116 protein-coding genes and 1 tRNA gene (1 of these 117 running past the window's edge) are annotated in these 109526 nt (G+C 69.0%); 46 read left to right on the top strand and 71 right to left on the bottom strand.

The features are described 5' to 3' along the window. From B4A39_RS00585 to B4A39_RS00520, 14 genes are all read right to left on the bottom strand, one after another. Positions 1–209, bottom strand: partial view of a helix-turn-helix domain-containing protein gene (locus tag B4A39_RS00585; protein WP_292032120.1) — the beginning only. Its footprint begins 235 nt before the window's first position; 209 of the gene's 444 nt are visible here — the first part of the coding sequence; it begins with the start codon at positions 207–209; its stop codon lies off the left edge, out of view. Beyond that, positions 206–1792: an apolipoprotein N-acyltransferase gene (gene lnt / locus B4A39_RS00580; protein ID WP_292032118.1), complete on the bottom strand. Its 1587-nt coding sequence runs from the start codon at positions 1790–1792 to the stop codon at positions 206–208. The genes B4A39_RS00585 and lnt overlap by 4 nt, the downstream gene beginning before the upstream one ends. Continuing rightward, entirely contained in the window at positions 1789–2244 is a 456-nt protein-coding gene (gene ybeY / locus B4A39_RS00575) for an rRNA maturation RNase YbeY (RefSeq protein WP_292032116.1), read from the bottom strand. Before ybeY ends, lnt begins: the two co-directional genes overlap by 4 nt. After that, positions 2244–3236, bottom strand: a complete 993-nt coding sequence (locus B4A39_RS00570) for a PhoH family protein (RefSeq protein WP_292032114.1) — start codon at positions 3234–3236, stop codon at positions 2244–2246. Before B4A39_RS00570 ends, ybeY begins: the two co-directional genes overlap by 1 nt. Positions 3237–3336: 100 nt before the next feature. Continuing rightward, the gene (miaB, locus tag B4A39_RS00565; protein WP_292032112.1) at positions 3337–4743 is read right to left on the bottom strand and encodes a tRNA (N6-isopentenyl adenosine(37)-C2)-methylthiotransferase MiaB; all 1407 of its coding nucleotides are present in this window, start codon (positions 4741–4743) and stop codon (positions 3337–3339) included. A 52-nt stretch (positions 4744–4795) separates the two neighbouring features. Next, positions 4796–5272, bottom strand: a complete 477-nt coding sequence (locus B4A39_RS00560; protein ID WP_292032110.1) for a Fur family transcriptional regulator — start codon at positions 5270–5272, stop codon at positions 4796–4798. A gap of 28 nt (positions 5273–5300) precedes the next feature. After that, the gene (rimI, locus tag B4A39_RS00555; protein WP_292032108.1) at positions 5301–5723 is read right to left on the bottom strand and encodes a ribosomal protein S18-alanine N-acetyltransferase; all 423 of its coding nucleotides are present in this window, start codon (positions 5721–5723) and stop codon (positions 5301–5303) included. Then, on the bottom strand, positions 5720–6421 hold the full coding sequence (gene tsaB / locus B4A39_RS00550; RefSeq protein ID WP_292032106.1) for a tRNA (adenosine(37)-N6)-threonylcarbamoyltransferase complex dimerization subunit type 1 TsaB: 702 nt from the start codon (positions 6419–6421) through the stop codon (positions 5720–5722). The genes rimI and tsaB overlap by 4 nt, the downstream gene beginning before the upstream one ends. Positions 6422–6443: 22 nt before the next feature. Then, positions 6444–6812 (bottom strand): helix-turn-helix domain-containing protein, encoded by a 369-nt coding sequence (locus B4A39_RS00545; protein WP_292032104.1) that lies wholly within the window; start codon positions 6810–6812, stop codon positions 6444–6446. Positions 6813–6882: 70 nt separating this feature from the next. Further along, complete coding sequence (locus B4A39_RS00540; RefSeq protein ID WP_292032103.1) at positions 6883–7476, bottom strand: helix-turn-helix domain-containing protein; 594 nt, start codon at positions 7474–7476, stop codon at positions 6883–6885. A 149-nt stretch (positions 7477–7625) separates the two neighbouring features. Then, on the bottom strand, positions 7626–8183 hold the full coding sequence (locus B4A39_RS00535) for a NifU family protein (RefSeq protein ID WP_292032435.1): 558 nt from the start codon (positions 8181–8183) through the stop codon (positions 7626–7628). A gap of 94 nt (positions 8184–8277) precedes the next feature. Then, a complete protein-coding gene (locus B4A39_RS00530; protein WP_292032102.1) occupies positions 8278–8745 on the bottom strand; it encodes a universal stress protein in 468 nt (155 codons plus the stop codon). 181 nt (positions 8746–8926) lie between these two features. Next, a complete protein-coding gene (locus B4A39_RS00525; RefSeq protein WP_292032100.1) occupies positions 8927–13786 on the bottom strand; it encodes an NAD-glutamate dehydrogenase in 4860 nt (1619 codons plus the stop codon). A 411-nt stretch (positions 13787–14197) separates the two neighbouring features. Beyond that, the gene (locus B4A39_RS00520; protein ID WP_292032097.1) at positions 14198–15361 is read right to left on the bottom strand and encodes an AI-2E family transporter; all 1164 of its coding nucleotides are present in this window, start codon (positions 15359–15361) and stop codon (positions 14198–14200) included. Positions 15362–15478: 117 nt separating this feature from the next. Here B4A39_RS00520 and B4A39_RS00515 point away from each other — a divergent pair, with 117 nt between their 5' ends. Continuing rightward, positions 15479–16996 (top strand): helicase HerA-like domain-containing protein, encoded by a 1518-nt coding sequence (locus B4A39_RS00515; RefSeq protein WP_292032095.1) that lies wholly within the window; start codon positions 15479–15481, stop codon positions 16994–16996. A 620-nt stretch (positions 16997–17616) separates the two neighbouring features. Here B4A39_RS00515 and B4A39_RS00510 read toward each other — a convergent pair. Beyond that, entirely contained in the window at positions 17617–18744 is a 1128-nt protein-coding gene (locus B4A39_RS00510) for an MltA domain-containing protein (protein WP_292032094.1), read from the bottom strand. Further along, complete coding sequence (gene timA, locus B4A39_RS00505; RefSeq protein ID WP_292032093.1) at positions 18744–19361, bottom strand: TIM44-related membrane protein TimA; 618 nt, start codon at positions 19359–19361, stop codon at positions 18744–18746. The genes B4A39_RS00510 and timA overlap by 1 nt, the downstream gene beginning before the upstream one ends. A gap of 221 nt (positions 19362–19582) precedes the next feature. Here timA and secB point away from each other — a divergent pair, with 221 nt between their 5' ends. Together secB and B4A39_RS00495 are read left to right on the top strand one after the other, a co-directional pair. Further along, positions 19583–20110: a protein-export chaperone SecB gene (gene secB / locus B4A39_RS00500; protein WP_292032092.1), complete on the top strand. Its 528-nt coding sequence runs from the start codon at positions 19583–19585 to the stop codon at positions 20108–20110. Between the two features lie 104 nt (positions 20111–20214). Beyond that, the gene (locus B4A39_RS00495) at positions 20215–20502 is read left to right on the top strand and encodes a putative quinol monooxygenase (protein WP_292032090.1); all 288 of its coding nucleotides are present in this window, start codon (positions 20215–20217) and stop codon (positions 20500–20502) included. Here the strand turns inward: B4A39_RS00495 and dnaQ are convergent. Genes dnaQ through B4A39_RS00470 form a run of 5 tightly spaced genes read right to left on the bottom strand, consistent with a single transcriptional unit; the run spans position 20499 to position 24191 of the window. After that, the gene (gene dnaQ / locus B4A39_RS00490) at positions 20499–21233 is read right to left on the bottom strand and encodes a DNA polymerase III subunit epsilon (RefSeq protein ID WP_292032089.1); all 735 of its coding nucleotides are present in this window, start codon (positions 21231–21233) and stop codon (positions 20499–20501) included. The genes B4A39_RS00495 and dnaQ overlap by 4 nt on opposite strands. A gap of 42 nt (positions 21234–21275) precedes the next feature. After that, entirely contained in the window at positions 21276–21890 is a 615-nt protein-coding gene (gene coaE, locus B4A39_RS00485; RefSeq protein ID WP_292032087.1) for a dephospho-CoA kinase, read from the bottom strand. Continuing rightward, positions 21887–22729, bottom strand: a complete 843-nt coding sequence (locus B4A39_RS00480) for a shikimate dehydrogenase family protein (protein ID WP_292032086.1) — start codon at positions 22727–22729, stop codon at positions 21887–21889. The genes coaE and B4A39_RS00480 overlap by 4 nt, the downstream gene beginning before the upstream one ends. Beyond that, complete coding sequence (locus B4A39_RS00475; protein WP_292032082.1) at positions 22726–23325, bottom strand: Maf family protein; 600 nt, start codon at positions 23323–23325, stop codon at positions 22726–22728. The genes B4A39_RS00480 and B4A39_RS00475 overlap by 4 nt, the downstream gene beginning before the upstream one ends. Further along, positions 23322–24191, bottom strand: a complete 870-nt coding sequence (locus B4A39_RS00470) for a pyruvate, water dikinase regulatory protein (RefSeq protein WP_292032080.1) — start codon at positions 24189–24191, stop codon at positions 23322–23324. The genes B4A39_RS00475 and B4A39_RS00470 overlap by 4 nt, the downstream gene beginning before the upstream one ends. A gap of 504 nt (positions 24192–24695) precedes the next feature. Between B4A39_RS00470 and hemE the strand changes: the two genes are divergently transcribed. From hemE to B4A39_RS00415, 11 genes are all read left to right on the top strand, one after another. After that, a complete protein-coding gene (gene hemE / locus B4A39_RS00465) occupies positions 24696–25730 on the top strand; it encodes a uroporphyrinogen decarboxylase (RefSeq protein WP_292032079.1) in 1035 nt (344 codons plus the stop codon). A 2-nt stretch (positions 25731–25732) separates the two neighbouring features. Beyond that, positions 25733–26791 (top strand): ferrochelatase, encoded by a 1059-nt coding sequence (gene hemH / locus B4A39_RS00460; RefSeq protein WP_292032433.1) that lies wholly within the window; start codon positions 25733–25735, stop codon positions 26789–26791. Between the two features lie 18 nt (positions 26792–26809). Further along, on the top strand, positions 26810–27277 hold the full coding sequence (locus B4A39_RS00455; RefSeq protein WP_292032077.1) for a CopD family protein: 468 nt from the start codon (positions 26810–26812) through the stop codon (positions 27275–27277). 312 nt (positions 27278–27589) lie between these two features. Next, positions 27590–29074, top strand: coding sequence for a transcription termination factor Rho (gene rho, locus B4A39_RS00450; protein ID WP_292032076.1), 1485 nt, complete (start codon positions 27590–27592; stop codon positions 29072–29074). Between the two features lie 86 nt (positions 29075–29160). Further along, positions 29161–29400 (top strand): DUF6489 family protein, encoded by a 240-nt coding sequence (locus tag B4A39_RS00445; protein ID WP_292032075.1) that lies wholly within the window; start codon positions 29161–29163, stop codon positions 29398–29400. A 4-nt stretch (positions 29401–29404) separates the two neighbouring features. Further along, positions 29405–30727 (top strand): tRNA uridine-5-carboxymethylaminomethyl(34) synthesis GTPase MnmE, encoded by a 1323-nt coding sequence (mnmE, locus tag B4A39_RS00440; protein WP_292032074.1) that lies wholly within the window; start codon positions 29405–29407, stop codon positions 30725–30727. Positions 30728–30808: 81 nt separating this feature from the next. Continuing rightward, positions 30809–32704, top strand: a complete 1896-nt coding sequence (mnmG, locus tag B4A39_RS00435) for a tRNA uridine-5-carboxymethylaminomethyl(34) synthesis enzyme MnmG (protein WP_292032072.1) — start codon at positions 30809–30811, stop codon at positions 32702–32704. Further along, positions 32701–33324, top strand: a complete 624-nt coding sequence (rsmG, locus tag B4A39_RS00430; protein WP_292032069.1) for a 16S rRNA (guanine(527)-N(7))-methyltransferase RsmG — start codon at positions 32701–32703, stop codon at positions 33322–33324. Before mnmG ends, rsmG begins: the two co-directional genes overlap by 4 nt. Next, positions 33314–34135: a ParA family protein gene (locus tag B4A39_RS00425; RefSeq protein ID WP_292032065.1), complete on the top strand. Its 822-nt coding sequence runs from the start codon at positions 33314–33316 to the stop codon at positions 34133–34135. The genes rsmG and B4A39_RS00425 overlap by 11 nt, the downstream gene beginning before the upstream one ends. 39 nt (positions 34136–34174) lie before the next feature. Next, positions 34175–35059: a ParB/RepB/Spo0J family partition protein gene (locus B4A39_RS00420; protein ID WP_292032063.1), complete on the top strand. Its 885-nt coding sequence runs from the start codon at positions 34175–34177 to the stop codon at positions 35057–35059. 36 nt (positions 35060–35095) lie between these two features. Next, entirely contained in the window at positions 35096–35284 is a 189-nt protein-coding gene (locus tag B4A39_RS00415; RefSeq protein ID WP_292032061.1) for a hypothetical protein, read from the top strand. 43 nt (positions 35285–35327) lie between these two features. Here B4A39_RS00415 and holA read toward each other — a convergent pair whose 3' ends face one another. The 4 genes from holA to B4A39_RS00395 form a co-directional block, all read right to left on the bottom strand. After that, the gene (gene holA, locus B4A39_RS00410) at positions 35328–36380 is read right to left on the bottom strand and encodes a DNA polymerase III subunit delta (RefSeq protein WP_292032059.1); all 1053 of its coding nucleotides are present in this window, start codon (positions 36378–36380) and stop codon (positions 35328–35330) included. Positions 36381–36405: 25 nt separating this feature from the next. Continuing rightward, positions 36406–36888 (bottom strand): LPS assembly lipoprotein LptE, encoded by a 483-nt coding sequence (lptE, locus tag B4A39_RS00405; protein ID WP_292032057.1) that lies wholly within the window; start codon positions 36886–36888, stop codon positions 36406–36408. After that, complete coding sequence (leuS, locus tag B4A39_RS00400; protein ID WP_292032056.1) at positions 36888–39470, bottom strand: leucine--tRNA ligase; 2583 nt, start codon at positions 39468–39470, stop codon at positions 36888–36890. The genes lptE and leuS overlap by 1 nt, the downstream gene beginning before the upstream one ends. A gap of 81 nt (positions 39471–39551) precedes the next feature. Next, positions 39552–39998, bottom strand: coding sequence for a DUF3576 domain-containing protein (locus tag B4A39_RS00395; RefSeq protein WP_292032054.1), 447 nt, complete (start codon positions 39996–39998; stop codon positions 39552–39554). 334 nt (positions 39999–40332) lie between these two features. On the opposite strand from B4A39_RS00395, the gene B4A39_RS00390 reads away from it, so the two are divergent. After that, positions 40333–40728, top strand: coding sequence for an NtrZ family periplasmic regulatory protein (locus tag B4A39_RS00390; RefSeq protein ID WP_292032053.1), 396 nt, complete (start codon positions 40333–40335; stop codon positions 40726–40728). Between the two features lie 12 nt (positions 40729–40740). Here the strand turns inward: B4A39_RS00390 and B4A39_RS00385 are convergent, their stop codons facing one another. Continuing rightward, positions 40741–41394, bottom strand: coding sequence for a thiamine phosphate synthase (locus B4A39_RS00385; RefSeq protein WP_292032051.1), 654 nt, complete (start codon positions 41392–41394; stop codon positions 40741–40743). Here B4A39_RS00385 and B4A39_RS00380 point away from each other — a divergent pair. Genes B4A39_RS00380 through gcvA form a run of 3 tightly spaced genes read left to right on the top strand, consistent with a single transcriptional unit; the run spans position 41393 to position 43782 of the window. Next, on the top strand, positions 41393–42103 hold the full coding sequence (locus B4A39_RS00380) for a YggS family pyridoxal phosphate-dependent enzyme (protein ID WP_292032049.1): 711 nt from the start codon (positions 41393–41395) through the stop codon (positions 42101–42103). The two genes, B4A39_RS00385 and B4A39_RS00380, sit on opposite strands and share 2 nt — an antisense overlap. A gap of 58 nt (positions 42104–42161) precedes the next feature. After that, positions 42162–42848, top strand: coding sequence for a response regulator transcription factor (locus tag B4A39_RS00375; protein ID WP_105564206.1), 687 nt, complete (start codon positions 42162–42164; stop codon positions 42846–42848). 10 nt (positions 42849–42858) lie between these two features. Further along, complete coding sequence (gene gcvA / locus B4A39_RS00370) at positions 42859–43782, top strand: transcriptional regulator GcvA (protein WP_292032045.1); 924 nt, start codon at positions 42859–42861, stop codon at positions 43780–43782. Positions 43783–44019: 237 nt separating this feature from the next. Here the strand turns inward: gcvA and B4A39_RS00365 are convergent, their stop codons facing one another. After that, positions 44020–44934 (bottom strand): hypothetical protein, encoded by a 915-nt coding sequence (locus B4A39_RS00365; RefSeq protein ID WP_292032044.1) that lies wholly within the window; start codon positions 44932–44934, stop codon positions 44020–44022. Positions 44935–45028: 94 nt separating this feature from the next. Between B4A39_RS00365 and B4A39_RS00360 the strand changes: the two genes are divergently transcribed. Next, the gene (locus B4A39_RS00360) at positions 45029–46438 is read left to right on the top strand and encodes an SLC13 family permease (RefSeq protein WP_292032043.1); all 1410 of its coding nucleotides are present in this window, start codon (positions 45029–45031) and stop codon (positions 46436–46438) included. Positions 46439–46445: 7 nt separating this feature from the next. Here the strand turns inward: B4A39_RS00360 and xth are convergent, their stop codons facing one another. The 4 genes from xth to B4A39_RS00340 form a co-directional block, all read right to left on the bottom strand. Further along, complete coding sequence (gene xth, locus B4A39_RS00355) at positions 46446–47249, bottom strand: exodeoxyribonuclease III (protein WP_292032042.1); 804 nt, start codon at positions 47247–47249, stop codon at positions 46446–46448. 217 nt (positions 47250–47466) lie between these two features. Next, the gene (locus B4A39_RS00350; RefSeq protein WP_292032040.1) at positions 47467–48102 is read right to left on the bottom strand and encodes a LolA family protein; all 636 of its coding nucleotides are present in this window, start codon (positions 48100–48102) and stop codon (positions 47467–47469) included. A 167-nt stretch (positions 48103–48269) separates the two neighbouring features. Further along, positions 48270–48665 (bottom strand): hypothetical protein, encoded by a 396-nt coding sequence (locus B4A39_RS00345; RefSeq protein WP_292032039.1) that lies wholly within the window; start codon positions 48663–48665, stop codon positions 48270–48272. A gap of 75 nt (positions 48666–48740) precedes the next feature. Further along, on the bottom strand, positions 48741–51218 hold the full coding sequence (locus B4A39_RS00340; RefSeq protein ID WP_292032037.1) for an FtsK/SpoIIIE family DNA translocase: 2478 nt from the start codon (positions 51216–51218) through the stop codon (positions 48741–48743). 106 nt (positions 51219–51324) lie between these two features. On the opposite strand from B4A39_RS00340, the gene B4A39_RS00335 reads away from it, so the two are divergent. Both B4A39_RS00335 and B4A39_RS00330 read left to right on the top strand, forming a co-directional pair. Further along, entirely contained in the window at positions 51325–51528 is a 204-nt protein-coding gene (locus tag B4A39_RS00335) for a hypothetical protein (protein ID WP_292032036.1), read from the top strand. Positions 51529–51584: 56 nt separating this feature from the next. Next, complete coding sequence (locus tag B4A39_RS00330; protein WP_292032034.1) at positions 51585–52835, top strand: UbiH/UbiF/VisC/COQ6 family ubiquinone biosynthesis hydroxylase; 1251 nt, start codon at positions 51585–51587, stop codon at positions 52833–52835. Between the two features lie 73 nt (positions 52836–52908). Here B4A39_RS00330 and B4A39_RS00325 read toward each other — a convergent pair whose 3' ends face one another. The 7 genes from B4A39_RS00325 to B4A39_RS00295 all read right to left on the bottom strand — a co-directional run bounded on the left by B4A39_RS00325 (position 52909) and on the right by B4A39_RS00295 (position 57361). After that, a complete protein-coding gene (locus tag B4A39_RS00325; protein ID WP_292032032.1) occupies positions 52909–53085 on the bottom strand; it encodes a hypothetical protein in 177 nt (58 codons plus the stop codon). Beyond that, complete coding sequence (locus B4A39_RS00320) at positions 53082–53282, bottom strand: hypothetical protein (RefSeq protein WP_292032030.1); 201 nt, start codon at positions 53280–53282, stop codon at positions 53082–53084. Before B4A39_RS00320 ends, B4A39_RS00325 begins: the two co-directional genes overlap by 4 nt. Then, the gene (locus B4A39_RS00315) at positions 53282–53425 is read right to left on the bottom strand and encodes a hypothetical protein (RefSeq protein ID WP_292032028.1); all 144 of its coding nucleotides are present in this window, start codon (positions 53423–53425) and stop codon (positions 53282–53284) included. Before B4A39_RS00315 ends, B4A39_RS00320 begins: the two co-directional genes overlap by 1 nt. Positions 53426–53515: 90 nt before the next feature. Continuing rightward, a complete protein-coding gene (locus B4A39_RS00310; RefSeq protein ID WP_207824213.1) occupies positions 53516–53710 on the bottom strand; it encodes a Trm112 family protein in 195 nt (64 codons plus the stop codon). Positions 53711–53772: 62 nt separating this feature from the next. Then, entirely contained in the window at positions 53773–54432 is a 660-nt protein-coding gene (locus B4A39_RS00305) for an LON peptidase substrate-binding domain-containing protein (protein ID WP_292032025.1), read from the bottom strand. Between the two features lie 13 nt (positions 54433–54445). After that, the gene (gene trxA / locus B4A39_RS00300; protein ID WP_292032023.1) at positions 54446–55345 is read right to left on the bottom strand and encodes a thioredoxin; all 900 of its coding nucleotides are present in this window, start codon (positions 55343–55345) and stop codon (positions 54446–54448) included. Positions 55346–55570: 225 nt separating this feature from the next. Next, on the bottom strand, positions 55571–57361 hold the full coding sequence (locus B4A39_RS00295) for a tetratricopeptide repeat protein (protein ID WP_292032021.1): 1791 nt from the start codon (positions 57359–57361) through the stop codon (positions 55571–55573). Between the two features lie 221 nt (positions 57362–57582). Here B4A39_RS00295 and B4A39_RS00290 point away from each other — a divergent pair, with 221 nt between their 5' ends. Then, a complete protein-coding gene (locus B4A39_RS00290) occupies positions 57583–58764 on the top strand; it encodes an MFS transporter (protein ID WP_292032020.1) in 1182 nt (393 codons plus the stop codon). A 101-nt stretch (positions 58765–58865) separates the two neighbouring features. On the opposite strand, the gene map is transcribed toward B4A39_RS00290, so the two are convergent. Further along, complete coding sequence (gene map / locus B4A39_RS00285) at positions 58866–59636, bottom strand: type I methionyl aminopeptidase (protein WP_292032019.1); 771 nt, start codon at positions 59634–59636, stop codon at positions 58866–58868. Beyond that, positions 59633–59851: a ParD-like family protein gene (locus B4A39_RS00280; protein WP_292032017.1), complete on the bottom strand. Its 219-nt coding sequence runs from the start codon at positions 59849–59851 to the stop codon at positions 59633–59635. Before B4A39_RS00280 ends, map begins: the two co-directional genes overlap by 4 nt. A gap of 137 nt (positions 59852–59988) precedes the next feature. Between B4A39_RS00280 and B4A39_RS00275 the strand changes: the two genes are divergently transcribed. Then, a complete protein-coding gene (locus tag B4A39_RS00275; protein WP_292032014.1) occupies positions 59989–60144 on the top strand; it encodes a hypothetical protein in 156 nt (51 codons plus the stop codon). 5 nt (positions 60145–60149) lie between these two features. On the opposite strand, the gene B4A39_RS00270 is transcribed toward B4A39_RS00275, so the two are convergent. Beyond that, positions 60150–60680, bottom strand: coding sequence for a prolyl-tRNA synthetase associated domain-containing protein (locus B4A39_RS00270; protein ID WP_292032012.1), 531 nt, complete (start codon positions 60678–60680; stop codon positions 60150–60152). 71 nt (positions 60681–60751) lie between these two features. Here B4A39_RS00270 and B4A39_RS00265 point away from each other — a divergent pair, with 71 nt between their 5' ends. Continuing rightward, complete coding sequence (locus tag B4A39_RS00265; RefSeq protein ID WP_292032010.1) at positions 60752–61492, top strand: DUF6065 family protein; 741 nt, start codon at positions 60752–60754, stop codon at positions 61490–61492. A 199-nt stretch (positions 61493–61691) separates the two neighbouring features. Here B4A39_RS00265 and B4A39_RS00260 read toward each other — a convergent pair whose 3' ends face one another. From B4A39_RS00260 to B4A39_RS00245, 4 genes are all read right to left on the bottom strand, one after another. Next, the gene (locus B4A39_RS00260; protein WP_292032008.1) at positions 61692–62249 is read right to left on the bottom strand and encodes a CC0125/CC1285 family lipoprotein; all 558 of its coding nucleotides are present in this window, start codon (positions 62247–62249) and stop codon (positions 61692–61694) included. A 91-nt stretch (positions 62250–62340) separates the two neighbouring features. After that, positions 62341–62973, bottom strand: coding sequence for a LysE family translocator (locus tag B4A39_RS00255; RefSeq protein WP_292032007.1), 633 nt, complete (start codon positions 62971–62973; stop codon positions 62341–62343). A 62-nt stretch (positions 62974–63035) separates the two neighbouring features. Further along, positions 63036–63566, bottom strand: a complete 531-nt coding sequence (locus tag B4A39_RS00250; protein WP_292032005.1) for a hypothetical protein — start codon at positions 63564–63566, stop codon at positions 63036–63038. 122 nt (positions 63567–63688) lie between these two features. Further along, complete coding sequence (locus tag B4A39_RS00245) at positions 63689–64168, bottom strand: hypothetical protein (RefSeq protein WP_292032003.1); 480 nt, start codon at positions 64166–64168, stop codon at positions 63689–63691. 178 nt (positions 64169–64346) lie between these two features. Here B4A39_RS00245 and B4A39_RS00240 point away from each other — a divergent pair, with 178 nt between their 5' ends. Next, a complete protein-coding gene (locus B4A39_RS00240; RefSeq protein ID WP_292032000.1) occupies positions 64347–65657 on the top strand; it encodes a PQQ-dependent sugar dehydrogenase in 1311 nt (436 codons plus the stop codon). 3 nt (positions 65658–65660) lie between these two features. Here B4A39_RS00240 and B4A39_RS00235 read toward each other — a convergent pair whose 3' ends face one another. The 6 genes from B4A39_RS00235 to hemC form a co-directional block, all read right to left on the bottom strand. Continuing rightward, a complete protein-coding gene (locus tag B4A39_RS00235; RefSeq protein WP_292031998.1) occupies positions 65661–66893 on the bottom strand; it encodes an argininosuccinate synthase in 1233 nt (410 codons plus the stop codon). 164 nt (positions 66894–67057) lie between these two features. Further along, positions 67058–68254 (bottom strand): methionine adenosyltransferase, encoded by a 1197-nt coding sequence (gene metK / locus B4A39_RS00230; protein WP_292031996.1) that lies wholly within the window; start codon positions 68252–68254, stop codon positions 67058–67060. Between the two features lie 76 nt (positions 68255–68330). After that, positions 68331–70679: a glycoside hydrolase family 95 protein gene (locus tag B4A39_RS00225; protein WP_292031994.1), complete on the bottom strand. Its 2349-nt coding sequence runs from the start codon at positions 70677–70679 to the stop codon at positions 68331–68333. 128 nt (positions 70680–70807) lie between these two features. Next, positions 70808–70883: transfer RNA gene (locus B4A39_RS00220), tRNA-Thr, on the bottom strand. 50 nt (positions 70884–70933) lie between these two features. Next, positions 70934–71629 (bottom strand): uroporphyrinogen-III synthase, encoded by a 696-nt coding sequence (locus tag B4A39_RS00215; RefSeq protein ID WP_292031993.1) that lies wholly within the window; start codon positions 71627–71629, stop codon positions 70934–70936. Positions 71630–71632: 3 nt separating this feature from the next. Further along, positions 71633–72583 (bottom strand): hydroxymethylbilane synthase, encoded by a 951-nt coding sequence (hemC, locus tag B4A39_RS00210; RefSeq protein WP_292031991.1) that lies wholly within the window; start codon positions 72581–72583, stop codon positions 71633–71635. Positions 72584–72633: 50 nt separating this feature from the next. Between hemC and tsaD the strand changes: the two genes are divergently transcribed. From tsaD to B4A39_RS00195, 3 genes are read left to right on the top strand one after another with little or no spacing between them, the layout of a single operon-like run. Continuing rightward, on the top strand, positions 72634–73863 hold the full coding sequence (gene tsaD / locus B4A39_RS00205) for a tRNA (adenosine(37)-N6)-threonylcarbamoyltransferase complex transferase subunit TsaD (RefSeq protein ID WP_292031988.1): 1230 nt from the start codon (positions 72634–72636) through the stop codon (positions 73861–73863). 41 nt (positions 73864–73904) lie between these two features. Then, positions 73905–74903, top strand: coding sequence for an NAD(P)H-dependent glycerol-3-phosphate dehydrogenase (locus B4A39_RS00200; protein WP_292031985.1), 999 nt, complete (start codon positions 73905–73907; stop codon positions 74901–74903). Beyond that, complete coding sequence (locus B4A39_RS00195) at positions 74903–75289, top strand: Rieske (2Fe-2S) protein (RefSeq protein WP_292031983.1); 387 nt, start codon at positions 74903–74905, stop codon at positions 75287–75289. Before B4A39_RS00200 ends, B4A39_RS00195 begins: the two co-directional genes overlap by 1 nt. 6 nt (positions 75290–75295) lie before the next feature. Here the strand turns inward: B4A39_RS00195 and B4A39_RS00190 are convergent, their stop codons facing one another. From B4A39_RS00190 to B4A39_RS00160, 7 genes are all read right to left on the bottom strand, one after another. Continuing rightward, entirely contained in the window at positions 75296–75457 is a 162-nt protein-coding gene (locus B4A39_RS00190; RefSeq protein ID WP_292031981.1) for a hypothetical protein, read from the bottom strand. An 83-nt stretch (positions 75458–75540) separates the two neighbouring features. Beyond that, positions 75541–76002: a phasin family protein gene (locus B4A39_RS00185; RefSeq protein WP_292031978.1), complete on the bottom strand. Its 462-nt coding sequence runs from the start codon at positions 76000–76002 to the stop codon at positions 75541–75543. A 54-nt stretch (positions 76003–76056) separates the two neighbouring features. Beyond that, positions 76057–76818: a creatininase family protein gene (locus tag B4A39_RS00180; RefSeq protein ID WP_292031975.1), complete on the bottom strand. Its 762-nt coding sequence runs from the start codon at positions 76816–76818 to the stop codon at positions 76057–76059. Between the two features lie 66 nt (positions 76819–76884). Beyond that, complete coding sequence (locus B4A39_RS00175; RefSeq protein WP_292031974.1) at positions 76885–77484, bottom strand: TetR/AcrR family transcriptional regulator; 600 nt, start codon at positions 77482–77484, stop codon at positions 76885–76887. After that, positions 77484–79079 (bottom strand): DHA2 family efflux MFS transporter permease subunit, encoded by a 1596-nt coding sequence (locus B4A39_RS00170; RefSeq protein ID WP_292031972.1) that lies wholly within the window; start codon positions 79077–79079, stop codon positions 77484–77486. Before B4A39_RS00170 ends, B4A39_RS00175 begins: the two co-directional genes overlap by 1 nt. After that, a complete protein-coding gene (locus B4A39_RS00165; RefSeq protein WP_292031970.1) occupies positions 79076–80188 on the bottom strand; it encodes an HlyD family secretion protein in 1113 nt (370 codons plus the stop codon). Before B4A39_RS00165 ends, B4A39_RS00170 begins: the two co-directional genes overlap by 4 nt. A gap of 109 nt (positions 80189–80297) precedes the next feature. Continuing rightward, complete coding sequence (locus tag B4A39_RS00160) at positions 80298–81695, bottom strand: amidohydrolase family protein (protein ID WP_292031967.1); 1398 nt, start codon at positions 81693–81695, stop codon at positions 80298–80300. Positions 81696–81798: 103 nt separating this feature from the next. On the opposite strand from B4A39_RS00160, the gene nth reads away from it, so the two are divergent. Further along, positions 81799–82554, top strand: a complete 756-nt coding sequence (gene nth / locus B4A39_RS00155) for an endonuclease III (protein ID WP_292031964.1) — start codon at positions 81799–81801, stop codon at positions 82552–82554. Here the strand turns inward: nth and B4A39_RS00150 are convergent. Continuing rightward, positions 82551–83441, bottom strand: a complete 891-nt coding sequence (locus B4A39_RS00150) for an ATP-grasp domain-containing protein (protein ID WP_292031963.1) — start codon at positions 83439–83441, stop codon at positions 82551–82553. The two genes, nth and B4A39_RS00150, sit on opposite strands and share 4 nt — an antisense overlap. A gap of 97 nt (positions 83442–83538) precedes the next feature. Between B4A39_RS00150 and B4A39_RS00145 the strand changes: the two genes are divergently transcribed. From B4A39_RS00145 to B4A39_RS00125, 5 genes are all read left to right on the top strand, one after another. After that, positions 83539–84564, top strand: a complete 1026-nt coding sequence (locus B4A39_RS00145; protein WP_292031960.1) for an adenosine kinase — start codon at positions 83539–83541, stop codon at positions 84562–84564. Between the two features lie 66 nt (positions 84565–84630). Beyond that, positions 84631–85350, top strand: a complete 720-nt coding sequence (locus B4A39_RS00140; RefSeq protein ID WP_292031957.1) for a heme ABC transporter permease — start codon at positions 84631–84633, stop codon at positions 85348–85350. A gap of 10 nt (positions 85351–85360) precedes the next feature. Continuing rightward, on the top strand, positions 85361–85513 hold the full coding sequence (gene ccmD, locus B4A39_RS00135; protein ID WP_292031953.1) for a heme exporter protein CcmD: 153 nt from the start codon (positions 85361–85363) through the stop codon (positions 85511–85513). Beyond that, the gene (locus B4A39_RS00130) at positions 85510–86070 is read left to right on the top strand and encodes a DsbE family thiol:disulfide interchange protein (RefSeq protein WP_292031951.1); all 561 of its coding nucleotides are present in this window, start codon (positions 85510–85512) and stop codon (positions 86068–86070) included. The genes ccmD and B4A39_RS00130 overlap by 4 nt, the downstream gene beginning before the upstream one ends. A gap of 71 nt (positions 86071–86141) precedes the next feature. Continuing rightward, a complete protein-coding gene (locus tag B4A39_RS00125; RefSeq protein WP_292031948.1) occupies positions 86142–86381 on the top strand; it encodes a hypothetical protein in 240 nt (79 codons plus the stop codon). Here the strand turns inward: B4A39_RS00125 and B4A39_RS00120 are convergent. The 3 genes from B4A39_RS00120 to ftsY form a co-directional block, all read right to left on the bottom strand. Next, positions 86378–87025 (bottom strand): MarR family winged helix-turn-helix transcriptional regulator, encoded by a 648-nt coding sequence (locus B4A39_RS00120; RefSeq protein WP_292031945.1) that lies wholly within the window; start codon positions 87023–87025, stop codon positions 86378–86380. The two genes, B4A39_RS00125 and B4A39_RS00120, sit on opposite strands and share 4 nt — an antisense overlap. 198 nt (positions 87026–87223) lie before the next feature. Then, complete coding sequence (locus tag B4A39_RS00115) at positions 87224–87868, bottom strand: inner membrane-spanning protein YciB (RefSeq protein ID WP_292031943.1); 645 nt, start codon at positions 87866–87868, stop codon at positions 87224–87226. A gap of 5 nt (positions 87869–87873) precedes the next feature. Next, the gene (ftsY, locus tag B4A39_RS00110) at positions 87874–88809 is read right to left on the bottom strand and encodes a signal recognition particle-docking protein FtsY (protein ID WP_292031941.1); all 936 of its coding nucleotides are present in this window, start codon (positions 88807–88809) and stop codon (positions 87874–87876) included. 187 nt (positions 88810–88996) lie between these two features. Here ftsY and B4A39_RS00105 point away from each other — a divergent pair, with 187 nt between their 5' ends. After that, entirely contained in the window at positions 88997–91042 is a 2046-nt protein-coding gene (locus B4A39_RS00105; RefSeq protein WP_292031940.1) for an NAD(+) synthase, read from the top strand. A 103-nt stretch (positions 91043–91145) separates the two neighbouring features. Then, on the top strand, positions 91146–91370 hold the full coding sequence (locus B4A39_RS00100; RefSeq protein WP_207824154.1) for an alkylphosphonate utilization protein: 225 nt from the start codon (positions 91146–91148) through the stop codon (positions 91368–91370). Positions 91371–91546: 176 nt separating this feature from the next. Here the strand turns inward: B4A39_RS00100 and B4A39_RS00095 are convergent, their stop codons facing one another. From B4A39_RS00095 to B4A39_RS00085, 3 genes are read right to left on the bottom strand one after another with little or no spacing between them, the layout of a single operon-like run. After that, entirely contained in the window at positions 91547–92416 is an 870-nt protein-coding gene (locus tag B4A39_RS00095) for an alpha/beta fold hydrolase (RefSeq protein WP_292031935.1), read from the bottom strand. Positions 92417–92470: 54 nt separating this feature from the next. Then, complete coding sequence (locus B4A39_RS00090) at positions 92471–92977, bottom strand: D-glycero-alpha-D-manno-heptose-1,7-bisphosphate 7-phosphatase (protein ID WP_292031933.1); 507 nt, start codon at positions 92975–92977, stop codon at positions 92471–92473. After that, complete coding sequence (locus B4A39_RS00085; protein WP_292031931.1) at positions 92974–94080, bottom strand: AGE family epimerase/isomerase; 1107 nt, start codon at positions 94078–94080, stop codon at positions 92974–92976. The genes B4A39_RS00090 and B4A39_RS00085 overlap by 4 nt, the downstream gene beginning before the upstream one ends. A gap of 199 nt (positions 94081–94279) precedes the next feature. On the opposite strand from B4A39_RS00085, the gene B4A39_RS00080 reads away from it, so the two are divergent. Together B4A39_RS00080 and B4A39_RS00075 are read left to right on the top strand one after the other, a co-directional pair. Then, entirely contained in the window at positions 94280–95440 is a 1161-nt protein-coding gene (locus B4A39_RS00080; protein WP_292031928.1) for a DegT/DnrJ/EryC1/StrS family aminotransferase, read from the top strand. A 4-nt stretch (positions 95441–95444) separates the two neighbouring features. After that, complete coding sequence (locus B4A39_RS00075; RefSeq protein WP_292031926.1) at positions 95445–96377, top strand: Gfo/Idh/MocA family protein; 933 nt, start codon at positions 95445–95447, stop codon at positions 96375–96377. On the opposite strand, the gene B4A39_RS00070 is transcribed toward B4A39_RS00075, so the two are convergent. The 3 genes from B4A39_RS00070 to B4A39_RS00060 form a co-directional block, all read right to left on the bottom strand. Continuing rightward, positions 96374–98041 (bottom strand): sensor histidine kinase, encoded by a 1668-nt coding sequence (locus B4A39_RS00070; RefSeq protein WP_292031924.1) that lies wholly within the window; start codon positions 98039–98041, stop codon positions 96374–96376. The genes B4A39_RS00075 and B4A39_RS00070 overlap by 4 nt on opposite strands. A 95-nt stretch (positions 98042–98136) precedes the next feature. Next, complete coding sequence (locus B4A39_RS00065) at positions 98137–98604, bottom strand: MaoC family dehydratase (RefSeq protein ID WP_292031922.1); 468 nt, start codon at positions 98602–98604, stop codon at positions 98137–98139. Between the two features lie 61 nt (positions 98605–98665). Beyond that, the gene (locus B4A39_RS00060; RefSeq protein WP_292031920.1) at positions 98666–99640 is read right to left on the bottom strand and encodes a threonine ammonia-lyase; all 975 of its coding nucleotides are present in this window, start codon (positions 99638–99640) and stop codon (positions 98666–98668) included. A gap of 57 nt (positions 99641–99697) precedes the next feature. Here B4A39_RS00060 and glpK point away from each other — a divergent pair, with 57 nt between their 5' ends. From glpK to B4A39_RS00040, 4 genes are all read left to right on the top strand, one after another. Next, positions 99698–101215 (top strand): glycerol kinase GlpK, encoded by a 1518-nt coding sequence (gene glpK, locus B4A39_RS00055; protein WP_292031917.1) that lies wholly within the window; start codon positions 99698–99700, stop codon positions 101213–101215. A 40-nt stretch (positions 101216–101255) separates the two neighbouring features. Continuing rightward, entirely contained in the window at positions 101256–102329 is a 1074-nt protein-coding gene (locus B4A39_RS00050; protein ID WP_292031915.1) for a phosphotransferase family protein, read from the top strand. A 91-nt stretch (positions 102330–102420) separates the two neighbouring features. Beyond that, positions 102421–102891 carry an Rrf2 family transcriptional regulator gene (locus B4A39_RS00045; protein WP_292031913.1) on the top strand — a complete coding sequence of 157 codons (471 nt, stop codon included), beginning with the start codon at positions 102421–102423 and terminating at the stop codon, positions 102889–102891. Positions 102892–102901: 10 nt separating this feature from the next. After that, positions 102902–103708 carry an SDR family NAD(P)-dependent oxidoreductase gene (locus B4A39_RS00040; protein ID WP_292031911.1) on the top strand — a complete coding sequence of 269 codons (807 nt, stop codon included), beginning with the start codon at positions 102902–102904 and terminating at the stop codon, positions 103706–103708. Between the two features lie 12 nt (positions 103709–103720). Here the strand turns inward: B4A39_RS00040 and B4A39_RS00035 are convergent, their stop codons facing one another. Then, on the bottom strand, positions 103721–104419 hold the full coding sequence (locus B4A39_RS00035; RefSeq protein WP_292031908.1) for a MarC family protein: 699 nt from the start codon (positions 104417–104419) through the stop codon (positions 103721–103723). 98 nt (positions 104420–104517) lie between these two features. Between B4A39_RS00035 and pyrF the strand changes: the two genes are divergently transcribed. Next, positions 104518–105252, top strand: coding sequence for an orotidine-5'-phosphate decarboxylase (gene pyrF, locus B4A39_RS00030; RefSeq protein WP_292031906.1), 735 nt, complete (start codon positions 104518–104520; stop codon positions 105250–105252). Positions 105253–105348: 96 nt separating this feature from the next. Here pyrF and B4A39_RS00025 read toward each other — a convergent pair whose 3' ends face one another. Both B4A39_RS00025 and B4A39_RS00020 read right to left on the bottom strand, forming a co-directional pair. Continuing rightward, the gene (locus tag B4A39_RS00025; RefSeq protein WP_292031904.1) at positions 105349–106239 is read right to left on the bottom strand and encodes a hypothetical protein; all 891 of its coding nucleotides are present in this window, start codon (positions 106237–106239) and stop codon (positions 105349–105351) included. Positions 106240–106334: 95 nt separating this feature from the next. Continuing rightward, a complete protein-coding gene (locus tag B4A39_RS00020) occupies positions 106335–106583 on the bottom strand; it encodes a DUF1674 domain-containing protein (RefSeq protein WP_292031902.1) in 249 nt (82 codons plus the stop codon). Positions 106584–106668: 85 nt separating this feature from the next. Here B4A39_RS00020 and htpX point away from each other — a divergent pair, with 85 nt between their 5' ends. From htpX to B4A39_RS00005, 3 genes are all read left to right on the top strand, one after another. Then, complete coding sequence (htpX, locus tag B4A39_RS00015; RefSeq protein WP_292031899.1) at positions 106669–107643, top strand: zinc metalloprotease HtpX; 975 nt, start codon at positions 106669–106671, stop codon at positions 107641–107643. A gap of 53 nt (positions 107644–107696) precedes the next feature. Continuing rightward, on the top strand, positions 107697–108458 hold the full coding sequence (trmB, locus tag B4A39_RS00010; RefSeq protein ID WP_292031897.1) for a tRNA (guanosine(46)-N7)-methyltransferase TrmB: 762 nt from the start codon (positions 107697–107699) through the stop codon (positions 108456–108458). 108 nt (positions 108459–108566) lie between these two features. Next, the coding region (locus B4A39_RS00005; RefSeq protein WP_292031895.1) for a cache domain-containing protein at positions 108567–109526 on the top strand (960 nt) is incomplete at its 3' end.

Below are 109526 nucleotides of genomic sequence, written 5' to 3'. Positions count from 1 at the left end.
CAGAACTGCCAGAGCCGGGCCGCCGGCACCCGATTCTCACCGCTCTCGTGACGTCCCCACTGATTGGCGGATACACCGAGCTTCTGGCCCATCTCGGCCTGGGTCATTCCGCGATCCTCTCGCATGGCGCGCAAACGGGCGCCCAGCGGCTCGTCGATGTGACGCGTCCGCTTGCGGTCCAGTTCTTCCTCGTCGCCCGCCTTGGTCATGCCCGATCCCTGCGCCGCTTCCAGGCCAGGCCGCCCGCCAGCATCAAGGCCAGCAGGACGCCGAACAGACCGTCGCCCCAGCGGCCGTAGAGGGTCGGCGTCGCCGGCTCCGGCAGGTGCACGTCGATAACGCCGGCGTGGCCGGGATCCAGCCGCTTGCCGTCCACCACCCGGCCCCAGGGGTCGATCATGGCCGAGACGCCGGTGGGGGTGGCGCGGGCGATGGGCAGGCCGGTCTCGATGGCGCGATAGCTGGCCAGGTTCAGATGCTGGCGCGGTCCCGAGGTGGCGCCGAACCAGGCGTCGTTGGAGACATTGACGATCCAGGCCGGTCGCGCGTCGCCGCTGGCGGGGGTGAAGCCCGGATAGAGGCTTTCATAGCAGATCAGCGGCTGGACGCTGGGGGCGTTGACCAGGCTGATCGGCGCGGGCCGGGGACCGGCGCTGAAATCGGCCGGGACATGGACCAGGCTGCGCACGCCGATGCGGCTCATCAGACGGCCCAGCGGCAGATATTCGCCGAAGGGCACCAGGCGGTGCTTGTCGTAGATGGCGCCGATGCGCAGGCCCGCCGCGCCCTCGTCGTTCAGCGCGAACAGGCTGTTGTAATAGCGGGCGCCGCCTTCGGCGGAGGGATCGGCCTCACCACGGCTGATGCCCATCAGCAGGGTCTGACCGGTCTGCAGGGCGCCGGCGATGGCCTGGGCGTCCGGCGAGTTGAACACGTCGTTGGCCGTGGCGGGCAGGGCCCCCTCGGGCCAGACCACCACGTCAGGGACCGCCGCGCCGGGCTGGGCGGTCAGGGCGACATAGCGATCGACGATGGCCTGATAGGCCTCAGGGCTCCATTTGGATTCCTGCGGAATGTCGGCCTGGACCAGACGCACCACGGTCGGCCCGTCCACGCGCTGGGCCGAGGACAGCCGGAAGGCGCCAAAGGCGAACAGGCCCGCCAGGACGGCCACGCCCAAACCCGCCGCGATCAGGCGCGAACGACGCGGTCCGGCGGCGACCAGCAGGCCGAGCGCCGAAACCGCGGCCAGCGTCACCAGCCCCAGGCCATAGACGCCGGCCACCGCGGCGAACTGCGACATGGCCGACCCCGCCTGCCAGGCGGCGCCGGTCGGGTTCCAGGGAAAGCCGGTCAGGACATGGCCGCGCAACCACTCCAGCAGGGCGAACAGGGCGGCGAACAGCAGGACGCGGCGCGCCCCCGCCGGGGCGAAGCGGCGGTGAAGGGCCGTCGCCGCCCCGAAGAAGAGCCCCAAGCCCATGGGCAGCAGGCTGGCGGCGAAGGGCGCCATCCAGGCCTGATCCTTGTTGACCAGGAAGGCCTCGGCCACCCACCAGCAGCCGATGAAGAAGTAGGAGAATCCCGCCAGCCAGCCGACCCAGAAGCCGCCCTTCACCGTGCGCGACCGCTCGGCCAGCAGCATCAGCAGCGGATAGCCCAGCAGGCCGGGCAGGACGCCGAACGGCGGATGGGCCAGGGCGGCGCCGGCGCCGGCCAGCAGGGCCAGGGCGATGCGGCCCCAGCGGTTCGTCAGCACGCCCCCCCAAAGGGCCGACAAGCGGTCGATCATACAGTCGCCTCGTGCTCAGCAGCATAGGGATCGGCGACGCCGAGCGACGCCAGGATTTCGCGCTCCTCGGCCTCCATCTCCTCGGCCTCGGCGTCATCCTCGTGGTCGCGGCCCAGCAGGTGCAGCACGCCGTGAACGACCAGATGGCTCAGATGATCGGACAGGGTCTTGCCCTGAGCCTCGGCCTCGGCCGCGCAGTAGGCATGACCCAGCACCACGTCGCCCAGATGAGGGAAGGCGCTCTCGGCCGCCGGGAAGGACAGGACATTGGTCGGCCGGTCCTTGTCACGGAAGCGGGCGTTCAGGTCCTGCACTCCGGCGTCGTCGGTCAGCAGGACGACCACGTCGCCCTCGACCGTTCCAAGCGCCGCCGTCGCCGCGCTCAGCACCACCGCCTCGGCGTCGGGCAGGGCGGCGGTCCAGGCCGCGTCCTCGACTTCGATCTCGATCATCAATCTTCGTCCTCAAGATCCGGCGTCGGGCGATTTCGCGCGGAATCGGCGTCATAGGCGCGCACGATGCGCTCGACCATGGCGTGACGCACCACGTCCTCGGCCTTGAAGGCCTGAACGCCCACCCCCTTCACGTCCTTCAGAATGCGCAGGGCGTGGCTGAGGCCGGAATCGCGCGGATTCAGCAGGTCGATCTGCGACGGGTCGCCGGTGACGACCATGCGCGCGCCCTCGCCCAGACGGGTCAGGACCATCTTCATCTGCAGCCGCGAGGTGTTTTGGGCCTCGTCGACGATGATGAAGGCGTGGCTGAGCGTGCGGCCGCGCATGAAGGCGATGGGGGCGGCCTCGATCTCGCCCTTCTCGCGACGTCGCCGCACGTCCTCGACGCCAAGGATGTCGTTCAGCGCCTCCCAGATCGGGGCCAGATAGGGATCGACCTTTTCATTCAGATCGCCGGGCAGGAAGCCGAGCTTCTCGCCCGCCTCGACCGCCGGACGGGTGATGACCAGACGATCCACCTGCCCCCGGCGCAGCAAGCTCGCGCCGTAGGCGGCCGCCAGGAAGGTCTTGCCCGTGCCCGCCGGACCAACGCCGAAGGTCAGTTCGCAGCGGCTGAGCAGATCCAGATACTGGGCCTGGGCCGCCGTCTTGGGCGCAATGGCGCCCCGGCGTCCGACCGGCAGGCTGATGGCGTCCGGCACCACGCGTCCCTGATCGGGTCGCGGCTGCGACACGGCCGCCCCCAGCGCCATGCGGACGTCGGCCTCGGTGATCTCGGCCCCTGTGTCGGCCCGCTTGGCCAGGGTCTCGACGACGCGCTTGGCCTGGGCCCGGTCCCGCGCCGAACCGTTGATGGAGACGCCGCCCCCCGGCGCCTCGACCAGGACCTTGAACGCGTCTTCGATCAGGGCGACGTGACGGCTGTTGGGACCGATCACGGCCCGCAAGGCCTGATCGCTCAGGGACAGGAATTCGGACTCTCGCGCCATCAAGGCTCCTTTTTAGGCTCCCTATCGCCTCGCTTGCGGCGCGAGGCGGCTTGTGGGACGCCGCACTATAGATCGCGGTCTCGTCATGGGACCAGCGGACCTAGATAGTGACGGCCCCGGCCAACCGCCCGTTCAGACTGTTCTGAGCGCCGCTGATGATCTGAACCGGAACGATCTGGCCCAGCAGATGATCCGCGCCATCGACGTGAACCGCCTGCAAGTAGGGCGAGCGGCCGATGGCCTGACCAGCGTAGCGGCCCTTCTTCTCGAACAGGACGTTCAGGGTCTTGCCCGCCTGAGCCGCGTTGAAAGCGGTCTGCTGCTCGAACAGCAGGGTCTGCAGCCGCTGCAGGCGTTCCAGTCCGACCTTGTCCTCGATCTGCCCCGGCATGGTGGCGGCGGGCGTGCCGGGACGCGGCGAATAGACGAAGCTGAAGGCGCCCGCATAGGTCACCTGGCGCACCAGATCGAGGGTGTCCTCGAAGTCTCGGTCGGTCTCGCCGGGGAAGCCGACGATGAAATCGCCGGCGATGGCCATATCGGGTCGCGCCTCGCGGATGCGGGCGATCAGGTCGATGTATTTCTGACGGCCGTGCTTGCGGTTCATCAGTCGCAGCACCCGGTCCGAACCTGCCTGAACCGGCAGATGAAGATAGGGCATCAGGACGTCCAGATCGGCGTGGGCGGCGATCAGATCGTCGGACATGTCATTGGCGTGACTGGTCGTATAGCGGATGCGGTCCAAGCCCGGGATCTCGGCCAGGGCATAGGCCAGCCGCGCCAGGGTGAAGGCTTTTCCGTCCGGGCCCTCGCCGTCGTAGGCGTTGACGTTCTGACCCAGCAGGGTGACCTCGCGCACGCCCCGGTCGGCCAGGGCGCGGGCCTCGGCGAGCACGGCCGCGACCGGGCGCGACCACTCCGCGCCCCGCGTATAGGGCACCACGCAGAAGGTGCAAAACTTGTCGCAGCCCTCCTGAACCGTGAGGAAGGCGGTCGGTCCGGCGCCACCGCGCGCTGTGGGCAAGGCGTCGAACTTCTCGTGCGGGGCGAAGTCGGCGCCGATGCGCTCGCCTCGCGCCCGCGCCGTGCGGGTCAGCAGTTCCGGCAGCTGGTGATAGGCTTGGGGGCCGACCACCAGGTCCACCGCCGGCTGGCGCTTCATGATCTCTTCGCCCTCGGCCTGAGCGACGCAGCCCGCGACGGCGATGGTCATGCCGCCGTCGCCGCGCGCCAGCTTGCGCTCGCGCATCTGCTTCAGCTTGCCCAGCTCGGAATAGACCTTCTCGGCGGCCCGTTCCCGGATATGGCAGGTGTTGAGAATGACGAAGTCGGCGGCCTCGGGCGCATCCGTCGTGGCATAGCCCAGCGGGCGCAGGACATCGGCCATGCGCTCCGAGTCATAGACGTTCATCTGACAGCCGTAGGTCTTGATGAACAGGCGCTTGGGCGCAAGGACGCCTGCCGCGCCGTCCGCCGTTTCCACGGGCTTTTCGAGGGTATCGGTCATGCGCGGCTTATGATCGCCGAAGCCGGCGGCGGCAAGACGAGCAGGCGCAGCCTCAGCTGTCCGTAGGCTCCACACGCGCGGCGTGGCGCTTGTAGATCAGACCCTCGCGCTCGCTCGGCTCCACGCCCTCGATCGAGTGGCCGTAAAGCTCCAGCTTGTGCCCGACCAGCTCGAAGCCCAGACGCTTGGCGATCTCGTTCTTCAGCCGTTCGATCTCGGCGTCGAAAAACTCGATGACCTCGCCGGTCTTGGTGTCGATCAGGTGGTCGTGGTGATCGTCGCCCGCTTCTTCATAGCGGCTGCGGCCGTCGCCGAAGTCGTGCTTTTCGACCACGCCGGCTTCCTCGAACAGGCGGACCGTCCGATAGACGGTGGCGATCGAGATATGCGGATCGATCGACGAGGCGCGGCGATACAGCTCCTCGACGTCGGGGTGGTCCTCGGCCTGGGACAGAACGCGGGCGATCACGCGCCGCTGCTCGGTCATGCGCATGCCGCGATCGGCGCAGAGTTTCTCGATCCGTTCCATACGGCCGAAGATAGGCTGAGCCGTCGTTTTATGGAAGCGGTCGCGAGAAGTTCAGCGACAGAACCAGCGCGTCCTCGCGACTTCCGTCCGCACGCGCATAATAGCCGCGACGACGCCCGGCCTCGGCGAAGCCCGTGCGGGCGTAGAGGGCGCGGGCGGCGACATTGCCTTCGGCCACCTCCAGGAACATCCGTTCGGCGCCCAGTGTCGCGGCGCGGACGACGGCCTCTGCGACCAGCCGGCCCCCCAGACCGCCGCGTCGGGCGGCCGGCCGCACGGCCAGGGTCAGGATTTCAGCCTCGTCGGCGACGACCCGGATCAGGATGAAACCGTCGTCCTCCGCCACGAGAAGGACGCCCGGCGAGACAAGAAGCGCCGAAAGGCTGGCCTCGTCCCAGGGCGTGTCGAACGCCTCGGCATGGAGGCCGGCCAGACGGGCGGCGTCGCTCACGTTGTCGCCGAGGGGCGCGGCTGGCCCGGCAGGCGACTGGGCGGAACGGCGTCGGGCGCCCTCAGATAGAGAGGACGAGGCGGCGCGGCCGCCGGATCGACCACGGCGGTCATATAGGCCAGGGCTTCGGGCGAGGGCGCCGGCAGACGCGCAGTCACGGCCGCGCCCAGACGCTCGGGGAAGGTTTCGACCAGCAGGCCGGCGCCGGATCCCGCCAGGATCGGCGGCGCGCCGGCGGCGGCGTGAAAGATGCGGTCGGCCGCCGCGTCCAGCGACAGGGCCTCGGCCGGGCCGAGCGGACGCCCGTCGCGAAACAGCCGCGCATAGACCTGGCCGCGACGCGCGTCGATGACGGCGGCGACCAGACCGGCCGGCTTGATGGAGACCGCCAGGCCGTCCAGCGTCGACAGACCGATGACCGGTCGATCCAGAGCTGCGCCCAGCCCTTGGGCGAAGGCCAGGCCGACCCGCAGACCGGTGAAGGAGCCAGGCCCCACGGTGACGCCGATCCGGTCCAGCGCCTCGAACCCGCCGCCCGCTTCCTTCTCCGCGTCGGCCACGGCGTCGCGCACCATCCCGGCCAACCGCTCCTGATGGCCCTTGGTCATTAGTTCGGAGCGGACGCCGAGAAGCCGCCCATCCTCGACCACGCAGGCCGTGCAGGCGCCCAGCGCCGTATCCACGATCAGAACTCTCATCGCGGCCTTCCTATCGGGCGGATCAGGCCGACGCCAGCGCCTCGACCACCCGCGCCACGGCCTGACGGACCGCCGGGTCTGCGATCCGGGGGAAGGCCTGGGCCAGGGCGCGTCCGTCGGCCGTGTCCGTCAGCTCGCGCGCGGCGGCTCCGGGATCGCCCGCATCCGTCCGCACCGGAAAGAAGTCGGCGACGGAGCAGCCCAGCACGGTCGCCATCTGGTGCATGCGTGAGGCGGAGACGCGATTGGCCCCCTTCTCGTATTTCTGAACCTGCTGAAAGCTGACGCCCAGCTGGTCCGCCACCGCCGTCTGCGACAGCCCCAGGGCGGAGCGCCGCGCCGCCATCCGCGCGCCCACGGCGACATCGATATCCTGCGTGCGACGGTTCATTGACTGCTCCTCCTCATCGGTCAGGAGGAGAGTTTCATCTCAAAGCATGAAACGCAACCATTTCGTTTCATCAATCATCCAGACGCGCCACGACCGCCGCCGCCATCCGGACGCGGGCGCGGGGGATGCGTTCGATCGTCAGACGCGCGCCCGCGCCGCGCACCACCAGTTCCGCCTCGTCCGATCGCACGTAGAGCCGCGCGCGCAACGTTCCGTCATCCATCTCAACGACGCAGCCCTGGTCCCGGCGCGGCCATCGGTCGGGCACGTACTCCAGAACCGTTCCCGCCGCGGCCCAGGGCGCCAGCTCATCCGTCGAAAGCTGCAGCCGCCGCCGTGCGGCGATCGGCGGGGTCTCAAAGGCGCGTCCCTTGGCCTGAAGCCCGTCCGGGACGCTCCTTGGCGGGGCGGGGACGACGCCGACCAAGAGGGCCAAATCCTCGGGCGTGGCGTCCAGAGCGCCCGTCAGGCGGCGCTGCACGTCGGGGCGGAACAGGCCTGTACGCTTGCCGGCTTCATAGAGGCCCCACCCCTGGCTGGTCATGCCGATCCTCTGACCCGCCTCCGCCTGGCTCAGACCGCGCTCGCGGCGCAGGGCGCCCAGGGCTTCGCCAAGGGCGCGCCCCTCGGCGCCGGCGTCCTCATCGGAATTGAAACGGGCCATGCGGCGATCATGCCCCACGGCCCGTCTGGACGATAGTGTTTCATGTGAAACAGCTATGGGGCGGAGCGCATCTTTCATGGGCCGCGATCAGAAGGCTCCGCCTTCTCGACCCGACGCGGCCTGGCGCGTCGGGCGCGGTAGAGCCCGTCCTAGATGACCTGCTCGACGCTGGTCACTTCCGGAATGTAGTGGCGCATCATCTGCTCGACGCCGGACTTCAGGGTGGCGGAGGAGGAGGGGCAGCCCGAACAGGCGCCGCGCATCCGCAGACGCAGGACTCCGGTTTCCAGATCGAAATGGTCGAACAGGATGTCGCCGCCGTCCTGAGCCACGGCCGGGCGGATGCGGCTGTCGAGCAGGCCCTTGATCTCGGCGACGATCTCGCTGTCCTCGCCGGCCGCTTCGTCCATCGCCTCGACGCCGCGCGTCAGGGGCGCGCCGGAGACGAAGTGATCCATGATCACCGCCAGGATCGGAGCCTTCATCTCGCTCCAGTCGGGAGCCTGAACCCCGCGCGTGACCGAGACGTAGTCCGCGCCGAAGAAGACGCCCTCGACCCCCTCCAACTGGAACAGGGCCTCGGCCAGCGGCGAGGCCGTCGCCTCGTCGATGGTGCGGTATTCCAGAACGCCTTCGGGCGCCACGTCGCGGCCCGGCAGGAATTTCAGGACATGGGGATTCGGCGTGGGTTCGGTCTGGATGAACATGGGCGGGAGATGCGCCCCCGGCGCGACATCTTCAAGACCCATGAACCGCGCCAATCGTCGCTTCAAGCGCGGCGAGCGATAGCGACCCCAGGAATTACGCCAGATCTTCGATGTCGGCCTCGGTCAGTTCGCCGGGCACGATGGTCACCGGCAGCTTGCGGCCGCTGAAGGCTCCGCCCTGCTTCAGCACGGCCGATACCAGAGGCCCCGGCCCCCGCGCGCCCGAGCCCGCGGCCAGCACCAGAATCTTGATATCGGGATCAGCGCCGACCGCCTTGCGGATAGCGTCCTGGGGATCGGCCTCTTCGATGAGGAAGATCGGCGCCGCGCCCGACTTCTCCGCGGCCTCCTCCCCGATGCGGTTGAGCAGAAGCTCGGCCTCCTCGCGCTGCTGACGGCGAATTTCGTCGCGGACGCCGGACCAGTGCTCGTCCGATCCGCCGGCGAGAGCCCGCAGCAGGACCACGCGACCGCCGGTCGATTTGGCCCGCCGCGCGGCGTAGCCCAAGGCGGCGCCGAACTCGGGGCTGTCGTCGACGACGACGAGGAACTTCCTGGGCATGGGTCTTTCCGCCTTGCGGATCTCTGAACAGCGGAGACCACCTAACGCCAACCCGCCCCAAACGCCAAGGCCCGCCCGCCTCGCCGCGAACGACGAAACGGGCGGGCCCATTCAGGCAATTTACGCGACTGCGCTCAAGTGGCGAGCGACCGTGTCGCGAGCGTAGCGCTCCGGGAAGCGCCTAGCTTCCCAGCACTTCACGAATAGCCCCGTTGGCGATGGTCAGCTTGGCGAAGGTCCAGCCAGCGCCCGAGGTCTCGATCTCGTCCACGGCGGCGCGCAGGGATTCGACCTGGCCCATGCGGGCCCCGATCCAGGCGTCGACGGCCTGCTCGGCGGCTTCTTCGCTAGCGCCCGCCGTCTCGACCGAAGCCTTGGCCACGGCCCGGGTCAGCTGCTGCTGCTCGGCCATCAAGTCCTGGATCAGGCGACGCACGGCCAGCCGGTCGAAGTGATCGCCCGACGGCACCGAGCCGGCCGCGACGCGCAGGCGGTCGAAGTCGAAGGCGGCCCCGACCTGGTGATAGAGACGGGCCATGGCCGGGGCGCTCCAGCCCAGTTCATTGGCCAGGTCGCCGATGTCCGCCGTGGCCACCATGGGCCGCAGCAGGGCGATATCGCGCGCCAGATCTTCCGGCGCGCCCAGGCCGACGAAGGTCGCCACGCGGGCCTCGAACTGCTGCTGCTCGAAGCGCGACAGCACCTCGGGGCCGGCGGCGCGAAGGGCGTCGGCGGCCGGCTGATAGGCGGCGATCATGCCGCCGACCGTGGTCTCGGTGCGGGCCGCGCGACGGGCCAGCCAGTAGGTCTGGCGACGCAGGACCTTGGCGATCTCACGATACAGCGCCGTCTGGGCCTCGGCCGGGATCTTCAGATCCAGCGCAGAGACGGCCTTCCAGGCCTGATCCAGGCGGAAGACCTGACGCGCCGTCTCGAAGGCCGTGACCATGGCGGCGGTGTCGCATTCCGCCGCCGCCCGCAGACGATCGGGGAAGGTCGGCCCGGCCATGTTGACGATCTCGTTCGACAGCACGGTGGCGATGATGTCCCGACGCAGACGGTGGGCCTTCATGTCCTCTTCGAACTTCGCCAGCGGAGCCGGGAAGTAGTGGACCAGCAGGCGCTCGAAGAAGGCGTCGTCCGGGGCCGAGGAGCCGACGATCTCGTCAAACAGCTCCAGCTTGGAATAGGCCGTCAGCACCGCCAGTTCGGGCCGCGTCAGGGCGGCGCCCTGCAGCTTCATCTCCGCGATGCGAGCGTCGTCGGGCAGGTATTCCACGGCGCGGTTCAGCTTACCCAGCGCCGTGAGGTGCTGCATGAAGGCCTGCTGGGCGTCCAGAGCGTCGACGCCTTCCGCCTGTTGCAGGGTCAGGGCCAGGGTCTGGTCGTAGTTGTGGGCCAGAACCTTGAGGCCGACCTCGTCCGTCATCGACTTAAGCAGGGCGTTGCGGTCCTCGGCCTTGAGGTGGCCCGAGGCGATGGCGCCGCCGGTGAGGATCTTGATGTTCACCTCATGGTCGGACGAGTCCACACCGGCCGAGTTGTCGATGGCGTCGGTGTTCAGGCGCATGCCCGCGCGCGCCGCTTCGATGCGGCCCAGCTGGGTGGCGCCCAGGTTGGCGCCCTCGCCGAGCACCAGGGCGCGAACCTCTCCGCCGTTGATGCGGATGGCGTCGTTGGCCTTGTCGCCGGCCTGGGCGTTGGTCTCGCCCGCGCCCTTGATGTAGGTGCCGATGCCGCCGAAGTAGAGCAGCTCGGCGCGCGCCTTCAGGATGGCCTGCATCAGGGTGGTCGGGTCGACGGTGTCGGCCTCGATATCCAGCAGGGCCTTGATCTGCGGAGTAAGCGTGATGGTCTTGGCCGCCCGCGAGAAGACGCCGCCGCCCTCCGAGATCAGGCTCTTGTCATAGTCCTGCCAGCTGGTGCGCGGGGTCTCGAACAGACGCTGGCGTTCCGCGAAGGACGTGGCCGTGTCCGGGTTGGGGTCGATGAAGATGTCGCGGTGGTCGAAGGCCGCGACCAGCTTGATCGCCTTGGAAAGCAGCATGCCGTTGCCGAAGACGTCGCCCGACATGTCGCCCACGCCGACCACGGTGAAGGGTTCGGACTGGATGTCCTTACCCATTTCGCGGAAGTGACGCTTGACCGCCTCCCAGGCGCCACGCGCCGTGATGCCCATCTCCTTGTGGTCGTAACCGGCCGACCCGCCCGAGGCGAAGGCGTCGTCCAGCCAGAAGCCGTAGGACTGGCTGACGCCGTTGGCGATGTCCGAGAAGGTCGCCGTGCCCTTGTCCGCCGCCACGACCAGATAGGGATCGTCGCCCTCCCAGGCCACGACATTGGCCGGGCGCACGGGCGCGCCGTCGCCGACGATGTTGTCGGTGATGTCCAGCAGGCCGGACAGGAAGGTCTTGTAGGCGCGGATGGCCTCGGCCTGGACCGCGTCGCGGTCGCCGCCGACCGGCAGCTGCTTGGGATAGAAACCGCCCTTGGAGCCGACCGGCACGATGACCGAGTTCTTGACCTGCTGCGCCTTCACCAGACCCAGGACCTCGGTGCGGAAGTCATCACGACGATCCGACCAACGCAGACCGCCGCGCGCCACGGGGCCGAAGCGCAGGTGGACGCCCTCGATGTGCGGCGCCCAGACGAAGATCTCGCGGAAGGGCTTGGGCAGGGGCAGGTCCTCAAGCTCGCGCGAGGCGATCTTGATCGAGATGTGGGGCTTCGGCGTTCCCTCGGCGTCGACCTGATAGAAGTTGGTGCGCTTGATCGCGCCGATCAGCAGGGCGATACGGCGCAGCACCCGGTCGTGATCCAGGCTCTTCACGTCCTGCAACAGGGCGACGATCTTGTCGTTCAGTTCGGCGACCAGGGCTTCCCGCGCCTCGACCGCGCCGCCGTGGGCCGGATCGAACTTCGCCTTGAACAGGGACAGGATGGCGCGGGCCACGGTCGGATATTCGCGCAGGGCGGCTTCCTGCACCGCCTGCGAAGGATCCAGGCCGGTCTGCTGACGATAGCGGGCCAGGGTGCGGATCAGGGCCGCCTCGCGCCAGTCCACGCCCAGCTCCAGCACCAGGCGGTTGAAGCCGTCGCTCTCGGTGCGGCCCGTCCAGACCGCCGAGAAGGCGGCCTCGAACGGGGCCTTGATGTCCGCGAAGGTCAGGGCTTCGCCACGCGGATCCTCCAGCAGGAAGTCGTGGATGTAGACCGGCGTGTCGCCCGTCGTGCGGATGACGTGGTCCGACTCCTCCAGCGTCTTCAGCCCCATGTCGGCCAGGATCGGCAGGACATCGGACAGCGGCACGGCCGAGCCGCGGCGATAGAGCTTGAAGCGGAATTGCAGCGGGCTTTCGTCCGCCGTGCGGAAGGCGCGCACGGCCACCGGTTCGGCGTGAACCCCGTCTGCGGCCGAGCCGTCGTTGAGACGGTCGAACTGTTCCAGATCGGCGACGGCCTCGGCGGCGTCGTAGCGGTCGCGATAGGAGACGCCGAAGCCGTCGGCCCATTTGGCGCTGGTCGGCCCGACTGCGACCTCATCCACGTCGGCGGCGCGCAGGGCGGTTTCGAAGCGATCGATCCAGCTGCGGCCGGCCTCGGCCACCTCGGCCTCCAGGGCCTTCAGGTCGGGGTCCAGGTGTGCGCCGGGCTCGACGCCGATGATGTAGTGGACGCGCGTCAGCGGCTGGTCCGTCAGCTGCGGATACCAGGCCGAGACCCGCCCGCCCCAGGCCTTGGCCAGAATGCCGCCAATGCGCTGGCGCAGGCCGGCGTCGAAGCGTTCGCGCGGGATGAAGCAAAGGACCGAGACGAAACGGTCGAACGGATCGCGACGCGTGAACAGGCGGATCCGCGGGCGGTCATAGAGGTGAAGGATGCCGAGCGCCGTATCCAGCAGCTCGTCCTCGCTGATCTGGAACAGCTCGTCGCGGGGATAGTTCTCGAGGATGTTCTTCAGGCGCTTGTAGTTGTGGCTGCCCGGCGCCTTGCCGGCGCGTTCCAGGGCGTTGGCCGCCTTGCGCCGGATCAGCGGCACCTCCTTGGCCATCTTGTCGTAAGCCTCGGCGGTGAAAAGGCCGACGAAGCGCGTCTCGCCCGAGGCCTTGCCGTCCGCGCCGTAACGCTTGACCCCGACATAGTCCATGTAGGCGCGGCGATGGACGCGCGAACGGATGTTGGCCTTGGCCACGGTCACCGGCTCGCTGAGATCGAGCTGGCGCTGCATGGCGGCGGTCAGGACGGCGGGCTCGGAGGCGCGACGCAGGACGCGGCGCTCGGGATCGCCCAGCACGCCCAGCCCCTGGTCGGAAACGTCCAGCGGCGCCTCGGGCGCGTAGCCGCCGTCCGCGCTGCGCGGATAGGCGTAGTCGCGGGCGCCGAGGAAGACGAAGTGATCGCTCTTGGCCCAGCGCAGGAAGGCGATGTTCTCCTCCAGCACGGCCGGATCGACGGACGCAGGGGGCGCGGCCTCCAGCTGGGCGACGGCGTCCTGCATCAACTGCACCATGGCGCCGTGATCCGACACGGCGGCGCGCACGTCCGCCAGGGCCTGGGCCAGGCCTTCGCCGAGGGCGTCACGACGTTCCTGGGGCAGGGGGTCGATGACGGCGATGATCAGGGAATCGCGACGCCCCGACGCGATCTCGACGATCGGGTGGAAGAGGGCGCGCACGGTGACGCCCGCGTCGGCCAACTCGCCCAGAACGCTGTCCACCAGGAAGGGGGCGTCGTCTTGAAGGATCAGGACGCTGTCATAGCCGGTCGGGGCGCCGTCGGCGCCGGTCAGGGGCCCCACGGTGACGCGGGCCGGTTCGCCGGCCTGACGGGCCTGGGCCGAGCGCCAGACCAGACCCAGCAGCGACGCCAGATCGTCGCCGCCCAGTTCGGGCGCTTCGTCCGCCGCGTAGTCCTCGAACGCCTGGGCCAGAAGCGACTTTTCAGCCGCGCCCGGCGGGCCGTCGACAATCCGCGCATAGGCCGCTTCCAGCGCCTCCAGAGTGGCTGGGGTGGCGGAAACTGTGCGCGGAGCGGCGGACATGGTGTGGTCTCGAACAGCACGGCCGGAGGCCGCAGGGATTTGACCCCGCCACCTTAGCGCCGCTGGCGGAACTGGCTAGGCCGTCCGAGGCGGCTCAGACCCTGAATTTCAGTGTGCAGCGCACCATGTTGCGCCAGAGGCCCACAGTTGAGCGAATTCCGGTCGCGAAAGCCGCATTGGCGACAACAACCGCCCCAATTCAGCCCCGATCCGGCGACGGCAGGCCTGCAAAACCTGAGCCCGAAAAGAACAAGGCCGCCGAGCGTGAAACGCTCGACGGCCTGCTTTGGGTCCCGGCGCAGGAGGGGGGAGGGAGCGCCGGTCCTCTGGACTTCGCGGCCGGGAGGGGGAGGGAGGCCGCGTCGTCTGATTGGGTAGATAGTCGTCAGATATGGCGGATCAAGGGCAGGATCAGTCTTCCTCGCCCTCTTTTTCATGCGGCGGCTTGCCGCGCCCCAGAAGACGCCCGAGCCAGCCGTCGCCCGGCTTCGCCTTCGAGGCTTCGGCCTTGCGCGGGGCGTAGGGTTCGCCGTCGCCGGACAGCAGGACCGCCATCCATCGCGAACCCTTGAACTCAGCCAGGATGGCCATGGCCATGACCGCCAGAGGCGTCGACAGGAACATGCCCGGCACGCCCCACATCTTGCCCCAGAGCGCCAGCGCCAGCAGGACCACCACCGGGTCGATGTTCTGGTTGTCGCCCTGCATCCGGGGCTGGATCAGGTTGCCGACGATGAACAAGAGAGACTGCAGGCCCACCAGCAGGATCAGGGCCGGCCAGTAGCTCTCGAACTGGACCAGGGCGAACAGCGGCGGGGCCAGGCCGGCGATCGCCCCGCCCAGAACCGGAATGAAGCCGACGATAAAGATGACGAAGGTCCAGAACTCCGCGTTCTGAAGCCCCACCGCCCGCATCAGAATCCAGGCCACCAGACAGATCAGCGCCCCGGTGACGGCCTGGACCCAGAGGTAGCCCTCGACCCCGCCGCGCACGCGGTTGAACACCTCCATCGCCTCGTGGCGCGCGCCACGGTCGGGGAACATGGCGACGATCTTCTTGCGGAAGCCCGCCTGCGAGGCCAGCAGGAAGCCCAGATAGACCATGACGAAGAAGGCGCCGGACGCGACTCCCTGGGCCTGCATCGCCGCCTGGGTCAGCCAGCCGCGCACGTCGATCCCGGCGATCAGTTCGTTCAGGGTCGGCGGGTCCGACACGCCGACCAGGCCGCTGACATCGGCGATGATCTGGTCCAGACGAGGACCGATGCTGGCGGATACACCCGAGGCGTCGGTGAAGAAGCCCGCCGCCCCGTCGACGATGATCCAGATCGACAGCAGGAAGCCCAGCACCACCAGAACCAGGGCCGCCGCCCCGGCGAACCTCGACGGCACCGGCGTGCGATGCTCGATCGCGCGCTTCATTCCGTCGATCATGATCATCAGGAAGATGGCCATGGCCAGCGGCGTCAGGATGTCTCTCAGCCAATAAAGGGCCGCCCCGCCGGCCACGACGGCGATCAGGACCAGGGCGTTGCGCGCGACCGAGGAGGTCTGAAGCGAAATAGGCAATTTCATACGGATGACTGTCGGGGGCGGCGGGGAAAGCGTCAATCGCTGTAAAGCCTTGCGGTTCCGTCTTGCGGCCCGGTCCCGGTCAGATAACCATGCCGTCAGACGCAGGAGACCGCCCGAATGACCGACGCCCCCGCCGCCCTCTTCCTCGGCCAGTCCTTCGACGGCGCGACCGAAGCCCTGCTGTTCAAGCGCGCCAATCGCCACGGGGTGGTGGCCGGCGCGACCGGCACCGGCAAGACGGTGACGCTGCAGATCATGGCCCAGGGCTTTTCCGACGCCGGCGTCCCGGTCTTCTGCGCCGACGTGAAGGGCGACCTGTCGGGCATCAGCCAGGCCGGCGACGTCCAGAAGTTCGCCGAACGCGCCGGCCAGATGGGTCTGACCCTCACCGGCAAGGCCGCCCCCGTCGTCTTCTGGGATCTGTACGGCCAGAAGGGCCACCCGATCCGCGCCACGGTCTCTGACGTCGGCCCCACCCTGCTGGCCCGGATGCTGGAACTGAACGACGTGCAAGAGGGGGTGCTGACCGTCGCCTTCCACGTCGCCGACAAGGAGGGCCTGCTGCTGCTGGACCTCGAGGATCTGCGCGCCCTGCTGGCCTATGTCGGCGAGAACGCCCAGACCATCGGCCGCGAGGTCGGCAATGTCTCGCCCACCTCCATCGCGGCCATCCAGCGCGCCCTGCTGCAACTGGAGCAGCAGGGGGGAACCGCCTTCTTCGGCGAACCGGCCCTGCGGCTGGAAGACATGATGCGCACGTCGCTGGACGGGCGCGGTCAGGTCAATGTGCTGGACTCCACCCGCCTGATGAACAGTCCGCGCCTGTATGCGGCCTTCCTCCTGTGGCTGCTGTCCGAGCTGTTCGAGCAACTGCCCGAGATCGGCGACCCGGAGAAGCCGCGCCTGGTCTTCTTCTTCGACGAGGCTCACCTGCTGTTCAACGACGCGCCCAAGGGCCTGCTGGAAAAGGTCGAACAGGTGGTGCGCCTGATCCGGTCAAAGGGGGTCGGCGTCTATTTCGTCACCCAGAATCCGGCCGATATTCCCGACACCGTCCTGGCCCAGCTGGGCAACCGGGTGCAGCACGCGCTGCGCGCCTACACCCCTGCCGAACAGAAGGGCCTGCGCGCCGCCGCCCAGAGTTTCCGCACCAACCCCGCCTTCGACACCGCCGATGCCATCCAGGGTCTGGGCGTGGGCGAGGCCCTCGTCTCGACCCTGGACGACAAGGGCGCCCCGACCGTGGTGGCCCAGACGAAGATCCGCCCGCCGGACTCGCGCCTCGGCCCGGCGACCGAGGCCGAACGCGCCGCCGTCATGGCCGCCAGCCCGGTGCGCGGGACCTACGACACCGCCGTCAACCGCGAATCCGCCGAGGAAGTGCTGAAGGCCCGCCGCGCTCAGGCCGAGCGCATCGAGGCCGAAACCGCCGCCGCCTCAGCCCAGGCCAAGGCCGCTGAGAAGGCCGCCCGTTCGGCCCCCGCCCCGGCCCGCGAACGCGCCGCCCCCCGCGCCCGAACCTCCAGCCGCCAGACCCCGATGGAAGCCCTGACCAAGTCCGTTCTGCGCACCGCCGGCTCGACCATTACCCGCGAACTGCTGCGCGGGGTGCTGGGCAGTCTGAAGCGGCGGTAGGGAGATTCAGCTAAGGGTGGTTGGCAGACCTAGTCCCTGATGAGCTCGTCTGCCTCGCCAACAGTCTTTGGTCAGTCGAACAGGATGCTGAGCACAGCCTCGAGACCTGGCGATGTTTCGCACTCTAGGCTCACGTGTCGTCGCGACCCGTCGGCTATGACATCCAAGGTGATCAAGGGCTCGTCTATGCAGTCCTCGTCGCTTCGGGGCTGCGGCCTCGCATAAAGAGCAGAATTTGCAACGGCGGCGTCCAGGGCCAGGGTGGCTTCCCGCGACAACCGGGTGCGCAAGGTTCGGCCGCGCGTGTAAACTCGACGCTCTATCGTCCAGCGCGACGCCCCTCTCGTGGCGGTGGCCCCTTGGGGAAACCCCAACGGATCTCTGATCTCGGCCTCAAGTCGGTGGGTTTGAGGTGACGTGGCACAGCCCGCGACAAGAAGGGCGACCACGCTAGGCGCAAGGGCTGTTCCGAACTGGCGTACCCATCCGGCAAAAGTCGACTTTCCGAGCATGAAGAGACTTGCCACCGATAGGAAGGGCACATCACCCCCTCGATCACGAAGAAACTCATTTTGTGAAAGGTCCGCAATGGGTCGAAGGCAGACTCTGAGCTCCCCGCCTCACCCCTTCGGCGTCAGCCGCCACATCCGGAGCGGATGGCGCACCGCCCCGGCTTCCTGACCCGCCGCATCGCCGCGGCCGATGTAGAGGTCGGCGCGGACAGGGCCGCGGATGGCTGAGCCGGTGTCGAGCGCCATGACCAGGCCGCGATAGCTGGCCTTGGCGCCGATCAGGTTGCCGCCGTCGGCCTCGATCCAGACCGCGTCGCCATAGGTCCAGTGCGAGGGGTCCACGGCCACCGCGCGGCGCGCGGGCAGGGGCACGCCGGCCGCGCCGGTGGCCTCGTCGCCGTTATCCGGGCTGACCGCGAAGAAGATGTAGCGCGGATTCAGGGCCATGACCTCGCGCGCCTCAGCCCCGCGATGGGCCGACAGCCAGCCGCGAATAGCGTCGCCCGAGGTTCCGTTCTGGGGCAGCAGGCCGCGCTCCGCCATCGGTCGAGCGATGCCGACGAAGCGGGCGCCATTGTCGGCGGCGTAGGCGGCGCGCAGCCGGGCGCCGTCCGGGAAGGTCAGGGTTCCCGAACCCTGAATCTGCAGGAAGAAGAGGTCCTCGGCCCGCATCCAGGCGAGGGCGGTCGAGCGGGCCGAGCCCGCCTCGATGGCGGCGCGGTCGCCGACCTCGGACAGGTTGCTGGGACGACTGAGGACCGGGGCGTCGAACTCGGCGTCCGGCGCGCTCCGGGCCGGATACTCGGGCGCGAAATAGGCGGTCAGCAGTCCGGCGCGGCCGTCGTCGGTCCGAGCTTCGGTCGCGACAAAATTCGTCTCAAGGAAGGCGCGGGCGTCGCTGGGCGTGAAGCGCCGCGCGGCCAGATCGCGGGCGCGGGCGCAGACGGCCTCCGCCGCCCCGGCCCGGGCGCGGACACAGCCGGCGACATAGGCGTTGAAGGCGGCGAGATGATCTTCCTCGGCCCAGCCGGGCAGGGCGGTCAGGCTCAGTCCGTCGATCGAGGGCGGCGGGGATGTCGGCCCCGGACCGGGGCTTGCCGGGCCAGGCGGAACCGGGCCGACCGCCGGCGGAGTGGAGGCGCAGGCCGCGACCAGCGCCAGAAGCGAAAGCAAGCCGCCACGGGCCGCGCTCGACCGCGTCAGGGCCGGGCGGGACGACGGGGCGGCGCCGCGCATCAGGCGTTGGCCGGCTCGACGCGCGCCAGCGCCCAGTTGGGATCAGCGGCGCCGAGAGCGCGCTCAAAGGTCCAGACCTCGGCGGTGCGGCGCTCTTCGGTCGAGGCTTCGCCGTCGGCCGGGGTCACGGTGCTGCGCATCTCGGCCAGGAAGCGGACCTTGGCCACGGCGCGCTCGTCCTTGACGGTGGCCAGTTCGAGGTCGGCGCGCGGCGGATGAAGGAACTCGGCCTGCTCACGGTCGCCGCGCGCTTCGCGGGCAGCGATACCCGCCTCGAAGGAGGTCATGACCGCCGGGGTCAGCAAGGGCCGCAGGGCCTCGCGGTCGCCGGACGCATATCCGCGAACGATGGTCTCATAGGCCTGACGGGCGCCCTCGACGAAGCGGACCGGATCGAAGGCGGGGTCGCGCGCCTTGAGCCCGGCGACGGCGGCGGCGACGACCGGATCGACGCCCGGCGCCGCGACGGCAGGCGCCTGTCCGGACGGGGCGGCTTGCGGCAGTCGGGCGTCTTCCTGAGGCTGACGACCGACCTTCTTGCCCAGCACGTTGTAGAGCATGAACAGCAGCACCGCAGCGGCGATGGCGAACACGACGATCTGGAATTGTACGGGCACGGGGTTTCCCTGGATGAGCGCGCGCCCGGCAATCTCGACGGGCGCGCATCTGTTATGGTGAGGATTAGGGGGCGATCCTGTCCGGCGCAAGGCGAGGGAGGATCAGAACACCGGTCGCGACGTTGCGGCCAATAGCCTCGCCGTGGTAGTCGCGAGCCCTTCACCCCGGGCCCGGAGCGGTCCGGCGTCCCATCGTTTTCACACTGACGGCTGCCTTTTTCATGACCGACGCCACCGCCCCCGCCGATCCCGCCGCCAACGGCCAGAACGAGCCGATGGAAGGTCAGGGCCAGCCCGCCGGTCCCGGCTTCCGCATCCTGGCCCAGTACGTTCGCGACCTGTCGTTCGAAAACCCCCGCGCGCCGGAGAGCCTGCGCATCGAGGGCAAGCCCGCCATCGACATGGGCGTGGAAATGAACGCCGCAGGTCGCCCCGACGGCCTGTTCGAGCTGGACCTCAAGCTGTCGGTCAAGGCCACCGGCGACGACAACAACCCGGTGTTTCACGTGGAACTCGTCTATGGCGGCCTGTTCGCGCTCAGCGGCGTCGCTCCGCAGGACATCGAGCCCATGCTGCTGATCGAGTGCCCGCGCTACCTCTTCCCGTTCGCGCGCCAGGTCATCGCCCAGGCCACCTCGGACGGCGGCTTCTACCCGCCCTTCATGGTCGACCCGATCGACTTCGCCGCCATCTACGTCGCGCGCCAGCAGCAGATCGCCAGCGGCCCGGCCGAAACCGGCCAGGCTTGATCTGCCAAGACCGCTAACGCGAGGCGCGCAGCGCCTCGCTGCTGGAGCGGAAGACTTGAGGGGACGTCCTTTGGGCGTCCCCTTTTCTATTCAGGGAGGCTGTCGTGCTGAAGGTCATCGCCGAGGACTTCATCAAGCCCGAGCATGTCGAGGCGGTCATGCCGCTCTATCGCGAACTGGTGCGGCTGACGCGAGAGGAGCCGCTGTGCGTCGCCTATGATCTGTTCACGGATCGGCACACGCCCGGCCACTTCGTCTTCATTGAGGAATGGCCCGATCAGGCCGCGCTGGACGCCCACTGCGCCAGCGAGCACTTCCGCCGTCTGGTCCCCCAGATCGACGCCTTCCAGCAAAAGCCCGGGACCTACATCCTGATGGACGCCGCCCTCTAGGCGGCCGCCTCGTCTCTGGCTTCGACCTCGACCGTCACGCCATAGCCCGCCCACAGGCTGTGGTCCTTCAGCGTCGATTTGAGGAAGGCCAGATGCGCCGCCTGGTCCGTCTCGGTCGAGCGGAAGGGCAGGGGATTGGGCCGCGCGCCATGGTTGACCGAGGCCGCCGCCGCCATGGCCTGCGGGCTGCGGGCCGTAGTCAGATCCAGCGCCCTCTCCTTGCCGCCGCGCAGCTCCAGATAGACCTCGGCCAGCAGGCGGGAGTCGATCAGGGCGCCGTGCAGGGTGCGGTCGACCAGCGAGATCTTGAAGCGTTTGCACAGGGCGTCCAGCGAGTTGGGCATGCCCGGGAACCGCTTCTGCGCCAGCTGCAGGGTGTCGATCCACCGCTCCTGGGGCGGCGGCTTCTGGCCGATGCGGCTATACTCGAAGTCGATGAAGTTGCGGTCGAAGTTGGCGTTGTGCGCGATAAGGGGGGCATCGCCGATGAACTCCAGCAGGTCGGCGGCGATCTCATGGAACCTGGGCGCGTCCTTGACGTGGTCGTCGGTGATGCCGTGGACCCGGATGGCGTCTGGCGGGATCAGACGCTCGGGATTGACCAGCCGGTGGAAGGTCCGGCCGGTCGGCAGCAGGTCGTGGATCTCGATGCAGCCGACCTCGATCAGACGGTCGCCTGTCTTCGGGTCGAAGCCGGTGGTTTCGGTGTCGAGGACGATTTCGCGGGCCATGCCCCTTAATGGGGCAAGCCGCGTCCCGGCGAAAGACCCGGCTCAGGCGCGGTGAGGCGGCGTCCACGACGGATCGAGAACTGTCCCCACGATCTGGCGCACCTGATCGCGGGCGGCGTCCAGTCCCCGACCGGTATCGACCAGGAAGTCGGCGCGACGTCGCTTCTCGGCGTCGGGCGTTTGCCGGACCAGAATGGCCTCGAAGCGTTCGCGGGTCATGCCGGGGCGGGCCAGGACGCGCGCGGCCTGCACCTCAGGATCGGCGGTGACCACCACAACGGCGTCGACGAAGGCCTCGCCGCCGGTCTCGAACAGCAGGGGGATGTCCAGCACGGCCAGCCGCACGCCCTCGGCCCGCGCCGCCGCCAGATCCCGAGCCCGGTCCTGGGCCACCAGCGGATGGACGATGGCTTCCAGGCGCTTGAAGGCGCCTTCATCGCGCCCGAGAACCTCGGCCAGGCGGGCGCGGTCCACCGCACCATCCGTCACCACGCCGGGAAAGGCTTCGCCCAGCGGCTCGACCGCCGCCCCGCCCCGCGCATAGAGGCGGTGCACGGCGGCGTCGGCGTCCCAGACCAGAGCGCCTTCGTCGGCGAACATCCGTCCCGTCGTCGACTTTCCCATGCCGATCGAGCCGGTCAGGCCGAGGATGATCATGCGGTCTCGCCCAGATGGGCCAGCAGCAGGGCGCGCAGATCCAGCGGCGGCGGCGGGCGGCGGAACAGGGCGGTGAAGGAGGGCGTCGCCTGGCCGATCAGCATGGCCAGACCGTCCACGGTCGTCAGACCGCGCGCCCGCGCCGCCGCCAGGAAGGGGGTCACCACAGGCTTGTAGGTCATGTCCATCACCACGGCGCCCGGTTTCAGCGCCGACAGATCGATGGCCGGAGAAGCGCTGAGGGCGTTGATGACCAGATCGGCCTCGGGAAGCGCCGCCTCGTCCGCCACGCTGACGGCCGGGCCCAGGTCGGCGGCCAGTGCGTCCGCCCGCTCGCGCGAGCGGTTGAGGATGCGGATTTCGGCCCCGGCCTCGATCAGGGCGCCCGCGCCCGCCCGCGCCGCCCCGCCGGCGCCCAGCAGGACCACCACCGCGCCCTTCAGGGCCAATTCGGGCGCCTGTTCAGCCAGGGCGTAGAGCACGCCGACACCGTCGGAACTGTCGGCGCGGACGCGGCCCTCTTCGAAGACGAGGATGTTGGCCGAACCCGTTGCCCGGGCGGCGGCGCTGGCCTCGTCGGCCGAGGCGAACGCCTGTTCCTTGAAGGGGGCGGTGACGTTCAGACCCTGAACCAGGCCGGCGCGACCCGCCGCGACCAGGGTCTCGAACCCGGCGGCGTCGCGGGGGGCGAACGGCATATAGGCCCCGTCGATGTTCCCGGCCTGAAGCCAGGCGTTGTGGATGACGGGACTGAGCGAGTGGTTCACCGGCTGACCGGCGATCCCGGCCAACTGGGCGGCGCCTGTGATGCGGTTCTGGTGAACGGGGGAGGGGCTCATGAGGGGATCACTCCAGCGCGGCGCAGCTCGGTCAGAACCGGCCACAGCGGCAGGCCCAGGACGGTGAAGTAGTCGCCCTCGACCGCCTCGAACAGCTGCGAGCCCAGACCTTCCAGCCGATAGGAGCCGACACAGGCCAGCAGGGCCTCGCCCTCGGCCGTCAGATAGGCGTCCAGGAAGGCGTCGGAGAAGTCGCGCATCCTCATTTCAACCGTATCGACGCCGGACCAGACGACCTGGCCGTTGCGGGCCAGGGCCGCGCCGGAATGCAGCTGATGGGTCCGCCCGCGCATGACCCCCAGACGCTCGCGCGCCGCATCCAGCGACGGCGCCTTGGAGACCAGGCCCCCATCGAAGGCCAGGGTCTGATCGGCGCCCAGGACCCAGGCCTCGGTGTCATGCCTCGACACGGCCAGGGCCTTGGCCCGGGCCAGCTCGACGGCCAGTTCGACGGGATCGACGCCCGGCGTCTTCAAGGCGTCCTCGTCCACATCCGCCACCTGGACTGAAAAGGGCACGCCAGCATCGGTCAGGATCGCGCGACGCGCCGCGCTCTTGGAAGCCAGAATCAGGCGTTCGCCGTCTGTTGTCGTCACGAGGGCGCTCCGGGGTCATGTCGGCGGCTGCGCCGCTCGCTCAACAGGTTGATGATGGCGGCCGCCGTCTCCTCGACCGAGCGGCGGGTGACGTCGATGGTCGGCCAGCCGCGCCGCTCGAAGGCGCGGCGCGCCTTGACCGTCTCATCGCGGACGGCGTCATGATCGACGTAGTCGGACGCGCGAGCGGCGTTCAGCCCCTCCAGCCGGTTGCGACGGATCTGCACCAGACGGTCCGGCGAGACCGTCAGGCCGACCACCAGCGGGTTCTTGAGCAGGGTCAGCCTTTCGCCGTCTTCCTGGCCGGGCACCAAGGGCACGTTGGCAGCGCGGATGCCTCGGTTGGCCAGATAGATGCAGGTCGGGGTCTTGGACGTCCGGCTGACTCCGCACAGGACGACGTCGGCCTGCTCCAGCTGTTCCAGCGTGCCCTGGCCGTCGTCGTGGGCGATGGCGAAGTCGAGGGCGCCGATGCGGTTGAAATAGCCGTGGTCCAGCGCGTGCTGGGCCCCGACGCGGGTCGAGATATTGGTCCCCAGATAGCCCGACAGCGCCCCGACCAGCGGATCCAGCGCCCCGATCTGCGGCGTCTGAAGCCGCCGGCAACCATCCTCCAGCTGTTCGCGCAGATCGCGGTCGACCAGGGTATGAAGAACCACGCCCGGCGCGCCGGCGACTTCTTCCAGCACCCGCTCCATCTGCTTGGGCGAGCGGACCAGGGCGTAGATGTGCTCGATCGGAATGACGCCGTCGAAACGGGCGATGACGGCCTTGGCCATGGCGTTCAGCGTCTCGCCGGTCGAGTCCGAGACCAGATGGACGTGGAAATAGGTGGCGAGACGCGGCGACGGGCGGGCGGGGCTCATGCTCTGATCGTCTCCTTCTCCTCGGTCGCCCAGACCGGAAAGGGGCCGAGGTCTGTCCCCGCAGCCTGTGCAAAAGCCGGGGCGCCGTTCGACATCGACTGGGCGCCGAATCCTCTAGCAAGCTCAGGCCGGCGTCGCGAGCGGGGATCACGGGCGCCGATGGCCGAACGGCGCCTGGAGTCATTCATGCAGGCGCCGAATTTCTATCCTCACCCGGGGATAAGGCGCCTTGTCCCAATTCGGCGCCCGGCGCCTTTCCCACAACGGCGCCCAGATCCGACTCCCGTCACAGCGGACTCCAGACGGGTTATCCCCGCAATCAACACGATCAGGCCGCGTCCGCCGGATTCGTTAGCCTGAAATCGTGGAGAAACCTGTCGATCGACGGGCGATCCGGATTCTATCCCCGCAGTCCAGCGCCCTGCTTCCAACCTCCAATTCTTTCAAATTCTTATTCTTGAATAGGGATTGAGGCTTGGGGGTGTGCATCCTAAAGCCCAAGGCATGAGCACTCCTCTCCTGATCCAGGCTCTCCAGGGCCAGACTACGACCCGTCCGCCCGTGTGGTTCATGCGTCAGGCCGGGCGCTACCTGCCGGAATACCGGGCGTTGCGCGCGCAGGCCCCCGACTTCATCGCCTTCTGCATGAACCCGGAGATGGCGGCCGAGGCGACGCTGCAACCGATGCGCCGGTTCGGCTTCGACGCCGCCATCGTCTTCGCCGACATCCTGCTGATTCCGGGCGCCCTGGGACAGAAGGTCTGGTTCGAAGCCGGCGAAGGTCCGCGCCTCGGCGCCCTGCCGTCGGTGGAGTCGATGCGGGCGCTGGCCTCCGGGGCGGGGGAGGCCCTGAAGTCGGTGGGCCAGACCCTCAGCCTGGTGCGCGCTGAACTGGACCCCTCCAAGGCCCTGATCGGGTTCGCCGGGGCGCCCTGGACCGTAGCCACCTACATGCTGGACGGCGAGGCCCGCACCATCGGCAAGGGCGAACGCGCCACGGCGCGCACCTACGCCTATGCTGAACCGGAAAAGGTCGCGGCCCTGCTGGAGATCCTGGTCGAGGCCACCGCCCATTATCTGAAGATGCAGCAGGACGCCGGCGCGCAGGTGCTGAAGATCTTCGAGAGCTGGGCCGAGGGCCTGCCCGATGATCTGTTCGAAAGTCTGGTCCTGAAGCCCCACCAGGCGCTTGTGGCCCGCGCCCGGGCCCTTGGGGTCACCGTGCCGCTCATCGGCTTCCCAAGGGGCTCTGCGGCGCTTGCGGAGCGTTACTCGAGCAGCTGCGACGTTCAGGCCGTGGCGCTGGACACCGCCTGTCCTCTGGAGGTGGGCAAGCGGGTTCAGGCCATCAAACCCATCCAAGGCGCCCTCGATCCTCTTCTTCTCCGCGCGGGCGGCCCCGCTCTGGACCATCGTGTGGATCAGCTCATGGAGGCCTGGGGGCAGGGTCCATGGATCTTCAACCTGGGTCACGGCATCCTGCCGGACGTGCCGATCGCCCATGTCGAGCAGGTCCTGCGTCGGATCGGGGCGCAGTGAGCATGACCGCCGAGGCCCGTCGTCCGAACCGGCGCGTCGCCGTCGTGCTGACCAATCTCGGCGGTCCCGATGGTCCGGACGCGGTCAAGCCCTTCCTGTTCAACCTGTTCAACGACCCGGCGATCATCGGCTTGCCGGGCATAGTCCGTACGCCGCTGGCCCGGTTGATCTCCTCGCGTCGCGAGAAGTCGGCCCAAGCCAACTACGCCCGCATGGGCGGGGGCTCGCCCCTGCTGCCCGAGACGCTGAAACAGGCGGCCGCCCTGTCCGAAGCCCTGGCCGACGCGGCGCCGGGGGATGAGACCGAAGTCTTCATCGCCATGCGCTACTGGCACCCCCTGACCGAGGATACGGCCCGCGCCGTGGCGGACTTCCAGCCCGATCATATCGTGCTGCTGCCACTCTATCCGCAGTTTTCGACCACCACGACGGCGTCGTCGCTGAAGGCCTGGCGCGAGGCCTACAAGGGGCCGGGCGAGGTTCACGCCGTCTGCTGCTACCCCGACGCCGAGGGCCTGGTCGAAGCCCAGGCCCGGTTGATCCGCGAGACCATGGACAAGGCCGAGGGCCGACCGGTCCGCGTCCTGTTTTCAGCCCATGGGATTCCGGAGAAGCTGGTCGCCGCCGGGGATCCCTATCAGGCCCAGGTCGAGGCCACCGTGGCTGCGGTCGTCGCCCGCATGGGGCTGAGCGACTGGGCCATCTGCTACCAGAGCCGGGTCGGGCCGTTGAAATGGCTGGGGCCGTCGACGCCGGAGGCGGTCGAACAGGCCGGGCGTGACGGGGTCGGCGCCGTGGTCGTGCCCATCGCCTTCGTCTCCGAACACATCGAGACCCTGGTCGAGCTGGACCACGAATACGCCGAACTGGCCGAACAGGTCGGTTGCGCCCCCTATCTGCGGGCGCCGGCCCTGGGCGTGGAGCCCGCCTTTATCGCCACCCTGGCCCAGGCGGTCGGGGCCGCGCTGGACACCTCGGGCGTCGCGCCGCAAGGGGCGTCGAAGGGTGGACCATGCGCCCACTTGAAAGCCTGTCCCGGCGGTTGTTCAAAAGCGGCTTGACCGGCCGAGGGGAGCCTCATGGACTATTACAACCTGGCCCGCGGGCTCCATATCCTGGCGGTGATCGCCTGGATGGCCGGCATGCTCTTCCTGCCCCGTCTGTTCGCCTATGACGCCGAGCAGAACGCCAAGCCCGAACCCCTGCGCGGCGAGATGCAGGCCCTGCTGCGTCTGTGGCAGACACGGCTGCTGCGGATCATCATCAACCCGGCCATGATCCTGGCCTTCATCTTCGGCGGCTGGCTGCTGTGGCTGCGCAGCGGCGACGGCGCCGACTGGTCCTTCGTCCACCAGCCCTGGATGGCGACCAAGTTGATCGGGGTCTTCCTGCTGGCGGGCTGGCATGGCTTCCTGGCGGGGCAGAGAAAGAAGATCGCCGCCGGGACGTCGAAATATTCGGGTCGCTTCTGGCGTATGACGAATGAAATCCCCTTCCTGCTGGCCATCGTCATGGTCCTGTCTGTGACCCTGGAATGGACAATCTAGAGCGCCAATGAGCGCGACGCGGTCGCTTGCTGCTTGAGCGCGCGAAGCGCCAGGCCGCGTCGGGTCGAATAGGCGGCGCCTTTTGACCGCGGCCAAAAAGAATGGCCTTGCTTGACGGCGACCCGTCATTCGTGGTTCCGCTGGCGATGAACCGTTCGGCGTAGGCCGCAGGGCGGTCCCTCTCTTCTCGCGACGCCTGCCGGATCGATCCTGCGGGAACACCGTCGCCCTCCCTCTGGCCGCAAGGCCGCGACATCGACAGACGAACCGCCTCGACGCCTCCCGGTGTCCGAGCGCGTGAGCGAGCACGCCATGACCGATACCCCCGAGAACGACGACCAGGCTCCGGAAGCCGTTGAAACTGCTGCGGAACGTCCCCGCAAAACCCTGACGTTGGGCGGATCGCGCGCTGCCGATCCGGAGCCAGCGCCGGAACCGGAAATCGAAGCCGTCGCCGAAATCGTCAACGACGACACCGGCGTCGACACCACGGCCGACGACGAGGACGAGGATGGAGAGCCCATCGTCCCCAACGGTCGCATCACCCTGCAGGAACTGAACGAGAAGACGCCGGAAGACCTGGTCGCCTTCGCCGAGGGTCTAGACATCGAGAACGCCGGCAACCTGCGCAAGCAGGACCTGCTGTTCGCCATCCTGAAGACCCTGGCCGATGAAGAGGTCGAAATCATCGCCTCGGGCGTGCTGGAGATCCTGCCGGACGGCTTCGGCTTCCTGCGCAGCCCCGACGCCAACTATCTGCCGGGTCCGGACGACGTCTATGTCTCGCCGTCGCAGATCCGTCGCTTCGGCCTGCGCTCGGGCGACACGGTGCACGGCGCCGTGCGCGGCCCGCGTGAGGGCGAGCGCTACTTCGCCCTGCTCAAGGTCGACACGATCAACTTCGAAGATCCGGAGATGGTCAAGACCAAGGTCCTGTTCGACAACCTGACGCCGCTCTATCCCGAAGAGCGCCTGCACATGGAAATCCAGGACCCGACGCTGAAGGACCGCTCGGGCCGGGTCATCGACATCGTCGCCCCGCTCGGCAAGGGCCAGCGCTGCCTGATCGTCGCCCCGCCGCGCGTGGGTAAGACGGTCATGCTGCAGAACATCGCCAAGTCGATCGAGCGCAACCACCCGGAAGTCTTCCTGATCGTCCTGCTGATCGACGAACGTCCGGAAGAAGTGACCGACATGCAGCGCACGGTGAAGGGCGAGGTCGTGGCTTCGACCTTCGACGAGCCGGCCACCCGTCACGTCGCCGTCGCCGAGATGGTGATCGAGAAGGCCAAGCGTCTGGTCGAGCACAAGAAGGACGTGGTTATCCTGCTGGACTCCATCACCCGTCTGGGCCGCGCCTATAACGCCACTGTCCCGTCGTCGGGCAAGGTCCTGACCGGCGGTGTCGACGCCAACGCCCTGCAACGGCCCAAGCGCTTCTTCGGCGCCGCGCGCAATGTGGAGCAGGGCGGCTCGCTGACCATCATCGCCACCGCCCTGATCGACACCGGTTCGCGGATGGACGAGGTGATCTTCGAAGAGTTCAAGGGCACGGGTAACTCGGAAATCGTCCTGGACCGCAAGGTCGCCGACAAGCGCATCTTCCCGGCCATCGACGTGCTCAAGTCCGGCACCCGCAAGGAAGACCTCATCACGCCGAAGGATCAGCTGGCCAAGACCTATGTCCTGCGCCGCATCCTCAACCCGATGGGACCGCAGGACGCGATCGAGTTCCTGCTCGACAAGCTGCGTCAGTCCAAGAACAACGGCGACTTCTTCCAGTCCATGAATACCTGATTTGGCCCCTAGCGCCTCGCGCGCGGCGGGCGGCTGCTTGAGGGCGTGTTTCACGTGAAACAAGGCCTAAGCTGAGAGGCGACGTCATGAAGCTGAACATCGAGATCGACTGCACTCCGGCCGAGGCTCGCGCCTTTCTGGGTCTGCCCGACGTGACGCCGCTCAACGACCATCTGGTCGCCGAGATGCAGAAGCGGATGGACGCCAACATGGCCGCCGTGCAGCCCGATGAACTGATGAAGACCTGGACGTCGTTCGGGGTGCAGGCCCAGGACCAGTTCCGCCGCCTGATGGAAGCCGCCGTCACGGGCGCGCCCAAGGGCTGAAGACTTGAGTTCAAACGCCGACACCATCTTCGCCCTGGCCACCCCGCCGGGACGGGGGGCCATCGCCATCCTGCGCCTGTCCGGACCAGGCGTGGACGCGGCCCTGACTGCGCTCGGGGCAGGGGGGCTGAACCCGCGTCTGGCCTCGCTCCGCACTCTGCGCCACGACGGCGAGATGGTCGATCAGGCCTTGGTCCTGCGTTTCCCCGGACCGAATTCCTACACCGGCGAGGACTCGGCCGAACTGCATCTCCACGGCGGCCGGGCGGTGATCGAGGCCGCCAGCCGCGCCCTGATCGCCCTCGATGTCCGTCCTGCCGAGCCGGGTGAATTCACCCGCCGCGCCTTCCAGAACGGCCGCATGGACCTGGCTCAGGCCGAGGCCGTGGCCGATCTGATCGACGCCGAAACCAGCGCCCAGAAGTCTCAGGCCCTGGGCCAGCTGGATGGCGCCCTCAGCGCCGCCTACGCCGGTTTCCGCCGCGACCTTCTCAAGGCCCTATCCCTGGTCGAGGCCGAGATCGACTTTCCCGACGAAGAAGTGCCCGACAATCTGGCCCGCACCGCCGGGCCGGTTCTGGACCAACTGGCCGCCGATCTGCGCGCCGCCCTGGCCGATTCCGATCGGGGACGGCGGGTGCGCGAGGGCTATCGCATCGTCCTGATCGGTGAGACCAACGCCGGCAAGTCGTCGCTGTTCAACGCCCTGACGGCGCGTGAGGCGGCCATCGTCACCCCCATCGCCGGCACCACCCGCGACGTCCTGGACGCCGAACTAATGATCGGCGGATACGCCGTCACCCTGTCCGACACCGCCGGTCTGCGCGACAGCGACGACGTGGTGGAGGCCGAGGGCATCCGCCGGGCGCGCCAGAGAGCCGAGGGCGCGGACCTGCGGCTCTGGGTTCGGGCGCCGGGTGTCGGGCAGGGCGACGACCCCGCATCGGCCTTCGCTCAGGCCGACGACCTGCAGATCTTGAACAAGGCTGACCTCGGCGCCGTCATGCCCGCCAACGGGATCGAGGCGCTGAGCCTCAGCACCGCGAGCGGGCAGGGCCTGTCCCAACTGCACGACTGGATCGCCGCCCGTCTGGCCCGCGACCTGTCCGGCGCCGACTTCCCGGCGGTGACGCGCGAGCGCCATCGCCGTCGTCTGGTCGAGGCTCTGGCGGCGGTCGAGGCGGGTCGTCGCGCGCTTGACCTCGCGCCGGAAATGGCCGGCGACGATCTGCGCCGGGCTGCGGACGCCTTGGCTCGCGTTACCGGCGCCATTGGCGTCGAAGACATCCTGGGCGAGGTCTTCTCGACCTTCTGTATCGGCAAGTAGTCGACGACCGGCGGTGTTTCACGTGAAACATCGGCGTCCTTCCAGTGGCGATTTCAGCCGGGATGGACTATGTCCTCGGCCATGAGCTCCTCCCCCTCGAACACCTTCGACGTCATCGTCATCGGCGGCGGACACGCCGGCAGCGAAGCCGCGGCCGCCTCGGCGCGCGCAGGCGCCCGGACCCTCTTGCTGACCCAGAAGCTGGAGACTGTCGGCGAGATGAGCTGCAACCCGGCCATCGGCGGTCTGGGCAAGGGCCATCTGGTGCGGGAGATCGACGCCCTGGACGGCGTCATGGGACGTCTGGCAGATGTCTCGGGCATCCAGTTCCGCCTGCTGAACCGCTCCAAGGGCGCCGCCGTGCGCGGCCCTCGCAGCCAGATCGACCGTCGTCTCTATCGCGAGGCCATGCAGGCCGACCTGGCGCAAACGCCGAACCTGACCCTGATGGCCGGCACGGCCGAGGCCCTGATTCTGAACGGCGACCGCGTGGTCGGGGTGACGACGGGCGAGGGGGGCGAGCTGCGCGCCGGAGCTGTGGTCCTGACGACAGGCACCTTCCTCAACGGCGTCATCCATCGCGGCGAGGAACGCATCGCGGCCGGTCGCTTCGGCGAGGCGCCGTCGGTTGGTCTGGCCGCCGACCTCTATGGCGCGGGCCTGATGATGGGCCGCCTGAAGACGGGGACGCCCGCGCGTCTGGACGGCCGCACCATCGCCTGGGACCGGCTGGAGATGCAGGCGGCGGACGACGAGCCTGTGCCCTTCAGCTTCCTGACCGACAGGATTGACGTCCCCCAGATCGCGTGCGGCATCACCCACACGACCGAGGAAACCCACCGTATCATCGCCGAGAACCTGGGCGAGAGCGCCGTCTATGGCGGCAAACTGTCGGGGCGTGGTCCGCGCTATTGCCCCTCGATCGAAGACAAGGTGGTCCGTTTTGCCGACAAGACCAGCCACCAGGTTTTCCTGGAGCCGGAAGGTCTCGACGATCCGACCGTCTATCCCAACGGCATCTCGACCTCGGTGTCCGACGCGACGCAGATGGCCTTCCTGCGAACCATGCCGGGTCTGGAACAGGTCGAGGTATTCCGCTTCGGCTACGCCATCGAATACGACTATGTCGATCCGCGCGAATTGACCCCGGCGCTGGAGGTCAAGAAGCGGCCCGGTCTCTATCTCGCCGGCCAGATCAACGGAACGACCGGCTATGAGGAGGCGGGGGCGCAAGGCCTGATCGCCGGCCTCAACGCCGCCCGCGCCGCCGCCGGTTCGGACCCGATCATCCTTGGCCGTGACCAGGCCTACATCGGCGTCATGATCGACGATCTGGTGACGCGCGGCGTGACTGAGCCCTATCGCATGTTCACCAGCCGGGCCGAGTATCGCCTGACCCTGCGCGCCGACAACGCCGACGTCCGCCTGACGCAGCTGGGCGTCGCCGCCGGCGTCGTCGGGTCAGAGCGCGCGAAAGTATGGCTGGATAAGGCCGCGCAGTTGGACCGGGCGAACCATGTTTCACGTGAAACGCAGTTCACGCCAAAGGAAGCCGGCGCGCTGGGCATCACCGTCAACGCCGACGGTCAGCGCCGCTCGATCCGTGACCTGTTGTCCTTCCCCAATGTCAGCCTGGACCAGTTCGTCGCCGTCCGGCCCGAGATCGCCGACTGGTCGCCCGCCGTGCGCGAGCAGGTCGAGATCGACGCCGTATACGCCGGCTATCTGGATCGTCAGGCCTCGGAGGCCGAGGCCCTGCGCCGGGAGGAGGGGCTGTCCCTTCCCGAAGGCCTCGACTACGCCGCCATCGGCGGCCTGTCGAACGAGGTCCGCGAGAAGCTGATCCTGGTTCAGCCCCGCACCCTGGGGCAGGCGGGCCGGATCGAGGGGATGACCCCGGGCGCCCTGACGGCCCTGCTGGCCCATGTAAAGAAGGCGACATCGTTCGCCGCAGAAGTCGAGACCATCGTCGCGTGAGCCTGGACCCCGTCGCCGCCTTCCGCGCCCACACCGGCGCCAGTGAAACCCAGATCGCTGATCTGACCACCTTCCTCGCGATGCTCACCGAGGCCAATGCGGTGATGAACCTCGTCGGGCCGGACTCGATTCCCGACTTCTGGAACCGCCACGCCTGGGACAGCGCCCAGTTGCTGACCCTCGCGCCCGACGCCCTGACCTGGGCCGATCTCGGCGCGGGCGCCGGCTTCCCCGGCGTGGTCCTGGCCATCATGCTGAAGGACCGCCCGGAGGCCCACGTCTGGTTGATCGACAGCCTGGGCAAGCGCTGCCGCTTCCTGCAGCAGGTCGTGGATGCGCTCGATCTGCCGGCGACCGTCATCAACGGCAGGGCTGAGGAGCAGGACGTTGCGGTCGACATCGTCACCGCCCGGGCCGTGGCGCCAATGGAGAAACTGCTGGCTTATGCACAGCCTTACTTCCAGCACGGTGCACAAGGTCTGTTCCTGAAGGGGGAGAAGGCCGAAGCCGAGTTGAAAGAGGCGGCCAAGGTCTGGCAGTTTAAGAGCGACCTCTCCGTCTCGCGCAGCGACCCGCGCGGCCGCATTGTATCTGTCCGGAGTCTTCGCCGTGTCCGCTGATCGCGAGAAACAGACCCGAGTCCTGGCCGTCTCGAACCAGAAGGGCGGGGTGGGCAAGACCACGACCGCCATCAACCTGGGAACTGCCCTGGCCGCCATCGGCGAAAAGGTGCTGATCGTCGACATGGATCCCCAGGGCAATGCGTCGACGGGACTGGGTGTTCCACGTGAAACACGCCGAGCGACGATCTATGACGTCATCGTCGATGGCCGTCCCATCGACCTCTCGGCGGTCGAAACCGCCGTGCCGGGCCTGTTCATCGTCCCCGCCGACGCCGACATGTCGGGCGTCGAGATCGAGCTGAGCCAGGCGGATCGCCGTTCCTATCGCTTGCGCGACGCCCTGGCGGCGCAGGGCGGAAACGGTCATTCCCGGTATGACTATGTCCTGATCGACTGCCCGCCGTCGCTGAACCTGCTGACGCTGAACGCCATGGCCGCCGCTGATGCGGTGCTGGTGCCGCTACAGTGCGAGTTCTTTGCGCTGGAGGGCCTGACCCAGCTGATGCGGACCATCGACATGGTCAAGCAGAGCCTCAACCCCGCGCTCGAGATCCAGGGCCTGGTCCTGACCATGTATGACCGCCGCAACGCCCTGTCGGGCCAGGTGGCGGCCGACGTGCGCGCCCACTTCGGCGACAAGGTCTATGACAGCGTCATTCCCCGCAACGTCCGGGTGTCGGAGGCGCCGTCCTTCGGCAAGCCTGTGCTGATCTATGATCTCAAGTGCACCGGCAGCCAGGCCTACCTGAAGCTGGCGCGGGAACTTGTGGCCCGTGAACGCCAGCGTCGTCAGGCGCTCGCCGCCTGATTGGCGGTTATCTCGATTAAGTAGAACGGAATCAGCATCTTGTCCGAACGTCAACGTGGTCTGGGTCGCGGCCTGTCGGCCCTTCTGGGAGAGAACGTCGCCGAGAGCGCGCCGGTGGACGGCGGGGCTCAGCCGACGGGCGTGCGCGCCGTGCCGATCGAGAGCCTGAAGCCCAATCCCGACCAGCCGCGCAAGCAGTTCAGCGCCGAAAACCTGGAAGAACTGACCGCCTCGATCCGCGACAAGGGGGTGCTGCAGCCCATCCTGGTGCGCCCTCACCCCAGCGAGGACGGCGTGTGGCAGATCATCGCCGGCGAACGTCGCTGGCGCGCGGCCCAGGCGGCCCGCCTCAAGGCCGTGCCGATCATTGAACGGGCCATGGACGACGTGGAGGTGATGGAGGTCGCCATCATCGAGAACGTCCAGCGCGCGGACCTGAACCCGGTCGAGGAGGCCTTGGCCTACGGCTCGCTGATGTCGCGCTTCGGCCGCACCCAGGACGCCCTGGCCGGCGTGGTCGGCAAGAGCCGCAGCCATGTGGCCAACACCATTCGCCTGCTGCAACTGCCCGACAGCGTGCTGGACCACGTCATGGAGAACCGGCTCTCGGCCGGTCACGCCCGCGCCCTGATCACCGCCCCCAATCCGGAGGCCCTGGCCGAACAGGTCCTGGCCAAGGGCCTGAACGTGCGTCAGACCGAGGCTCTGGCCCGCCGCGCCGCCGACGGGCCGCGCCCCTCGAAAGCCAAGCCGGTTCTGAGCGGGGAGGGCGCCGCCGACGTCGCCGCCCTGGAGCAGGATCTGGCCGACGCCCTGGGTCTGAAGGTTCAACTGGCCGACAAGGGCGGCAAGGGCGAGCTGACGATCAAATACGGCACGTTGGAACAGCTCGACGACCTGTGCCGTCGCCTGATGCGCGGCTGACGGGCCTTTCCGGTCTGGCCGTGCTAGGGTGCGGCCATGACTGAACCGACCGACAAGATCAGCGCCACCGAAGCCCTGAAACGCGCCCTCGCCGCCAAGAAGGCGGGTTCTCAAGCCGGTCCGGCTGGGATCAAGGGCGGCGCGCGTGGGGCCGAGAAGGCGATGCAGCGCCAGGCAGCGGCGGCGAACAAGCCCGCCTTCCGCCTGATGTCGAAGCGAGGTTGAATCTTCTGGCCTCAAGTAGGCCAAAGGCCGATAGGCCCCTCGCTTAAAGCCCCATCCGCCGGGCGCGCGCGGAGATCTCCAGCAACAGTCGTTCCGCGATCAGGGCCTCGGGCATGCCCGTGGTCTTGGTGGCGATGTCGGCGGCGTTGACGCTGTCCTGCACCTCGTCGAGCAGCTCCAGACGCCAGGCGCGCGCCTGACGCAGGATTTCCGTCTCCTGTTTCCAGAAGACGCCAGCCGACTTGGCCGCCTCCTTGGCACCGGCGCCCGAGGCTTGCAGGACGTTGATGCGGCGCAGCTTGCCCAGATGGATCGCGGCCATGCGTACGGCCATGACGGCGCTTTCGCCCTCGGCCAGGGCGCGTCTCAGGCCCGACTGGGCTGGTCCCGGCCGACCGCCAAAGGCCTGGAGGGCGGCGTCGGACAGGGAGGCGTCGGGTTCGACGCCCAGATGCTCGTCCAGTTCCGGCGTGTCGATGGTGCGTCCCGAGCCGGGGCCGATGTAGAGCACCAGCCGTTCGATCTCCTGACGCATCAGGCCGCGTTCGCGGGGCAGGCGGGCGACGAAGCGGTCCAGAGCGTCCGAGGTCAGGCCCACCTTGTCGGCGGCCAGGGCTTCGCGCGTCATGCGGGCGACATCACCGACCTCGTCCTCGTAGCAGGCGATGCCGACGGCGCCGGGCGATTTCTCGGCGGCCTTCCTCAGCGCGGATTCGCGACCCAGCGCCCCGGCCTCGATCACCAGCATGGCGTCGGGATTGTAGCCGCCGTCGGCGTGGATGGTCAGGGCGGCGGCGATGGCCTTGTCGACGCTGGCCTTGCCGTCGGCCAGGCGGATGCGGATCAGCCGACGCCCGCCGATCATGCTCAGCGCCGTCAGCGCCTCCTCCAGCCTGACCGCATCGCCGTCGATATCGGCCTCGGTCAGGAAGGTGACGTTGAACGGGTCGTTCAGGTCGGGCGTGATGGCCTTGTAGAGGGTCAGGGCCCGCTCGGTGACGCCCGAGCGGTCCTTGCCGTGAATGACGGCGGCGCGGATGTGGCCGTCCGGCGCTTTCAGGAAGCGGTCGACCTCGGGCCGCTTGGCCAGGATCACGCGCCTGTTTCCTTCAGGACAGGCCTCACTGACCCGCCAGGGCGCGCATCATGTCCAGCCGGATCAGGCGCGCCAGATCGGCGGCGGCCCGGTCCTCGCCGTCCTGCTGGGCGGCGATGGCGGCATAGGGCTGGTCGGCGGCGGCGTAGGTGGTGGTGGTGGTCTGCGATCCCTTGACCGGCGTCCCGCCGCTGACCGGGGTCAGGGTCCAGTCGGCCTTGACCGTCAGCTCATAACGGCTGGCGGTGTCGTCGATGCGCCGACCCAGGGGGCGACGTTCCTGCTGGACCTCGGTCGTCAGACGATAGAGGGGCTGGACCGAGCCGTCGCGGCCGAAGGCGTCCTCTAGCTGCTCGCGCAGCCGGTAGCCCAGACGATTGTCCGGCGTGGTCACGGCGATGCGGGACAGGCCCGCGCCCACGCCCATCTCGCCATACATCGGCGTAAAGCCGCAGCCGGACAGCAGGGCCGCGCCGGCGATTGCCGTCAGGACGAGGGCGCGACGCATCAGCCAGCCACCAGATTGACGATACGGTCGGGCACCACGATCACCTTGCGGACGCTGAGGTTGTTGGCGGCAAGGTAGGCCTGAACCGTCGGATTGGCGAGAGCGGCGGCCTCGACCGTGGCGTTGTCCGATCCGCGGGGCAGAACCACCTCGCCTCGGCGCTTGCCGCCGATCTGGACCGGCAGGGTCACTTCATCGTCGGCGGCCAGGGCCGCGTCGAAGACCGGCCAGGGGGCGTCCAGGACCATGCCCTCTTCCCCCAGTCGCGCCCAGGCTTCTTCGGCCAGGTGGGGGGTGAAGGGGGCGATCAGGCGGGCCATGGTCGTCAGGGCCGTCCTGCGCGCCTCACCGCCTGCCTTGTCGTGCTGACGCAGGGTCGCCAGGAAGGCGTAGAGCTTGGCGATGGCCGAGTTGAAGCGGAAGCCCTCGACGCCTTCGCTGACGGCCTTGATGGTCTTGTGCGTCTCGCGGATCAGGCTGGCGTCGACATCGGCGTTGGCCGGGGCGGCGGCGTCAAAGCCCTCGAACTCGGTCCAGACGCGCTGGACGAAGCGGCTGGCGCCCTCGACGCCGCCCGCCGACCACTGCACGTCGCGCTCGGGCGGGCTGTCGGACAGGACGAACAGGCGGCCGGCGTCGACGCCGTAAGCCTCGATGATGTCCTGGGGCGCGACCACGTTCTTCTTGGACTTGGACATCTTCTCGATGTCGCCGATCGTCAGGGCGGCGCCGGTGGACAGACGGGAGGCCACGCGCTTGCCGTCCACGGTCTCGATGCGTACGTCCGAAGGCTCGACCCAGCGCGGCTTGCCGCTGGCTTCGTGACCTTCGTAGTAGGTCTCGTGGACCACCATGCCTTGCGTGAACAGGCCGGCGAATGGCTCCTTCACATCCATCAGGCCGGCGTCCGACAGGGCGCGGGTGATGAAGCGGGCGTAGAGCAGGTGCAGGACTGCGTGTTCGACGCCGCCAATATACTGATCGACCGGCAGCCATTTGGACGCGGCGGCCTTGTTGATCGGCTCGTCGGCCTTGGGGTCGGCGAAGCGGGCGAAGTACCAGCTGGAATCCACGAAGGTGTCGAGCGTATCCGTCTCGCGACGGGCTTCGCCGCCGCAGGTCGGGCAGGCGACGTGCTTCCAGGTCGGGTGACGGTCCAGCGGGTTGCCGGGCACGTCGAAACTCACGTCCTTGGGCAGTTCGACCGGCAGTTGTTCGGTCGGAACCGCGACCGGGCCGCAGGTCTCGCAGTGAATGATGGGGATGGGGCAGCCCCAGTAGCGCTGGCGGCTGACGCCCCAGTCGCGCAGCCGGTAGATGGTCCGGGCCTCGCCGGTCGCGGCCGCCTCGATCCGGGCGATGGCCTCGGCCTTGGCGGCCTCGATGTCCAGGCCGTCGAGGAAGTCCGAATGGAAGATGGAGCCGGGGCCCGTATAGGCCTCATTGGCCACGGCGAAATCGTCGCCTGCGCCCTCGGGGCGGACGACCGGGATGACCGGCAGATCGTACTTGCGGGCGAAGTCCAGATCGCGCTGGTCATGGGCCGGGCAGGCGAAGATGGCGCCCGTGCCGTATTCCGACAGGATGAAGTTGGCGATCCAGACCGGGATCTCGGCGCCGGTGAAGGGGTGGACGACCTTCAGGCCCGTGTCCCAGCCGATCTTCTCGGCCTGTTCGATCTCGGCCTGCGAGGCGCCGCCCTTGCGGCATTCGGCGACGAAGGCGGCGATCTCGGGATTGGCGTCGGCCAGCTGCTTCGAGATGGGGTGGTCGGGGGCCAGGCCGACGAAGCTGGCGCCGAACAGGGTGTCGGGGCGGGTGGTGTAGACCTCGACCGCGTCGTGGCCGGCGGGCGCCGCGCCGGGCGTAAAGGCCCATTTCATCTGCAGGCCCCTGGACCGGCCGATCCAGTTTTCCTGCATCAGGCGGACCTTGTCAGGCCAGCGGCCTTCCAGTTCGGACAGGCCGTCGATCAGATCATCCGCATACTGAGTAATGCGCAGGAACCACTGGTTCAGCTTGCGCTTCTCGACCAGGGCGCCCGAGCGCCAGCCACGGCCGTCGATGACCTGCTCGTTGGCCAGGACCGTGTTGTCGACCGGATCCCAGTTGACCACGCCGTCCTTGCGATAGACCAGACCGCGCTTGTAGAGCTCCAGGAACCAGGCCTGCTGCTTGCCGTAGTAGTCGGGGTCGCAGGTGGCGAACTCGCGGCTCCAGTCCAGCGACAGACCCAGCAGTTTCAGCTGGTCGCGCATGGTGGCGATGTTGGACCAGGTCCAGTCGCCGGGGTGGACGCCGCGCTCCATGGCCGCGTTCTCGGCCGGCATGCCGAAGGCGTCCCAGCCCATGGGGTGCAGGACATCGAACCCTTGCGCTCGCTTGTGACGCGCCACCACGTCGCCCATCACATAGTTGCGGGCGTGGCCCATGTGGATGTTGCCCGACGGATAGGGGAACATCTCGAGGACGTAGTATTTCGGCCGGCCGGTGTCGGCGTTGGACACCGAAAAGGCGTCAGCGGCCGCCCAGCGGGCCTGCTGGCGGGGTTCGGCGGTCTTGGGCTCGTAACGAGTGGCCACGGCGTATCCTGAGGTATCGCCTCAGGCGCGAAGCTTGAGGCGGCCCTGAGGTCTGCGTTGGGTGGCGAAAGAAGGCGGCGCTTAGCGCGCCGCGTTGGCGAGGTTGAGCTGGCGGGCCTTGGTCAGGATGGCGTTCTCCAGATCGGTTTCCGTCTGGGCCGCGACCGGGGCGGCGGTCCAGGCGCCGGCGGCGTCCTTGACTTCCTTGGTCACCGACACGTTCAGGGCGTCGGCGCGCAGACGGCGGTCCAGAATGAAGACCGTGGCCTTGAAGCGCTCGTTCGGCGCCTGCGGATTGACGTGCCAGTCATAGTTGACCACGCCGCCCCAGGGGTCGGCGCTGGCCAGCGGCATGAAGGACAGGGTGTCCAGCGTCGCGCGCCAGAGATAGGCGTTCACGCCGATGCCGAGTTGGGCGTCGGCCTTGGGGGCCTCTTCCTTGCCGCCCACGAAAGGCAGGCTGGAACAACCGCCCAGCAGCAGTCCCGACGCAATAAGGGCGACCGCAGCGCCGCGAACAAAAGCCATTCCGAGGTCTCCGTAAAGGTTCGAGGCCGAGCCGCAGCGCGAACCCTGGACGCAAGGCGTCCCTGATCCGCGCACGTCTGCGCCGCAGCCACGCTCTATAACACGGCGAAAAGGGGCCGTGACAAGGCGAACCGATGTTCGAGCGACGGTAAGTCGACTTATTGGCGTGGTGCCAGCGCCACAGCGACCGCAAGAGTCGTGCGGAACGACCTGTGGATGACTACGTTTCGTTGACCGGGTGGACCGGCGGTGTCTAATCGCTGTGTTCTTGAGCCTCGGCTCGAGTTCAGGAATCAAGGACCGGCGGGTCAACGCTGGTCCCAAGGGTTGGAAGATGCGTTTCGTTGCGATCATCGCTGCGACTGTGGGCGCCCTGGCTATCGCCGGGACGGCTCATGACGCCTCGGCCCAGGCGCGTCGCGCGCCGGCGGTGTCCCTGACCGAAGCGGCTCCCGCTCAGCATTCGACGCCCGCACCGCAACGGCGCGGCCTGCGCTGGAACGACAGCGGCCGCTGGGGCCTGAACTTCAACCTGAATCAGCCCGTCGGCCGTGAGACCGACTGGGGCGATGTCGAGGCCGGTGCCTATTATCGGCTGAGCCCGCGCCTTCGGGTCGGCGCTGCGGCCAATCTGGCCGCCCCTGAGGTCGATCCTGCCCGCGCGCCTGAAAGCGCCGCTGACCGCCGCGCCGCGCCGCGCGTCCGTCTGGAAACCATCTTCAAATTCTGATCGCGTTCGGCCTCAGGGCCTGAAGGCGGCCTGAACGGCGTCCACGCCGGCGATCCCGCACGCGCCTGACCCGATCAAAGTCTCTGCATTGGCGGGGACGATCCCGCCTAGCGCATAGACGGGGCAGGGCGCGACGGCCGCCATCGCCCTGAAGCCTTCGATCCCTAAGGCAGGCTTTGCCGCCGACGCCCCGCCTGCTGGAAAGACCGGCGACAGCACAAGGGCGTCCAGATCGCCCGCCGATTTCACCGCCGCCAGAGAATGGGCCGCGCCAGTCAGCAACCAGTCGGGCCGCCGTCCGGACAGGGCGTAGGCCGCCGACAAGGCCCGTTCGGGCAGATGCACCCCGTCCGCCGCGATTCGCTCGGCCAGGTCAGCGTCCAGTCCGACCAGCAGGCGTACGCCCGCGGCCTGTGTCGCCGTCCTCAACCGCAGGCCCGTCTCCAGGGCGTCCGGCGCGCCGAAATGGCGGAACACCACGCCGGCTCCGGCGGGAAGATGCGCCGCCGTCTCCCACGGGCGAGACGTGCGCCGGGGGTCAGTGAAGAAGAGCAGGGGCGGCAGGGGGCGTCTTTCACGTCTATCGGGCGGGCTGACAGCCGCCTCCGCACGGGCTAGAGCCGTCGCCGTCCGCCACAGGGCGTCTGCGTCTTCGGTGAGGGTCATGACCGCCTCTAATCCCGCTTCCGGCTCTGCGTCCATCGCTGATCGCTTCGTCGCCGTGCGTGCGCGCATGGCGCGGGCCTGCGTCGAGGCTGGTCGCGACCCGGCGTCGGCGATCCTGACCGCCGTGTCCAAGACGCAAGACGACGACGCGCTGGAGGCGGCGCTGGCGACCGGCCAGCGCGTCTTTGGCGAGAACCGGGTGCAGGAGGCGCAGGCGCACTGGGCCGGCCGTCGCGCCGCCTTCCCCGACCTGGAACTGCGTCTGATCGGCCCCTTGCAGACCAACAAGGCGGTCGAGGCGGTCGAACTGTTCGACGTCATCGAGACCCTCGACCGCGACAGGCTCGCCGCCGCCCTGGCCGCAGCGATGGCGAAGACCGGTCGTCGTCCCCGCGTCCTGATTCAGGTCAACACCGGCGCCGAGCCGCAGAAGGCGGGCGTCTTGCCCGACGAGGCCGACGCCCTGATCGCCTCGGCTCGCGACCTTCACGGCCTGCATGTCGAGGGCCTGATGTGCATTCCCCCCGCAGGCGAAGCGCCGGAACCGCATTTCCGGATGCTGGCGGACATCGCCGCTCGTCACGGTCTTTCCGTCCTGTCGATGGGCATGAGCGGGGACTTTGAAACCGCCATTTCCAGCGGCGCGACCCATGTTCGGGTCGGTTCGGCCCTGTTCGGGGAACGAAATCGGCCTCTAAACGCCTCTTGAAGCGATGAAATAGCGGAGCGCCCTTGGCGAACCCTTCAAGCCTCGCCATTCTCTACCCATGCCGACGCCCAAGACCATCCTGATCATCGACGACGACGACGACCTGCGCGAGGCCCTGGCCGAGCAGCTGGCCCTGCACGAGGAGTTTCGTCCCGTCCAGGCCTCCACCGCCACCGACGGGGTGCGTCAGGCGCGCGAGGTCCGCGCCGACCTGATCCTGCTCGACGTCGACCTGCCCGACATGGACGGCCGCGAAGCCTGCCGGCTGATCCGCAAGGCGGGGGTCTCGACCCCGGTCATCATGCTGACGGCCCAGTCGTCGGATTCCGACGCCATCCTCGGCCTCGACTCCGGCGCCAACGACTACGTCACCAAGCCCTTCCGCTTCGCCGTCCTGCTGGCCCGCATCCGCGCCCACCTGCGCAGCCATGAGCAGTCCGAGGACGCGGTCTTCCAGATCGGTCCCTACGAGTTCCGTCCGGCGTCGAAGATGATGCTGGACGACAAGGGCAAGAAGGTCCGGCTGACGGAAAAAGAGACCAACATCCTCAAGTATCTCTATCGCGCCGGGGCCAAGCCGGTGTCGCGCGAGGAGTTGCTGACCGAGGTCTGGGGCTACAACGCCGGGGTCACCACCCACACCCTGGAAACCCACATCTATCGCCTGCGCCAGAAGATCGAGCCCGAACCCGGCCAGGCGCGCCTGCTGCTGACCGATGCGGGCGGCTACCGCCTGCAGCCCTGACGACCGGACGATGAGCGAACGTCGCCCGACCCCGCCCTTGGTGGCGCTGCGGGCGTTCGATGCGGCGGCGCGCCTCGGCAGCTTCCGAGAGGCGGCCGAGGAACTGGGCGTGACGCCCGGCGCCGTCAGCCGTCACATCAAGGCGCTGGAGATGCGCCTGGGCCTGCGCCTGTTCGACCGCTTCAACCGGTCCGTGGTCCTGACCGCTGACGGGCGCCGCCTGGCCCAGGGCGTGGCCGACGCCTTCGAGCGGCTGGAAAGCGCGCTGGAGGCCGTGCGGCCCGGCCGCAGCCGCCAACTCAGGATCTCGGCCCTGCCGTCTCTGGCCGGCAAGTGGCTGTCGCCGCGCCTGCACCGCTTCAGCGAGGACAACCCCGACCTCGACCTGATCGTCTTCGCCGAGGACCGCATCGCCGACCTGTCGAACGGCGAGGCCGACGTGGCCCTGCGCTACGGCGAAGGCCCCTATCCGGGCCAGACGGCGCGTCGGTTGATGAGCGAGCGCCTGATCCCGGTCTGCGCGCCCTCGCTGGCGGCGGCGCGGTCCATGCGCCAGCCCGCCGATCTGCTGGACGCCGTGCTGATCCATGAAAGCTGGCACGATCTGCCGTTTTCGGACCGCATGGGTTGGAAGGCCTGGTTCGAGAGCGCGGGCGTGTCGGACCCTCGCGTCCAGCACCTGCGGGGTCCGGTTTTCAGCCACAGCCACCTGGCGCTCGAGGCCGCCCTGTCGGGCCGCGGCGTGGCCTTGACCTCGGCTCCGCTGGCTGCGGACGACCTGCGTGAAGGGCGTCTGATCCAGCCGGTCGATCACGCCCTGACCAACGACCTGGCCTACTGGGCCGTGGTCCTGCCGGAGCGCGCCGACGAGCCCAAGCTGCGGCGCTTCCTCAACTGGATCGAGGCCGAGGCCCACGCCGATCCTGTCGAGTGATCGGAACTCACTCGACCAAGCCTAACCGTGGTTTGTCCACAGGCGGTCGACGGTCCATGTTCGGGGTGTTCGGATCTCCCCGCCGAAAAGGACCAAGACATGAAACTCGTGCATCCCCGCGCCGACGCCTCGTTCGAAGCCGTCGTCGTCTTCACCGGCAGCGTCACCCTGATCCTGCTGGGCGTTCTGGCCGGCGCCAAGCTGCTCGGCGCCGCCTGACGCTGACCTGAGCTCAGCTCAACGCGGGCGCCATTCGCTGAGAAGGGCGCCCGTGGCTCCATCCTCGAAGGCCAGCCGGTCCAGCCGCAGCGCGGCGACGCAGACCGGCCGGCTTTCTGCGTTTCTCTGAGCGCATTTCACGGCCTTGCCGTCGGCGAAGGTCGTCAGCCGCCCCTCCAGCCTCAGGACGTAGCCGCCAGGGGCTGGCGCGGGCGCGATCCCCCGTTCTCCTCGAATGACATGGGCGTAGGCCTGACCCTGGCGTCGTCCCAGACGCGAGCTGTCGGCCTCGGTCACGGCCGCCAGCCCCGCCGTGCGTTCCGGCAGGGTCGCAACCGTGGAAGACGGCGCCTCGGTGGTCTTGGCCGGCTCTGATCCGCCCTGTTCGACCTTGGCCTCTGGGGACGCCGCCGTGGCGGCATGGTCAGGCGCCACGACGACGGGCGCGGGACAGGCGTCCAGCCCGCTCCACGGGCGTGCAATCCAGAAGCCCTCTATCGCATCCCATTGATCCAGGGCCGCCGCCGCGGCGGGCGCGACGCCGCTGGCCGCGATCCTGGCCTTGAGGTCCTCGGGCGTGACGGTCAGGGTCAGGCCGCCGTCGGGGCTGCGGATCAGGCGCGGCAGGCCCGAGACCGTCGCATCGTGGGGACTGACCGACCCGCCACAGCCGAAAGGCAGGCGGACGGAAACCGTACGACCGCTCAGGGCGGCGTCGCGGTCGCGGCCGTCGGCCAGGGCGGACCCCGCTTCGCTAAGGGCGGCCAGAAGGGCGGCGCGGTTCAATGTGGAATCGATCACGACCGTCGGCGCGGGGGTTGGGGCCGGGGCGGGCGACAGCGCCGGCTCGGGCGGCCTCTGGCACCAGACCAGCAAGGGCAGGGCGGCGAGGACAGCGACAGGCGCGATGAGACGGGTCGTTGTGATCGGCATGGAACCAGCCTAACACGAGAAACGCTCAAGGGCGCCCCTGGCCGAAGCGACCGGCATCCACAGCGGGGGCGAGGGCCGGGGAGGGTCCGCGCGCGTGACGCTGGATCAGATCATCGCACTCATCGTTCTGGTCGCCGTGGTCGGGGTGATGATCCACGGGCGGATGCGGTCGGACGTGGTGGCGCTCAGCGGCGCGGCTGCCCTGCTGCTGTTCGGGGTGGTGCGTCCGGTCGAGGTGCAGAGCGCCTTCGCCAGTCCTGCGGTCATCGCCCTGGCTGGACTGTTCGTCATCGCATACGCCATCGAACTGTCGGGCCTGCTGGGCCTGATGATCCGCAAGGCCACGGCCCTGTGCCGGCGCTTCGGCGCTCTCGGCATCTGGGTGGTGATCGGCCTGTGCGGCTCGGTCGGGGGCTTCCTGAACAATACGCCGGTGGTGGTTCTGGCCGCGCCTGTGGTGCGCGACATGGCCAAATCGCTGGCGTTGTCGCCCAAGCGCTTCCTGATGCCGCTCAGCCATGTGACGGTCATGGGCGGTCTGCTGACCCTGATCGGGACCTCCACCAATCTCCTGGTCAACGATATGGCGCGCAACGCCGGCCAGCCGGTCTTCAGCCTGTTCGAGATCACCCCTGTCGGCCTGGTCATCGCCGTGGTCGGCGGGCTCTGGCTCTACTTCGTCGGCGCGCGTCAGCTGGGGCGCACGGCCAGCCTGGATGAGGAAGCCGAGGCCGAGCGCGCGCGGATGGAGGCCGAGGCTCTGGCGGCGGCGCGCCGCCCGCGCCTGGGCCGCTGGCGGCTGCCCTTCTCCCTGCCGGCCCTTCTGGGCGAAAGCCGCAGCCAACGAGACGGCACGGGCGACGCCCATCTGGGCGATGTCGAGATGTACGCCTCGGCGGATCGACCGCTACAGTGGCGGCGCGCCCTGATCGCGCTGACGATCTTCGTCCTGGTGGTGGCGGCGGCGGGGCTGGGGGTGGCCCCCATCGCGGCGGCCGCCTTCGCCGGGGCCGTGGCCCTGATTCTGCTGGGCGTGCTGACGCCGGACGAGGCCTATTCGGGGCTGAAGCCCGATATTCTGCTGCTGATCGCCGGCATGGTGGTCGTCGGCACGGCCATCGAGGTGACGGGGTTGGCGGCCCAGGGCGCGGGTTTGTTGATCGAGGTGATCCGCCCCTTTGGCCCGCTCGGCGCCCTGATCGTGCTCTATGGCGTGACGTTGTTCGCGACCGAGCTTCTGTCAAATGCCACGGTGGCGGTGCTGGTGACGCCGATTGCGGTGGCGCTGGCCGAGAGCCTGGGCGTCGATCCTCGACCCTTCCTGGTGACTGTGATGATGGCCGCTTCCGCCGCCTTCGCCACGCCCTTCGGCTATCAGACCAATGTGCTCGTCTATCAGATGGGCGGCTACAGCTATCTGGATTTCGTCCGGGTGGGGTTGCCATTGAACCTGATCACCTGGGCGGCGGCCATGGTCGCCATTCCCCTCTTCTTCCCCTTCTAGACCGGGATCAAACGTCCAGGTCCATCACGACCGGCGCATGGTCGCTGGGCCGTTCCCATTCGCGCACCGTGTCGAGGATGCGCGCGCTGCCCTTGACCACGGCGGGCGTCAGGCCGGGCGAGGTCCACAGGTGGTCCAGTCGCAGGCCCCGGTTCGAGACCCGGAAGTCCTTGGCGCGATAGCTCCACCAGCTGGCCAGCTTGACCGGGTCCGGGATCTGGTCGCGGACGACATCCGCAAAGCCGCCCGCGTCCTGAAGCCGGCGCAGGGTCTCGATCTCGCCCGGGGTGTGGCTGACCACCTTCAGCATGAACTTGTGATTGAAGACGTCGTTGTCGCCCGGCGCGATGTTGAAGTCGCCAGCCAGGACCAGTGGCCGCTGCCGGTCACGCGTCTTCATCTCGGCGGTCAGGCGCTCGTAGAAGTCCATCTTGTGATCGAACTTCGGGTTCAGCTTGCGGTCGGGAATGTCGCCGCCGGCCGGGATGTAGAAGTTCTGCACCTCCACCCCTCCGATCAGTCCCGAGACGCAGCGACCATGGCCTTCGCGGCAGACGTCGAGGGCGGGGCCTTCGCCGTCGAGAATGGGCAGCCTGCTGGCGATGGCGACGCCGTGCCAGCCTTTCTGGCCGCGGATCTTCAGGTAGGGCAGGCCCATCTGTTCGAACGCTTCCCGCGGGAACTGGTCCTCGGTGCACTTGATTTCCTGCAGGCAGAGGACGTCGGGGGAATATTCGGCGACGAAGCGGGCGACCTGGTCGACGCGCAGGCGGACGGAGTTGATGTTCCAGGTGACGATACGAAGGGTCATGGCGCGGCCTTAGCATGGCTGGGTCACGAAAAAAGCGCCCGGAACGGGTCCGGGCGCTGATGAGTTCGTCTCTCTCGCCGCCGGGAGGGGATGATTCCATGGCGGACAGAACGGCCGCCGCCGTTCTGTTGTCAGAATGTCACAGGCGAGAAAAAAGTCAAATCAAGAAAAGACGTCAGGGCTGTGCCAGCCGTGTGACGCGCGTCTTGGTTGCGGCCTAGTTGCGGCTGGGGCGACGGGTCGGATCGCGCAGCTGGAACAGGCTGGCGGCCAGGCCCGAGGCAGGGCGCAGCGACGTCAGCTGGATGCGGGTGCGTGATCCCTGGGCGTCCGTGATGCTCCATTCCTGCAGCCGCAGCGGCGATCCGGCGAAGGCCAGGATGACCGACCCCTCGGCCGGCTTGGACGCATCCCGGGCGGTGATGGCGAAGGCGCCGGACTCCATGCGGGTGACGCGATCGATCCGCACGCCCTGATCCAGACGGACCTCGCGGGCCAGGAAGGTCGACAGCGGCGTGGCCGCCAGCGGCACCTGGCGGAAGACGTTCAGGCGCGGATCATAGCGTTTGACGTTGTTGCCGTCGGCCACGACCAGCAGGCCCGCCGGCTCGGCGTATTCGAAACGCATCTTGCCGGGACGCTGCAGCCAGAACTTGCCGGTGCGGCGCTGGCCGCCGGGGCCGGTCTCGACAAAGTCGCCCTGGGCCGCGGTCAGGGCCGTCAGATAGGCCTGGGCCTGACGCAGGGTCGCCTGATCCTCGGCGGACAGGCTGGACTGGGCCGAGGCGGGCGCGGCGGCGATGACCGCCAGGGCGGCGGCGCTGAAACCGAAGGCGCGGCGTGAAAGGGTCATGTCTTCTTCTTCTCCCGTTCGGGATGATGTTCGGAGGGTCATCAAGCCGCAGGCAGACGGCGACCCCATGACGCCAGCCTGACCATATTTCGGCGCTCCGATGAAGCGCTGTTCATGGTTTCAGCCACACCGCCCTTCCAAAGCCCGGCGTTCGTGTCTGGTTCGACTTAGAACAGGCGCTCGCCGAGGACGGGCCCGGTGTAGGGCTGAACCGAACATTGACCCTTGGTGTCCTCCATCAGTCGCCCGCTCATGTAGGCGATAGATGTGTAGGCGCCGGTCATTCGATCCACGCTCATCCTTGTCTGCAGGCGAGACCCGCCGAGCATTGCGTCTGTTTCGTCAAACGCGAGGTGTTGCGGATAGACGTTCAGCACACGGGTATCGCGACAGGTGCTGAGGCAATAGCGCCTGTTCTTCAGATCGACCCGGAAACGAATGTCATCCTTGGCCTCGGGTCTGCGTTTGCTGAAGTCCTGGAGGCCTGTGCAAAGGAGATCGAACTGTTGAGGCGCGCTGTCGGAAGTCAGCATGGCGGCGGCTGTCAGGATGGCGATAAGCATGGAAAAACTCACGGATCAATTGCGTGGGGCGGCCGGACGAGATCGGTTGCACGGCTTCTGGCCATGCCAAGCCGATCACACCATGGGCGGCGGGCCGGCCAGGATGTCGCGCTTGCCGGCGTGGTTGGCGGGGCTGACGACGCCTTCCTGCTCCATGCGCTCGATCAGGGTGGCGGCGCGGTTGTAGCCGATCTGCAGGCGGCGCTGGATGTAGGAGGTGGAGGCCTTGCGGTCGCGGGTGACCACGGCCACGGCGCGGTCGTAGAGGTCGTCGCCGGACATGCCGTCGCCGTCGCCGCCCATGGCTCCGTCGCCGTCGCCGTCCGGCTCGTCGGTGATCAGGTCGAGGTAGTCGGGCTCGGCCTGGAGGCGCAGGTGCTTGCACACCTCCTCGACTTCCTGGTCGGTGACGAAGGGGCCGTGCAGGCGGGTGATACGGCCGCCGCCGGCCATGTAGAGCATGTCGCCCTGACCCAGCAGCTGCTCGCCGCCCTGTTCGCCCAGGATGGTGCGGCTGTCGATCTTGGAGGTGACCTGGAAGGAGATCCGGGTCGGGAAGTTGGCCTTGATGGTGCCGGTGATGACGTCCACCGAGGGGCGCTGCGTCGCCATGATCAGGTGGATGCCCGCCGCGCGCGCCATCTGGGCCAGGCGTTGCACCGCGCCCTCCACGTCCTTGCCCGCGACCAGCATGAGGTCGGCCATCTCGTCCATGACGACGACCAGATAGGGCATGGGCTCGGGGCGGATCTTCTCGCTCTCGTAGACGGGGCGGCCCTGCTCGTCGAAGCCGGTCTGGACGGTGCGTTCGAAGTGCTCGCCCTTTTCCTGAGCCTCGCGGGCGCGCTCGTTATAGCTGGCGACGTTGCGGACGCCGAGCTTGGACATCCGGCGATAGCGGTCCTCCATCTCGCGCACGGTCCACTTCAGGGCCACGACCGCCTTCTTGGGATCGGTCACGACCGGCGCCAGCAGGTGCGGAATGCCGTCATAGACCGACAGCTCCAGCATCTTGGGGTCGATCATGATGAAGCGGCACTCGGCGGGCGAATGACGGAACAGGATCGACAGGATCATGGCGTTGACCCCGACCGACTTGCCCGAGCCGGTGGTGCCCGCGATCAGCAGGTGGGGCATCCGCGCCAGGTCGGCGACATAGGGCTCGCCGCCGATGGTTTCGCCCAGGGCCAGGGGCAGCAGGTGGCTCTTCTTGTCGTACTCGCCTGAGGCCAGCAGATCGCGCAGATAGACGGTCTCGCGCTTGGCGTTGGGCAGCTCGATGCCGATGGCGTTGCGGCCCTGCACGACCGAGATGCGGCAGGCGCGGGCCGACATGGAGCGGGCGATGTCGTCGGCCAGGGCCACGACGCGGCCGTGCTTCACGCCGGGCGCCGGGACCAGTTCATAGAGGGTGACGACGGGGCCGGGGCGGATCTGGTCGATCACGCCGCGCACGCCGAACTCCTGCAGCACGCCTTCCAGCATCTTGGCGTTCTGTTTCAGCGACTCCTCGTCCACCGCCCCGCCGCGCTGGCCGGGCTTGGCCAGGATGCCGAGCGACGGCAGGTCGAAGCCCTCGCCGGGCTCGAAGTCGAAGGTCTGCTGGTCCGCGTCGCTGCGAGGCTTGGGCGCCTTGACGGCCGCCACGCGCGGCTCGACCGACTTGGGCGCGCGGGCCGAGGGCGGGGCGATCGGGGCGGCGGGGGCCGCGCCCTCCCAGGGGGGGGCGTAGGCGGCCGGTTCGTCGTCGGCGTACGGATCGGCCGCATAGTGGTCGTCAGCCTCGAGGTCGGCGGACGTGGGGACCGGCACGGTCTCCGGCTGTTCATGGACGCGGCGCGGTCGGCGCGGGGCGGCCGCGGCGGCGGGCGCCGCCTCAGCCACGGCGCGCGCCGGCTTGGCGGGACGCTCCGCCTGCTGGGCGCGCCGGGCGGCGTTCTTCTCGGCGGCCCAGCCGGCGGTGTCGGTGAAGTCGCGCAGGCGCAGGCCCACGGCGTAGCCCAAGCCCCACAGACCCAGGACCAGGAACAGGCCCCCGACGATCCAGCGTCCAGCCGGCACGTGTACGGCGGCCAGACCCTGCGCCGACAGGCCGGTCACCCCGTCGCCCCACAGGCCGCCCAGACCGGCGGCGAGCGGCCATCGCGCGGGCGCCGCCAGCGCCGACAGGGCGGCCGACAGCAGCAGGACGCCCGCGACGGCGCAGAAGATCTTGAAGGCCGTGGGCTGTAGTCGATGTTGCAGGGCGTCGCCGACCGCGACCGCCAGACCAAAGGCGATCAGCAGCAGGACGGCGGGCCAGGCGGCCAGTCCCAGCGACTGCATCATCAGGTCGGCGAAGGTCGCGCCGGTCGCGCCGAGCCAGTTGGTCGGCCCCTGCGTCGAGGCGGCGTTCCAGCTGGGATCGGCCGGGTTCCACGAGATCATGGCGACCAGCAGCAGGGTGGCCAGCAGGGCTTGCAGGACGCCGCGGAACCGCACGGCGAAGGGCGCCGCCCAGACGATGCGGGCGGTGGACCAGGCGCGTTGGCCGAGCGCGAGGGCGACGGACATGAAGGCGAACCTCAGAAGACTAGGCTTCCCTTGTCGCGCGACAGGGTTAAGGGGCTGTTTACCAGGGCGGCGGGATCAAGCATCGAGGTCGGAGGATGGGGCGATCATGGCGGACCACAAGCTGGAGGGCCCAGGCAGCGCCGAACGGCTTGAGCGCCTTCAAAGGCGTTTTCGCCAGACGTCCCGGCGCTGGAGCGGGGCTGCACGGTGGCAGACCTGGCAAGCCTTGGCGCGCACGTTCCTGGCGTGGTTCGCGGGGTTGGCGTTGTTCGCCGTCGTGACCTTGGCGATCGCGGACGCTCTGCTCTGAAGGCTTGCGACCTCTGGCCTCTGGACGCGGGCGGTCATCGGCGCGACACAGGCGGCATGGCTCAGACGGACTACGACATCATCATCGCGGGCGCGGGACTGGCGGGGGCGACGTTCGCGCTGGCGGCGGCCCAGGGCGGGCTGAAGCCGGTGCTGGTCGACCCGCAACCGTTCGACGCGCAGCTGGCGCCGACCTTCGACGGGCGCTCGACCGCCATCGCCTATTCGACCTTCCGCATGTTGGACGCCCTTGGTCTGGGGGAAGCCTTGCGGCCCCACGCCTGCCGCATGGACCGCATTCTGGTGACGGACGGCCAGCGGCCCGGCGCCGCCAGCCGCCCGCCGTCGCCGGCCTATATCCGCTTTGACGCCGACGAGATCGGCGACCGCAACGGCGGCGAGCCGCTGGGCTATATGCTGGAGAACCGCCGCATCCGCGCGGCACTGGCCGAGGCGGTCGCCGCCGCCGGGATCGAGGTCCGTGCGCCCGCCAGCGTGGCCGGGGTCGAGGTCGGGCCGGGCCGGGCGACGGTGACGTTGAAGGACGGCGCGACCATTCAGGCGCCTCTGGTCGTGGGCGCAGAGGGGCGCGGTTCGACCGTGCGTCAGGCCGCCAGGATCGACACCTTCGGCTGGGGCTACGGCCAGAGCGGCGTGGTGGCGACGGTCAGGCTGGGCCGTGACCACGGCAATGTCGCCCACGAGTATTTCCTGCCGGACGGCCCCTTCGCAATCCTGCCCCTGACGGAGCAGCGCGCGAGTCTGGTCTGGACCGAAAGCACGCGCCGGGCCGAGGCCCTGAAGGCGGCTTCTGACGAGGCCTTCCACGCCCACCTGATGCGCCGGTTCGGCGAGTTCCTGGACGGGGTCGAGGTGGTGGGGCCGCGCTTCGTCTATCCCCTGTCGCTGCAGCTGGCCGAGAAGCTGACCGCCCCGCGCATCGCCATCCTGGGCGACGCCGCCCACGGGGTGCACCCGGTGGCGGGGCAGGGGCTGAACATGGGCCTGAAGGACGCCGCCGCCCTGGCCGAGGTCCTGACCGACGCCGTACGCATCGGCGAGGACATCGGCTCGGAGCTGGTGCTGGAGCGCTACGCCCGCTGGCGCCGGTTCGACAACGCGGCCCTGGCGGCAGGCTTTGACGGCTTCGTGCGGCTCTTCTCCAATGATCTGCCGCCGGTGCGGCTGGCCCGCGACCTGGGCATGGCGGCGGTCAACCGTATCGCCCCCTTGCGCCGCGCCTTCATGCACGAGGCCGGCGGGGCGACGGGGGATCTGCCGCGCCTTCTGCGAGGCGAGAGTCTCTAAGAGGGGCCTATCGCCCTTGGGGCTGCTTGAGGCCCGTTTGAAGGGTCTCAAGGCATTGGGCGTGCTTGAGAGGTCAGTCGTGGGTGTGCAGCAGGACGTCGCCGCCGTCGCGACGATCGGCTTCCTCGACGGCGCAGCGCAGGGCCGAGGCGCGGGTCTGGAACAGGCCGAAGAAGAGCCCGTCCGAGGAGGCCAGGCGCCAGACCCGGCCCAGACGGCGGATTTCGAACAGAACAGGGGCGGCGGTCATGCGCGCGACTCTGCGTGGTGGAGGCCGTCGGCCTGACGCTGCAGCTGACGGGCGATGCGCAGCGCGGCCTCGCGATCCTTGAAGGGGCGGGTGGCGCAGTCGTCGAGGGTGACGCACCAGCCCCCGTCGCGGGCGACGACGCCGTAGGCGCGGCAGCGGTGAGGCGAAGCGGGGCGCGCGTCGGGATAGCCGCTCATCATCGCGGGCGGCTCCGGTCGCGGGGCGTGCAGCCGAGGTAGAGGGCCAGGAGTGTCTGGGTCATGCGCCAGACGCCGGGAGATGCGGCGCCCGGCGGATTGGCGCGGCTCAGGGACTGGTTCAGCAGGGCGCGGCGGCTCATGGGGGTCTCCTTCATGAAGCGAAGAAGACGCCCAAGAGGCGTAAGGGCGCGATGCGGAAAGCGGGCCGCCGCCTAAGCGCGGCGTAAGGGTCAGTCGAGGGGGCGGGCGTCCTCGGCCAGCATGATCGGCACGCCGTCGCGGATGGGGAAGGCCAGCCTGGCGCCGGCCGAGACCAGCTCGTTGCGCTCGCGGTCATAGGTCAGGCGGCCGCGCGTGACCGGGCAGACCAGGACCTCCAGCAGGCGGGGGTCGACCGAGACGGGGGTGTTGAAGGCGTCGCTCATGAAGTCTTTCTTAGTGGGCTATCGCGCTTCGCGCTACTTGAGCCCATCCAAAGGCTGAAGGCCTACTGCATCGCCGGGCCGTCGTCGTCGTCGGGGGCGGCGGCTTCGATGCGGAGGAGGGCGGTCAGGGCCCGGGCTCGGTCGTCCAGGGTGCCGGCCTCCAGCAGGGCCTGCTTCTCGGCCGGTTCGAACGGCAGGGCCATGGCCAGGCTGTTGATCAGGGCCTCCTGGGGCGCCGCCTCGGCGGTGTCCCAGTCCACGTTCAGGCCCCGGTGCTCCAGGTAGGGGCGCAGGGCGTCCAGAAAGCCGTCGCGGTCGAAGGCGTCGCCGGGGTCGGGCGCGCGCAGGTCGGCCTCGAATGGGGCGAAGTCGGCGCGCACCTGACGATAGGGCGTCTTGATCTGCAGCTCGCTGGTGACCTGGAAACGGCAGACCCCGGTCAGGGTGATCAGATAGCGGCCGTCCGAGGTCTCGTTGAAGCTGGTAATGCGCCCGGCGCAGCCCACGCGGGCCAGGGGGGGCTGAGGCTCCACCGCGCCGCCGAAGGGCTGGATCAGACCGATGATCCGATCGCCCGCCATCGCGTCGTCCACCATGTTCAGATAGCGCGGCTCGAACACGTTCAACGGCAACTGGCCGCGCGACAGCAGGATCGATCCCGGCAGGGGAAAGACCGGGATCACCTGGGGCAGTTCAATCGCCTTGATATAGCCCTGGGCCATCGCCGCGTTCCCGTCAGGCGAACAGGATCGACGACAGGCGGCGGCGGCCGTCGCGGGCGACCTCGCTGGTCGCGCCCGCGGCTTCGAACACGGTCAGAAGTTGCTTGCGCGCGGCCTGGTCGTTCCACTCGCGGTCCGCCTTGACGATGGCCAGAAGCTGATCGACGGCGCCGCCCAGATCGCCGGCCGAAGCCTGGGCCAGGGACAGGTCGTAGCGGGCCTGATGGTCGTTGGGATCGGCGGCGATCCTCGCCTCCAGTTCCGCCGTGGCGCCCGTGGGGGCCGAGGCGGCGAGCGACAGCTGGGCGCGCACGCTCTGCACCATGGGATCGGTGGAGTCAGCGGGGGCCATGGCGATGGTCTGGCGCGCCTGCTCGGCGTCGCCCTCGGCCAGATAGACGCGGGCCATGCCGGCGATGGCCTTCTGGTTGTCGGGTTCCATGGTCAGGACATGGGCGAAGGCCTGGGCCGCGCCGCCGAGGTCGTTCAGCGACAGGGATTCCTCGCCCAGCGACAGCAGTTGCTCGACGTCGGTGTTGACGCCGGCCCCGCCGGTCAGCTTGTCGATGAAGGCCTTGATCTGGCTGTCCGGGACGGCGCCCTGGAAGCCGTCGACCGGCTGGCCGTTGACGAAGGCGTAGACGGTCGGGATCGACTGCACCCGCAGCTGGCCCGCATAGGCAGGGTTGGCGTCGACGTCGATCTTGACCATCTTCACCGCGCCCTTGGCGCCGCGCACGGCCTTTTCCAGAGCGGGGCCGAGGGTCCTGCACGGGCCGCACCAGGTGGCCCAGAAATCGACGATGACCGGCTGATGCTTCGAGGCCTCGATCACGTCAGTCATGAAGGAGGCGTCCGTGCCGTCCTTGATCAGGTCGTCGGGCGTGTTCAGCGTCGGGTCGGCGAAGGTCATGTTCGGGTCCGCGTGCAGGTCGAAGAATCGTAACGGATCAGATGGCGTCGGGATGCCTCGCCATCAAGCGCAGAAATGGACGCAGGGCGCGATCGGCGGGCGGGACGACGGGGCTGGCGCGAAAAAACAGAGTCCAATTCATCTGAATCGTCTGAAATCGAACGCCGCAGGGTGAGGAAGGCGGCCATCCTGACACGCCGCTGCGCCAGAAGAGGTCGTGGCGCGTCAGAGGCGGTCCATGCGCAGCCAGCGACGGTCGCCCAGCCAGGCGGTCCTGAGCGCCTGCTCGGTCGCCGCCGCCTCGTCGGCGTGACCCAGAGCCGCCTCGCTGCGGGCCAGGCCATAGAGGGCCCAACCGTTGTTCGGGGCCTGGACCAGGGCGTAGCGGAAGGCGTCGGCGGCCTCGCCGGGGCGTCCGGCCTGATAGAGGGCGGCCCCCAGCGACTGATGCACCGGATAATACCAGTAGGGCGGCTCCTGATAGGGCAGGGTCGCCTCGATGGCGATGGCGCGCCGATAGTGGCCGGCGGCCTCGAGGGGACGGCGCTGGGCGGCGGCGAAGCGACCCCGGGCCACAGCCTCGGCCAGGGTCAGCAGGTCGGGCGCGGGCACGCCCTGGGCGATCATGTCGGCGAAGGCGTCGGAGGATTTCAGCGCCTGGAGAGCCGCCAGCTCGCGTTCGAACCGGGGCCGGTCGCGCAGCCGGGCGTAGGCGACGGCGCGGGCGTAGCGGCGCATGGCCGCCGCATAGGGCAGGCGCGCGTCCGGGGCGGGGGCGGCCAGGATGACGCGCGGCTCGGCGAACTGGGCCATGGCCTGCCAGGGGGCGGCGTCGATGACCTGGATCCAGGCGATGCGGGCCGAGGTCGCCGGGTCCAGCACGGTGCGCAGGCGCCGCGCTTCGGTCAGGGTGGTGGCCATGTCGCCGGCCATCTGGGCCGAGGCGACGATGAAGTGGATGTTGTGCGGATAATAGCCGTAGCGGACCAGGCTCTCGTCCCCGGTGTCGCGGATGAAGGCCTCGTCGGCGTGGGCCGCCGCCACGTTCAGGCGGATGGAGTCGGCGTAACGGCCGCGGCGCAGATAGATGTGGCCGGGCATGTGGACCAGATGGCCGGCGCTGACGGGGGCGGCCGCCGCCAGACGGTCGGCCGCCGCCTCGGCCCGCGCCGGATCGGCGGCCTCCATCAGGTGGATATAGAGGTGGGCCGCCTGGACGTGGCCGGGATTGCGGGCGAGGACGGTCTCGACCAGACGCACCGCCTCGCCGCTGCGCCCGACCGGGGTCCGCTTGTCGGCCTGCCAGTAGTTCCAGGGCGTGGTGTCCATCGCCGCCTCGGCGGCCAGGACGGCGACGTCGTCATGATCGGGGAAGCTGCGGGCCACGGCCAGCATGGCGTCGGCGTAGGCCGCGTCCAGGGAGGCGCGGTCGGCCGCCGGGTCTGCGGAATAGCGCTGGGCCAGGGCTTCGATGAGGGCCTGCTCCTGGGGCGTGGTCAGGGTGCGCAGGGCCATGGCGCGGTCCAGGGCCGCGAGCGCGGCGGCGCGGTCGCGGTCGTCCATCGGGGCGTTGATGTTGGGGCCGAGGGCGGCCGCCTCGCCCCACCAGCACAGGGCGCAGTCGGGATCGAGGGCCTGGGCCTCGCGGAAGGAGCGCACGGCCCCGGCGTGGTTGAAGCCGTAGGCCAGCATCAGGCCCTGACTGAAATAGGCCTGGGCGCGGGGATCGCGCGTCGTCGCCACCAGGGGCGAGGCGGTCAGGTCGGGATAGAGGGGGATGGGCTGAGCCGGACTGGTTTGGGCCTGACTGGCCGGTCCCGCCGCGGCGGCGGCGATCAGCAGCGGCCGGGCCAGGCCGCCGCCGCCCATGGCACCCGCCCCCAGGCCCGGGCCGCAGAGGGCGCCGAACAGGCGGGCGGGGTCCAGCGGGGCGGCGGACAGCCGCGGCGCGGCCGCCGAGCCCGTCAGGATCAGGCCGGCCCCGCCGACGACCAGGGCTTTCCACAACAGTCCCATGCACCATCTCCCCGTCAGGGTTCGACGCCACGAAGGCCCGCCGCGCCGACCGGCGCGCGGTGAAGAACGGTGATATTATTCGCTGTCGCCGCGCTTAGACAGGGCTATTCAGGGAAACGCGACGTTCCGGCGATGGAAGCGGGCGTGTGTGAGGGCTGCTAAGGGTGGGAAGCGGACCTCGTCCTCGACATCCCAAACGGCCTGCTGCAAAGCTTTCTGACATGAGCCGCCTCTCCGTCCCGCGCACCGTCTGGGTTTTGGGTATCGTCAGCCTCCTGATGGATGTTTCATCGGAGATGATCCAGACTCTCCTGCCGATCTATCTGGTGGTGGGTCTTGGCGCCTCGGCGACGGTCATAGGTCTGGTCGAGGGTTTCGCCGTCGCGGTGGCCACAGCGGTCAAGTTCGGCGCCGGCTTCCTGTCCGATCACATCGCCCGGCCCAAATGGCTGGCGGTCGCCGGCTACGGCCTGGCGGCGGCGGCCAAACCCATCTTCCCGCTCAGCGCCTCGGTTGAGGGCGTTCTGTTAGCCAAGGGCGTCGATCGCATCGGCAAGGGCATCCGCACGGCTCCGCGCGACGCACTCGTCGCCGCCGTCACCCCGCCGACCCTGCTTGGCCGCGCCTTCGGCCTACGCAAGTCGCTGGACACCGTCGGCGGCTTCGCCGGACCGCTGCTGGCCATCGGCCTGATGATGCTGCTGGCCGACGACATCAAGGCGGTCTTCTGGCTGGCCTCCATCCCGGCCGCCCTCGCTGTCCTGCTGTTGGTGACCGGTGTCTCCGATCCGCCCCGCCCCGAGGGCGAAGGCAAACGTCCGCCCGACCTGAAGGGCGCGCTCCACCTCAACGCCGCCACCTGGTCGATGATCGGCCTGACGGCGGTGATCGGCCTGGCCCGCTTCAGCGAGTCCTTCCTGCTGCTCAAGGGGCTGGACGTCGGCGTCTCCGCCGCCTTCGCCCCGGCGGCCATCGTCCTGCTGCACCTCGTCTTCGGCCTCGCCGCCTTCCCGATCGGCGCGCTGTCGGACCGCATCGGGCGCACGTCACTGCTGGTGCTCAGCCTGATCTTCCTCGCCGCCGCTGACGTGGTGTTGGTCCTCGCCGTCTCGCCCGTGCTCTATTATATCGGGGTCGCCTTGTGGGGCCTACACATGGGCTTCTCAGCAGGCCTGATGATGACACTGATCGCCGATGTCGCCCCACCGCACCTGCGCGGCTCGGCCTTCGGCCTGTTCGCCTTGATCTCCGGGGTCATCGCCCTGGCCGGCAATCTCGCCGCCGGTCTTCTCTGGGACGGCTACGGGCCGCAGGCCACCTTCGCTGTCGGCGCCGTTCTCAGCCTCGCCTGCGCCATCATTGTCGCGCTCTGGAGCGTCCGCCGCCCCAATCAGAAGAGCTGAGCCGCGAAAGCATTTTCTGCCAACTGTTGAGCTAGATGTCCGCAATGGGTCGTGAAGCCGACATCGCTCCCCACCCGAACACCGGACCATCTGCGGTTGGGTCAGGCGGCCAGACGGACTTCGTCGGGGCGGAGGGTGAGGATGCGGACGCCGTCGCGGGTGACGGCGACGGTGTGTTCGAACTGGGCCGACAGCTTGCCGTCGGTGGTGACCACGGTCCAGCCGTCGTCCAGGGTGGCGACCGTGCGACGGCCCTGGTTCAGCATGGGCTCGATGGTGAAGACCATGCCTTCGCGCAGCCGTGCTCCGGTTCCCGGCTTGCCGAAGTGGAGGACCTGGGGCGCCTCGTGCATCTCGCGGCCGATGCCGTGGCCGCAGAAGTCGCGGACGATGGAATAGCCGTTCTTCGTCGCGTGCCGCTCGATGGCGTGGCCGATATCGCCCAGGGTGGCGCCGGGACGCACCGCGCGGATGCCCTTCCACATGGCTTCATAGGTGGTCTGGACCAAGCGGCGGGCGGGCCGGGCCACGTCGCCGATCAGATAGGTCTTGCTCGAGTCGGCGATGAAGCCGTGCTTCTCCAGCGTGATGTCCAGATTGACGATGTCGCCGTCGCGCAGGATCTCGTCGGCGGAGGGCACGCCGTGGCAGACGACCTGGTTGCGCGAGCTGTTGAGCACGAAGCCGTAGCCGTACTGGCCCTTGCTGGCCGGGCGGGCCTGCAGGTCGTCGACGATGAAGGCCTCGACCAGGGCGTCGATCTGCAGGGTGCTCATGCCCGCCAGCGGCAGGCTGTCCAGATGGGTGAAGACCGAGGCCAGCAGGCGTCCCGCCTCGGCCATCAGCTCGATCTCGGCCGGGGTCTTGGTCATGCCGCGACCTGACCTGGAGCAGGGGCGGGGACGACGACGCCGGCGGCCTTCAGCTCGCGCGCGGCGATTTCCTGAAAGGTCAGGCCGGGATTCAGCTCGCACAACATCCCCAGCCTGAGCCAGTAGGCGGCCTGGCCGTTGATGGAGCGGCAGGAGGCCGTGGTGGCCCGGCGCAGCTGCTCGTGCAGTTCGTCCTCGATCTTCACAATACCCATGGCGCGCTCCTCAATATACGTTTCGTATATAGGTGGGGCGCGGGAAGGGAAAGGCGCGTCGTCGAAAAGAGCGGGAACGGAAATCGTGATTTCTGCGCTGTTTCAGCGGGTCTGTTCGACAGCGTGCAGGAGTACCGATGATGTCGCGACACGAGCAATTGCTGGCCGAGGCCTGGATGAAGGCGTTCGGCGAGCCGGTCCCGATCCTGGGTTGCCCGGACCTGGTTCTGCAGATCCTCAAGGACCACGGGGCCGAGCTGCCCAGGCTGGAAGACTGGCTGGCCGCCGGCTGAGCGCGTCAGTCCAGCCGGCTGAAGTCCACCACCTGCGGCTCGCGTTCCAGCAGGGTCAGGACGCGCCGGAAGTCGGCCTGTTCCATGGCGGTGGTGGCGGTGTTGGTCAGGGGGTGGAAGTTGACGATGTCGGCCTCCCACAGGCGCTGATCCAGGACGAAGGTGACGCGGCGGTCCGCATCATTGATCAGCCCCAGGGCGGTGACCGAGCCGGGGCGGACGCCGAGCGTCTCCCACATCAGGGTCTCATTGCCAAACGACAGACGGTCCGAGCCGAGGGTCCGGTGAGCGCGCTTCAGATCGATGACCGTGTCCTGGGCCGCCGAGATCAGCCACAGCCGTCCCTTCTTGTCCTTGAGGAAGAGGTTCTTGGTGTGGAGGCCGGGCAGGTCGGCCTTGAGGTCGAGGCCCTCCTCGACGCGGAAGACGGCGGGGTGGTCGTGGGTGGTCTGCTTGATCCCGTTTTCGGCCATCCAGGACAGGAGGCGGTCGCGATCATACTCCGGGACGGAAAGTTCGGGGGCGGTGTCGGTCATCTCGGCCTTGTCGGGCGGGCGGCGGGGGCGATAGGGAGGAGACTGATATTGTTATCCTCGGGAGCCGCGTCTTGGAACTGGAATGCTATCCGATGAACGCCCGGCCGTGCGACCTCGTGCCGGGTCGCCAGTCGCGCAACTGGATGGACGCCTTCGCCAGCCGGCATCCCTATCGCTGCCTGCCGCTGAACATGGCCAACACCACGGGGTGGGAGATCCTGTGCCCGTTCGGTTTCACCGCCGAGTGGAACGGCGGCCCGGCCCAGTCGGACATCAAAATCACCCCGGACCGGCCGCAGCCGGAGCTGGACCATTTCGTCACCTCGCACTTCTCGCGAGGCGTGCTGACCATGCACCCGCAGTACCTGTTCCGCACGCCGCCAGGCTGGGGGATGCTGGCGCAGGGGTCGCCCAACCACGTCAAGGACGGCATCCAGCCTCTGGTCGGTCTGATCGAGACGGACTGGCTGCCCTTCCCCTTCACCATGAACTGGATCTTCACGCGGCCGGGCAAGGTCAAGTTCGAGAAGGGCGAGCCCTTCTGCTTCATCCTGCCGGTCGAGCACCGCAAGGTGGAGGCCTTCGAGCCGGTGATCCGGTCGCTCGAGTCCAACCCCGGCATGAAGGGCCAGTTCGAGGCCTGGAACCGGTCGCGCACCGATTTCAACACCCGCCTGGCCTCGGGCGATCCCGAAGCGGCCAAGGAGGCCTGGCAGCGCTTCTACTTCAAGGGCGAGGTGCCGGAAGAGCTGGGCTCCGCGCCCGCGACCCACGCCAACAAGCGCCGGTTAAAGACGCCTCGGGTCGGCTGAGGCCGACCCGCGGTCTTCTTTAGGGCCTACCGCCCTTCGGGCTGCTTGAGGCCGTTTGAAGGGGCCTATCGCGCTTCGCGCTGCTTGAGACCGTGACCAGAAACAGCAACGCCCGCCTCAGCGATGAGGCGGGCGTTTCTTTTGACGCGGCAGGTCCTCGCTCAAGCAGCGAGCGACCGCGTCGCGAGCGTTAGCGCCCTTACTTGGCCACAGGCCGCGTCACGCGGCTGCCGAGGTTGTTGATGACCTCGCGGGCGTCGAAGGCGTTGACGTCGCCGGTGGGCTTGGGACCGCGGCCCATGACGATCTCGGCCGTGGCCTCGTAGCGATCAACCTGGCGGATGTCGCGGTCACGACCCCAGTAGGGATCCCAGGTGCTCCAGTAGCCGCGCTGGTAGAAGCGCCACTGCGGACCCCAGTAGGGGCCGTAACGGTCGTAGTAGAAGGGATCCGGCGTCGTATAAAAGCGGGTGTCGCGGTCGGTGGCGCGGGTCACCGTGGCGAACCAGTCGTAGCCGTTCTCGACCGTCAGTTCGGCCGAGCGCAGCAGCAGCGACATCTCGACCTGATCGCGCGAGGTGACCGAGTTGCCGGAGAAGCTGACGCTGAAGCGGTTGGACTCCAGACGCTGCTCGGCGTAGCCGCCGCGCTGGCCGTTGAAGCCGGCCGGCTGATAGGGGGTTGCGGTCGCGCAGGCGCCCAGCGCCAGGGCGCCGGCGAGAGCAACCAGAACCGTCGTCTTGCGAAGGTTTTTCATGGGAGGTTCTCCTTGAACGCCCATTGAACGTCCGTGGTTCTGAACGAGGTGTGAACGGCCAAGTTCCTTGATCGCGCCGGGACCGGACCGCCTACAGACGGGATACGATCAGCAGGGCTGCAAGGATCAGCAGGCATCCGACCACTATGCCGAAACCCTTGCGGAAACGCGGCGCGGTCATCTGTCGCGCCAAGGCGGCGCCGCCGAGGCCGTAGGCGCTCATCGACAGGACATCCATCCCGATGGTGGCCAGGGCGAACAGGGCCAGCTGGGGCGCCACCGGACGGTTCACGTCGAGGAAGGGCGGCAGGACGGCGGTGAAGAAGAGGATGGCCTTGGGGTTGGCGATCTGGACCGTGAAGCCGTCGATCAGGGCGCTGCGGCCGGGGCGAACCCTGACCTGATCCGGTTCGGCGGCGGTGGCGAAGGCGCCGCGCAGAGCCTTGATCCCCAGCCAGGCGACATAGAGGGCGCCGAGGACGGCGATGATGCGGAAGACTTGGGGGAAGGCGGCGACCAGGGCACCGAGGCCCAGGGCGGCGGCGCCGAACCAGACCAGGGTGGCGGCGTTCATGCCGACCACGCCGATCAGGGCCGAGGCGCGGCCCTTTTCCATGCCGGTGGCCACGGCGAACAGATTGGCCGGACCCGGCGTGACCGCCATGACGGCCATGACGCCCAGGAAGGCGGCGTAGAGATGCGGATCGACGGGAAGCGCGGCCATGAGACCCTTTCCGGCGCGGAGCGGGTCAGGTCAAGCCTCGAACATCGGGCCGGTCGCGTGGATCAGATCTCGGCGGGCGGTGCGGGCGGCGCCGGGGGAACCAACGGCGTCGCCAGGGCCTCGTTGACCTCGTCGATCGCATCCAGCGACTGACCGACGGCGTAGTCGGCCATCAGGCCATAGGTCACCATCTGGTCGGGATCGGCCTGGGCCCAGGCGCCGTTGGTCGCCAGCCCCTGCACCAGGGGTTCGACGCCGGCCAGGGTCTCGGCGACGATGGCGTCGACGTCGATGTCGGCGAGCGCCTGCTGGGCGATCACGCCGGCCTGCTGGGTCGCCAGGTTGGTGAACGCCGTGACGTGGGGCTGGTACTCGGACCAGAGAGCGGCGACGCGCAGACCCTTGACGGTGTCATCGAGGGCGTCGTCGTCCTGGATGGCTTCGGCGCGTTCGCCGAACTCCTCCATCTTGCTTTCGAAGGCGGCGGCGGCGGCCTCCAGCTGAGCCTCGGCGGAGGTGCGGTCCTCCTGAGCGACGGCGGCGGACACGGGCAGCAGGGCGAGGGCGGCGGCGAGCGACAGGGCGCGGATCATTTCGGATCTCTCCTTCGGCGGACGTCGCAGGGTCCGCCGAACGGCGTCGGGTCTCAAGTGAAATCGCGGTAAGGCGCGACGCGGCGGACCGGGCGCAGCCCGATCCGCCGCGCGCTGTCAGTTTACTGCGGGGTCGCAGGCGCCGCGTTTAGCGAGGCGATGGCTTGCGGAACGCCGGCGCGGATCTGGTCCGGAATGCCGCGCAGGGCGGGGCCGACCTGGGCGCGGGCCGCCGTCATCTGTTGCTTGGCGGCGTCATCGGTCGATGCGGCGATCTGGGCGTCGAAGAAGCCTTCGACGGCCGTGGCGAAGGCCTCGATGTCCGGCTGGTAGCGCGCCAGAACGACGTTGACGTCGGCCAGGCCCTTGGCCTGGTCGCCGCCGGAGCCGCGAACCGCGGCTTCCAGTTCCGGCTGCATCTGGGCCATGCGGGCTTCGAAGGCGTCGGCCTTGGCTTCCATCGCCAGCTCTTCGGCCGACTTGGGGGCGGCGGGCACAGCGGGCGCGGAGGCCTGGGGCGCGGCGGCGGGGGCTTCCTGGGCGAGGGCGGGGGCGGCGAAGGCGAGGGTCGCCGTGGCGGCGAGGACGAGACGCAGGGACATGGAAGGCTCCGGTTGAAAAGGAGCCTGAGGACTCCGTCGGCGCGGAAGGTCGCCTACTTCCGTGGCGATGTGGAGGGTTTTTTGCGGCGAAGCCTCCGATCCCGGCCGACGCCGCATTCCATCGCCAGGGCGACGCGCCTCGGCTAGGCTCGGGAAAAGCCGCCGTATCGGGATTCTGATGATGTTCTCTAAGGTTCTGGCCGCTGGCGCGTTGGCCGCAGCCATGGTCGTGAAGACCGCGCCGGTGGAGGCCGCAGAGCCGGCGCGCGCCTACGCCGTCAGCGGCGAATGTGGCGGAATGGCCGCGACGACGGTGACCATGGCGGCAGGTCTCTGCCTCGGCCTGGTCTGGCAAGGGACGGACGCCGACGGGCCGCGGATGCCGCGCGGTCTGCTGCAACTGGCGGACGGCGACTGGCTGGTCACCGACCTTGGCGGCTGGGATGCCGGGAAGGGGGCGGTCTGGCGGTTGTCGACGGCGAACGACGGCGCGGTGCGCTGGCGCCGTCTGGCGCGTAGTCTGTCGATGCCGCACACGGTGGCGCGCGGGCCGGACGGGCGGGTCTATGTGTCCGAGATGAACCGTATCCTGACGCTGGATCCCGAGGCGGCGGACCCGGCGGCCAGCGTGCGCACCGTGATCGGCGACCTGCCGGACAACCGGCTGCACGACAACCGTCACCCGCTGTCGAGCTTCGTCTTCGACGGGAACGGCGACCTGCTGGTCAACGTCGGGGCGCCGAGCGACCGCTGTCTGGATGGGGCCGGCCGGCCGAAGACGGACGCGCGGGGGGGCTGCGTCGAGAGCGCGGCGACGGCCCAGGTGCGACGTCACGCCTATCTGGGGAACGGGCGCTGGGCCGAGGAGAGCACGGTCTTCGCCAGCGGCCTGCGCAACTCCATCGCCCTGGTGCGGCATCCGTCGGGCACCGTCTTGCAGGCCGAGAACTCGGTCGATCTGCCGACCGCCGAGCATCCGTTCGACGAGGTCAACGTGCTGCGTCAGGGCGGGCACTACGGCTGGCCCTATTGCGTGAACCTGGCCACGCCTCTGCCCGGCTGGCCCGCGCGTCAGGCGCGCTGTGGCGAGCGGGATCGGCCCGTCGCCCTGCTGCCGCCGCACGCGGCCCCGCTGGACATGATCTATTACGAGGGGGCGATGCTCCCCGAGCTGCGCGGCCGCCTGTTGATGACCTGGCATGGCTATCGGCGCACGGCGGGGCGGATCACGGCGGTGGAGACGGATGAGCGAGGCGCGCCCCTGACCGATATCGGCGGGCGCTACGCCATCTATCCGCGCGGGTCGCTGGCCTATCCGGCGGGCGCGCCGAGCGTGAAGGGCAAGGTTCTGACCCCGGGCTGGGACCGCGTCGCGGGCCGTCAGCCGCGCGGCTCGCCGGTGGTCATGGCGGTCGCCGCCGACGGCTCGATCTGGGTCACGGATGACCGCAGTCGGGCGATCCTGAGGATCGCCCGGTCGCAGCCTTAGTCTTTAGCCCTTGGTGCGGGCGTCGCGCTTGGCCAGCACGCGCAGGCGCAGGGCGTTCAGCTTGATGAAGCCCTCGGCGTCGTGGTGGTCATAGGCCTGGACGCCTTCTTCGAAGGTCACCAGGTCCTGGTCGTAGAGGCTGAAGGGGCTTTCGCGGCCGATGACGGTGGCGTTGCCCTTGTAGAGCTTGACCCGGACCGTGCCCGAGACCTTTTCCTGGCTCTTGTCGACGGCGGCCTGCAGCATCTCGCGCTCGGGCGAGAACCAGAAGCCGTTGTAGACGAGGTGGGCGTACTTGACCGCCAGTTCGTCCTTCAGGTGCATGGCGCCGCGGTCCAGGGTGATGGACTCGATGCCGCGGTGGGCGGCCAGCAGGATGGTGCCGCCGGGGGTCTCATAGACGCCGCGCGACTTCATGCCGACGAAGCGGTTCTCGACCAGGTCCAGACGGCCGATGCCGTTGTCGTGGCCGTACTGGTTCAGGGCGGTCAGCAGGGTGGCGGGCGACATGGCCTCGCCGTTGATCGAGACGGCGTCGCCCTTCTCGAAGCCGATCTCGATGACCGTGGCGACGTCAGGGGCGGCCTCGGGCGAGATGGTGCGCTGGTGCACGAACTCGGGGGCCTCGACGGCGGGGTCTTCCAGCACCTTGCCCTCGGACGAGGAGTGCAGAAGGTTGGCGTCGACCGAGAAGGGGGCCTCGCCGCGCTTGTCCTTGGAGATCGGGATCTGGTGCTTCTCGGCGAAGTCCAGCAGAGCCTCGCGGCTGCGGAACTCCCACTCGCGCCACGGAGCGATGACGTGGATGTCGGGGTTGAGGGCGTAGTAGCCCAGCTCGAAGCGGACCTGGTCGTTGCCCTTGCCGGTGGCGCCGTGACAGACGGCGTCGGCGCCCAGCTGGCGGGCGATCTCGATCTGGCGCTTGGCGATCAGCGGACGGGCGATCGAGGTGCCGAGCAGGTACTGGCCCTCATAGAGGGCGTTGGCGCGGAACATGGGGAAGACGAAGTCGCGCACGAACTCTTCGCGCAGGTCGTCGATGAAGATGTTCTCGGGCTTGATGCCCAGCTTCAGCGCCTTTTCCTTGGCGGGCGCCAGCTCTTCGCCCTGACCCAGGTCGGCGGTGAAGGTGATGACCTCGGCGCCGTATTCGGTCTGGAGCCACTTCAGGATGATCGACGTGTCCAGCCCGCCCGAATAGGCGAGGACGACTTTTTTGGGGGCGGGCGAGGTCATCGGTCGAAAGATCCTTTCAGGAGAACGCGGGGAGGCGTGTTTGGCGCGCTTAAAGGACCAGACGCCGCGCGATGCAAGGGCATGATTGTGTCTCGGCGCGCGATACGAAAAGGGCGCCGCGGTCGAAACCGCGACGCCCCCCGTTTTTCAGGCGTTTAGAAGGTTCAGGCGAGGGCCTTGAGCCGGTCCACCAGATCGGTCTTTTCCCAGCTGAAGCCGCCGTCGGCGTCGGGCGCGCGGCCGAAGTGGCCGTAGGCGGCGCTGCGGCGATAGATGGGCTTGTTCAGGCCCAGGTGCTCGCGGATCGCGCGCGGCGTGGCGCCGCCGATCAGCTTGGGCAGCTCGGCTTCCAGGATGGCCGGGTCGATCTTGCCCGTGCCGTGCAGGTCGACGTGGACCGACAGGGGCTTGGACACGCCGATGGCGTAGGAAATCTGGATGGTGCAGCGGTCGGCCAGGCCGGCGGCGACCACGTTCTTGGCCAGGTAGCGGCAGGCGTAGGCGGCCGAACGGTCCACCTTGGTCGGGTCCTTGCCCGAGAAGGCGCCGCCGCCGTGCGGGGCTGCGCCGCCGTAGGTGTCGACGATGATCTTGCGGCCGGTCACGCCGGCGTCGCCGTCAGGGCCGCCGATCTCGAAGGTGCCCGTCGGGTTGATGTGCCACTCGGTCTCGTTGGTGATGAAGCCCTGCGGCAGCACCTTCTCGACATAGGGTTTGACGATGGCGGCGACCTGATCCTGGCTCAGACCGGCCTTGTGCTGGGTCGAGACCACGACCGAGGTGGCGCGGACCGGAACGCCGTCCTGATAGAAGAGGGTCACCTGGCTCTTGGCGTCGGGCTCCAGGCCCGGCTCCTGACCCGAGTGACGGGCGTCGGCCAGGGCCTTCAGGATGTTGTGGCTGTACTGCAGGGTGGCCGGCATCAGCTCGGGCGTCTCGTTCGAGGCGTAGCCGAACATGATGCCCTGGTCGCCGGCGCCCTCGTCCTTGTCCGCGCCGGCGTCGACGCCCTGGGCGATGTGGGCGGACTGCGGGTGCAGGTGGTTCTGGAACTGGAAGGTCTCCCAGTGGAAGCCGTCCTGCTCATAGCCGATGGCGCGCACGACGCCGCGGACCGTGTCCTCGATCTCCTGCTGGACGCCGGGCGCCCAGTTGCCCTCGACATCCATGATGCCCTTGCCGCGGATCTCGCCGGCCAGAACCACCAGATTGGTCGTCGTCAGGGTCTCGCAGGCCACGCGGGCCTCGGGGTCCTTGGACAGGAACAGATCGACGATCGAGTCGGAGATCTGGTCCGCGACCTTGTCGGGGTGGCCTTCCGAGACGCTCTCGGAGGTAAACAGAAACGACGAACGGGCCAAGGCAGGCTCCTGCAAGACGGTGAGGCGGACAGACATATAAAGATATGCTTATACGTTCAAGTGCGCTGTCGTCTCGTCAGGCGAAGTCCAGGCGCGCCTCTCCGCTCGACGGGATCTTCACCGTGCGGACGACGTCGGCGTGTCGGACGCGTGTTTCGCCGCCCGGAGGGCCGCGCAGCACCATCTGGGTCGGCCGCCCGTCGGCCCACTCGACATCCAGGCCGAAGCCGCCGCGCGCCCGGACGCCGCGCAGCCAGCCTTTGGGCCAGGCGGAAGGCAGGGCGGGCAGGATCTCGATCTCGCCCGGCCGCGACTGGACGATCATTTCGGCCATGCCGTTGGTTCCGCCGAAATTGCCGTCGATCTGGAAGGGCGGGTGGGCGTCGAACAGGTTGGGATAGGTTCGCTCCGGCCCCAGCAGGAGCTTGAGCACGCGGTGGGTCCGGTCCCCGTCGCCCAGACGCGCCCACAGGTTGATGCGCCAGCCGATGGCCCATCCGGTGGACAGGTCGCCGCGCTGTTCCAGCGACGTCTGCGCGGCCCGCGCCAGAGCGGGCGTGTCCCGCGTCGAAATCTGCCAGCTGGGGAAGAGGGCGTAGAGGTGCGAGACGTGACGATGGTGCGGCTCGGGCGCCTCCATGTCCCAGTCCGCCAGCCACTCCTGAAGCTGGCCGGCCTTGCCGATGCGGTCGGCGGGCAGGCGGGCGCGGGCCGCCAGCACTTCGCGGCGGAAGCCGGCGTCCCGGCGCAGAATCTGCGAGGCCTCGGCGACATGGGCGAAGAGGTCGCGCAGGATCTGGCTGTCCATGGCGGGGCCGGCGCAGACCGCGGCGCCGAAGGGGTGCAGGTTTTCCGGCGACAGGGAAGGACAGGTGACCAGGCCCGAGCCGTCCGGATGCTCGACCAGGGTGTCGAGGAAGAACTGGGCCGCCCCCTTCATCACCGGATAGACCTCGGCCAGATAGGTCTTGTCGCGGCCATAGTCATAGTGGTCCCACAGGTGTTCGCACAGCCAGGCGCCGCCCATGGGCCACAGGCCGAAGCGCGCCCCGTCGATGGGGGCGGTGGCGCGCCACAGGTCGGTGTTGTGGTGGCAGACCCAGCCGCGCGCGCCGTAGTTGACGCGGGCGGTGACCGCTCCGGTCTCGGCCATCTGCTTGACCATGGCGATCAGGGGCTCGACGCACTCCTGCATGGCCAGGGGTTCGGCGGGCCAGTAGTTCATTTCGGTGTTGATGTTGATCGTGTACTTCGAGCCCCACGGCGGGCTGGTCTTGTCGTTCCACAAGCCCTGGAGATTGGCCGGTTGGGTTCCGGGGCGGGAACAGGACAGCAGCAGGTAGCGGCCGTACTGGAAGTAGAGCGCGGCCAGGGCCGGGTCGTCGAGGCTGGCCGAACTGGCGACCCGCTGGTCGGTCGGTCTTTGCGCCGCCTCGGTGGCTCCGACGGCGAAGTCGACGCGCCGGAACAGGGGCTGGTAGTCCGCCAGATGGCGCGCCTTCAGCCGTTCGAAATCCGCATCCAGGGCCGCCAGGGTCGCCAGGGTCCGGGCGCGGGGATCGCCGCTGACGTCCCTGGGGCCCACATGGCTGGTGGCCATGGCGATCAGGATCAGGGCTTCGTCGGCCCCTTCGACGCCCAGGGCGCCGTCCTTCGTGATCACGCGCCCGCCGCGCGGCAGGATGCGAACCCGGGTTTCGAACCTGAGGGCGGCGGGGATGTCGAACTGGGAGCCGTTGCGGCCGGTCAGGATCAGGTCCCCGTCCTGGACCGCCGCGTCGCCCGCCTGCGGCGTCTCAAACCCGGCGTCGAACCTCAGCGCGCCCGGTCGGTCGGCGGTCAGCCGCACGACGATGACGTCGTCCGGACGGGAGGCGAAGACCTCGCGACGATAGCCGACGCCGTTCAGGCGGTATTCGGTCGTGGCGACGGCCTGATCCAGATCCAGCTCGCGCCGGTAGCCGGTCGCGCCGGAGCGCACGCCGAAGCTCAGCAGCAGGTCGCCGATGGTCTGATAGCTCATCTGCCGGATCGGCCGGGCCATCATACGCGCCTGGGCCAGATCTTGCGCCTCCAGATAGCGGCCCTCGAAGATCAGGCGTCGCACCTCCGGCAGGGCGGCCAGCGCGTCGGGGCTGGAGGGGTCGTAGGGGCCGCCGGCCCACAGGGTGTCCTCGTTCAACTGCAGCCGCTCGCGCGCCACCCCGCCGAAGACCATGGTGCCCAGCCGGCCGTTGCCGACCGGCAGCGCCTCGACCCAGGCCTCGGCCGGGGCGCGATACCAGAGCCTGGGCTCGGCCGCGTCGGCGGTGCGCGGCAGGGGAACGACGGTCGGCTGCTGGGCAAGGGCGATCGGCGCAGCGCCGGCGAAGGCCGCCGTCGCGCCCGCGCCCATCAGAAGTCGCCGCCTGTTGAAGCCCGCCATGCCGCCCTCGCTCGCTCAAACCAATTAATAGTATGATACGATAATGATGGCGCCTACAATGCGGACGCCGCGAGACACGTGCGCCCGCGGGCCACGCTCAATCTGGATTCATGTCGCTCGGAAGGAAGTGGTGCCGCTTAGGTGACTCGAACACCTGACCCCATCATTACGAATGATGTGCTCTACCGGCTGAGCTAAAGCGGCTCCGGTCGGCGGCTCGGACATATGTCAGTGAGCCGCGCGAGGTGGGGTCTTTATACGGGTCCGGCGGACTTGCCAAGCGCTGTCAGCATCGCCGGCTCGTCGGGCGTGTCGGCGACGCGGATTTCGGGGAAATCGAGGCCGGCCAGCGGTGCGGCGGCGGCGGTGGAAATGCAGACGGCGAGGCAGGGGACGGCCGCGCGCGGCCAGAGCGCCTCAGCCAGGGCCCGGGCCGCGCGGGGCGAGTGGACCAGCACGGCGTCGACATCGGCGGGCGCCGGAATGCGGGTTTCGTCGGCGGCGTAGACCGGCAGGCGGCGCACCTGACGGTCAGGCAGAAGGGCGGGCAGGTCGCCGGCGGGCTCGCGGGCGCCGGGGGCGAGGATCACGCCATCGACAGGTTTCGCAGCGATGAGGCGGGCGAGGGCGTGGATGTCGCCGGCGGCCGAATGCGTTTCCGCGAAGCCGGCGTCGCGGGCGGCCTCGGCGGTGGCGTCGCCGACGGCGAAGACCGGGCGGTCGCGCAAGGCGGGCGTCAGGGCGGCGAAGGCCGCCACGCCGTTGGGGCTGGTGAAGGCCAGGGCGGCGACCGTGGTCAGGTCCGGCGCGTGGCTCAGAGCCTCGGGCAGGGGGAGGAGCGTCAGAAGTGGCGCCGCGACCGGCGTGAAGCCAAGCGCCGTGAGCCGGGCGGCGGTGCGCGCGGCGCCGGGCTGGGCGCGGGTGATCCAGACGCGGCGGATCGGCCGCATGGTCTAGAGGTCGATCTTCTGATCGCCGGCGGCGTCGTGGACCTCGGCGCCGAGGCGCAGGCCGAGCGAGCGGGCGGCGTCGAGGGCGGTGGCGGCGGTCACGCCGGAGATCTCACCGGCGCGACGCCAGCGGGCCGAGCCGTCGGGGCTGAGCATTTCGGTGGTCAGTCGCAGGACGTCGCCCTCGATCAAGGCATGGGCGCCGATGGCGGTGCGGCACGAGCCCTCCAGCGCGGTCATGGCGCCGCGCTCGGCGGCGACGGCCAGGGCGGTCAGGTCGTGGTTGAGGGCGCGGGTCCAGTCGGCGTCGACGTCGTCCTGACGCGTCTGGATGGCCAGGGCGCCCTGGCCCGGGGCGGGCAGGAAGTCGTCCAGCGACAGGCGCTCGCGGATCACTTCGGACAGACCGAGGCGGTTCAGCCCCGAGCAGGCCAGCAGGATGGCGTCGAAGTCGCCGTCCTTGAGCCGCTTCAACCGGGTGTCGACATTGCCGCGCAGCATCTCGATCTGCAGGTCGGGCCGCAGGGCGAGGGCCTGGGCCTGACGCCGCAGCGAGGCGGTGCCGAGGCGGGCGCCGCGGGGGAGGTCGGCGAAGGTGGCGAAATGCGCGCTGATGAAGCCGTCGCGGGCGTCCTCGCGCTCGGGCACGGCGGCGATGGCCAGACCCTCGGGCTGTTCGGCGGGGACGTCCTTCATCGAGTGGATGGCGATATCGACGCGGCCGTCGAGCAGGGCCTCCTCGATCTCCTTGGTGAACAGGGCCTTGCCGCCGACTTCCAACAGGCGGCGGTCCTGGATCCGGTCGCCGGTGGTGACGATCTCGACCAGGGGGACCAGGGTTTCGATGTCGGCCTCGGCCACGCCCAGGGCGCGGCCGATGGCGCGCTGCATCATGCCGGACTGGGCCAGCGCCAGCTTGGAGCGGCGGGTGCCGATGCGAAGAAGCGGGGTCATGGGGTCGCGCAGCCGTTGCGAAAGGGGAACCGGGCCGCTACCTCGACCCGATGAACACTGGCGCGGACTATAGCAGCGGGACCACGGGGGCAACCAAGCCCCCCGCCGCCACGGGTGGGGCCGAAGGCCGCGTGCTGACGGTTCTGGGCCTGGAGACCAGCTGCGACGAGACGGCCGCCTCGGTGGTGCGCCTGTCGGGGGCGAGGGCCGAGGTCCTGTCCAGCGTCATTCACAGCCAGATCGACGATCACGCGGCCTATGGCGGAGTGGTGCCCGAAATCGCCGCCCGCAGCCATGTCGAGATGATCGACGGCGTGGCGCGCCGGGCCATGAGCGAGGCCGGGATCGACTACGCCGCCCTGGACGGGGTGGCGGCGACGGCCGGGCCGGGGCTGGTCGGCGGGGTCATGGTGGGCCTGTCCTACGGCAAGGCCGTGGCCCTGGCGCGCGGCCTGCCGCTGATCGCGGTCAATCACCTGGAGGGCCATGCGGTGTCGGCGCGGCTGGGCGCGGAGACGGCGTATCCCTTCTTGCTGCTGCTGGTGTCGGGCGGGCACTGTCAGTTGCTGGAGGTGCGCGGCATCGGCGACATGAGCCGGCTGGGCACCACCATCGACGACGCGGCGGGCGAGGCCTTTGACAAGATCGCCAAGGCCATGGGGCTGGGCTACCCCGGCGGGCCGGCGCTGGAGAAGCTGGCCGAGAAGGGCGACGGCTCGCGCTTTGACTTGCCGCGGGCGCTTCTGGGACGCAAGGACTGCGACTTCTCCTTCTCGGGTCTGAAGACGGCGGCCTCGCGGCTGGCCCAGACCTGCGACAGCGAGCAGGACAGGGCCGATCTGGCCGACGCGGTGCAGAAGGCGATCGCGCGCCAGCTGTCCGAACGGACCGAGCGGGCCATGGTCGCCTATGCCGAACAGCACCCGGAGCTTCAATCGGCGAAGGGCGCCCTCAAGCAGCCGAGCGCAGAGCGCGAGGCGGTAGAGCCCAAGAGCAAGTCTCTGCATTTCGTCGTCGCGGGGGGCGTCGCGGCCAACAAGACCATCCGGCGCACGCTGGAGGATCTGGCGACAAGGCATGGGTTCAGTTTCCTGGCGCCGCCCATGGTCTATTGCACCGACAACGCCGCCATGATCGCCCTGGCGGGGGCGGAAAGGCTGGAAAAAGGCCTGACGTCGGACATCGATGTGGCCGCCCGGCCGCGATGGCCACTGGACGAGGCGCGCGCGAACGCCGATCCTGTTCACAAGAAAACGGGCCGTAAGGGCGCGAAGGCCTGACGGCCCCGCCTCCGTGCGGTGGTCGGGGGACCGGAGAAGACATGGAATTTCATACGGCAGGCGTAATTGGCGGCGGCGCATGGGGCACGGCCCTGGCGCAGAGCGCGGCGGCGGCGGGCCTGGCGGTCGTCCTGCAGGCGCGCGAGCCCGAGGTGATCGAGAGCATCCGCACGCGGCGGGTCAACGACGCCTTCCTGCCGGGGATCGAGCTGGACTCGGCCATCAACGTCACCTCGGAACTGGGCGATCTGGCCGATTGCGATCTGATTCTGGCGGTGCCGCCGGCCCAGCACATGCGGGCGACGCTGACGGCCTTTGCACCCTACGCTCGGCCGGGCCTGCCCATCGTTCTGTGCGCCAAGGGCATCGAGCGCGGCTCGCTGAAGCTGATGACCGAGGTCCTGGGCGAGACCATTCCGTCGGCGACCCCCGCCGTCCTGTCCGGCCCCAGCTTCGCTGCAGAGGTGGCGCGCGGCCTGCCCAGCGCGGTGACCATCGCCTGCGAGGACGAAGCCATGGCGGTCGCCCTGGCCACGGCCCTGTCGGGGCCGGTCTTCCGCCCCTATCTGGCCGATGATCTGATCGGGGCCGAGACGGGCGGGGCGCTGAAGAACGTTCTGGCCATCGCCTGCGGCATCGTCGAGGGGCGCGAACTGGGCCGCAGCGCCCACGCCGCCGTCATCACCCGCGGCTTCGCCGAGATCGTCCGTGTGGCCCAGGCCATGGGCGGCAAGGCCGAGACCGTCTCCGGCCTGTGCGGTCTGGGCGATCTGGTCCTGACCTGCTCCAGCCCGCAGTCGCGCAACATGAGCCTGGGCCTGGCCCTGGGTCAGGGCATGAGCGTCGAACAGGCCCTGGCCGGCAAACGCTCGGTGGCGGAAGGCTATGAAAGCGCGCCGGCCGTGCGCGAGCTGACCCGCAAGCTGGGCGTCGAGACGCCGATCTGCGAGGCCGTCGCCGCCGTGCTGGCGGGCGAGACGACGGTGGACGCGGCCATCGAGCATCTGCTGACCCGGCCGCTCAAGCCCGAACGCGAATAGTGGCTGAACAAGCGGAAGCGGCGGCGGAAGAGCGCAAGCGTGTCTGGAAGACGCCGCCGAACGTGCCCCTGTGCGCCGAAGCCGACATCGCCGACCCCGGCTCGCGCGGGTTCGTGCTCCAGATCGGCGAGGCCTTCTTCCACGGCTTTGTGGTGAAGAAGGACGGCGAGATCGCCGGATGGGTCGACCGTTGTCCGCACGCGGGCTTCCCCATCGCCATGGAGCTGGATCGCTATCTGACGCCGGACGGCGCGCTGATCCTGTGCGGCTGGCACGGGGCGGTGTTCGAGCCGCTGTCGGGCGCCTGCGTCGGCGGCCCGTGCGCGGGCGGCAAGCTGACCCCCTGGCCGGTCGAGGCCAGGGGCGGGATCATCCGTACGGCCTGAGGACGGCTATTCCTTCGGGACGATCTTGGGGTCCTTGGTGAAGGCTTCATCCACCTCGTCCTCCGAGATCCGCTTGGACGGGTCACCGGGCTGGTTGAGGTTCTGCTCTTCGGTTCCGTCGCCCATCATGCCGGGATGGGGATCGGTCTTCTTGGGGTCGTCGGCCATGTCGGGCTCCTTGAGGGACACCCGCTAGCAACACGGTCCATGCGGCGGCGTTCCCTCTCGCCGCCGATCACCTTCTCTTGAAGTCAGGCCTTGAGGCGTTTGGCGTTGGCCACTGCGGCGGCGTGAATGGGCGACAGGGCCTTGGCCTGCATCTTCAAAACGGCCTCGCCCATGGTCCAACTGTCGGAGAGGGCGCGCGACCATAGCCCCATGCCCCAGGCGGCCTGCAGGGCCGCGGCGCCGGCCAGGCTGTCGGCTTTCGACAGACGAGACATGAGGGCCGAGGCCTCGGCGCCCTCTCGATCAGCGATGCGCCGGCCCTGATCGGCCAGATCCATCGCGCCTGAGGCGACGGCGCTGGCCGAAGCCGTCAGGGCCTCGACCTTTTCCGTCCCCATCCGCCCCAGTTCCGCATGGTCGGCGCGCAGGGGATTGGCCAGGGCCTCGCCCATGATCGTCAGGCGACGGGCGACGACCTTGGCCGAGGCCTCAGCCGTCTCCTGTCCGGCGCGGACGGTGCGGGCGGCGCGATCAATGGGGTTCATGCGGGGACCGTGAGCCTGTTCAACCGGTGTAGCAAGCAAAACAGGCCCGTTGCCTCAGGGCAGGACTTCGGCGGCGAAGGCCGAGACGTCCTGGATCAGCGCCGGGATCGAGGCGTCGATGATGCGCTGACCCTTATCCGGGCTGGCCTGGGCCGGGTCCGAACCGATACGGCCGTCGGGGAAGCGGGCGCGGTAGTCGAGCGCGTCGCGGATCGGCCCCATGGGAGCGATCTTCGGGCTGTAGTCGGCGATCTTGATGTGGTCGGGATAGGCGGCCTGGGTGACGGCGATCTCGGACGGGGTGGCGTGGGCGCCGTGGCCGACCGGGAAGATGTCCTCGCACAGCTTGTGCACGCCGGGCAGGTCCCACCAGTTGCGCAGCTTGAGCACGAACGGCGGCCGCTCTTCGACAAACGACCACTCGGCGTAGATCTCGGCGAAGGTCGCCTCGATGGTGGCGACGTTGCCGCCGTGACCGTTGAGGAAATAGATACGCTCGAAGCCGTGACGGGCCAGGGACGACACCCAGTCGGTGATGGCGGCCATGAAGGTCGAGGGGCGCAGGCTGATGGTGCCGGCGAAGGCCAGGTGATGCTGGGCCATGCCGATGTTGAAGGTGGGGGCGATGATCAGGCGCTCGTCGCCCTTTTCGGCGGCGTGGGCGATGATCTCGGGGCAGAGCCAGTCGGTGCCCAGAAGGCCGGTGGGGCCATGCTGCTCGTTTGAGCCGATCGGCACGACGACGGTCCTGGACAGGGCGGCGCCGTCCTTCAGGCGCGCGTCGATCTCGGGCCAGGACGACAGATGGATCAGCATGGGGGAACTCCGCAGGAACAGGGCGTGCCGGGGCTTTACGCCGATCCGGCGAAAGGGCCAAACCGGCTAGTCGGGCGCGAAGGCGCGGATGAACCGCCGCGCCGTTTCGCGGGCGCGGGCGGATGCATCGTCCGCTGGCGGATGGGGCAGACCCAGGACGGCGCGCAGGTGCCCGTGGCCGAGAACCATGCCGGCGAACATCTCGGCGGCGACGGCGGGATCGGGCACGGACAGCAGGCCCAGCCGGTCCTGTTCGCTCAACCAAGCGGCGATGCGGCGCACGCTCTCGCCCGGCCCGGCGTCATAGATGGCGCGGGCCAGTTCCGGCGCTTCGGGCGACATCAGGGCGACGCCGCGCAGGGAGGCGCCCTTGCCCTCGCGGCAGATCTTGCTGATCAGGGTCTCGGCGATGGCGGTCAGGACCTCCTCGGGCGCAGCTCCGGACCTCAAGGGGGCGGTGACGGCGTCCGAGCGCTGGGCCGCCAGGGCCCGGCCGATGTCGGTCTTGGTGGGAAAGCGGTTGTAGAGGGTCTGTTTCGAGACCCCCGCTCGACGCGCGATCTCGGTCATCGAGGCGCCCGCGCCCTTTTCCACGAACAGGTCGGAGGCGGCCTGAAGGATGGCGGCGCTCTTGAGTTCGTCGATCTGGCCGGGGGCGCGGGGCATCAGTGCATCTCGGACGGTTCGGCCGACGGGCTCGGCTTGCCGGGCTTGGACAGCAGGGTGACGAAGGCGGCGCAGGCGCAGGCCACCGCCAGAAGGGCGAAGGCGTCGCCGAAGGCCAGGGTCGTCGCCTGCTTTTGCAGCATGCCGTAGAAGGCCTTCATCGCCGAGGCCTGCGGGTCGATGGAGCCCGAGAAGCGCTGGGTCAGACCGGCGATCATGTTTCTGACGGCCACGTCCGACTGGCTGATGGTGCTGGTCAGCTCGACCATGTGCAGGGCGGAGTTCTGGGTCAGGGAGGTGTTGAGGATGGCCAGGCCGAAGGCGCCGCCGACGTTGCGCGACAGGTTCACCAGGCCGGAGGCGTTCTTGACCATGTGCGGCGGCAGGGTGGACATGGTCACCTGCTGCGAGGCGATCATGGCGATCATGACGCCGCAGCCGCGCACGGCCTGGACGCCGGCGAACTCCCAGAAGCCCCAGTCGCCGGTCACCAGACGCGCGTCCCACATGCCCCAGGCGCACAGGATGAAGCCGAGGAACATCAGGATGCGCGGGTCGAGCAGCCGCACTAGCCGGCCGGCGAAGGGGGCGGTGGCGAACATGGCCAGGCCCGAGACCACCATGGTGGTGCCGACCTCGGCCGCCGAATAGTCGCGCACCCGGCCGAGGAAGAGAGGCAGCAGGAAGGTGCCGCCGAACAGGGCCGCGCCGACGATGAAGGTCATGATGACGCCGACGACGAAGTTGCGGTTGGCGAAGGCGCGCAGCTCGACGATCGGATTGAAGTAGGTCAGCGAGCGCCAGATGAAGGCCGGACCGCAGATGCCGGCGACCAGACTGAGCAGCAGGATGTGGTCGTCGGCGAACCAGTCGTTCTTGGCCCCTTCCTCCAGCACGAATTGCAGGCTCATCAGGAAGGCGGCCATCAGGCCCAGACCCCACCAGTCGAAGCCCTTGGACAGGCTGGCGTCGCCCTTGTCGAAATGGGCGTAGCGGCCGACCAGGAAAAGGACGATCACGCCGGGGAAGATGTTGATGAAGAAGAGCCAGCGCCAGCTGAGCCACTCCGTCAGGTGACCGCCCAGGGTCGGGCCGACGGTGGGGGCCAGGGTGACGATCAGGCCCATGATGACGCTGGCGGTGACGCGCTTCTCGGGCGGGAAGGCGGTGAAGGCCACGGCGAAGACCGTCGGGATCATGGCCCCGCCGAGGAAGCCCTGCAGCGCGCGGAAGAAGATCATCATCTCGACCGACGACGATAGGCCGACGGCCACGCTCATGATCAGGAAGCCGATGCAGGAGGCGAGGAACAGCTTCTGCGTGCCCCACAGCCGCGACAGGTATCCCGACAGGGGGATCATCACGACCTCGGGGATCAGGTAGGCGGTCTGGATCCAGCTGATCTCGTCGGCCGAGGCGCCGACCCCGGCCTGGATCTGGGGCAGGGAGGCGGCGACGATCTGGATGTCCAGAATGGCCATGAACTGGCCGATCACCATGCCGGCGAAGCCGAGCAGCAGGACGGGCCAGTTGATGTCAGGTTTGGCCGGGGCCGCGCCTGCGGCCAGACCGTCCGCCGGGGCGGCCTCGGTCACCGGGCCGTGTCCAGCGAGGCGACGGCGACCTCGCCCAGATGGGCGTCGGCGAAGGCGGCGCCGCCCTGGCTCTTCAGGTCCACCTTGACCTCCACCGACAGGCCGGGACGCAGGGCGACGGGCTCGCCCGAGGCGCGGCGGTCGACGACGATGCGGACCGGGACGCGCTGGGTGATCTTGGTGAAGTTGCCGGTGGCGTTCTCGACCGGGATCAGGGCGAACTCGGAACCCGTGGCCGGAGCGAAGCTGTCGACGTGACCGACGATGGACTGGCCGGGGAAGGCGTCGGCCTTGATCTCGACCGACTGGCCCAGGCGCATGCGGCCGACCTGGGTCTCCTTGAAGTTGGCGACCACATAGGTGTCCTGCAGCGGCACGATGGACATCATCTGTCCGCCGGCCTGCACCACCTGGCCGACGCGGACGCCGCGCGCGCCGACGACCCCGGCGACCGGGGCGCGGATGACGGTGCGGTCCAGGGTCAATTGGGCCTGCTCGACCAGGGCCCTGGCCTGTTCGACGGCGGCGACGCTCTGGTTGCGGGTCGAGCCGAGGACGGCGGCGGTGCGCTGTTCGGCGGTCAGGGCGGCCTGGGCCTGGGCGACCGAGGCGCGGGCGGTTTCGGCGGTGGCGCGCTGGGTCTCGATGCGCTGCTGCGACACCCAGCCCTCGGCGGCCAGCTTGCCGTAGCGATCAACCTCGGCGCGGGCCAGACCGGCCTGGGCCTGGGCCTGGGTCACGGCGGCGGCGCGGGCGGCGATCGTGGCCTGTTCCTGCTCGGCGCGGGCGTCGACATTGGCCACGGCGGCGGTCAGGGCGGCCAGGTTGGCCTGGGCCTGGGCCAGGGCGGCGCGGGCGTCGGCGTCATCCAGACGGGCCAGGACCTGGCCGGCCTCGACGCGCTGGTTGTCCTTGACCAGGACCTCGATCACCGAGCCGCCGATGCGCGGGCTGACCAGAACCGTGTCAGCCTGGACGAAGGCGTTGTCGGTCGTCTCCCAGCGTTGCTTGCCCTGCCACCAGATCACGCCACCGACGATGAGGCCGATGACCACGACCCCACCCACGATCAGGGGCAGGCGTTTCTTCAGGGAGGCGGGGAGGGCCATGGGGGAGACAGCTCGCTTCGATTTCGGCGCGTAAAATGGACAGGACCGTCCAAAATACAAGAGCCGACCGCGCTTTTTTGTCGCAGGTGTAGTCCCGAGGCGGCTCCGTCTAGTCGACGGACGGGCGGAAAGCCGAGCGCTGGAAGGTCTCGCCGCGTTTCACTGTGAAGACCAGTTGCTTCAAATGGGCGACATCAACTGTCGGGTCAGCGGCGACAAATATGAAGTTGGCCAGCTTGCCGGCTTCGATGGTTCCCATGTCGTCGGTATGGTTCACCGTCCGGGCGGCGGTTCGCGTTGCGGCGGTCAGGACGTCGGCGGGGGTCATGCCGACCGCATTCTGCAGCAACTCCATCTCTTCGATCAGGGCGGGCCAGGGATCGCTGTCGGGGGTCTCGCCGTCGGTGCCTGCAGAGATGGCGACTCCGGCGCGGTAGGCCTGGCGCGTCAGGGCGAACGCCATGGGGCCGGAGCAGATGGGCTGGCGGGCGCCAGGCGTTGCAGCCCGGCGATCCTGTTCGGCATAGACCCGGACGGTGGCGTCCAGAACGATGTTCATGTCGCGCATCTGCTCCAGCAGGCCCTGAATCACGGGGTTGTCGCCGTTCAGGAAGGGCGCGCGGTTGATGGGGGTGCGGCTGGCGTAGCTGACGGGGCGATCGGCGGGGACTTGGGCCTGATGGGCCAGGATGCAGGCGTGAGACATGACGTCGGGACCCGCGCCGATCACCTCCTGCGGCGTGGCTGGATAGACCATGGCGTGGGTCCAGACCGGCACGCCCTGGCGATGGGCTTCGGCCGTGATCCGCGTCACCAGATCGGCGGGCAGGTCCGCGTAAATCTTGATGCCCGTCGCCGAGGTTCCGCGCGCCATGGCGACGGCCAACGGCAGGTCGGTTTCGGCGGTGATCGCCTGCATCCACGGCGTCTGACCGGCGATGACGCCTGCGCTGACGGCCTGGGTGCGGGGGTCCCTGAAGAAGCCTTCGCCCGCCATCAGGGCGGCGTAGTAGATGTCCGGCGACGGGACTTCTCCGACCCTGGCCTGGCGGGCCAGTTCGCCAACCGAGCGCAGGTCGTCGGCCATGCCGCGCACCGCGGTGACGCCGGAATAGAGCCAGCGCCGCATCTGCACGCGCGCCGCCTCTGCGTTCGGAGGGGTGGCGACATGAACATGGGTATCGATCAGCCCCGGCAGGACATAGAGGCCCGTGACATCGATCACTTCGGCGGCGGCAGGCAGGGTATCGCTGTCGGGCTGGATGGCCAGAATGCGCTCGCCTCGGGTGACGACGGTCAGGCCGGAGCGTGACGGCGCGCCGGTTCCGTCGAACAGCACCGCCCCGCGATAGGCGACGATCTTCGGCTCAGCGGGCGTGCCCGGATGCTGCGTCGGACCACCGTGCCAGGCGGCGAAGGGGTCATGAGCCGTCGCTGGGCTGGCGGCCACCGTCGCCGTCAGCGCCGCCAGAGCGGCGCTCGCCAGCCAGGTTCTGATGATCTTCATGTCTGCGTCTCCCCCGAGTACCGCCATCCCGTTTGGGTCATGGCAGGATGGAGAGCAAGCCGGAAGCCGTTGACGTCGCGCGCGGGGAAGGCGAAGCGGGGGCATGACCGTTCGCCCACGCGCCCCGTCCAAGGCTGTCCGCGCCGCTCTCAGCCCGCCGAAGGGCAAGCGGTCGCGCGCGCCGAAGAAGGCGCCGGTCGGGGCGGTGATCGGCTGGCCGCCGGACGAGGACCGGGTCGAGGAAATCTTCGTGCGGCTGTCGGGGATCATGCCCGACCCCAAGACCGAGCTGGACTTCGTCAATCCCTACACCCTGGTGGTGGCGGTCGCCCTGTCGGCCCAGGCGACCGACGTGGGGGTCAACAAGGCGACCAAGGCCCTGTTCGCCGTGGCCGACACGCCGCAGAAGATGCTGGCCCTGGGCGAGGAGGGGCTGATCCCGCTGATTTCCTCGATCGGCCTCTATCGCACCAAGGCGTGGAACGTCATCGCGGCGGCGCGGATGCTGGTCGAACAGCATGGCGGCGAGGTTCCGCTGAACCGCGCCGACCTTCAGGCCTTGCCGGGCGTGGGCCGCAAGACCGCCAGCGTGGTGCTGAACGAACTGGGCGTCGAGCCGGCCATTGCGGTGGACACCCATGTCTATCGTGTGTCGCATCGGCTGGGGCTGGCCAATGGGTCGACGCCGGACAAGGTCGAGGCCCAGCTGCACAAGGTGGTGCCCGAGGCCTGGCTGCCCAAGGCGCACCACTGGCTGATCCTGCACGGCCGCTACACCTGCCTGGCGCAGCGGCCCAAATGTCTGGCCTGCGTGATCGCGGACCTGTGCCCGTCGCGCTCGGCCTTCGTCGGGATCTAGAGGCCCAGCCGCTCGGCCACGGCCCGGCCGAAGCGGGCGTCGGCCTCGGGGGCGGAGCCGAGGTAGAAGTCGGGCTCGATCAGTTCAGCCTCCATCAGCAGCCACTGGCCCTCGGCGTCCGGCACCATGTCGATGCGGGCGTAGAGCAGGGGCTCGTCGATGGCCGCCAGGGTCCGTTCCGCGAGGGCGAGCGCGCCCCCCGGGGCCTGATCCAGCCGCTGGTACTGACCGCCATACTGGACCTGGATGCGGAACTCGTCGGCGTGGGCCGGGCGCTTGTTGATCACGTGGCTGAGTTCGCCGCCGAAGAAGAGCAAGGAGGTTTCGCCCGCCGTGCCGATGGTCGGCAGGAAGGGCTGGATCATGGCGCCGCCAACCGGGGCGTCCGCCAGCACCTGTTCCAATAGGTCGCCCGCCGCGACCTTGAGCGTGCGCCAGGCCCCGCCGGACACGGTCGGCTTGACGATCAGTTGCTCGGCGCCGGTGGCGGCGAAGGCGGCTTCGACCACGGCGGGGCTGGCGTGGTCGGTCCAGATGGTCGGGGGGATGGCGACCCCCTTTTCCGCCAGCCGGGCCAGATAGCGCTTGTCCGAATTCCAGCGCAGCACCTCGGCGGGATTGGCCAGGGGCGCGCCCGCTTCAACCCACGTCGCGCAGGCCTGCATCCAGGCGGCGTGGTCGCGGTGGTAGCCCCATACGATCAGCGGCAGGACCAGCGGAAAGTCCATCAGGCCGTGGGCGCTTTCCACGTAGTCGGTCCACGGCGTCGGTCGGGCCTTGATCCCGGCTGTGGCGAGCGCGGCCGACAGGCGGTCCAGCACGCCCGGCCATTGCCCGGCGTAGGACGGGTCGGCGGGATCGGGGGTCAGGACGGCGACTTCGGTCATGCGGCTACTCCTTGGACGCGACCTGCATAGGCTGTTTTCAATGGCGGCGAAAAGCCCGGCGCTGGCGTCCGTCGCGTTCGCCCGCTATGGGGCGTCCATGACCCAGAACGCCAACTCCACCGCCCGCTTCGACGTCTGCGCCGTCGGCAACGCCATCGTCGACGTGCTGAGCCCGTGCGCGCCGGCCTTCCTCGAGGCCCAAGGCCTGACGCCCGGCTCGATGCAACTGGTGGACGAGGCGCAGAGCGCGGCCCTTTACGACGCCATGGACGCCGGGGTCGAGGCCTCGGGCGGTTCGGCTGGCAACACCGTGGCGGGCGTCGGCTCGTTCGGCGGTCGCGCGGCCTATATCGGCAAGGTGGCCAGGGACACCCTGGGCGAGGTCTTCAGCCACGACATCCGCGCCTCGGGCGTCCACTTCGACACGCCGGTCCTGGAAGGCGGCGCGGGATCGGGCTTCGGCACCGGCCGCTGCCTGATCAATGTCACGCCCGACGCCCAGCGCACCATGTGCACCTTCCTGGGCGCCGCCAACCAACTGACCACGGCCGACATCGACGCCGAGCTGATCGGCGACAGCGAGATCGTCTATCTGGAAGGTTATCTGTTCGACCCCGCGCCGGCCCGCGCCGCCTTCGAGGCCGCCGCCGCCGCCGCCCACGCGGCGGGCCGCAAGGTCGCCATCACCCTGTCGGACAGCTTCGTCGTCCACCGCTGGCGCGCCGAACTGCTGGCCTTCATCGAGGCCTCGGCCGACATCGTCCTGGCCAATGAGGCGGAACTGCACGCCCTGTTCGAGACCGAGGACTTCGACCACGCCGCCGCCCACCTGGGCCGCATCGTCGAGGTCGCCGCCGTGACGCGCGGCGAAAAGGGCTCGGTCATCTACCGCGGCGACGAACGGGTCGAGATCGCCGCCTTCCCGGTCGACAAGGTGGTCGACACCACGGGCGCGGGCGACCAGTACGCCGCCGGCGTCCTGCTGGGTCTGGCGCGCGGCCTGTCGCTGGCCGAGGCCGGGGCCCTGGGTTCGCTGGCCGCCTCTGAAGTGATCGCCCACTGGGGACCGCGTCCGATGGTCAAGCTGGAGGCCCTGGCCGCCGAGCACGGGCTCAAGCTCTGATCGCGACCAGAGGTCACGCGCGGGGGGCGCTTGCCGTTCCCCGTCGCGCCGCGTAATCGGCGGACCATGTTCGGCCTCGCCAATCCCGACCGCTTCATGCGCTTCACCCGCCCGCTGACGCCGGTGCTGTGGGGGCTGGCCGCCGTCCTGCTGGCCGCAGGGACCTGGCTCAGCTTTACCGCGCCCGCCGACTATCAGCAGGGCGATACGGTGCGGATCATGTTCATCCATGTGCCCGCCGCGACCCTGGGCCTCGGCGCCTATGCGGCCCTGGGGGTCTCCAGCTTCTTCGCCCTGGTGTTCAGGCATCCCCTGGCCGACGCCGCCGCGCGCGCCGCCGCCCTGCCGGGCGCGGTGCTGACGGGTCTGGCCCTGATCACCGGCTCCCTGTGGGGCCAACCCATGTGGGGGACCTGGTGGGTGTGGGACGCGCGGCTGACCAGCGTGCTGGTGCTGTTCCTCTTCTACCTCGGCTACATGGCCCTGCGCGCCTCGATCGACGACGAGGCCAAGGCCGGACGCGCCGCGGCGGTCCTGGGTCTGGTCGGGCTGATCAACCTGCCGATCGTCAAGTTTTCGGTCGACTGGTGGAACACCCTGCATCAGCCGGCCTCGCTGCTGCGCGCGGGCGGGACCAGTCTGGACCCGGCCTATCTGACCCCCCTGCTGACCATGATGGCGGCCTACGGCCTGCTGTTCGGGGCGATCTGGCTGACCTCGATCCGCACCGAGGTGCGTCGTCGCCGCGTCCTGTCCCTTCGCGCCCGCGCCGCCCAAGAAGCCTGAGGAGCCGCCGATGCTGGATCTCGACATGAGCCCCTATGGCGTCTTTGTCTGGTCGTCCTGGGCGATCAGCGCGGCGGCGCTCGCCGTGCTGTCGCTGCGGGCCCTCATCGCCGCCCGACGCTGGAAACGCGAGCTGGCCCGTCTGGAAGAGGCGCGCAAATGAACCGCTGGTTCGCCCTGATCCCCATCGCGGCCCTGGTCGCGCTCGGCGTCTTCCTGATGGTTCAGCTGAACACCTTGTCCGGCGCGCCGGGCCAGGGTCGTGAATACAAGCCCGACGCCCTGGTCGGCCAGCCGATCCCGCAGACGGTCCTGCCGATCCTTCAAGGCGACGTCGAGACGGACCAGCGACTGGACCTGAAGACGGCCGGCGTCGGCAAGCCGATGATCGTCAACCTGTTCGCCAGCTGGTGCGCGCCATGCCGGCTGGAGCATCCGCAACTGCTGAAGCTGAAGGCGCAGGGCATCAACGTCGTCGGCGTGGCCTACAAGGACGAGCCCGTCGCCACGCGCGCCTTCCTCGACGAGCTGGGCGATCCCTACGCCCTGGTCCTGGTGGACCGCGAGGGGCGGGCGGGGCTGGATCTGGGCGTCTCGGGCGTGCCGGAGAGCTTTGCGGTCGACGCCTATGGGACGATCGTCGCCAAGTCGTCGGGGCCGGTTCTGACCGAGGCCGATCTGCAGAAGCTGGTCGATGCGCTGAAGGCGCCGGTTCGCTAGGGGCCGCCCGCGCGAAAGACGGTGAATCGCGCATTAACCATATCTAGACCCTTTGGGCGGATCGTCGGCCCATGTCCGCGATTCCTTCAGACCGTCCGGCTTTTCCTCCGCCCGCAGGCGGCGCGGCCCATGCGCTGAGAACCTCCCAGTCCGCCTTCTTCCGCGCGGCCATGGGCATGAGCGCGCCGGTCCCCGCTGCAACGCCGATCGAGACCCGCGCGGATACGCCGGTGCGCTCGGTCCAGGCGCAGGAAAGCCCGTCGCCCACGCGTTATCAGCGGCCGGGATCGCTGCTGGATATCCGGGTCTAGGCCTTCGCCGCTTCCTTGAGCGGGATGATGACGGCTTCGATCGCGCCGGCGTCAGCCGCCGGTTCGACGGCCTTCTTCTTCTTTTTCGGCTTGCCGCCATCTAGCGCCTTCTTCGCGGCCTTCTCGGCCTTGCGCGCGTCCTTGGCCGCCTTCTTGGCCGCCTTGGCTTCGGCCCGGGCCTGCTCTGGGGCGGCGTCGGCGGCGTCGGTCAGGCTGGTCAGCAGGTCGATGAAGCCCTCGCGCCGGGCCTTGGGCAACAGGGCCAGAATGCGTTTGTCGGCGGCCTCGACGCGGGGGCGGGCGGCGTCCAGCGCGGTCTGGCCGGCTTCGGACAGGCGCACGGCCTTGGCGCGGGCGTCCAGCGCCGAGCGTTCGCGTTCCAGAAGGCCCTTGGCGGTCATGCGGGCGACCAGGTCGGCCAGGGTCGAGCGGTCGATGCCGGTGGCCTTGACGAGATCGGTCTGGGTCAGGCCCGAACGGACCGAAACCGCCTCCAGCACCGCGAACTGACGCTGGGTCAGGCCGTCCGGACCGGCCTCTTCGGCGTAGATGTCGAGCGAGAGTTGCAACACCCGGTGCATCAGGTGGCTGGGCGATTCCGCCAGTCCGCCCCTGATCTTCGCCTGCTTGCCTGACTTGACCATCGTCCTCGATCCTCGTTCCGGCCGCGTTGAAAGGGCCGGACATGGTGCGACAGCTAACAGTCGCGCTTTACGCTTTGACGACGGAAATCCTGACGGTTTGAAGACATTTGTTCTGGGCCTACCGCGCTTCGCGCTACTTGAGGCCCTGTTTGAAGGCGTGGACCCCAAGCATCAGGTCGTCAGAGCCCGGACGGTTCCCTAGAGCCCCGTGTCGGGCGAGATGGGACCGGGCTCTTCGTCCTTGATCATGTTCTTCATGATCAGCGGCACCTGGCACAGGCCGAAGACGGAGGCGGCGATCCACAGCACGCCGCGGAAGGCGGTCCAGACCCCGTTGGGGTCGGGCGTTCCCAGGTTCAGCATCGACCAGATGGCGGTCACCGCCGTCGGGCTGCGGAAGACCTCGTTGGCGATGGCGACCGCCAGGAAGTAGAGGCCATAGCGGAAGGTCAGCTTGCGCCAGGCCTCGTCCGTCACCTTGATGGCCGAGCCGAGCAGGGCCTTGAACGGCGACTTCTTCAGCGGGATCGAACCCAGCAGGACGGCGGCCAGCAGGCCGTTCTGCACCGTCAGCTTCAGCTTCACGAACAGGTCGTCGTCGGTGAGGATGGTCAGGGCGCCGAAGACCAGGGCGAAGCCGCCGGTGATCAGGGGCATGGGCGCCAGGCGCCGCTCGATGATGAAGCCGACGGCCAGGGCGATCATCGAGGCGATGACCAAGACCCAGGTGGCCTTGATCATGTCGCGGGTGATGAAATAGGCGGCCATGAAGGCGATCAGGGCGCCGAAATCGACGGCCTGACGGATCCACTGCGGGCGTTTGGTTTCGACGGCTTCACTCATACGCTTCAGTCCTCAAGCCCGACCAGTGATCGGGAAAACGCGCGCGCGTCGAAGGGTTGCAGGTCGTCGACGCCTTCGCCGACGCCGATCAGCTTGATCGGGGCGTCCGAAGCCTGGGCCACGGGAACCAGGACCCCGCCGCGCGCGGTGCCGTCCAGCTTGGTCATCACGACGCCTGACACGTAGGCCGTGCGGCCGAAGATCTTTTCCTGTTCCAAGGCGTTGCGGCCCACGGTGGCGTCCAGCACCAGCAGGGTCTCGTGCGGGGCGTCGGCGTCGACCTTCTTGAGCACGCGGACGATCTTCAACAGCTCGTCCATCAGGGCGGACTTGTTCTGCAGGCGCCCGGCGGTGTCGATCAGGACCACGTCGTAGCCCTCGGCTTTCGCCTTGGTGTAGGCGTCGAAGGCCAGGCCGGCGGCGTCGGCTCCGTCGCGACGGCTTTCGAAATCGGCGCCGGCGCGTTCGGCCCAGACCTTCAGCTGTTCGCGGGCGGCGGCGCGGAAGGTGTCGCCGGCGACGATCATCACCCTGGCGCCCCGGGCCGTGAGGTCAGAAGCGATCTTGCCCAGGGTCGTGGTCTTGCCCGAGCCGTTCACGCCGACGAACAGGACGACATAGGGCTTGGGTCCGTTGAGGGGATCAAAGGACGCCTGACGCGGCAGCAGCTCGGCGGCCACGGCCTCGGCCAGAGCCTCCTTGATCTCGCGCTCGTCGGAGCTCTTGCCGAAGCGCAGCTCGCGGAAGCGTTCGACGATGCGGGCCGAGGCGGCGGGCCCCAGATCGCTCTCAATCAGGTGTTCTTCCAGATGCTCCAGCGCCTCTTCGGACAGGGGCTCCTTCACGAAGGTGGAGACGACCTGTTCGGTCATCTGCTTGGAAGACCGGGACAGACCCGCGCTCAGTCGCTGGAACCAGCCTTTTTTGGGCGTATCGCTCATGCTGCGAGCCTTAGCCGACAGCGGTTCGCAGGTCACGCGCGATCCTTTGTCCCGTTCGTCCCTGCAAAGGCGGGGAGCCGGTGCTTTGGCTTCGGGTCGCAACCCTATATTGACCAGCAAGGCCTTAGGGTTTGTGCCTGTGGCTCTCACTGGTTCCCGGCGTCCGCCGGGAAGAGCGGAAAGATTGATGGCGAAGACGCATCCCTTCCACGCCTCGTGCGCCCACGGCTTCGTGCGCGTGGCGGCCGCGACCCCGGTGGTCCATGTCGCCGATCCGGCCGCTAACGCCGAGGAACACGCGCGGCTGATCCGTCAGGCGGGCGCGTCGGGCGTGGACCTGCTGGTCTTTCCCGAACTGTCGCTGAGCGCCTACGCCATCGACGACCTGTTGATGCAGGCGGCCCTGCTGGAAGAGATCGAGCGTCGCATCGCCGACCTGGCCGAGGTCGCGGACGATGCGGGCGTGATCGCCGTGATCGGCGCGCCGCTGCGCAACGGCGACGCCCTGTTCAACTGCGCGGTGGTGCTGGGCGGGGGCGAGGTGCTGGGCGTGGTCCCGAAGACCTACCTGCCCAACTACCGCGAATATTACGAGAAGCGCTGGTTCGCGCCCGCCGCCAGCCGCAGCGAGGACAGCCTCGTCCTGAACGGCGAGAGCGTCGATTTCGCGCCGGGTCTGATCTTCGAGGCGACCAACCGGCCGGGCTTCGTCTTCGCCGTCGAGATCTGCGAGGACTTCTGGGCCCCGCAGCCGCCGTCGACGCGGGCGGCGCTCGCGGGGGCGCGCATCCTGTGCAACCTGTCGGCCTCCAACATTGTCATCGGCAAGGCTGACGAGCGCGCCCTGCTGTGCGCCAGCCAGTCGGCCCGCACCCTGTCGGCCTATGTCTTCGCCGCCTCGGGCTGGGGCGAGTCGACGACCGACCTGGCCTGGGACGGTCAGGCGACCATCCACGAACTGGGCGCGAAGATCGCCGAAGGCGAGCGGTTCGCGCTGGAGAGCCATCTGACAATCGCCGACGTGGACGTGGACCGCATCGGTCTGGACCGTCTGCGCAACGGCACCTTCGCCGACTGCGCCCGTCTGGAAGGCGAGGCCGCGACGGTGGTCCCGTTCGAGGCTGGCGAAGGTCCCGGCGACGCCCTGATCCGCCCGCTGGACCGCTTCCCCTTCGTGCCCGACGACGCGGCGCGTCTGGATCAGGACTGCTTCGAGGCCTTCAACATCCAGGTTCAGGGCCTGATGCGGCGGATGACGGCGACGGGGTCGAAGACACTGGTGATCGGCGTCTCGGGCGGGCTTGATTCGACCCAGGCCCTGCTGGTGGCCTGTCGCGCCTTTGATCGGCTGGAGTTGCCGCGCACCGGCATTCTGGCCTTCACCATGCCCGGTTTCGCGACTTCGGACGGGACGAAGTCGAACGCATGGGCGCTGATGGATGCGGTGGGCGTCACGGGCGCCGAGATCGACATTCGTCCCGCCGCCGAGCAGATGCTGCGCGACATCGGCCACCCCTTCTCGAACGGCGAGCCGGTGCATGACATCACCTTCGAGAACGTGCAGGCGGGTCTGCGCACCGACTATCTGTTCCGTCTGGCCAACCAGAACCACGGCTTCGTCCTGGGCACCGGCGACCTGTCGGAACTGGCGCTGGGCTGGTGCACCTATGGGGTCGGCGACCACATGAGCCACTACAACGTCAACGGCGGGGTGGCGAAGACCCTGATCCAGCACCTGATCCGTTGGGTGGCCGAGCGCGGTCTGGTGGGCGAGGCCGCGACCCCGACGCTTCATGCTGTTCTGGCCACCGAGATCTCGCCCGAACTGGTGCCGGCGGGCGCGGACGGGGAGATCCAGTCGACGCAGAGCATTGTCGGCCCCTATGCCCTGAACGACTTCTTTCTCTTCTACATCAGCCGCTTCGGCCTCAAGCCGTCCAAGGTCGCCTTCCTGGCCCATCAGGCCTGGGGCGACGCGACGACCGGAAGCTGGCCCGCCGGTCTGCCGCAGGCGGAGCGGGTCGCCTACGACCTGCCGACCATCAAGGGGTGGCTGAGGAAGTTCCTGATCCGCTTCTTCCAGACCAGCCAGTTCAAGCGCTCGGCCGTGCCGAACGGGCCGAAGGTGGTGACGGGCGGGTCGCTGTCGCCGCGCGGCGACTGGCGCGCGCCGTCGGACAGCAGCGCACGCGTCTGGCTCGATGAACTGGACCAGAACGTCCCCGACGTCTGAGGGCGTCGGATTTTAGTTAGGGGCCTATCGCGCTTCGCGCTACTTGAGGCCGCTTTCAATTCAACGGGTTCGATATCGCGCGCCCGCTTTCTACGAGGCGACCATGACCGACGACGTGACCAAGGATTCCAACGGCAACATCCTGGCCGACGGCGACAGCGTGACCCTGATCAAGGACCTCAAGGTCAAGGGGTCGGGCGGGGTGACGCTGAAGCGCGGGACCATGGTCAAGAACATCCGCCTGACCGGCGACCCCGACGAGATCGAGGCCAATGTCGAGAAGGTGCGGGGTCTCGTCCTGCGCACCGAGTTCGTGAAGAAGGCCTGATACTGGGGCCTACCGCTTCGCGCGACTTGAGGCCTGTTTCCCCTACCCAAACCGTCATCCCGGAGGCGGCGTAGCCGCTATCCGGGACCACAACAGACTCGACGTTCAAGCGATAGCGTGTGTGGCGGTCCCGGCTCTCCCCCTCGCTTTCGCGAGGGTGCGGCCGGGATGGCGGCTTAGCCGACGCCCGCCAGAAACTCGAAGATGGCGGCCCGCGCTTCGGCCTCGTCCAGCATGGGCGCGTGGCCGATGGCTGGGACCTCGGCGTAGGCCAGGGCCGGCGCGGCCTTCCTCATCTTGGCGACGATGGCGGGGCTGAGCAGGTCGGAGGTCGCGCCGCGCAGCAGCAGGGTCGGCTTCTTGCGCGCCAGAGCGCGGAAGAAGGGCCAGAGGTTGGGGATCAGCGCCTTGGCGCCCGCCGCCTTGATCGGGGCCGAGATGTCGGGGTCGTAGTCGAGCACCGGCGCGCCTTCTGTCCCTTCGCGGAAGGTGCGGCGGGCGAAGGCGGCCCAGTCGGCGTCGGTGTAGTGGGGCAGGGCCGTTTCGTTGATGCGCCTGGCGTAGGCGGCGGCGTCGGCCCAGGTCTCGATCACGACCGGCTGGCCGGCATAGGCGGCGATTCGGCTCAGGCCCTCAGGCGCCAGTTCCGGCCCCACGTCGTTGAGGATGGCGGCGGCGATGGCCTTGGGCTTGATCGCGGTCAGGGCCATGGTGATCAGCCCGCCCATGGAGGTGCCGAGGAAGACGGCCTTTTCAATGCCGAGCTGTTCCATCAGGGCGACGACGTCCTTGGCATAGACGTCAGGCGTATAGGTCATGGGGTCGGGCGCGCGGTCCGACAGGCCGCGCCCGCGCACGTCCACCGCCAGGACGCGACGGCCGCTCTGGGCGATCAGGGCGGCGATGACCTCGAAGTCGGCGCTGTTGCGGGTCAGGCCGTGGATGGCGATGACCGGCAGCCGGGCCGGGCCGTCGGCGGGGGCGTAGTCGCGGGCGTAGAGGCTCAGGCCATCGGGCGAGGTCCAGCGGCGGTCAGCATAGGTCATCGGGCGTGTCTCCAGCGTCGACGCCAGCCTAATTCACCGGATGAAGAATTGCGATCAGGTCGCGAGGATGGCCGCGACGAATTGATCGAGGTCATCGTCTTCGAACAGATAGCCGGCAACGCCCGCGCGCCGGGCCGCCTCCATGTCCGAGGGGTTGTCGCCGATCATCAGGGAGCGGGACGGGTCGAGGTCGTGCTCGGCGATGGCCTTAAGCAGCATGCCCGGATTGGGCTTGCGGTCCGGGTGGTCGGGGTGCCGATAGCGGTCGTCGACGGCCTCGGGGTGGTGGGGCGCGGCGTAGACGGCGTCGATGCGCGCCCCGCCTTCGGCCAGCCGCGCGACCAGCAGGGCGTTGAAGCCGTGCATGGTCTCCTCGCTGAACATCCCGCGCGCCACGCCCGACTGGTTGGTGACGATGACCGCGACATAGCCCGCGTCGTTCAGTCGCTTCACCGCCTCGGCGGCGCCGGGGATCAGGACCAGCTGGTCCGGCCGGTGCGGAAAGCCGCAGTCGACGATCAGGACGCCGTCGCGGTCGAGAAATGCAGCCGGCCGGCTCATGCGGGGACCGTCAGCAGGGCCGAGAAGGCGGTCATCAGGTGATAGAGGGTCGAGGCGGGAACGGCCGTGTCCAGCGGGCGCCCCTCGGCGTCGTAGCTGTCGATCCACAGGCCCGGGACGGCGGTCGCCAGATGGGTGGCGAACAGGGTCTCGGTCAGGGCGAAAGCCTGTTCGGCCCGGCCGCGCAGCAGCAGGGTGCGGATGGCCTCGGTCTGGGCCCACAGACGGTAACCGCCGTCGCGAACCACGCCGATGCGGTCGACTTCGCGGACCAGCAGGCCCCGGGCGTTGACGCCATTGGTCAGGGCCGAGGCGAGGAGGGCGTCAGCCTGTCGAGCGTGGCCGTCGAGGCCGAGGCGGCTCGCCTGGTCCAGCAGCCAGATCCATTCCATGTGATGGCCGGGCTCGATCACCTGACCGGCGGCGCCGGGGGCTGCTGTCCAGTCTGCGGTGAAGAACTCGCCGAGCATCAGGTGTTCGCGGTCGAAGAACCGCCGGTTGAACAGGTCCAGCACTGACCGCGCCGCCGCCTCGAAGGCGGGGTCGGGAGAGACGGCCTGCCAGGCCAGCAGGGCCTCCAGCATGTGCATATGCGGGTTCTGTCGGCGCGGCAGGACGGGCGGCAGGGCTTCCTGCCAGCCGCCATGGATCGGGTCGGCCATCCGCGTCTCGATGGCGACAAGCGTGGACAGGGCCAGGGGCAGGGCGCGTTCGTCCCGTAACACCCGGTGGGCGACGGCCAGGGCGAACAGCACGAAGGCCAGGTCGTAGAGGTCCGGCGTCGGGTCGATCACGGCGCCCGTGTCGTCGACCGCGCGCACCCACAGATCATCGGCGCGACGATGGTTGCGGATCAGGGCGTCCAGACCGCGCCGGGCGACCGCTTCGCCCTCGGTCCAGCCGAGCGACGCGGCTTCGGCGAACACATAGACCTGACGCGCCTGGACCCGTGTGCGGCGGGCCGCGCCCGTGATCGGGCGACCGTCGAAATCCAGTTTCTCGAGGAAGAGGCCCTCGTCATCGAGCCCGGCCTTCGCCCACAGGGGCAGGGCCTGGTCGAACAGCCAGTCACGAACCCGGGTCTGTGTGGTCGAAAGCGTCATATGGGCTCGGCCTTAGGCAGGGTCGTCAGCTTTGCCAAGCACGGTTTTCGTTGCAACCGGCAACGCGAAGTGACCCTCGCGGGTTTGTCGAGAGGCCCCGGGCTTTGGTAGGACGCGCCCAAGACCTTTGATCCGCCTTCGCGTCCGCGCGCCGAACCGAGTTCCGCCTGCGCGGCCCCCACCGAGAGAGCGACCCTTCATGACCCTTCCCTTTATCGACCTTCAGGCCCAGCGCCTTCGCCTCGGCGGCAAGATCGAGGCCGCCGTCCAGGAGGCCGTTGTCGGCGGCGCCTGGGTCATGGGCCCGCAGGTGCGCCAGTTCGAGGCCGATCTGGCCGCCTTCGGTCAGGCGAAGTACGCCCTGGGCTGCGCCAACGGCACCGACGCCCTGGCCCTGCCGCTGATGGCCTGGGGCGTCGGTCGCGGCGACGCCGTCTTCGTGCCCAGCTTCACCTTCGCCGCCACCGCCGAGGTGGTGCCCTGGTTCGACGCCGAGCCGGTCTTCATCGACGTGGACGCGACGACCTACAATATGGACCCGGCCCATCTGGAGGCGGCCATCGAGGCGACGCTGAAGGAAGGCCGTCTGAAGCCCCGCGTGGTCATCGCCGTCGACCTGTTCGGCCAGCCCGCCGACTATCCGGCCATCAAGGCCATCTGCGACAAGCACGGCCTGAAGCTGATCTCGGATTCGGCCCAGGGCTTCGGCTGCACGATCAATGGCGAACATCCGCTGAAGTGGGCCGACATCACCACCACCAGCTTCTTCCCGGCCAAGCCGCTGGGTTGCTACGGCGACGGCGGGGCGGTGCTGACCAATGACGACGACCTGGCCCAGCTGATCGATTCCATCCGCGTGCACGGCAAGGCGGTGGCCATCGACCTGAAGGACAAGACCTTCGACCACGACCCCAAATACCTGAACATGCGCATCGGCCTGAACAGCCGTCTGGACACCATCCAGGCCGCCGTCCTGATCGAGAAGCTGAAGGTCTTCGGCCAGGAGATCGAGTGGCGCAACGCCGCCGCGGCGCGCTACAACGAGGGCCTGCGTCCCCACGTCGCCGCTGTGCCGGACGTGCCGGCTGGCAATGTCTCGAACTGGGCGCAATACACCATCGAGCATGAGGACCGTGACGGTCTGGCCGCCCATCTGAAGGCCGAGGGCGTCCCCACGGCGGTCTATTATCCGATCCCGCTGCACCTGCAGCCTGCCTACGCCCACTATCCGCGCGGCCCGCAGGGTCTGCCGGTGACCGAGCGTCTGATGGAGCGCGTCATCAGCCTGCCGATGCACGCGGACCTGGACGCGGCGACGCAAGACCGCATCATCGCCGCCGTCGCCAGCTTCAAGGCCTGATCCCATGACCCAGCAGACCCCTCTCAAGATCGGCGTCGCCGGCGCCGGCGTCATGGGCCGCAACCACGCCCGCGTCCTGTCCGAACTGCGCGACGTCGAACTGACGACCGTGTTCGATCCCGACGCCGTGACGGCCGAGGGCGTGGCCGAAGCCTATGGCGCGACCGCCGTGACCACGGCGCAAGCGTTCGTCGCCGCCGGTCTGGACGCCGCCGTCATCGCCACGCCGAACCGCTATCACGCCGAGCTGGGCGTGGCCCTGCTGAACGCGGGCGTTCATGTGCTGGTCGAGAAGCCGATCGCGGCGACCGTCGCCGACGCCCAGGCCATGATCGACGCGGCCAAGACCAACAACCGCGTGCTGATGGTCGGCCATGTCGAGCGCTTCAACCCGGCGGTGGACACGGTCAAGCGCGCCATCGACGGCGACGAGATCATCTCCATCCAGATCACCCGCGTCGGCCCCTTCCCGCCGCGCATGGGCGAGGTCGGCGTGGTGATCGACCTGGCCGTGCACGACATCGACATCATCCGTCACCTGACGGGGTCGGAAGTGGTCGAGGTCCAGTCGCTGCTGGGCCACACCCATGCCTCGCGCGAGGATTCGGCCCTGTTGCAGTTCCGCATGGCCAATGACGTGATCGCCCACATCACCACCAACTGGGTCACCCCCTACAAGACCCGCACCCTGCAGGTCGCCACCAAGAACCGCTTCATCGTCGCCGACCTGATCACCCGTCAGGTGACCGAGTACTTCGGCCAGCAGCCGGACGGTTCCTATTCGACGCGAATGCTCAACTCCTGGCCGGCCGAACCGCTGAAGAAGGAACACGAGGCCTTCATCCACGCCATTCGCGCGGGCGAGACGGCGGCGGTCAGCGGCGAGGACGGCCTGCGCAATCTGGAAGTCGCCCTGCGCTGCCTCGGCGAACCCTAGGTCTTTGGCGCGCCGCCGGGTCGGAAGGTCAGGCGGCAATGCAGTCGGCCCGCGGCGTAGTCCATGCTGGCCGAGCCCCTCAGCGTGCCGCGCACGCTGGTGTCGATCAGGCGGGAGCCGAAGCCTGAGCGGGTCGGCGGGGCCACGGTCGGGCCGCCGCTCTCGATCCAGTCCAGCGTGATCCGGCCCTCGTCGTCAGCGGGGGTCCAGATCACGTCGACGCAGCCCGCGGCCTCCTGCGGGCGGCTGAGGGCGCCGTACTTGGCGGCGTTGGTGACCAGTTCGTGCAGGATCAGACCCATCGAAAGGGCCTGCTCCGCCTCCAGGGTCACGTCCGGTCCCTGCATCCTGAGCCGGTCCTCGGCGTAGGGGCGGAACTCCTGCAACACCAGGTCGCGCAGACGGGCGCGCTCCCAGCCATTGGCGGTCAGCAGGTTGTGGGTGTCCGACAGGGCGATCAGCCGCGCCTCGAACAGACGCATGAAGTCCTCGATGCTGGTCGAGCGCCGGGCCGTCAGGGCGGCGATCGACTGGATCGTGGCCATGGTGTTCTTGACCCGGTGATTCAGCTCGTTGATCAGCAGGCGCTGGCGATGCTCGCTGGTGGCCAGGGCGGCGAAGGCCTGATGCCGGTCGGTCACGTCGGTGATGACGCCCGCCAGCTTCATCGGCCGTCCCGACCGTGAACGGATCAACCGGCCCTGCACCTGCAGCCAGCGGCCGCTGTCGCGCAGCTGGTATTCCGCGGCATAGTCGCCCTCGCCCTTGAGGGCCCGCTCCAGGGTCTCGGTCCGCCGGATCAGATCTTCGGGCTTCAGCTTGCGGGCGAGATCGCGCGCCGCGAAGGGCTCGCCGCGCGCCAGGCCGAGATATTTGCGCGCCCGACCGGACAGCCAGAGGGTCTGGGCCGGCAAGGTCAGCTCCCAATAGCCGACCCCGCCCGCGTCGATGATGGAGATCAGCTTGTCCCTCTGTCCCATCATGGAGGCGGCCAGCGGCAGGAGCAGGATGAGAATGGTCACGGCGGCGACGCCGATGGCCAGGATCAGCGGCGGCGCGCCCAGCGGATCGCCCGCTGCGGCGGTCTGCGTCACGGTCAGCGCTGCCATCGCCGTGTGGTGCATGCCGGCCACCGCCAGGCCCAGGATCAGGGCCGCAGCCAGTCGCCAGGGGGCCGAGCGATCCTGCTTCACCGCGAACAGGGCGGCGATCGAGGCGATCAGGGCGATGGCCGCCGAGACGACGACCAGACCGGGCGTATAGCTGAGGCTGGCCGAGGTCCTCAGCGCGGCCATCCCGACATAGTGCATGGCGCAGATGCCGGTCCCCATGACCAGGCCAGCCAGGATCATGCGGCTGCGATCCGAGCGGCCTGCGGCGATGAGGAAGGCGAAGCTGGAGCCTGCGGCCGCCAGGACGAAGGAGACGACCGTCAGCGCGGGGTCGTAGCGAACGGGCGCGCCGGGGTCGAAGCCCAGCATGGCGATGAAGTGCATCGACCAGATGCCCCCGCCCATGGCCACCCCTGCCGTGGCCAGCCAGGCCAGCCGCGCGCCGCCCTGATGCGCCCGCACGTGCTGGAACAGGTCCAGCGCCGTCCAGGCCGCAAAGACGGCCACGGCGAAGGACAGGCCGTCGAACGCGGAAAGCAGGTGTAGGTGCACGGTCCAGCCTCCCTCGATCTGACGTGCCCGGATGATTGTCGCCTACTGGAGCGCCGTTATCCCGGTCTTGTCCAGCGTCGGAAACAGGCGGGGTTTCAGCCCTTCGCCATCTGCATCCCCAACCATTCGGCGATCAGGGCGGGCTTGTCGCCGCCCTCGATCTCGACGGTCAGCTCGTGCTTCAGCAGCCAGCGGGTCACGCCGTCCTGGGCCCCCTTGTTCTCGGCGGACAGCAGCTTGAAACGGCCGCGGATCCTGGACCCGGCCGGCACGGGGGCGAGAAAGCGCAGCTTGTCGAAGCCGTAGTTGACGCCCATGACCACGCCGTCCAGCGGGGCGACCGCGTCATAGCTCATGGCCGAGGCCAGGCTGAGGGTCAGAAAACCATGGGCGATGGTTCCGCCGAACGGGGTGGCTTTCGCCCGCTCGGGATCGACATGGATGAACTGTTCGTCCTCTGTGATCCGGGCGAAGGCGTCGATCCGGGCCTGGTCGATCGTGATCCAGCGGCTGACGCCGACCTCCTGGCCGATCAGGGATGGCAGATCGCTCGACTTCGTCATCGTGGCCCCTCCGTTTGACGCAGCCTTGCCTGCGTCGCGGGCGGGCGCAAGAGGGGGAAGATCAGCCCTCGAACCGTCCCTCGATGATGGCGGCGAACAGGCCCGGATCGACATTGCCGCCGGACAGGACGACGCCGGTGGTCAGGCCCTCGGCGGCGACCTTGCCCGCCAGCAAGGCCGCCAGGGACACGGCGCCGCCCGGCTCGATCACCAGCTTGAGCCAGCGGTAAGCGAAGCGCATGGCTTCGGCGACCTCGGCGTCAGTGACGGTCACGGCGCCGGCCAGTCTCTGATTGATCGGCCAGGTCAGGGCGCCGGGCATGGGGGCCATCAGGGCGTCGCAGATCGAAGGCGCACCCTGCGGATGGGCCGTGCGTTCACCGGCCGCCAGCGAACGGCGCGTGTCGTCAAAGGCCTCGGGCTCGACGACGATGACGCGGGTGTCGGGGCTCTGCTCGGCCATGACCAGATTGAGCCCTGCGATCAGCCCGCCGCCCGAGGCGCCGCACAGCAATTGGTCCATCTCGATCCCGAACTGTTCCAGCATCTCCAGGCCGACCGTGCCTTGGCCCTCGATGACGAAGGGGTCGTCGAAGGGCGGGACCAGGATGGAGCCGCGTTCCGCCGCGATCTCGGCGCCGATGGCCTCGCGGCTCTCGCTCCAGCGGTCGTAGAAGCGCACCTCGCCGCCGAAGGCGCGCACGCCGTCGACCTTCACCGTCGGACTGTCGGAGGGCATGACGATCAGGGCGCGGGTCCCGACGGCCTGGCCGGCGGCGGCGACTCCTTGCGCGTGGTTGCCCGACGAATAGGCCACGACGCCGCGCGTCCTTTCCTCATCCGTCAGGCGGCTGATGCGGTTATAAGCCCCGCGAAACTTGAAGGCGCCCGCGACTTGCAGGGTTTCGGCCTTCATCAACACGCGGCCGCCCAAGGCCGCATTCAGAGCCGGATGCTCGATCAGGGGGGTGCGCACGGCGGCGGGGGCGATCTGGCGGGCGGCGTCGACGACGCCTTGGAAGCTGGGCGTATGCATGACTTTCCTCTTACGCTCAGCCTGCGCCTCTGCATAACTCCCCTGATGCAAGCGAACATGATCCTCGCCATCGACCAGGGCACCACCTCGACGCGGGCCATCGCGTTTGAGGTCACGCCTCAAGCAGCGCAAAGCGTGATAGGCGACAAGATTGGAGGCGCCTTCAGCGCCGCGGCGGTCAGCCAGATCGAACTGGCGCAGCACTTCCCGCAATCGGGCTGGGTCGAACATGACGCCGCCGAAATCTGGCGCGCCACGTTGCAGACCTGCCGTGAGGTGGTGCGGAAGGCAGGGGGCGTCGCTCGCTTCGCCGCCGTGGGCATCACCAACCAGCGCGAGACCGCCGTGATCTGGGACGCGACGACGGGCGAGCCGCTGCATCGGGCCGTCGTCTGGCAGGACCGGCGCACCTCGGACGCGACGGCGCGGCTGGCGGCGGCGGGGCATGAGGCGGAGGTACAGGGCGCGACCGGCCTGATTCTCGATCCCTATTTCTCGGCCTCGAAATACGCCTGGTTGCTCGACGCCGTGCCGGGCGCGCGCGAGCGGGCGGCGCGGGGTGAGGTCAAGCTGGGCACCATCGACGCCTGGCTGATCTGGAAGCTGACCGGCGGGCAGAGCCACGTCACGGACGCCACCAACGCCAGCCGCACCAGTCTGATGGACCTCAGGACGCGGCAATGGCGGGCGGATCTGTGCGACCTGTTCGGCGTGCCGATCGAGGCCCTGCCGGAGATCCGGGGCTGCGCCGATCATCTGGGTGACTGCGACCCCAGCCTACTCGGGCGGGCCTTGCCGATCCACGGGTCGGCGGGGGATCAGCAGGCGGCCCTGGTGGGACATGGGGCGCTGGCGGCCGGCGACGCCAAGATCACCTATGGGACCGGGGCTTTTCTGGTCGCCAATGTCGGGGATCAGCCGGTGGCCTCGACCAGCCGGCTGCTCGGCACGCTGGGCTATGCGGCGGATGGTCAGGTCGCCTATGCGCTGGAAGGCTCCATCTTCTCGGCCGGCTCGGCGATCCAGTGGCTGCGCGATGGGCTGAAGGTCATCTCGCACTCGCGCCAGTCCGAGGCCATGGCCCAGACGCTGAAGGACAACGGCGGGGTCTATCTGGTCCCCGGTTTCACCGGCCTGGGCGCGCCCTGGTGGGAGCCGGAGGCGCGGGGGACCGTCATCGGCCTGACGCGCGACAGCGGCCCGGCCCACTTCGTCCGCGCGGCGCTGGAGAGCCTGGCTTTCCAGACGCGGGACCTGCTGGACGCCCTGGCCAGGGACGGCGCGCCGCCGCTGACCCGGCTGAAGGTCGACGGCGGGGTCACGGCGAATGCCTTCGCCATGCAGTTCGTCGCCGACATCTGCGAGCTCGAGGTCGAACGCCCGGCCTTCCAGGAGATGACGGCCCTGGGGGCGGCCCGGCTGGCGGCCTTCGGCGTCGGCCTGACCTCTGTCCTGTGGACCGCGCCGGCGGAAGCCCCCGCGGTCTGGCGTCCACGCATGAAGCAGGAGGAAAGGGCGCGGCTGCTCAAGGGCTGGCGCGGGGCGGTGAAGGCGGCCATCATCGCCGCCGAATGATCGCACGCGCGCCACAGAGCGCCGGCGGGGGAGACGAGACATGACCGAGGCTCTGGACGCGCAATCGGCCTTTTCCGGTACGCGCGAGGTGGACGAACGCTATCGACTGGACGAGGCGGCGCTGGACGCCTGGCTGTCGGTCCATGTCGCGGGCTACGCCGGGCCTCTGACGATCCGTCAGTTCAAGGGCGGTCAGTCCAACCCGACCTATGAGCTGACCACCCCGGGCCGGACCTATGTCCTGCGCCGGAAGCCGCCGGGCACCCTGCTGGCCAGCGCCCACGCCGTGGATCGCGAGTTCACCGTCATCTCGGCCCTGTACGCCCAGGGATTCCCTGTGGCCCGGCCCCATGCGCTGTGCACGGACGAAGGCGTCATCGGCTCGATCTTCTATGTCATGGACAAGGTCGAGGGTCGGGTCTTCTGGGACCTGAAGCTGCCGGGCCTGGCCCCGGCCGAGCGCCGGGCCATCTATGAGGCCCAGACGGATACCTTGGCGGCCCTGCACGCCTTTGATCCCGCCGCCATCGGCCTTTCCGACTATGGCAAGCCGGGCAATTATTTCGCGCGTCAGGTCGGGCGCTGGACCAAGCAGTATCGGGCCAGCGAGATCGAGCCGGTCCCGGCCATGGACCGGCTGATCGCCTTCCTGCCCGACAGCCTGCCGCCCGAGGGGCCGACGCGGATCGTCCACGGCGATTTCCGTCTGGACAACATGATCCTCGCGCCCGACGCGGCGGAGGTGAGGGCGGTGCTGGACTGGGAACTGTCGACCCTGGGCGACCCGATGGCCGACTTCTCCTACATGCTGATCGCCTGGGTCATTCCGGCCAGCTTGCGCAACGGTCTGGCGGGGGCGGACCTGAAGGCGCTGGGCATTCCCGCGGTCGAGGAGACAGTCGAACGCTATGCCGCAAAGACCGGCACGGCGGCGCCCCCGAACCTCGACTGGCTGTTCGCCTACAACCTGTTCCGGCTGGCGGCCATCTGTCAGGGCATCGCCGGGCGGGTGCGCGACGGCACCGCCGCCAGCGCCCACGCGAAGACCATGGCGGCCCAGGTCGGCCCCCTGTCCGACGCGGCCTGGAGCTTCGCCCGGAAGGCCGGGGCGTGAAGCTTGGCGATAAATAAAACAGTTTTTGTTGCGGATGGATTTGTGAAACGGCGGCGGAAGCCCTACCTTCCGGTCTGGAGCATTGATCAAGATGTCTGACAGCCAAAGATTCCCCGTCGCCGCCCACGCCCTGGCCTATCTGGCCCACAAGGGCGCCTATTCGGCTGCGGACGCCGCGCCCAGCGCCGTTCTGGCCGCCTCGGTGCCGACCAATCCGGTGGTCATCCGTCGGGTGACGGCCCTGCTGGCCAAGGCCGGTCTGATCGCCACCCGACCCGGCGCCTCGGGCGGGTCCTGGCTGCTGCGTCAGCCCGAGACCATCTGCCTGGACGAGGTGCTGAAGGCGGTGAACGGCTGCGCCCATCTGGGCTCGACCCCCGCCGGAGCCAAGGGCTGCCCGGTGGGCGAGCATATCCCGCGTCAGGTCGCCAAGGCCCTGACCGCCGCCGATCAGGCCGCAGGCGCGGCCCTGAGCAAGATCACCATCGCCGACCTGCTGGAAGCGGACCCGGCGTCGCTGCGCGACTTCGCGCCGCATTCGTCCTGCCCCGTCGCCGCCTGACGCGCGTCGCTTGGGGGAGCACCGCCGCACCATCCTGATCACAGGGGCCAGCGCCGGCATCGGCGCGGCGCTGGCGCGCGAGTGCGCGGAGCGGGGCTATGACCTGATCCTGACCGCGCGTCGCGAAGGACCGCTGACGGCTTTGGCTCAGGAATTGACGGCGCAGCATGGCGTCGTCGCCAGCGTCGTCACCGCCGATCTGGCCGATCCGGGCGCGCCTGCGGCTCTGGTCGAGGCCATCGCGGCGCGAGGCTGGCGCGTCGACGGCCTGATCAACAATGCTGGCTTCAGCCGCACCACGGGCTTCCTGGCCACCGATCCCGCCGACCACGCCGCCATGATCCGCGTCATGCTGATCGCGCCGGTCGAGCTGTCGCGCCTGCTCTTGCCCGGCATGGTCGCGCGGGACTGGGGCCGGGTGCTGAACGTGGCTTCGCTGGCGGGACAGATGCCGGCGACCGGCGGCGACACCCTCTACGGGCCGATCAAGAGCTTCCTGATCAAGGCGTCGCAGGGGCTGTGGCTGGAGATGCGCGGAACGGGCGTTCACGTCACCGCCCTGTGCCCCGGCTACACCTATACCGAGTTCCACGACGTCAACGGCTCGCGCGAGCAGGTGACGAGCGCCTATCCGAAGTGGATGTGGATGGACGCCGACCGCGTGGCCCGTATCGGCTGGGGCGCGGTCGAGGCCAATCGTCCGCGCGTCACCCCGGGCGTGGCCAACAACGTGCTGGCGGCCCTGGGCGGCCTGCTGCCCGACGCCCTGGCGCTGAAGATGGTCGGCGGCCACGCCAAACGGCTGGACCGGCTTTAGAACCCTGGAGGTCTAGTGGCCGCCGGCGGGGTAGGGGGCCGTGACCCCGCTGCTGAACATGCCGGGGATGGCCTCGCCCAGGCCGGCGATGATGAACTGGATGGCCAGGGCGCACAGGATCAGGCCCAGCACCCGCACCACGATGGCCATGCCCACGTCGCCCAGCAGGCGGCTGATCGGGCCGGTGCAGGCGAAGCAGACGAAGGTGACGACGCAGGCGGCGACCATGGCGATCAGCGACGAGGCCGTGCCCGCGGCGCCCAGCTTCTGGGCCTCGCCGGCGTTGATGATGATGGCCGAGATGGCGCCGGGGCCGATCATCAGCGGAATGGCGAAGGGCACGATCAGGCGCTTGAAGCGGCGCTTGGCGTAGCCGCGCACGTCCTTGGCGTCCGTCACGGCGTCGGCGTCGGCGAAGATCTTGAGGAAGTCCTCGCGCGCCATGTCGAGGCCGAGCAGCAGCAGCAGGATGCCGCCGGCGATGCGGAAGGCGGCCAGGGAGATGCCGAAGAACTGCAGCAGGCCCAGGCCCGTAAAGAAGAAGAAGCCCAGGAAGACGGCGGCGAAACCGCAGATCATGGCCGAGACGGTGATGCGCTGGCGCAGCGAGGCGCCGGCGGTGGCGGCGGCGAAGATCGGCACATTGCCGATCGGATCCAGCAGCGCGAACAGCGCCACGAACAGGTTGACCCCCAGATCGACCGCGTTCATTGCTTGCCCCCGCCTTAAATCCCGCCGCGCGACCCCGCGACCCTTGGTCTCACCTATCGGGGCATCCGCGCGCGCCTGCAACCCGCCGAGAGCCGGAAATGTCCGAAGTCCATCCTGTCGACCTGGCCAACCGCCCCTTTGATCCGCGTGTCATCTGCGCCCTGGACGTGCCGACGACGGATGAGGCGAGGGCGCTGGTCGAGCGGATCGGCGACGCTGTCGGTTTCTACAAGGTGGGGCTGCAACTGTTCGCCTCGGACGGCATGGGCCTGGCGCGCGAGCTGAAGGCGGCGGGCCATCAGGTGTTTCTGGACTGGAAGCTGCACGACATCGGCGCGACGGTGGAGAAGGCGACGGCCGTGCTGGCGAACGCGGGCTGCGACCTGCTGACGGTCCACGCCCGGCCCCAGGTCATGGCGGCGGCGGCGCGCGGGGCGGCGGGCTCGGACCTGAAGATTCTGGGCGTCACCGTCCTGACCAGCCTGACCGAGGAGGATCTGAAGGCGGACGATCACAGCCTGTCGGCCGCGGATCTGGTCGAACTGCGCGTGCGACAGGCGCTGGAGGCGGGCGTCCACGGCGTCGTCTCCAGCCCGCACGAAGCGGGGCGGGTGCGCGAGATCGCCCTGGCGGCGGGACGCGACGACTTCCTGATCGTGACGCCGGGCGTGCGGCCGACCGGCGCGGCGCTGGACGATCAGGCGCGGGCGGCGACCCCGGCCAGCGCCCTGCAGGCCGGAGCGTCGCATCTGGTGGTGGGGCGCCCCATCACCGCCTCGGCCGATCCGCGCGGCGCGGCCCAGGCCATTTCTCGCGAGATCGCCCTCGTCTAGCAGAGGCGCTGCGTCAGGCTGGCCGCCGCAGACGCCCGACCACGCTCCACGTGAAACACTGAAGGGCTGGCGAGGTCTTCCGCGACCCGCCTCAGCTTAGCCGCGCTCGCCGCGTTCCTGCGTATAGGGACGTTCCGTGCCCGACAGCGGCGGGGGCGGCGGAGGAGGGGGCGGCGGCGCGCTGGGCATGGCGTAGTAGCCCTGCTCGAAGTTGACGACCGGGGGCGCAGTCTCGACTCGCGGCGGCGCGACCTGCACCTGGGGCGCAGCGACCTCGACCTGGGCCGGGGCGACGCGCACGTCGGCGGGGGCGACATAGACGGGCGGCGCCCCGACCTGCACGCGGGCGGGCTCGACGTAGACCGGCGCGGGCTGAACATAGACCGGCGGCGATTCCACATAGATCGGCGGCTGCGAGACGTAGACCGGCGGCTGGCTCACATAGACCGGTTCCGGGCGATAGGCGGCCGGTTGCGGGCCGCAAGGGCAGCCCTGGCCGTAGTAGCCCTGCTGATAATAGCCCTGTCCGTAGTTGTATCCGTAGCCATAGCCTCGCGCCCAGGGATAGCGCCCGTAACCGTCGACGGTGTAGCCGAACGGCATGGATCGCGTGACGCCGCCATAGGCGTAGGCCTGGCGGATGGGCGGCTGCTGCGGGGCGATCACGACCGGCGGGCGCTGGCCGGCGCCGCCATAGCCGTAGCCGTAGCCATAGGCTTCGACAGGGCCGTAGCCGCCCTGCCAGCCGGTGTCGCTGTAATAGGTCTGGACCCGGCTGCCGGACGCGGCGCCGCCCTGGACATAGGCCGGCTGAGCGTAGCCCGGCTGAGCGTAGACGGGTTGAGCGTAGACGGGTTGAGCATAGGCCGGCTGGACGTAGCCCTGCTGGGCGTAGCCGGAAGCGGCGTTCTGGCGCACCGGCTGCTGCGCCAGGGCGGTCCCGGCGACGAGCAGGCTCCCTGCAACGGCGATAGACAGAATCCTCATGGCCACGCTCCTTGTTTCCGCCGCAAAGGTTAATGCGATTTGGACAGAAGCGTTCATTATTCTCCCGTGACGCGAGCGCGACGGGTGGACTTCGCTCAGAAGTCGACGGCCAGACCCTTCTTCTCCCAGTCGCCATAGCGGGTCGGCTCCGGGCCGCGGGGGCCGCCGTGCTCTTCCGCCAATGCCGGGACCGTGTTCGCCTTGCGACGTTCGGCCGCTTCCAGCAGGGCGCGGCGCGCGACCTCGGTCAGAGGCCGTTCGGGCGTGGCGTGGGGCACGTCGGCGTTGAAGGCGGGGGCCTCTTCGACGTCGTTGGCGGCGGGCGGGGTGGGCTGTTCGGTCACAGGGGGTCTGCCTTGAGGGCGGGGATACAGGGCCTCAAATAGACGTTCAGGACTTCTTCGCCACCCCCGACGCCGCCTGGACCGCATGAACCATCTCAAGACCTTCGCCCTGCTGGCCGTGATGACCGCCCTGTTCATGGGGATCGGCTATCTGATCGGCGGCGCCATGGGCATGGTCATCGCCCTGGCGGTGGCGGCGGGGATGAACCTGTTCAGCTACTGGAACGCCGACAAGATCGTCCTGAAGATGTACCGCGCCCAGCCGGTGGACGAGACCCATCCCAACGCCGTGGTCCGCGCCTATGTGGCGGACGTGAAGCAGATGGCGACGGACGCCGGCCTGCCGCTGCCGGCCATCACCATCATCCCGAATGATCAACCCAACGCCTTCGCCACCGGCCGCAACCCCCAGAACGCCGCCGTCGCCGCTACGACCGGCCTGCTCGACATGCTGACGCGCGACGAGATCCGCGGCGTGATGGCGCACGAACTGGCCCATGTGAAGAACCGCGACACCCTGACCATGACGGTGACGGCCACGGTGGCGGGCGCCATCGCCATGCTGGCCAATTTCGCTCTCTTCTTCGGCGGCGGCGACGACCGCGAGCGGCCGGGCGGCCTGATCGGGACCATCGCCCTGATGCTGTTGGCGCCCATGGCGGCGGGTCTGGTGCAGATGGCCATCAGCCGCGCCCGCGAATACGAGGCCGACCGGGTCGGCGCCGAGATCGCCAACGACCCTCAGGCGCTGGCCTCGGCCCTGCAGAAGATCGAGGCCTACGCCCGGGGCGCGGTGAACGTGCCGGCCGAGCGCAATCCGGCCACGGCCCACATGTTCATCATCAACCCGCTGAACGGCAAGGGCGCGGACAACCTGTTCTCGACCCACCCGGCCACAGGCAACCGCGTCCGCGCCCTGATGGAGCTGGGGGCGAAGATGGGCGTGAACCGGCGTCCGACGACGGCTCCCGTGACGCCCGCTCCGGTCTCGGGTTCGGCGCGGACCAGCGTGCCGGCCACGCCCCCGACGTCGACGACCCCGCGCGGTCCCTGGGGCTAGAACCGGGCCGATCGCCTTTGCGTGCGCGGCCTTAAGGGGTTAGAGCGCGCGCCATGACCGACAAGCCCGCCCCTCCCGCCGATCAGCCCGCCTTTGATCAGGACCGCCCCGAATGGGCCCAGGCCCACGGCCCGCTGCGCTCGTTCGGGCGGATCAAGTCGCGGCCGATCAAGGCGCGTCAGGCCGCCCTGTTCGACACCCTGATGCCGCAGATCGCCGTGCCGGACCCCAGCAAGGGGCCGATCGACCCCCTGGCCCTGATGCCGGACGCGAAAGAGGTCTGGTTGGAGATCGGCTTCGGCGGCGGCGAGCATCTGGCCGAGCAGGCCACGCGCAATCCGGACGCCCTGATGATCGGCTGCGAGCCCTTTCTCAACGGCGTGGCGTCGGCCCTGCGCCATGTGGAGGAGGGCGGTCTGAAGAACGTGCGCCTGCACGCCGACGACGCGCGGGCGGTGATGACGGCCCTGCCGGACGCCTCGCTGGACCGGGTGATGATCCTGTTCCCCGACCCCTGGCACAAGGCGCGCCACAACAAGCGGCGGCTGTTGCAGGACGAGACGGCGGTGGAGATCGCCCGTCTGCTCAAGCCCGGCGGCCGGGTGCGCTTCGTCACCGACTGGCTGGACTACGCCGAGTGGGCGCTGGAGCGGCTGGCGCGCACGCCGGGCCTGACCCGCTTGAGCGCCGCCGAGATGGCGGCCCAGGGCGAAGACTGGTTCGCCGTTCCGGCGGACCACGTCGTCACCCGCTATGAGGAAAAGAAGCTGGGCGACACGACGCCGATCTTCCTGGAGTTCCGGCGTCAAAGCTGACGTCGGGGCATAAGGGCTTCTACGCAGGGAATTTTACGCAAGGCGGATTTTGCGCTGCGTTTACCGGCGTTATGCATCCTGACCCTGACAGTCAGGGGATATGACGGAATGCGTAGTTTGACGATCGGCGGCAGGGTGAACCTGTTGTCGGTGCTGGCGGTGGCCGGCCTGCTTTTGATCACGGGCCTTTCGCTGATGAAGCTCGACGGCGTGATGCGCGCCGAGATCGCCGACCGCACACGCAAGACGGTGGAGGTGGCCCACAGCGTGGCCGCCCACTACCAGGCCCAGGAGCAGTCGGGCGCCATGACGCGCCCGCAGGCCCAGGCCGCCGCCCTGTCGACCCTGCGCGCCCTGCGTTATGGCCAGGACGACTATTTCTGGGTCAACGACATGCAGCCGCGCATGGTCATGCACCCCTTCAGCCCGCAGCTGGAAGGTCAGGACCTGAGCACCAAGACCGACGCCGACGGCGTCTTCATGTTCCGCGAGATGACCGACGTGGCGCGCCGCGACGGCGCTGGCTTCGTCCACTATCGCTGGGCCAAGCCAGGTCAGGAAGAACCGGCTCCCAAGGTGTCCTACGTCAAGGCCTTCAAGCCCTGGGGCTGGGTGATCGGCTCGGGCGTCTACACCGACCAGATCGTCGCCGCCGTGGCCCGCGCCGCCCTGACCCTGGGCGGGATGGCGTTGCTGGTGGCCCTGGCCATGGGCGTGGCCGGCTGGCGGCTGGGCCGTTCGGTCGCCGGCCCGGTCGTGGCCCTGGCCGACCGCATGAAGCGGCTGGCCGACGGCGATCGCGCCGCGCCGATTCCGGGTCTGGCGCGTCATGACGAGATCGGCCGCATGGCCGGGGCGCTGGAAGTGTTCCGCGACGCCGCCATCGCCAACGCCCGCCTTGAAGCCGAGGCTGTGGCGCAACGTCAGGCGACCGAGGACGAGCGCGCCCGCGTCGAGGCCGAGAAGGCCCGCACGGCCGAAGAAGACCGCGTGGCCATCACGGCCCTGGGTCAGGGCCTCCAGGCCATGGCCGGCGGCGACCTGACGCATCGCATGACGGTGCAGGTC

The organism is Brevundimonas sp. UBA4553 (genome assembly GCF_002387245.1).
Taxonomy (GTDB): Bacteria; Pseudomonadota; Alphaproteobacteria; order Caulobacterales; family Caulobacteraceae; genus Brevundimonas.
This window is presented reverse-complemented; position numbering and strand designations above follow the sequence as displayed.

Bases quoted from the DNA above. Each gene is read 5' to 3' on its own strand.
- B4A39_RS00545 (WP_292032104.1), bottom strand. From the start codon at position 6,812: ATGAACCGTCGCACGCAGGATATCGATGTCGCCGTGGGCGCGCGGATG.
- B4A39_RS00060 (WP_292031920.1), bottom strand. From the start codon at position 99,640: ATGCATACGCCCAGCTTCCAAGGCGTCGTCGACGCCGCCCGCCAGATC.
- B4A39_RS00520 (WP_292032097.1), bottom strand. From the start codon at position 15,361: ATGAAATTGCCTATTTCGCTTCAGACCTCCTCGGTCGCGCGCAACGCC.
- B4A39_RS00115 (WP_292031943.1), bottom strand. From the start codon at position 87,868: ATGAGTGAAGCCGTCGAAACCAAACGCCCGCAGTGGATCCGTCAGGCC.
- B4A39_RS00050 (WP_292031915.1), top strand. From the start codon at position 101,256: ATGACCGAGGCTCTGGACGCGCAATCGGCCTTTTCCGGTACGCGCGAG.
- B4A39_RS00340 (WP_292032037.1), bottom strand. From the start codon at position 51,218: ATGTCCGTCGCCCTCGCGCTCGGCCAACGCGCCTGGTCCACCGCCCGC.
- B4A39_RS00540 (WP_292032103.1), bottom strand. From the start codon at position 7,476: ATGGCCCGTTTCAATTCCGATGAGGACGCCGGCGCCGAGGGGCGCGCC.
- B4A39_RS00240 (WP_292032000.1), top strand. From the start codon at position 64,347: ATGATGTTCTCTAAGGTTCTGGCCGCTGGCGCGTTGGCCGCAGCCATG.
- B4A39_RS00455 (WP_292032077.1), top strand. From the start codon at position 26,810: ATGGACTATTACAACCTGGCCCGCGGGCTCCATATCCTGGCGGTGATC.
- B4A39_RS00560 (WP_292032110.1), bottom strand. From the start codon at position 5,272: ATGGAACGGATCGAGAAACTCTGCGCCGATCGCGGCATGCGCATGACC.
- B4A39_RS00165 (WP_292031970.1), bottom strand. From the start codon at position 80,188: ATGGCCCTCCCCGCCTCCCTGAAGAAACGCCTGCCCCTGATCGTGGGT.
- B4A39_RS00150 (WP_292031963.1), bottom strand. From the start codon at position 83,441: ATGACCGAAGTCGCCGTCCTGACCCCCGATCCCGCCGACCCGTCCTAC.
- miaB (WP_292032112.1), bottom strand. From the start codon at position 4,743: ATGACCGATACCCTCGAAAAGCCCGTGGAAACGGCGGACGGCGCGGCA.
- B4A39_RS00320 (WP_292032030.1), bottom strand. From the start codon at position 53,282: ATGAGCGGCTATCCCGACGCGCGCCCCGCTTCGCCTCACCGCTGCCGC.
- lnt (WP_292032118.1), bottom strand. From the start codon at position 1,792: ATGATCGACCGCTTGTCGGCCCTTTGGGGGGGCGTGCTGACGAACCGC.
- trxA (WP_292032023.1), bottom strand. From the start codon at position 55,345: ATGACCTTCGCCGACCCGACGCTGAACACGCCCGACGACCTGATCAAG.
- ccmD (WP_292031953.1), top strand. From the start codon at position 85,361: ATGCTGGATCTCGACATGAGCCCCTATGGCGTCTTTGTCTGGTCGTCC.
- B4A39_RS00185 (WP_292031978.1), bottom strand. From the start codon at position 76,002: ATGAACCCCATTGATCGCGCCGCCCGCACCGTCCGCGCCGGACAGGAG.
- B4A39_RS00530 (WP_292032102.1), bottom strand. From the start codon at position 8,745: ATGCCCAGGAAGTTCCTCGTCGTCGTCGACGACAGCCCCGAGTTCGGC.
- B4A39_RS00105 (WP_292031940.1), top strand. From the start codon at position 88,997: ATGGCGAAGACGCATCCCTTCCACGCCTCGTGCGCCCACGGCTTCGTG.
- B4A39_RS00270 (WP_292032012.1), bottom strand. From the start codon at position 60,680: ATGACCGACACCGCCCCCGAACTTTCCGTCCCGGAGTATGATCGCGAC.
- B4A39_RS00090 (WP_292031933.1), bottom strand. From the start codon at position 92,977: ATGAGCCGGCCGGCTGCATTTCTCGACCGCGACGGCGTCCTGATCGTC.
- ybeY (WP_292032116.1), bottom strand. From the start codon at position 2,244: ATGATCGAGATCGAAGTCGAGGACGCGGCCTGGACCGCCGCCCTGCCC.
- B4A39_RS00065 (WP_292031922.1), bottom strand. From the start codon at position 98,604: ATGACGAAGTCGAGCGATCTGCCATCCCTGATCGGCCAGGAGGTCGGC.
- mnmG (WP_292032072.1), top strand. From the start codon at position 30,809: ATGAGCTCCTCCCCCTCGAACACCTTCGACGTCATCGTCATCGGCGGC.
- xth (WP_292032042.1), bottom strand. From the start codon at position 47,249: ATGACCCTTCGTATCGTCACCTGGAACATCAACTCCGTCCGCCTGCGC.
- dnaQ (WP_292032089.1), bottom strand. From the start codon at position 21,233: ATGGCCCGCGAAATCGTCCTCGACACCGAAACCACCGGCTTCGACCCG.
- glpK (WP_292031917.1), top strand. From the start codon at position 99,698: ATGATCCTCGCCATCGACCAGGGCACCACCTCGACGCGGGCCATCGCG.
- pyrF (WP_292031906.1), top strand. From the start codon at position 104,518: ATGTCCGAAGTCCATCCTGTCGACCTGGCCAACCGCCCCTTTGATCCG.
- B4A39_RS00035 (WP_292031908.1), bottom strand. From the start codon at position 104,419: ATGAACGCGGTCGATCTGGGGGTCAACCTGTTCGTGGCGCTGTTCGCG.
- lptE (WP_292032057.1), bottom strand. From the start codon at position 36,888: ATGCGTCGCGCCCTCGTCCTGACGGCAATCGCCGGCGCGGCCCTGCTG.
- coaE (WP_292032087.1), bottom strand. From the start codon at position 21,890: ATGATCATCCTCGGCCTGACCGGCTCGATCGGCATGGGAAAGTCGACG.
- map (WP_292032019.1), bottom strand. From the start codon at position 59,636: ATGACCAAGACCCCGGCCGAGATCGAGCTGATGGCCGAGGCGGGACGC.
- B4A39_RS00140 (WP_292031957.1), top strand. From the start codon at position 84,631: ATGTTCGGCCTCGCCAATCCCGACCGCTTCATGCGCTTCACCCGCCCG.
- tsaB (WP_292032106.1), bottom strand. From the start codon at position 6,421: ATGAGAGTTCTGATCGTGGATACGGCGCTGGGCGCCTGCACGGCCTGC.
- B4A39_RS00260 (WP_292032008.1), bottom strand. From the start codon at position 62,249: ATGAAAAACCTTCGCAAGACGACGGTTCTGGTTGCTCTCGCCGGCGCC.
- B4A39_RS00350 (WP_292032040.1), bottom strand. From the start codon at position 48,102: ATGACCCTTTCACGCCGCGCCTTCGGTTTCAGCGCCGCCGCCCTGGCG.
- B4A39_RS00395 (WP_292032054.1), bottom strand. From the start codon at position 39,998: ATGGCTTTTGTTCGCGGCGCTGCGGTCGCCCTTATTGCGTCGGGACTG.
- B4A39_RS00175 (WP_292031974.1), bottom strand. From the start codon at position 77,484: ATGCCCCGCGCCCCCGGCCAGATCGACGAACTCAAGAGCGCCGCCATC.
- hemE (WP_292032079.1), top strand. From the start codon at position 24,696: ATGAGCACTCCTCTCCTGATCCAGGCTCTCCAGGGCCAGACTACGACC.
- B4A39_RS00200 (WP_292031985.1), top strand. From the start codon at position 73,905: ATGGAATTTCATACGGCAGGCGTAATTGGCGGCGGCGCATGGGGCACG.
- B4A39_RS00190 (WP_292031981.1), bottom strand. From the start codon at position 75,457: ATGGCCGACGACCCCAAGAAGACCGATCCCCATCCCGGCATGATGGGC.
- B4A39_RS00310 (WP_207824213.1), bottom strand. From the start codon at position 53,710: ATGAGCGACGCCTTCAACACCCCCGTCTCGGTCGACCCCCGCCTGCTG.
- gcvA (WP_292032045.1), top strand. From the start codon at position 42,859: ATGAGCGAACGTCGCCCGACCCCGCCCTTGGTGGCGCTGCGGGCGTTC.
- B4A39_RS00250 (WP_292032005.1), bottom strand. From the start codon at position 63,566: ATGATCCGCGCCCTGTCGCTCGCCGCCGCCCTCGCCCTGCTGCCCGTG.
- B4A39_RS00235 (WP_292031998.1), bottom strand. From the start codon at position 66,893: ATGACCTCGCCCGCCCCCAAAAAAGTCGTCCTCGCCTATTCGGGCGGG.
- B4A39_RS00470 (WP_292032080.1), bottom strand. From the start codon at position 24,191: ATGAGCCCCGCCCGCCCGTCGCCGCGTCTCGCCACCTATTTCCACGTC.
- B4A39_RS00380 (WP_292032049.1), top strand. From the start codon at position 41,393: ATGACCGCCTCTAATCCCGCTTCCGGCTCTGCGTCCATCGCTGATCGC.
- B4A39_RS00245 (WP_292032003.1), bottom strand. From the start codon at position 64,168: ATGTCCCTGCGTCTCGTCCTCGCCGCCACGGCGACCCTCGCCTTCGCC.
- B4A39_RS00385 (WP_292032051.1), bottom strand. From the start codon at position 41,394: ATGACCCTCACCGAAGACGCAGACGCCCTGTGGCGGACGGCGACGGCT.
- hemC (WP_292031991.1), bottom strand. From the start codon at position 72,583: ATGACCCCGCTTCTTCGCATCGGCACCCGCCGCTCCAAGCTGGCGCTG.
- B4A39_RS00080 (WP_292031928.1), top strand. From the start codon at position 94,280: ATGACCCTTCCCTTTATCGACCTTCAGGCCCAGCGCCTTCGCCTCGGC.
- trmB (WP_292031897.1), top strand. From the start codon at position 107,697: ATGACCGACAAGCCCGCCCCTCCCGCCGATCAGCCCGCCTTTGATCAG.
- B4A39_RS00335 (WP_292032036.1), top strand. From the start codon at position 51,325: ATGGCGGACCACAAGCTGGAGGGCCCAGGCAGCGCCGAACGGCTTGAG.
- B4A39_RS00315 (WP_292032028.1), bottom strand. From the start codon at position 53,425: ATGAGCCGCCGCGCCCTGCTGAACCAGTCCCTGAGCCGCGCCAATCCG.
- ftsY (WP_292031941.1), bottom strand. From the start codon at position 88,809: ATGAGCGATACGCCCAAAAAAGGCTGGTTCCAGCGACTGAGCGCGGGT.
- B4A39_RS00390 (WP_292032053.1), top strand. From the start codon at position 40,333: ATGCGTTTCGTTGCGATCATCGCTGCGACTGTGGGCGCCCTGGCTATC.
- tsaD (WP_292031988.1), top strand. From the start codon at position 72,634: ATGAACACTGGCGCGGACTATAGCAGCGGGACCACGGGGGCAACCAAG.
- B4A39_RS00375 (WP_105564206.1), top strand. From the start codon at position 42,162: ATGCCGACGCCCAAGACCATCCTGATCATCGACGACGACGACGACCTG.
- B4A39_RS00160 (WP_292031967.1), bottom strand. From the start codon at position 81,695: ATGAAGATCATCAGAACCTGGCTGGCGAGCGCCGCTCTGGCGGCGCTG.
- B4A39_RS00445 (WP_292032075.1), top strand. From the start codon at position 29,161: ATGAAGCTGAACATCGAGATCGACTGCACTCCGGCCGAGGCTCGCGCC.
- B4A39_RS00085 (WP_292031931.1), bottom strand. From the start codon at position 94,080: ATGACGCTTTCGACCACACAGACCCGGGTTCGTGACTGGCTGTTCGAC.
- B4A39_RS00325 (WP_292032032.1), bottom strand. From the start codon at position 53,085: ATGACCGCCGCCCCTGTTCTGTTCGAAATCCGCCGTCTGGGCCGGGTC.
- B4A39_RS00045 (WP_292031913.1), top strand. From the start codon at position 102,421: ATGTCTGACAGCCAAAGATTCCCCGTCGCCGCCCACGCCCTGGCCTAT.
- B4A39_RS00290 (WP_292032020.1), top strand. From the start codon at position 57,583: ATGAGCCGCCTCTCCGTCCCGCGCACCGTCTGGGTTTTGGGTATCGTC.
- B4A39_RS00280 (WP_292032017.1), bottom strand. From the start codon at position 59,851: ATGGGTATTGTGAAGATCGAGGACGAACTGCACGAGCAGCTGCGCCGG.
- htpX (WP_292031899.1), top strand. From the start codon at position 106,669: ATGAACCATCTCAAGACCTTCGCCCTGCTGGCCGTGATGACCGCCCTG.
- B4A39_RS00365 (WP_292032044.1), bottom strand. From the start codon at position 44,934: ATGCCGATCACAACGACCCGTCTCATCGCGCCTGTCGCTGTCCTCGCC.
- hemH (WP_292032433.1), top strand. From the start codon at position 25,733: ATGACCGCCGAGGCCCGTCGTCCGAACCGGCGCGTCGCCGTCGTGCTG.
- B4A39_RS00025 (WP_292031904.1), bottom strand. From the start codon at position 106,239: ATGAGGATTCTGTCTATCGCCGTTGCAGGGAGCCTGCTCGTCGCCGGG.
- B4A39_RS00120 (WP_292031945.1), bottom strand. From the start codon at position 87,025: ATGGTCAAGTCAGGCAAGCAGGCGAAGATCAGGGGCGGACTGGCGGAA.
- B4A39_RS00525 (WP_292032100.1), bottom strand. From the start codon at position 13,786: ATGTCCGCCGCTCCGCGCACAGTTTCCGCCACCCCAGCCACTCTGGAG.
- B4A39_RS00255 (WP_292032007.1), bottom strand. From the start codon at position 62,973: ATGGCCGCGCTTCCCGTCGATCCGCATCTCTACGCCGCCTTCCTGGGC.
- B4A39_RS00275 (WP_292032014.1), top strand. From the start codon at position 59,989: ATGATGTCGCGACACGAGCAATTGCTGGCCGAGGCCTGGATGAAGGCG.
- B4A39_RS00145 (WP_292031960.1), top strand. From the start codon at position 83,539: ATGACCCAGAACGCCAACTCCACCGCCCGCTTCGACGTCTGCGCCGTC.
- B4A39_RS00480 (WP_292032086.1), bottom strand. From the start codon at position 22,729: ATGAGCCCCTCCCCCGTTCACCAGAACCGCATCACAGGCGCCGCCCAG.
- B4A39_RS00125 (WP_292031948.1), top strand. From the start codon at position 86,142: ATGTCCGCGATTCCTTCAGACCGTCCGGCTTTTCCTCCGCCCGCAGGC.
- B4A39_RS00100 (WP_207824154.1), top strand. From the start codon at position 91,146: ATGACCGACGACGTGACCAAGGATTCCAACGGCAACATCCTGGCCGAC.
- B4A39_RS00225 (WP_292031994.1), bottom strand. From the start codon at position 70,679: ATGGCGGGCTTCAACAGGCGGCGACTTCTGATGGGCGCGGGCGCGACG.
- B4A39_RS00295 (WP_292032021.1), bottom strand. From the start codon at position 57,361: ATGGGACTGTTGTGGAAAGCCCTGGTCGTCGGCGGGGCCGGCCTGATC.
- B4A39_RS00305 (WP_292032025.1), bottom strand. From the start codon at position 54,432: ATGGCCCAGGGCTATATCAAGGCGATTGAACTGCCCCAGGTGATCCCG.
- B4A39_RS00515 (WP_292032095.1), top strand. From the start codon at position 15,479: ATGACCGACGCCCCCGCCGCCCTCTTCCTCGGCCAGTCCTTCGACGGC.
- secB (WP_292032092.1), top strand. From the start codon at position 19,583: ATGACCGACGCCACCGCCCCCGCCGATCCCGCCGCCAACGGCCAGAAC.
- B4A39_RS00075 (WP_292031926.1), top strand. From the start codon at position 95,445: ATGACCCAGCAGACCCCTCTCAAGATCGGCGTCGCCGGCGCCGGCGTC.
- B4A39_RS00415 (WP_292032061.1), top strand. From the start codon at position 35,096: ATGACTGAACCGACCGACAAGATCAGCGCCACCGAAGCCCTGAAACGC.
- B4A39_RS00535 (WP_292032435.1), bottom strand. From the start codon at position 8,183: ATGTTCATCCAGACCGAACCCACGCCGAATCCCCATGTCCTGAAATTC.
- B4A39_RS00180 (WP_292031975.1), bottom strand. From the start codon at position 76,818: ATGCTGATCCATCTGTCGTCCTGGCCCGAGATCGACGCGCGCCTGAAG.
- B4A39_RS00330 (WP_292032034.1), top strand. From the start codon at position 51,585: ATGGCTCAGACGGACTACGACATCATCATCGCGGGCGCGGGACTGGCG.
- B4A39_RS00215 (WP_292031993.1), bottom strand. From the start codon at position 71,629: ATGCGGCCGATCCGCCGCGTCTGGATCACCCGCGCCCAGCCCGGCGCC.
- rho (WP_292032076.1), top strand. From the start codon at position 27,590: ATGACCGATACCCCCGAGAACGACGACCAGGCTCCGGAAGCCGTTGAA.
- B4A39_RS00570 (WP_292032114.1), bottom strand. From the start codon at position 3,236: ATGGCGCGAGAGTCCGAATTCCTGTCCCTGAGCGATCAGGCCTTGCGG.
- B4A39_RS00510 (WP_292032094.1), bottom strand. From the start codon at position 18,744: ATGCGCGGCGCCGCCCCGTCGTCCCGCCCGGCCCTGACGCGGTCGAGC.
- B4A39_RS00130 (WP_292031951.1), top strand. From the start codon at position 85,510: ATGAACCGCTGGTTCGCCCTGATCCCCATCGCGGCCCTGGTCGCGCTC.
- B4A39_RS00095 (WP_292031935.1), bottom strand. From the start codon at position 92,416: ATGACCTATGCTGACCGCCGCTGGACCTCGCCCGATGGCCTGAGCCTC.
- B4A39_RS00345 (WP_292032039.1), bottom strand. From the start codon at position 48,665: ATGCTTATCGCCATCCTGACAGCCGCCGCCATGCTGACTTCCGACAGC.
- nth (WP_292031964.1), top strand. From the start codon at position 81,799: ATGACCGTTCGCCCACGCGCCCCGTCCAAGGCTGTCCGCGCCGCTCTC.